At 40.3% G+C, this 115,343-nt stretch carries 89 protein-coding genes (2 of these 89 cut by a window edge); 49 read left to right on the plus strand and 40 right to left on the minus strand.

Annotated elements, in window-relative coordinates:
* From fabF to ACOQO5_RS04520, 10 genes are all read left to right on the plus strand, one after another.
* Positions 1–1,019: the 3' portion of a beta-ketoacyl-ACP synthase II gene (gene fabF / locus ACOQO5_RS04475; RefSeq protein WP_420580487.1), read on the plus strand. 229 nt of this gene lie to the left of the window's left edge; 1,019 of the gene's 1,248 nt are visible here — the last part of the coding sequence; its start codon lies beyond the left edge, outside the window; the stop codon is at positions 1,017–1,019.
* 279 nt (positions 1,020–1,298) lie between these two features.
* A complete protein-coding gene (locus ACOQO5_RS04480) occupies positions 1,299–1,694 on the plus strand; it encodes an ester cyclase (protein WP_420580488.1) in 396 nt (131 codons plus the stop codon).
* 74 nt (positions 1,695–1,768) lie between these two features.
* Complete coding sequence (locus ACOQO5_RS04485) at positions 1,769–2,464, plus strand: DJ-1/PfpI family protein (protein ID WP_420580489.1); 696 nt, start codon at positions 1,769–1,771, stop codon at positions 2,462–2,464.
* A 123-nt stretch (positions 2,465–2,587) separates the two neighbouring features.
* Positions 2,588–3,043, plus strand: coding sequence for a hypothetical protein (locus tag ACOQO5_RS04490; RefSeq protein WP_420580490.1), 456 nt, complete (start codon positions 2,588–2,590; stop codon positions 3,041–3,043).
* 78 nt (positions 3,044–3,121) lie between these two features.
* Positions 3,122–3,937 (plus strand): AraC family transcriptional regulator, encoded by an 816-nt coding sequence (locus tag ACOQO5_RS04495; RefSeq protein WP_420580491.1) that lies wholly within the window; start codon positions 3,122–3,124, stop codon positions 3,935–3,937.
* 351 nt (positions 3,938–4,288) lie between these two features.
* Positions 4,289–4,687 (plus strand): VOC family protein, encoded by a 399-nt coding sequence (locus ACOQO5_RS04500; RefSeq protein WP_420580492.1) that lies wholly within the window; start codon positions 4,289–4,291, stop codon positions 4,685–4,687.
* 172 nt (positions 4,688–4,859) lie between these two features.
* On the plus strand, positions 4,860–5,594 hold the full coding sequence (locus ACOQO5_RS04505; protein ID WP_420580493.1) for a methyltransferase domain-containing protein: 735 nt from the start codon (positions 4,860–4,862) through the stop codon (positions 5,592–5,594).
* A 408-nt stretch (positions 5,595–6,002) separates the two neighbouring features.
* Positions 6,003–8,168 (plus strand): ribonuclease R, encoded by a 2,166-nt coding sequence (gene rnr, locus ACOQO5_RS04510; protein ID WP_420580494.1) that lies wholly within the window; start codon positions 6,003–6,005, stop codon positions 8,166–8,168.
* A complete protein-coding gene (locus tag ACOQO5_RS04515) occupies positions 8,161–9,138 on the plus strand; it encodes a polyprenyl synthetase family protein (RefSeq protein ID WP_420580495.1) in 978 nt (325 codons plus the stop codon). Before rnr ends, ACOQO5_RS04515 begins: the two co-directional genes overlap by 8 nt.
* A 9-nt stretch (positions 9,139–9,147) precedes the next feature.
* The gene (locus ACOQO5_RS04520; protein WP_420580496.1) at positions 9,148–9,768 is read left to right on the plus strand and encodes a rhomboid family intramembrane serine protease; all 621 of its coding nucleotides are present in this window, start codon (positions 9,148–9,150) and stop codon (positions 9,766–9,768) included.
* Here the strand turns inward: ACOQO5_RS04520 and ACOQO5_RS04525 are convergent.
* Positions 9,765–10,619 carry a DUF1571 domain-containing protein gene (locus ACOQO5_RS04525; RefSeq protein WP_420580497.1) on the minus strand — a complete coding sequence of 285 codons (855 nt, stop codon included), beginning with the start codon at positions 10,617–10,619 and terminating at the stop codon, positions 9,765–9,767. The two genes, ACOQO5_RS04520 and ACOQO5_RS04525, sit on opposite strands and share 4 nt — an antisense overlap.
* A 113-nt stretch (positions 10,620–10,732) precedes the next feature.
* Here ACOQO5_RS04525 and ACOQO5_RS04530 point away from each other — a divergent pair, with 113 nt between their 5' ends.
* A complete protein-coding gene (locus tag ACOQO5_RS04530) occupies positions 10,733–12,634 on the plus strand; it encodes an alpha/beta fold hydrolase (protein ID WP_420580498.1) in 1,902 nt (633 codons plus the stop codon).
* A gap of 4 nt (positions 12,635–12,638) precedes the next feature.
* Positions 12,639–12,881, plus strand: a complete 243-nt coding sequence (locus ACOQO5_RS04535; RefSeq protein ID WP_420580499.1) for a hypothetical protein — start codon at positions 12,639–12,641, stop codon at positions 12,879–12,881.
* Positions 12,882–12,942: 61 nt separating this feature from the next.
* On the opposite strand, the gene ACOQO5_RS04540 is transcribed toward ACOQO5_RS04535, so the two are convergent.
* The gene (locus ACOQO5_RS04540) at positions 12,943–15,654 is read right to left on the minus strand and encodes a TonB-dependent receptor (protein WP_420580500.1); all 2,712 of its coding nucleotides are present in this window, start codon (positions 15,652–15,654) and stop codon (positions 12,943–12,945) included.
* Between the two features lie 586 nt (positions 15,655–16,240).
* Between ACOQO5_RS04540 and ACOQO5_RS04545 the strand changes: the two genes are divergently transcribed.
* Positions 16,241–16,657 carry a globin family protein gene (locus ACOQO5_RS04545; protein WP_420580501.1) on the plus strand — a complete coding sequence of 139 codons (417 nt, stop codon included), beginning with the start codon at positions 16,241–16,243 and terminating at the stop codon, positions 16,655–16,657.
* A 106-nt stretch (positions 16,658–16,763) separates the two neighbouring features.
* On the opposite strand, the gene ACOQO5_RS04550 is transcribed toward ACOQO5_RS04545, so the two are convergent.
* Positions 16,764–17,912 carry an aminotransferase class V-fold PLP-dependent enzyme gene (locus ACOQO5_RS04550; RefSeq protein ID WP_420580502.1) on the minus strand — a complete coding sequence of 383 codons (1,149 nt, stop codon included), beginning with the start codon at positions 17,910–17,912 and terminating at the stop codon, positions 16,764–16,766.
* Positions 17,913–18,273: 361 nt separating this feature from the next.
* Here ACOQO5_RS04550 and ACOQO5_RS04555 point away from each other — a divergent pair, with 361 nt between their 5' ends.
* The gene (locus ACOQO5_RS04555) at positions 18,274–18,594 is read left to right on the plus strand and encodes a Rieske (2Fe-2S) protein (RefSeq protein WP_420580503.1); all 321 of its coding nucleotides are present in this window, start codon (positions 18,274–18,276) and stop codon (positions 18,592–18,594) included.
* Positions 18,595–18,695: 101 nt separating this feature from the next.
* Here the strand turns inward: ACOQO5_RS04555 and ACOQO5_RS04560 are convergent, their stop codons facing one another.
* The 3 genes from ACOQO5_RS04560 to ACOQO5_RS04570 form a co-directional block, all read right to left on the minus strand.
* Positions 18,696–19,139 (minus strand): hypothetical protein, encoded by a 444-nt coding sequence (locus tag ACOQO5_RS04560; protein WP_420580504.1) that lies wholly within the window; start codon positions 19,137–19,139, stop codon positions 18,696–18,698.
* Between the two features lie 179 nt (positions 19,140–19,318).
* Positions 19,319–20,788, minus strand: coding sequence for an aminopeptidase P N-terminal domain-containing protein (locus ACOQO5_RS04565; protein WP_420580505.1), 1,470 nt, complete (start codon positions 20,786–20,788; stop codon positions 19,319–19,321).
* A 150-nt stretch (positions 20,789–20,938) separates the two neighbouring features.
* The gene (locus tag ACOQO5_RS04570) at positions 20,939–21,709 is read right to left on the minus strand and encodes an acyl-CoA desaturase (RefSeq protein ID WP_420580506.1); all 771 of its coding nucleotides are present in this window, start codon (positions 21,707–21,709) and stop codon (positions 20,939–20,941) included.
* Positions 21,710–21,970: 261 nt separating this feature from the next.
* Between ACOQO5_RS04570 and uvrA the strand changes: the two genes are divergently transcribed.
* The 3 genes from uvrA (at position 21,971) to ACOQO5_RS04585 (ending at position 28,302) form a co-directional block, all read left to right on the plus strand.
* Complete coding sequence (gene uvrA, locus ACOQO5_RS04575) at positions 21,971–24,787, plus strand: excinuclease ABC subunit UvrA (protein WP_420580507.1); 2,817 nt, start codon at positions 21,971–21,973, stop codon at positions 24,785–24,787.
* Positions 24,787–25,959, plus strand: coding sequence for an exo-beta-N-acetylmuramidase NamZ domain-containing protein (locus tag ACOQO5_RS04580; protein WP_420580508.1), 1,173 nt, complete (start codon positions 24,787–24,789; stop codon positions 25,957–25,959). Before uvrA ends, ACOQO5_RS04580 begins: the two co-directional genes overlap by 1 nt.
* Before the next feature lie 159 nt (positions 25,960–26,118).
* Entirely contained in the window at positions 26,119–28,302 is a 2,184-nt protein-coding gene (locus ACOQO5_RS04585) for a bifunctional alpha,alpha-trehalose-phosphate synthase (UDP-forming)/trehalose-phosphatase (RefSeq protein WP_420580509.1), read from the plus strand.
* Here ACOQO5_RS04585 and ACOQO5_RS04590 read toward each other — a convergent pair.
* Positions 28,295–28,783: a hypothetical protein gene (locus tag ACOQO5_RS04590; protein ID WP_420580510.1), complete on the minus strand. Its 489-nt coding sequence runs from the start codon at positions 28,781–28,783 to the stop codon at positions 28,295–28,297. The two genes, ACOQO5_RS04585 and ACOQO5_RS04590, sit on opposite strands and share 8 nt — an antisense overlap.
* Before the next feature lie 58 nt (positions 28,784–28,841).
* The gene (locus tag ACOQO5_RS04595) at positions 28,842–29,210 is read right to left on the minus strand and encodes a DUF3703 domain-containing protein (RefSeq protein ID WP_420580511.1); all 369 of its coding nucleotides are present in this window, start codon (positions 29,208–29,210) and stop codon (positions 28,842–28,844) included.
* Positions 29,211–29,348: 138 nt separating this feature from the next.
* On the opposite strand from ACOQO5_RS04595, the gene ACOQO5_RS04600 reads away from it, so the two are divergent.
* Together ACOQO5_RS04600 and ACOQO5_RS04605 are read left to right on the plus strand one after the other, a co-directional pair.
* Positions 29,349–29,690 carry a PadR family transcriptional regulator gene (locus ACOQO5_RS04600; protein WP_420580512.1) on the plus strand — a complete coding sequence of 114 codons (342 nt, stop codon included), beginning with the start codon at positions 29,349–29,351 and terminating at the stop codon, positions 29,688–29,690.
* A gap of 2 nt (positions 29,691–29,692) precedes the next feature.
* A complete protein-coding gene (locus ACOQO5_RS04605; RefSeq protein ID WP_420580513.1) occupies positions 29,693–32,275 on the plus strand; it encodes an ABC transporter permease in 2,583 nt (860 codons plus the stop codon).
* Between the two features lie 55 nt (positions 32,276–32,330).
* On the opposite strand, the gene ACOQO5_RS04610 is transcribed toward ACOQO5_RS04605, so the two are convergent.
* On the minus strand, positions 32,331–33,458 hold the full coding sequence (locus tag ACOQO5_RS04610) for a DUF2911 domain-containing protein (RefSeq protein WP_420580514.1): 1,128 nt from the start codon (positions 33,456–33,458) through the stop codon (positions 32,331–32,333).
* A gap of 143 nt (positions 33,459–33,601) precedes the next feature.
* Between ACOQO5_RS04610 and ACOQO5_RS04615 the strand changes: the two genes are divergently transcribed.
* The 3 genes from ACOQO5_RS04615 to ACOQO5_RS04625 all read left to right on the plus strand — a co-directional run bounded on the left by ACOQO5_RS04615 (position 33,602) and on the right by ACOQO5_RS04625 (position 37,716).
* Entirely contained in the window at positions 33,602–34,162 is a 561-nt protein-coding gene (locus ACOQO5_RS04615; protein ID WP_420580515.1) for a DUF1801 domain-containing protein, read from the plus strand.
* Positions 34,163–34,399: 237 nt separating this feature from the next.
* Complete coding sequence (locus ACOQO5_RS04620) at positions 34,400–36,778, plus strand: TonB-dependent receptor (protein WP_420580516.1); 2,379 nt, start codon at positions 34,400–34,402, stop codon at positions 36,776–36,778.
* A 5-nt stretch (positions 36,779–36,783) separates the two neighbouring features.
* Entirely contained in the window at positions 36,784–37,716 is a 933-nt protein-coding gene (locus ACOQO5_RS04625) for a DUF4249 family protein (RefSeq protein WP_420580517.1), read from the plus strand.
* A gap of 69 nt (positions 37,717–37,785) precedes the next feature.
* On the opposite strand, the gene ACOQO5_RS04630 is transcribed toward ACOQO5_RS04625, so the two are convergent.
* The 5 genes from ACOQO5_RS04630 to ACOQO5_RS04650 form a co-directional block, all read right to left on the minus strand.
* Entirely contained in the window at positions 37,786–40,842 is a 3,057-nt protein-coding gene (locus tag ACOQO5_RS04630; RefSeq protein WP_420580518.1) for a hypothetical protein, read from the minus strand.
* A gap of 52 nt (positions 40,843–40,894) precedes the next feature.
* Positions 40,895–44,416 (minus strand): ABC transporter permease, encoded by a 3,522-nt coding sequence (locus ACOQO5_RS04635; RefSeq protein ID WP_420580519.1) that lies wholly within the window; start codon positions 44,414–44,416, stop codon positions 40,895–40,897.
* Positions 44,417–44,689: 273 nt separating this feature from the next.
* Positions 44,690–44,986: a hypothetical protein gene (locus ACOQO5_RS04640; RefSeq protein ID WP_420580520.1), complete on the minus strand. Its 297-nt coding sequence runs from the start codon at positions 44,984–44,986 to the stop codon at positions 44,690–44,692.
* Between the two features lie 56 nt (positions 44,987–45,042).
* The gene (gene pbpC, locus ACOQO5_RS04645) at positions 45,043–47,412 is read right to left on the minus strand and encodes a penicillin-binding protein 1C (RefSeq protein WP_420580521.1); all 2,370 of its coding nucleotides are present in this window, start codon (positions 47,410–47,412) and stop codon (positions 45,043–45,045) included.
* Between the two features lie 226 nt (positions 47,413–47,638).
* Positions 47,639–53,158, minus strand: coding sequence for an alpha-2-macroglobulin family protein (locus ACOQO5_RS04650; RefSeq protein ID WP_420580522.1), 5,520 nt, complete (start codon positions 53,156–53,158; stop codon positions 47,639–47,641).
* Between the two features lie 423 nt (positions 53,159–53,581).
* Here ACOQO5_RS04650 and purB point away from each other — a divergent pair, with 423 nt between their 5' ends.
* Entirely contained in the window at positions 53,582–54,937 is a 1,356-nt protein-coding gene (gene purB, locus ACOQO5_RS04655) for an adenylosuccinate lyase (protein WP_420580523.1), read from the plus strand.
* A 235-nt stretch (positions 54,938–55,172) separates the two neighbouring features.
* Here purB and ACOQO5_RS04660 read toward each other — a convergent pair whose 3' ends face one another.
* From ACOQO5_RS04660 to ACOQO5_RS04695, 8 genes are all read right to left on the minus strand, one after another.
* Complete coding sequence (locus ACOQO5_RS04660) at positions 55,173–55,583, minus strand: hypothetical protein (RefSeq protein ID WP_420580524.1); 411 nt, start codon at positions 55,581–55,583, stop codon at positions 55,173–55,175.
* A gap of 59 nt (positions 55,584–55,642) precedes the next feature.
* Positions 55,643–55,903: a DUF493 family protein gene (locus ACOQO5_RS04665; RefSeq protein ID WP_420580525.1), complete on the minus strand. Its 261-nt coding sequence runs from the start codon at positions 55,901–55,903 to the stop codon at positions 55,643–55,645.
* 80 nt (positions 55,904–55,983) lie between these two features.
* A complete protein-coding gene (locus ACOQO5_RS04670) occupies positions 55,984–58,092 on the minus strand; it encodes a SurA N-terminal domain-containing protein (RefSeq protein WP_420580526.1) in 2,109 nt (702 codons plus the stop codon).
* 85 nt (positions 58,093–58,177) lie between these two features.
* Positions 58,178–59,461, minus strand: coding sequence for a hemolysin family protein (locus ACOQO5_RS04675; RefSeq protein WP_420580527.1), 1,284 nt, complete (start codon positions 59,459–59,461; stop codon positions 58,178–58,180).
* Positions 59,462–59,629: 168 nt separating this feature from the next.
* A complete protein-coding gene (lptC, locus tag ACOQO5_RS04680; RefSeq protein WP_420580528.1) occupies positions 59,630–60,172 on the minus strand; it encodes an LPS export ABC transporter periplasmic protein LptC in 543 nt (180 codons plus the stop codon).
* A 94-nt stretch (positions 60,173–60,266) separates the two neighbouring features.
* On the minus strand, positions 60,267–61,559 hold the full coding sequence (locus tag ACOQO5_RS04685; protein WP_420580529.1) for a hypothetical protein: 1,293 nt from the start codon (positions 61,557–61,559) through the stop codon (positions 60,267–60,269).
* Between the two features lie 88 nt (positions 61,560–61,647).
* Positions 61,648–62,934: a hypothetical protein gene (locus tag ACOQO5_RS04690; protein ID WP_420580530.1), complete on the minus strand. Its 1,287-nt coding sequence runs from the start codon at positions 62,932–62,934 to the stop codon at positions 61,648–61,650.
* On the minus strand, positions 62,921–63,652 hold the full coding sequence (locus ACOQO5_RS04695) for a type III pantothenate kinase (protein ID WP_420580531.1): 732 nt from the start codon (positions 63,650–63,652) through the stop codon (positions 62,921–62,923). The genes ACOQO5_RS04690 and ACOQO5_RS04695 overlap by 14 nt, the downstream gene beginning before the upstream one ends.
* A 231-nt stretch (positions 63,653–63,883) precedes the next feature.
* Between ACOQO5_RS04695 and ACOQO5_RS04700 the strand changes: the two genes are divergently transcribed.
* Positions 63,884–65,368 carry a sodium:proton antiporter gene (locus ACOQO5_RS04700; protein WP_420580532.1) on the plus strand — a complete coding sequence of 495 codons (1,485 nt, stop codon included), beginning with the start codon at positions 63,884–63,886 and terminating at the stop codon, positions 65,366–65,368.
* 1 nt (position 65,369) lies between these two features.
* Here the strand turns inward: ACOQO5_RS04700 and ribH are convergent, their stop codons facing one another.
* The 3 genes from ribH to pdhA all read right to left on the minus strand — a co-directional run bounded on the left by ribH (position 65,370) and on the right by pdhA (position 67,735).
* Positions 65,370–65,846, minus strand: a complete 477-nt coding sequence (ribH, locus tag ACOQO5_RS04705) for a 6,7-dimethyl-8-ribityllumazine synthase (protein WP_420580533.1) — start codon at positions 65,844–65,846, stop codon at positions 65,370–65,372.
* A 76-nt stretch (positions 65,847–65,922) separates the two neighbouring features.
* Positions 65,923–66,627 (minus strand): tetratricopeptide repeat protein, encoded by a 705-nt coding sequence (locus ACOQO5_RS04710; protein ID WP_420580534.1) that lies wholly within the window; start codon positions 66,625–66,627, stop codon positions 65,923–65,925.
* A gap of 76 nt (positions 66,628–66,703) precedes the next feature.
* Complete coding sequence (gene pdhA / locus ACOQO5_RS04715) at positions 66,704–67,735, minus strand: pyruvate dehydrogenase (acetyl-transferring) E1 component subunit alpha (RefSeq protein WP_420580535.1); 1,032 nt, start codon at positions 67,733–67,735, stop codon at positions 66,704–66,706.
* Positions 67,736–67,844: 109 nt separating this feature from the next.
* Between pdhA and recF the strand changes: the two genes are divergently transcribed.
* The gene (recF, locus tag ACOQO5_RS04720) at positions 67,845–68,951 is read left to right on the plus strand and encodes a DNA replication/repair protein RecF (protein ID WP_420580536.1); all 1,107 of its coding nucleotides are present in this window, start codon (positions 67,845–67,847) and stop codon (positions 68,949–68,951) included.
* Here the strand turns inward: recF and ACOQO5_RS04725 are convergent.
* Entirely contained in the window at positions 68,943–70,259 is a 1,317-nt protein-coding gene (locus tag ACOQO5_RS04725) for a sensor histidine kinase (protein ID WP_420580537.1), read from the minus strand. The two genes, recF and ACOQO5_RS04725, sit on opposite strands and share 9 nt — an antisense overlap.
* A gap of 87 nt (positions 70,260–70,346) precedes the next feature.
* Entirely contained in the window at positions 70,347–71,663 is a 1,317-nt protein-coding gene (locus tag ACOQO5_RS04730) for a cytochrome P450 (protein WP_420580538.1), read from the minus strand.
* Positions 71,664–71,806: 143 nt separating this feature from the next.
* On the opposite strand from ACOQO5_RS04730, the gene ACOQO5_RS04735 reads away from it, so the two are divergent.
* Positions 71,807–72,532, plus strand: coding sequence for a hypothetical protein (locus ACOQO5_RS04735; RefSeq protein ID WP_420580539.1), 726 nt, complete (start codon positions 71,807–71,809; stop codon positions 72,530–72,532).
* Here ACOQO5_RS04735 and ACOQO5_RS04740 read toward each other — a convergent pair.
* Positions 72,529–73,581, minus strand: a complete 1,053-nt coding sequence (locus tag ACOQO5_RS04740) for a bifunctional transcriptional activator/DNA repair enzyme AdaA (RefSeq protein WP_420580540.1) — start codon at positions 73,579–73,581, stop codon at positions 72,529–72,531. The two genes, ACOQO5_RS04735 and ACOQO5_RS04740, sit on opposite strands and share 4 nt — an antisense overlap.
* Before the next feature lie 137 nt (positions 73,582–73,718).
* Positions 73,719–74,477, minus strand: coding sequence for a methanethiol S-methyltransferase (gene mddA, locus ACOQO5_RS04745; RefSeq protein WP_420580541.1), 759 nt, complete (start codon positions 74,475–74,477; stop codon positions 73,719–73,721).
* 283 nt (positions 74,478–74,760) lie between these two features.
* Between mddA and ACOQO5_RS04750 the strand changes: the two genes are divergently transcribed.
* A complete protein-coding gene (locus ACOQO5_RS04750) occupies positions 74,761–75,630 on the plus strand; it encodes a hypothetical protein (protein WP_420580542.1) in 870 nt (289 codons plus the stop codon).
* 20 nt (positions 75,631–75,650) lie between these two features.
* On the opposite strand, the gene ACOQO5_RS04755 is transcribed toward ACOQO5_RS04750, so the two are convergent.
* The gene (locus ACOQO5_RS04755; RefSeq protein WP_420580543.1) at positions 75,651–76,751 is read right to left on the minus strand and encodes an NAD(P)/FAD-dependent oxidoreductase; all 1,101 of its coding nucleotides are present in this window, start codon (positions 76,749–76,751) and stop codon (positions 75,651–75,653) included.
* A 74-nt stretch (positions 76,752–76,825) separates the two neighbouring features.
* On the opposite strand from ACOQO5_RS04755, the gene ACOQO5_RS04760 reads away from it, so the two are divergent.
* The 3 genes from ACOQO5_RS04760 (at position 76,826) to ACOQO5_RS04770 (ending at position 79,996) form a co-directional block, all read left to right on the plus strand.
* Positions 76,826–77,308 (plus strand): GAF domain-containing protein, encoded by a 483-nt coding sequence (locus ACOQO5_RS04760; protein WP_420580544.1) that lies wholly within the window; start codon positions 76,826–76,828, stop codon positions 77,306–77,308.
* Between the two features lie 156 nt (positions 77,309–77,464).
* Positions 77,465–77,860, plus strand: a complete 396-nt coding sequence (locus ACOQO5_RS04765) for a DoxX family protein (protein ID WP_420580545.1) — start codon at positions 77,465–77,467, stop codon at positions 77,858–77,860.
* Between the two features lie 180 nt (positions 77,861–78,040).
* Positions 78,041–79,996, plus strand: a complete 1,956-nt coding sequence (locus ACOQO5_RS04770; protein ID WP_420580546.1) for a T9SS type A sorting domain-containing protein — start codon at positions 78,041–78,043, stop codon at positions 79,994–79,996.
* Positions 79,997–80,076: 80 nt separating this feature from the next.
* On the opposite strand, the gene ACOQO5_RS04775 is transcribed toward ACOQO5_RS04770, so the two are convergent.
* Positions 80,077–81,000, minus strand: coding sequence for an NAD-dependent epimerase/dehydratase family protein (locus ACOQO5_RS04775; protein ID WP_420580547.1), 924 nt, complete (start codon positions 80,998–81,000; stop codon positions 80,077–80,079).
* 22 nt (positions 81,001–81,022) lie between these two features.
* Complete coding sequence (locus tag ACOQO5_RS04780; RefSeq protein ID WP_420580548.1) at positions 81,023–81,679, minus strand: phosphoadenylyl-sulfate reductase; 657 nt, start codon at positions 81,677–81,679, stop codon at positions 81,023–81,025.
* A gap of 174 nt (positions 81,680–81,853) precedes the next feature.
* Between ACOQO5_RS04780 and ACOQO5_RS04785 the strand changes: the two genes are divergently transcribed.
* The 4 genes from ACOQO5_RS04785 to ACOQO5_RS04800 are packed head-to-tail and all read left to right on the plus strand — an operon-like array spanning position 81,854 to position 84,457.
* Positions 81,854–82,264 (plus strand): 6-pyruvoyl trahydropterin synthase family protein, encoded by a 411-nt coding sequence (locus ACOQO5_RS04785; RefSeq protein ID WP_420580549.1) that lies wholly within the window; start codon positions 81,854–81,856, stop codon positions 82,262–82,264.
* On the plus strand, positions 82,224–82,907 hold the full coding sequence (folE, locus tag ACOQO5_RS04790; RefSeq protein ID WP_420580550.1) for a GTP cyclohydrolase I FolE: 684 nt from the start codon (positions 82,224–82,226) through the stop codon (positions 82,905–82,907). Before ACOQO5_RS04785 ends, folE begins: the two co-directional genes overlap by 41 nt.
* 5 nt (positions 82,908–82,912) lie before the next feature.
* Complete coding sequence (locus ACOQO5_RS04795) at positions 82,913–83,365, plus strand: DinB family protein (protein WP_420580551.1); 453 nt, start codon at positions 82,913–82,915, stop codon at positions 83,363–83,365.
* A gap of 12 nt (positions 83,366–83,377) precedes the next feature.
* Positions 83,378–84,457 carry an alanine racemase gene (locus ACOQO5_RS04800; RefSeq protein ID WP_420580552.1) on the plus strand — a complete coding sequence of 360 codons (1,080 nt, stop codon included), beginning with the start codon at positions 83,378–83,380 and terminating at the stop codon, positions 84,455–84,457.
* A 2-nt stretch (positions 84,458–84,459) separates the two neighbouring features.
* Here the strand turns inward: ACOQO5_RS04800 and ACOQO5_RS04805 are convergent, their stop codons facing one another.
* The 3 genes from ACOQO5_RS04805 to ACOQO5_RS04815 all read right to left on the minus strand — a co-directional run bounded on the left by ACOQO5_RS04805 (position 84,460) and on the right by ACOQO5_RS04815 (position 86,442).
* Entirely contained in the window at positions 84,460–85,548 is a 1,089-nt protein-coding gene (locus ACOQO5_RS04805) for an NAD-dependent epimerase/dehydratase family protein (RefSeq protein ID WP_420580553.1), read from the minus strand.
* Positions 85,549–85,653: 105 nt separating this feature from the next.
* Complete coding sequence (locus ACOQO5_RS04810) at positions 85,654–85,974, minus strand: hypothetical protein (protein ID WP_420580554.1); 321 nt, start codon at positions 85,972–85,974, stop codon at positions 85,654–85,656.
* Between the two features lie 156 nt (positions 85,975–86,130).
* Positions 86,131–86,442, minus strand: a complete 312-nt coding sequence (locus ACOQO5_RS04815; protein WP_420580555.1) for a hypothetical protein — start codon at positions 86,440–86,442, stop codon at positions 86,131–86,133.
* A 232-nt stretch (positions 86,443–86,674) separates the two neighbouring features.
* Between ACOQO5_RS04815 and ACOQO5_RS04820 the strand changes: the two genes are divergently transcribed.
* On the plus strand, positions 86,675–87,166 hold the full coding sequence (locus tag ACOQO5_RS04820) for a hypothetical protein (RefSeq protein WP_420580556.1): 492 nt from the start codon (positions 86,675–86,677) through the stop codon (positions 87,164–87,166).
* On the opposite strand, the gene ACOQO5_RS04825 is transcribed toward ACOQO5_RS04820, so the two are convergent.
* A complete protein-coding gene (locus ACOQO5_RS04825; protein WP_420580557.1) occupies positions 87,163–87,471 on the minus strand; it encodes a LiaF transmembrane domain-containing protein in 309 nt (102 codons plus the stop codon). The two genes, ACOQO5_RS04820 and ACOQO5_RS04825, sit on opposite strands and share 4 nt — an antisense overlap.
* 110 nt (positions 87,472–87,581) lie before the next feature.
* The gene (locus ACOQO5_RS04830) at positions 87,582–88,160 is read right to left on the minus strand and encodes a YceI family protein (RefSeq protein ID WP_420580558.1); all 579 of its coding nucleotides are present in this window, start codon (positions 88,158–88,160) and stop codon (positions 87,582–87,584) included.
* A 245-nt stretch (positions 88,161–88,405) separates the two neighbouring features.
* On the opposite strand from ACOQO5_RS04830, the gene tatA reads away from it, so the two are divergent.
* The 10 genes from tatA to ACOQO5_RS04880 all read left to right on the plus strand — a co-directional run bounded on the left by tatA (position 88,406) and on the right by ACOQO5_RS04880 (position 104,323).
* Entirely contained in the window at positions 88,406–88,606 is a 201-nt protein-coding gene (gene tatA, locus ACOQO5_RS04835) for a twin-arginine translocase TatA/TatE family subunit (protein ID WP_176214756.1), read from the plus strand.
* A gap of 1 nt (position 88,607) precedes the next feature.
* Positions 88,608–90,041: an Asp-tRNA(Asn)/Glu-tRNA(Gln) amidotransferase subunit GatA gene (gene gatA / locus ACOQO5_RS04840; RefSeq protein WP_420580559.1), complete on the plus strand. Its 1,434-nt coding sequence runs from the start codon at positions 88,608–88,610 to the stop codon at positions 90,039–90,041.
* A 3-nt stretch (positions 90,042–90,044) separates the two neighbouring features.
* Positions 90,045–91,397 (plus strand): LysM peptidoglycan-binding domain-containing protein, encoded by a 1,353-nt coding sequence (locus tag ACOQO5_RS04845; RefSeq protein WP_420580560.1) that lies wholly within the window; start codon positions 90,045–90,047, stop codon positions 91,395–91,397.
* A gap of 43 nt (positions 91,398–91,440) precedes the next feature.
* Positions 91,441–92,520, plus strand: coding sequence for a DUF4837 family protein (locus ACOQO5_RS04850; protein ID WP_420580561.1), 1,080 nt, complete (start codon positions 91,441–91,443; stop codon positions 92,518–92,520).
* A 157-nt stretch (positions 92,521–92,677) separates the two neighbouring features.
* Complete coding sequence (locus tag ACOQO5_RS04855; protein ID WP_420580562.1) at positions 92,678–94,951, plus strand: NADP-dependent malic enzyme; 2,274 nt, start codon at positions 92,678–92,680, stop codon at positions 94,949–94,951.
* Entirely contained in the window at positions 94,952–95,545 is a 594-nt protein-coding gene (gene ruvA / locus ACOQO5_RS04860) for a Holliday junction branch migration protein RuvA (protein WP_420580563.1), read from the plus strand.
* A gap of 17 nt (positions 95,546–95,562) precedes the next feature.
* On the plus strand, positions 95,563–102,672 hold the full coding sequence (gene sprA, locus ACOQO5_RS04865; RefSeq protein ID WP_420580564.1) for a cell surface protein SprA: 7,110 nt from the start codon (positions 95,563–95,565) through the stop codon (positions 102,670–102,672).
* A gap of 100 nt (positions 102,673–102,772) precedes the next feature.
* Entirely contained in the window at positions 102,773–103,153 is a 381-nt protein-coding gene (gene gcvH, locus ACOQO5_RS04870; RefSeq protein WP_420580565.1) for a glycine cleavage system protein GcvH, read from the plus strand.
* 104 nt (positions 103,154–103,257) lie between these two features.
* Positions 103,258–103,515: a VanZ family protein gene (locus ACOQO5_RS04875; protein WP_420580585.1), complete on the plus strand. Its 258-nt coding sequence runs from the start codon at positions 103,258–103,260 to the stop codon at positions 103,513–103,515.
* Positions 103,516–103,648: 133 nt separating this feature from the next.
* On the plus strand, positions 103,649–104,323 hold the full coding sequence (locus tag ACOQO5_RS04880) for an energy transducer TonB (RefSeq protein WP_420580566.1): 675 nt from the start codon (positions 103,649–103,651) through the stop codon (positions 104,321–104,323).
* A 248-nt stretch (positions 104,324–104,571) separates the two neighbouring features.
* On the opposite strand, the gene ACOQO5_RS04885 is transcribed toward ACOQO5_RS04880, so the two are convergent.
* The 3 genes from ACOQO5_RS04885 to ACOQO5_RS04895 form a co-directional block, all read right to left on the minus strand.
* The gene (locus ACOQO5_RS04885; RefSeq protein WP_420580567.1) at positions 104,572–105,435 is read right to left on the minus strand and encodes a YicC/YloC family endoribonuclease; all 864 of its coding nucleotides are present in this window, start codon (positions 105,433–105,435) and stop codon (positions 104,572–104,574) included.
* 68 nt (positions 105,436–105,503) lie between these two features.
* On the minus strand, positions 105,504–108,752 hold the full coding sequence (locus ACOQO5_RS04890) for a translocation protein TolB (protein WP_420580568.1): 3,249 nt from the start codon (positions 108,750–108,752) through the stop codon (positions 105,504–105,506).
* 4 nt (positions 108,753–108,756) lie between these two features.
* Positions 108,757–109,824: an NAD(P)/FAD-dependent oxidoreductase gene (locus tag ACOQO5_RS04895; RefSeq protein WP_420580569.1), complete on the minus strand. Its 1,068-nt coding sequence runs from the start codon at positions 109,822–109,824 to the stop codon at positions 108,757–108,759.
* 57 nt (positions 109,825–109,881) lie between these two features.
* On the opposite strand from ACOQO5_RS04895, the gene ACOQO5_RS04900 reads away from it, so the two are divergent.
* The 4 genes from ACOQO5_RS04900 to porV all read left to right on the plus strand — a co-directional run.
* Positions 109,882–110,529 (plus strand): MBL fold metallo-hydrolase, encoded by a 648-nt coding sequence (locus ACOQO5_RS04900; RefSeq protein WP_420580570.1) that lies wholly within the window; start codon positions 109,882–109,884, stop codon positions 110,527–110,529.
* Positions 110,526–111,218, plus strand: coding sequence for a CDP-alcohol phosphatidyltransferase family protein (locus tag ACOQO5_RS04905; protein ID WP_420580571.1), 693 nt, complete (start codon positions 110,526–110,528; stop codon positions 111,216–111,218). The genes ACOQO5_RS04900 and ACOQO5_RS04905 overlap by 4 nt, the downstream gene beginning before the upstream one ends.
* A gap of 38 nt (positions 111,219–111,256) precedes the next feature.
* Positions 111,257–114,631 carry a type IX secretion system sortase PorU gene (porU, locus tag ACOQO5_RS04910; protein WP_420580572.1) on the plus strand — a complete coding sequence of 1,125 codons (3,375 nt, stop codon included), beginning with the start codon at positions 111,257–111,259 and terminating at the stop codon, positions 114,629–114,631.
* Between the two features lie 118 nt (positions 114,632–114,749).
* Positions 114,750–115,343, plus strand: the 5' portion of a protein-coding gene (gene porV / locus ACOQO5_RS04915) for a type IX secretion system outer membrane channel protein PorV (protein ID WP_420580573.1). It continues 540 nt past the right edge of the window; 594 of the gene's 1,134 nt are visible here — the first part of the coding sequence; its start codon is at positions 114,750–114,752; the stop codon falls past the right edge of the window.

Consider the following 115,343-nt stretch of genomic DNA (forward strand, 5'->3'; position numbering starts at 1 on the left):
ATGGCTTGTATGCAGCAGCACAAGCGATAGAAGACTCCGGCTTCGAGCTGGACAAAATGGATCCTTTTGATGTGGGTGTAATCTGGGGAACGGGTCAAGGAGGATTAGAAACATTGGAGCAAGAAGTACAATACTTCATGCAAAAGGATAAGGAGCCAAAGTTCAACCCATTCCTAGTTCCTAAAATGTTGACCAATATGTGTGGTGGAATGATCGCATTGAAATATGGTTTTATGGGCATTGGCTTTACGACGATTTCCGCCTGTGCGACAACAAACACGGCCATCATGGATGCCTTCAACTACATCAAATTGGGCAAGGCCAAAATATTTGTGACAGGTGGATCCGAAGCTCCAATCACAGAGGCAAGTATTGGTGGTTTCGGATCGATGAAAGCCTTGTCTACAAGAAATGACGATCCGGCTGGAGCCTCTCGTCCATATGATGTAGATCGTGACGGTTTTGTCATGGGAGAAGGCGGAGGTGCTTTAATTCTGGAAGATTACGATCACGCCAAAGCAAGAGGTGCAAAAATCTACGCGGAGATAGTCGGTTCGGCGATGACGAATGATGCTTACCACATGACGGCCACACATCCCGAAGGACTTGGTGCACTTCGCGCCATGCAATGGGCACTGAAAGAAGCGAATCTGACGCCCACTGATCTGGATTATATCAACACCCACTCTACTTCGACGCCTGTAGGTGATTTGAGTGAGCCGGCGGCTATTGCCAAATTGATGGAAGGTTTTGAAAATAAATCGGTGATCAGTGGCACCAAATCTATGACGGGTCACATGCTAGGTGCTGCTGGCGTGGCTGAGGCGATTCTCTCTATTCAATCGATCAACCACAATGTCGTGCCGCCTACCATCAATACCGAAACGATTGATCCGGAGATTGTTGGTGATCATGACATCGTGACCAGAGAAGCGAGAGAAAAAGAAGTGAATGTGGCGATGAGCAACACCTTCGGATTTGGTGGACACAATGCTATTTCGATTTTTAAGGCAGTTTAACTTATCCATGTCCTTATCAAATGCCAGCACATAAATATCTGTCACATTGAGCCACGTCGAAATGTCCGCCTGCTACTGGCAGCAAGGCTTCGAGAGCCCGGGCGGCGAACCGCTCAGCCTGACAGGTTATTCGGCATTTGATAAGGACAAAGAAATAACGTCAATGCAAGCAAAGCGAAGCAATCTCAATCCCTTTAACCTGCATAAAATTTATACAGTAAATGGATGAAAATGATTGTCACGTCTTCTGTTTTGCATTGGCAAAACAGACTCCTCGCAATGACGTATTCTAATAACATGAACCTGGAACAAAACAAGAAAAACGCCGTCGACTTTTACCGAACCGCCTACGAAGGCAACCCAGCCAAGGCTGTCGAGCTGTATGTGGGTGACGAATACATCCAGCACAATCCTGATGTGGCCAACGGCACCCAAGGCTTCATTGATTACTTCGAAAGAATGCAAAAGGAATATCCGGAGAAAAGCATAGCGTTCGTTCGGGTGATTGCTGAAGGAGACTTGGTGGCACTACACACCCATCAGACCTGGCCAGGTAATGACCAATATGTGACCATGGACTTTTTCCGTTTTGATGACAACGGCAAAATTGTAGAGCACTGGGATGCTATCCAGCAAATTCCAGAGACTTCTGCAAATCCCAATACCATGTATTGATCAAATTTCTTAATCTAGATTAAGAAATTCACTTTCCACTTTTCGTTCAATCGGGCAAACAAAATTTTAAAACCATGATTAAATATATGTTTGGCCTGAGTATTCTATTCGCCATAAGTATTTCCAGTTGTAAACAAGAGACTGCTCCACAGGAAAGCACCTACATCAACAAAGAGTTGCCGACTATTGGCATCATCATTTTTGATGCTGTGATCACCAATGAGATTTTGGCTCCACTCGATGTGTTTTCTAAACACACAGCTAAAGGTGAGAAGCTTTTTAATGTCGTTTTTCTTGCTGCGGAACAAAGAGCCTATAAAACCGAAGAGGGCTTGCGCATGCTGCCTGACTTTACTTTTGACAACACCCCAGATCTGGATGTATTGGTAATTCCTAGTTCTTACGAATCTGCCAAGCAATACAAAGACCCACAGCTGGTTGGCTTCGTGAACCAGCAATATGATCAAGTGGACTATGTGGCTACCCACTGTGCCGGTGCGTTTACCCTGGCTGCCTCAGGGAAAGTCGACAATAAAGAAATGGTGACTTACATCACCGGCGGACAACGACTGAAAGAAGAGTTTCCAGCATTGGATGTGCAGGATGATGGAGTAATCTCAGTGGCTCATGATGGCAAAGTATTTTCTTCTAATGGGAGCTTAGTGTCTTACCTTGGCTCACTGGACTTACTTGAAGCACTCACTGATCCAGCGCACAGAAAATATGTGGAGGGTTCACTATACTTAGATCGTCTATCTGCTTCAAACTGATTGGACATGAATAAAGCTCTGTTTATTAAACTAGTGGGGGTTGAATAAACAGGGCTTTTGATTAATTTGGGAGGCGGATAATGAGCATTATCTTTGTTATACAAACTTTAGACCTTTACCATCTTGATAAACAAATCATTTGAAGAGTTTAGAATCGAAAATAGGAGGTTTGAAAAGAACATTACATTGTTTAAAACACTAGCAATTCTAACTGGAATTCTTGCTGTTTTTCGTTTGATCATCAGCCCTGAAATACTGTCTGGTTCAGGCTCTCTTTTCGATTTCGGTACAATGATAATACCCGTTGGATTATATATAGAGTATCGCAAGAAGGCCAAAGACTGGGGAGGTCAATTTATTGAGACAACACATGATACCTTAAATTTCAAAACACGAATGAGTAAACTAACAACTGTCGAACTAGATACGATAACTAGCATTCAAATCAAACTTGATCAAGTTATTATTGGCACTACAGAATCAGAAGAACTAACAATCCATATCGAAGATTTTACAGAGTATGAAGACCGGATGTCCATTAAAAATCATTTTTCTGTGTTAGCTAGCAAATTAGCCTAAAATTGCGTCTATCGAATGTTTCCAACAAAGATGAAAAGTTCCGAGCCTTAGTAAAGCGATTTCCAACTAATAATCCAAATGAAATACCAAACCTATCAGCCACATCCGGACCTGGAATCCATTATTCGTTGTTACTGGACTTTGGAGGTTCCTGCGGACCCTAGCGCTCAAAGACAGCGCATTGTACCTGATGGGTGTATTGAAATGGCGTTTATTCTCGGAGACGATATCAAACGGTACACTTCCGAAGATTCGTTCATCCTCCAACCGCGTGCCATGGTACTGGGACAAACCGTTGAGTCTTTTTACATCGAGCCGACCGGCTATGTTAATACCTTTGCTGTTAGTTTTTATCCCTACGGGTTCGCCAATTTCGTTGCTGTACCTATAAAATCCTTGGCCAACAAGGAAACACCGATAGAAAAGTTGTTTGACCAAAAAACGGCTATAAAGCTAACTCAGGAAATAATTGAAGCCAAGGACGTCCGACAAAGGATAGAGATCATCGAAGGTTTTCTATTGAGTAGGCTTTCCGAAAAACCAATGGTCGATCATATTGTTAGAACAACCATAGACACACTCCTATCAAGAAAAGGGAGTTCTTCAATAAGTAGTATTCTCAAACAAGACCCATCCAAAAGGAGACAATTGGAAAGAAACTTTGTAAAACAAATCGGCATCAGTCCAAAGCAATTGGGCAAAGTGATTCGACTTCAAAGTGCCCTAAAAATGATGCTAAACGAAGAAGGAGAAAACCTAACCAACATCGCGTACGAAAGTGAATACTATGATCAAGCCCATTTCATTAAAGACTTCAGGGAATTTACCGGAGTGAGCCCCAAGGAGTTTTTAGGAAATGAAAATATGGCGCTTTCCTCTCTCTTCTACAAATAGACTCGACGTCGCACTTTTACAATTTTACTCTTAGTTTCGCCCTTGTTGGTGTTGTCACCAACAAGTCACTAAGGTCAGCTTATACTTAATCAATGAAGACCTTAATAAAACAAGCAAGTTGGTCATAAGACCAACTGGGCCCTCATAGTGACCCCCCAGGGAGATTTTAGGAAATGAAAATATGGTACTTTTCTCTTTGTTCTACAAATAGACCGGACGTCGCACTTTTACAATTTTACTTCTAGCCAGGCACATACTTTTGTTTCAACAAAACAACTAATAAGTATGAAGATATTTTTCACTGCAATGATGATCTGCTGTATGGCAACTTTTCATTCAAAAGGCCAAAATATGGAGTCATCGACAAACACTACAAAAGACATGAATAGCTTTGTTTCTATTTTTGAAATTCCTGCAACGGATATTACTCGCGCCATCGATTTTTACCAGACCATTTTAGACATTGATATTGAAAAGATGGAATTTCCAGGAATCGAAATGGGCCTTTTCCCATATGAAGACCAGGTGGTAACCGGAGTTTTGATGAAAGGAGAAGGTTATCTACCCTCATCAGCCGGAGTAACAATTTATTTGAATGGGGGTTCTGACCTTCAAATCATTCTTGACAAGATTAAAGCCAATAGAGGAAACGTGTTGATACCTAAAACGCCCCACGCTGATGAAAGTGGTTTTTTTGCCATATTCATCGATTCCGAAGGCAACAAAATGGGATTGCATTCTACCTATTGAATGTAAATAGAAATCCATACAAGGCAAGCTTGTGGCCTTTTGATATTTACATTTTTGACAGCTTAAAAATTTGATAATGGCAACAAAAAAAGGGAGAACTAAAATATTTTCGCTCATCAACTAGTAATTCTTATTTTTGATTTTCTCATCAATTGTAAGTGACCATAGCTTTATGAACCTAGACAGTTACCAAGATATATTTAATGCCAGAGGAAATTCATATGATGAGGCCATGAGGCTCTTGCCTCAAGCTCGAGCTACAGAATTTGAAAACCTTTTCAATTTTTATAAACCGTCAAAGCAAGCGGTAGTGGTAGACATACCTAGTGGAGGAGGATATCTCAAACAGTATTTGCCAAATACAGTTAATTTCAAGCCTTTAGAAACCTCTGAAGTTTTTGCTTCTTATAGCAATAGTACACTATGTACCTGGGACAAATTACCATTTGAAAATTCAAAGGTCGATATAGTAACTTGTTGTGCTGCGTTGCATCATGTGGAGAACAAAATGAGAATCTTATTTTTTGACGAAACATTAAGAGTGCTTAAAAAGGAAGGAGCGTTTATTTGCTGTGATGTTGAACGAGACAGCGAACAGGATGAATTTCTTAATGTTTTTGTAGACAAACATAATCCCATAGGCCATAAGGGAAACTTCATTTCTGCATCCCTTATTGATAAATTTCCTAAGCAGTTCGAATTGGTTTCCAACAAACTAGAAAACTACACCTGGAATCTTGGTGAAGATGAAGAAGTGGCCCTGAGGTATTTGCAATTATTGTTTGGTATTAGCGGCGCCACATTGAATTTGATTAAAAATGAAGCAGAAAAGTTGCTATGTTTTCGTTTTGAAGAGGAATTTAAAATCAACTGGCAGTTGCGGTACATCACAACTATCAAAAAGTAAGCGGCTATATCGCGATCGTCCTTGTTTCTAGCAAAGCTCAAGGACTCGAAGAAGCTACTTCGTCCTTGTTGGTGTTGTCACGAACAAGTCGTTAAGGACAGCTTATACTTAAGAAGACTTTAACAACAGAAGCCAGTTGGTCACAAGACCAACTGGATCAACCTAATGTGACTATCCACAACCCAAACCTACCCCGTCTCGTTACCGCATTTGTAGGACTAAGAATTAATTGCCTACCTTTGTGAAAATTATTATTAACCATTCGAGTGGAGCCAAGCCTGGCAAATGCTTTCGATGAAAGCAAAATGATCATCATAAGATCATATCCGATAAGAAAGATTCTCACCCTTCCCCGTATCTTTGTTAGGATTGAGCAAGACTCCAATCACATCTTATTATATTCCCATAATGGCGAAGAAGAAAAAAGAAAAGAGGCGGAAAATTAACCGCACAAAAAAAGTACTAAACATAGACGCTGTAAGAACGCAAGTAGCCGGACTGTTCGATGAGAACCCCGGAGAAGCCTTTACGGTCAAACAAATATTTAGCAAGGCTGGTTTGAGGGACAAACTGGCAAAAAAAGAAGGCCTCAACTTTGTGCTCGACTTAGAGCAAGAAGGCACAGTAGAGCAACTCAGAAATGGATCGTTCCGATCTAGAAAAACTAACACGGCTTCCGGACTGGAAGGCGTAGTCGATCACGTGAATCGTAGGTTTGCTTATGTCATCTGTGAAGGTGAGGAAGAGGACATTTGGGTGAAAACCGATGATCTGAAAGGCGCCATCAACGGTGATCGAGTATCTGTAAGAATTAAAAGTGGCGGTCGACATGGCAACCGACCGGAAGGTGTAGTAACAAAAATTGTATCCAGAGGGCGAACAGAGTTTGTCGGAAAGATCGAAGTACTACCTAATTATGCCTTTGTAGTTCCTGACTTCAGAAAGATCTATCACGACATTTTTATCTACCCAGAGAAAATTGGCAAAGCCAAAACAAATGACAAAGTGCTGGTGAAAATCAAAGACTGGCATGGCGGCAAACAAAAAAATCCCGTGGGGCAAGTAGTTGAAGTACTAGGCCAAGCGGGAGATCATGAGACGGAGATTCATTCGATCATGGCAGAGTTTGAGTTGCCCTTTCGGTTTCCTAAGAATGTAGAAGCAGCTGCAGAAAAAATTCCTGTAGAAGTTCCAAAAGAAGAAATCAAAAAGAGGAGAGACGTTCGTGGTGTGACCACTTTCACGATTGATCCGGAAGACGCAAAAGATTTTGACGATGCGATTTCAGTAGAATATCTGAAAAACGGCAACTATGAAATCGGCGTGCACATTGCCGATGTATCCCATTATGTTGAAGAAGATGGGATCTTGGATGATGAGGCCGTGAATCGAGCCACTTCGGTGTATCTCGTAGATAGAACAATCCCAATGCTTCCCGAAAAATTATCTAATGGGCTTTGCTCTCTCAGACCAAAGGAGGAGAAGTTGACTTTCTCAGCCATGTTTGAGATTACGCCAAAAGCAGAAATCAAAAACCAATGGTTCGGCCGTACAGTCACTTACTCGGATAGACGGTTTACCTACGAGGAGGCACAAGAAAGAATAGAATCTGGCAAGGGAGATTTTCAGGAAGAAATTAATTTGCTGAACGGGCTGGCGCATCAGCTCAAAGACAAACGATTCAAAAAAGGTGCGATTGGTTTTGAAACCGTGGAGGTTAAATTCAAACTGGATGAAACCGGAAAACCAATAGGACTTTTCCCAAAAGAAAGAAAAGATGCGCATAAACTGGTGGAAGAGTTCATGCTCTTGGCCAATAAAAAAGTAGCCGAGTTTGTATTCAACAAACATAAAGGTGACGATACCTTCGTCTACAGAACACATGATGACCCTAACCCCGAAAAGCTGGAGACATTCTCTAAGTTCGCTGCTAAGTTTGGTCATCGTATGAATCCGGGTAAGGACGTTGCAGATAATTTGAATACCCTGATGGACGACATTCATGGTAAGCCAGAGCAAAATGTGTTAGAATCATTGGCCATACGAACCATGTCGAAAGCAGTGTATACCACAGAACCGAAAGGTCACTTTGGTTTGGCGTTTCCACACTATACGCATTTTACTTCTCCGATCAGGAGATATCCGGATGTCATGGTACATCGATTACTTCAGCATTACTTGGAAGGAGGAAAGTCTCCTAAGATAGATCCATATAATGAGTTGTGCCGTCATTCTTCAGAACGAGAAAAAAGAGCAGCTGATGCGGAGAGAGCCTCCATAAAATACAAACAAGTTGAGTTTATGGCGATGGCTGAAAATCGTCCATTTGCAGGAATAATCTCAGGAGTTACCGAGTGGGGTATTTTTGTAGAAATCACCGAAACCAAATGTGAAGGAATGATTAGAACGTCTTCTATGACGGATGACTTCTATGAATTCGATGAAAAGAACTTTCGCATGATTGGCAAACGAAACAAAAGGATGTTTACTTTGGGCGACGAAGTGACGGTGATGGTGGTAGACACTGACATCGACCGTAGAACCATTGACTTGGAATTTGTAGACCATGACTAAAGACATTAAAATCTTTCAACAAAAACTTAGTGAAAGATTGCTCGAATTAGATTTGGGAAAAGAGCCCAAGGAGCTTTATGAGCCTATTCATTATACCTTGAGCTTAGGGGCGAAACGCATGCGCCCTATTTTGGCTATCATGGGTTATTTGTGTAGCAAAGAGGATTGGGAAAAAATCATTGATCCGGCATTAGCCATTGAGCTCTTCCATAATTTCACTTTGATTCATGACGATATCATGGACGAAGCCCCTTTGCGTAGAGGAGAACCCACCGTTTACAAAAAGTGGAATAAAGATATAGCGATCCTATCTGGTGATGTACTGATGGTGATGGCCTATGACTTGCTCATGAGAGCAGAATATTCAGACTTCAAATATATCCTTAGACTGTTCAACCAATGTGCCATAGAAGTGTGCGAGGGCCAACAGTTGGATATGAACTTTGAGGAGACCTCGTCAGTGAGTGAAGCGGATTACCTCGAAATGATAAGACTGAAAACGGCAGTGTTGTTGGGATTTAGTTTAGAATTGGGAGGCCTCTTAGGAGGAATGTCTAAAGAGGATGCTCGGCACTTGAGAGATTTTGGAGTCAACATCGGCATTGGCTTTCAGCTGAAAGACGATTTGTTGGATGTCTATGGAGACGCTCAGAAATTCGGTAAGCAGGTGGGAGGCGACATTATTGCCAATAAAAAAACCCTGCTGTTGATCAAAGCCATTGAGCTCGCAGAGGGTAATCAAAAATTGGATCTTCATAATCTTTTGGCCAATAAAGACATAGACCCAGACAAAAAGGTAAATGAGATGAAGGCGATCTATGCGGACCTGAACATTGAAGCCATAGCCGAAAAGGCCATGAATGACCATTTCGAAAAAGGATTCGATCAACTCAATGCTTTGGAAAAAAGCGAATACAATATAGCCCCGCTTCGTGAATTCACTGATGCACTGATCGCACGTGATCATTAAATATTATATATGTCCTGGACCATCCTCATTATCATAATCAATGTAGTAGTAAGCTACATGGGTTTTCAAAACCACAACCTACAGTACAAACTCACCATGAACCCTGTGGCTATTTTGAGGCATGGGCAATGGTACAGAGTTATCTCTAGTGGTTTCATTCATTCCAACTGGGCGCATCTTGGATTCAACATGTTTACGTTTTACTTTTTTGGCCGATTGGTAGAGCAAATATTCATGGCGTTGAAAGGAGATCTAGGTGGTATCTACTTTGTTGTTTTTTATCTACTAGGTATTGTCATTTCAGATTTGCCTTCCTTGTTGAAGCACAAAGACCACCCTTACTATAATTCATTGGGGGCTTCGGGAGGTGTAGCAGCAGTAGTGTTTTGCAGTATTCTGTTTTTCCCAACCAATGACATTTGTCTATATGGCTTTTTGTGTATTCCGGGATTTATTCTTGGAGCGCTTTATCTGATCTACTCTTATACTAAAGGTAAGAACATTTCTGATAATGTGAATCACGATGCTCATTTGATTGGAGCAGTTTTCGGATTGGTTTTTAGCGTAGTGATGGAGCCGAGAGTCTTAGCTAGCTTCATTCAGCAGATTTCCGAGTGGAAACTTTTTTAGAAACTATAAGCAGTGTATCCATCAGAAAATTCTTCCTCCGATAGCTGAGGGTTAATTTCTACATTTCTGAATTCGTATTTTTCAAATAGCCCTTTTTCGTCGTAGACTTCGAGTTTAAGCGGAATCTGTCTCTTCTGATCAATAAACAAAACCATTTTGGCGGCATAGTCGGAAGGCAACTGGATGACATCTCCTTCTTTCACTTGCCCAAATATGCTGACCCCTTTGTTTTTCTCATAAATCATGTACTCATTGAGTCTATTTTTCAAAGCAATGCTAGAAATGCTTTCACCTTTCTTAACGACATGACTGTTATAGGTAAAATTTGGATTGACCATAGAGATGATTTCACAAGGTTGGCCATTTAGGCTTCCTGTTCCATGGTCGTTGAGCAATTCTGTAATTCCGTCCTTGTGCTTATAGAACAAATACTCCATTACTGAAACCACGTAGTCGTAACCTCCTTCAAGAATCGTATGATGTTGATCTTTTCTCATCAATTCCCCATTGGGGTCCAGTTTCAAGTTCACCCAAGGGAATCCATTAGGGTTTACTAGTGCTTTGTTGTCGTCTAAGGGGTGTGGATATAAAACTTCCAGTCCGGTATTAGGGGCCAGCTCTTTGATATAAATTTTGTAGGGCCTTCTATGCATCTTGATAGACACATGATTTTCTAAATACGTTCCATTAATTCGTTCTGAACGAATCAATTCATATTTGAGTGTTTCAATATTTCTTGTCGCTTCAAATACTTGCTTCACTTTTTCCGGCGCCGATTTTTTACTCGGGTCTGTAAAGCTTAAAGAAAGGGTTGCGAATAAAGTAATTAACCAGAAATGAGACTTCATCATAATCTATTGCATAGCTGTAACCAGCTCGTGTATTCTGTGATAAGACAAAAATTAATTGACTAACCCCCAAATGCGTCTGTATTTTGTAAATTGCCAGCAAAATCCAAGATGCTATGAAAAAGTTTATTTCCTTTATTTGCATTTCTCTTCTCATTCAAACTGCTTTCGCACAAAATGCCATGACACCTGAATTGCTCTGGAGTTTAGGGCGAGTAAGTGGTGTCGGAATATCCACTGATGGCAAGACTGCTGTTTATACTGTCACTAGATATGATGTGAATGCCAATGAAGGTAATACAGCATACTATTCAATTCCTCTTGGTGGAGGAAGTGCAAAGAAAATAGCTGATCCGTACAGCCTTATAGCAGACCCAAGTATTTCCCCCAATGGGAAGTATAAACTCTATCACCGTCCAGTAAAAATCTATAGTGTGACAGGAAAAGACTACTATCCCGAACTAGATAAATCTGAGGTGCAGATCTACAATGATCTGATGTATCGACATTGGGATACCTGGGCAGATGGCTCTTACAATCATGTATTTATGAGCAATGTAGATGGGTCGAACGAGGTGGATATCATGAAAAACAAAACCTTTCATAGCCCGACAAAACCGTTTGGCGATGAGTCAGATTACACCTGGAGTCATAAAGGTGGTAAGATACTTTACGTAACGAAAACCAAGACGGGCGCCGCTTATACGGTGAGTACAAATACAGATATATATTCTTACGATCTCAACACGCAAACGACAACCAACCTGACTAAAGGAATGATGGGCTATGACAACAGCCCTGCCTATTCCAAATTTGGAATACTGGCTTGGTTGAGCATGAAAACGGATGGAAATGAAGCAGATAAAATTGATATTATCATTTCTGATAGGTTTGGCAAAAAGAATTTAACAGAAAATTGGGACGGATCGCCTGATAGCTTCAAATGGTCTGTAGATGGTAAGACCATTTATTTCATAGCTCCTTTTGGTGGAGAAAAGCATTTGTTTGCTGTGGACTATCCAGGCAAATCAAAGAAGCAACCTGTTGTAAAACAAATCACTAAAGGGCAGTTCGACGTGACAAGTATTGTGGGACAGGCAGGTAAGCAAATGATTGTGACTAGAACGGATATGAATCATGCCACCGAATTGTACAGCGTAGACCTGAGCGATGGCAGCATGGAGCAGCTTACTCACGTGAATGACGAGGTGTATAATAGTATAGGGCTGAGCAAGATAGAAAAGCGAATGGTCACCACTACTGACAACAAGCAAATGGTGACTTGGGTGATCTACCCTCCTAATTTTGATCCCACAAAAAAGTACCCTACGCTGTTGTATTGTCAGGGTGGGCCGCATGGCGCACTTTCGCAGTTCTATTCTTATCGTTGGAACTTTCAAATCATGGCGGCTCAAGGCTACATTGTGGTAGCACCGAACCGAAGAGGTATGTATGGTCATGGCGTAGAATGGAATGATCAAATCAGCAAAGACTATGGTGGACAGAATATGCAAGACTATCTTTCTGCGATTGATGAGTTGGCTAAAGAACCGTTTGTAGATGAAAACAGGCTAGGTGCTGTTGGGGCTAGCTATGGCGGGTATTCGGTTTTTTATCTGGCAGGCATGCACAACAAGCGGTTCAAAACATTTATATCTCATGACGGCATTTTCAACTGGAGAAGTATGTATGGCACAACCGAGGAAATGTTCTTCGTGAATTGGGAAATAGGTGGTCCATATTGGGAAAAGGATAATGAAGCCGCCCAAAAATCTTACGCTGAATTCAACCCTATTGAGTTTGTACAAAACTGGGATACCCCCATTATGATCGTACAAGGAGGCAAAGATTATCGCGTACCTATTGGGCAGGGATTAGAAGCTTATCAGGCAGCTCAGTTGTTAGGCATTAAGAGTCGATTGATCTACATTCCTAATGAAAACCACTGGGTGTTATCGGCTCAAAATGGAATTGTCTGGCAGCGTGAGTTTTTCCGTTGGTTAAAAGAAACGCTCTAACCAAATGAAATGCGTAACCAACAAGGTTTGCTATGATACCAGGGAGCTGGCTGAAGAAGCTTTGATTGAGCATCGCTCGCGCCATTATCACAATGACAACAGTGGCCCCATCAATGTTTATGAATGCAGGGATTGCGGAAGTTATCATTTTACTTCACAGGGTGAAGTAAGTGATTTAATTAAGCAAAGCAAATCCAAAATCGATGCCAACCGGGAGGCCAATTATTGGGAAAGGAAATTGAGATAAAAAAAGGGGTCACTAGAGTGACCCCTTTTACTACTAACTAATTACTCAACTTTACTCTTCTTTAAAATCTATAATTGAATCCTAATCTGAAGTTTGTTCCAAACTGACCCATTTGCTGCACCTCTGAAGAATATGTAAACCTAGTACCTGCCTGTGCAGTATTTGTATTTGCATTGGTTTTATCAGGATATACATCAAATAGGTTATTTACTCTAGCTGATAAATTTAAATTAGCTCCTAATTTGTAATCAAGACTCAAATCTGTAACGACTTTGGATGACAAGGCCTGCGCTTGAGCAGTATTGTCATTGGCTGGAGGGGTAATGGTAACTTCTCCGAACATAGTGTTAGTTAAGCCAATAGTAAAATCACTAACATCATAACTCATGTTTAGGATTATTTTACTTTTAGGCCTTGAGTTAGTAATTAGTCCCTGCTCTTGTGTATCAAATATATCATAGCCATGTTGCTGCAAAAGTGGTGGAGTGGTAATGGCGTCAATCTCAGTCCTGTTAAAGTTCATGGCTAATGTGGCTCTGAATTTATCAAAAGAGTCATAGTTTAATACAATATCAGCTCCAGTAGTTTTGGTGTCACCTGCGTTGATAAAGAATTGAACGGCTACTACATTATTGTCGATAAGAATCTGCTCAACTGGGTCTGAACCATCCAAATTTCCATCCTGTGTACTAATTTGTGAAGAAAACAACACACGGTCATCAACTTTAATCTGATAAATATCCACAGAAGCAGAAAAATTTCTATTAATCTGATAGGTAATACCGGCAGAGATGTTTTGAGAGGTCTCAGCGAAGAGACTTGGCACGCCTAGTGCTACTACACCCGGATGATTGTTAGCCAGTGTTCCTTGCAGCAATGGTTCGGACGATCCAGCTACAATGATATATTGTGTATTGGTCAAATGTCTCTGATGCAATGTTGGTGCCCTAAACCCAGTACTGTAAGATGCTCTTATGGCCCCTTTATCCGCTAGCTTATACCTTGCACTTGCCTTATATGAAAAGTTATCTCCAAAATCTGAGAAATCTTCGTATCTCCCAGCTATTGCAACTAATAAATCATCGGTGATGTCATAATCAGCCTGTGCGTACAAGGCCACATTGTAACGAGATTCATCCATAGCTTCTTCAGGCTTGATCCCAGCAAAAGAATCGGATCCTGCTCCATAGTAAGAAAGAGGGTCGCCTTGGTATCCTGTCAAGAATTCTTTCTTGTATTCCGCACCAAACCCTAAGGAAAGTGCATCAGATACCGCACCTGAAATATCAAGGTTTCCAATTCCGTTGCTTAATCTATACCCTCCAGGGTGAAAGGTTCTCGGCGAAGTACCGTGATCGGCCAGGTAATCTCTATTCACAGAGTTATTCACAGTATAGGCTACTCTGTTTGATCCATATGTAGCACTGATATCTGCTATCCAGTTGTCGCCAAGTCCTAATTTAAAACCTAAGGAGTTTAGGTTATCATGGATTTGAGTTTCGAAAGTTGGCTGATAGCCTACAAAGTCTTCTGGGCGAGCGGCTATGAAAAGTGCATCTGCTACATCTCTTCTCCAATATGGAGCTCTGTAGTATGCGAAACTCTTTCCTGTTCTAGTAGTATATCCATTGAATGAATAGAACTCAGAATTTTTGCCAATAGGGTGACTCATATTTACGAATAAGTCGAATTGCTCCATTTCAGGTTGACCCACTGTCATATTTGCATCAGGGTGTTCAGTGGCCCATGCCACATAAGAATCATGAACCGCCAAATCTTGGACATAGTCTGGATCTGTACTACCGCCAGGGTAGTCGCCAGGATTAGGGGCTGATCCACCATAATCTTCATTGACAACATCAAACTTACCAGCACGATTGGTGATTTTTTGGGTATAGTAGCCCAGCGTCATGTTGATATTACCACCATTGCCAAAATTGAAGCCAGAGTTGAAATCTGCACCAAAATTGAATCCGTCACCCTTGGAAGTGATGCCTGTTTGTGCACTAAGTGTGGAGTATTCTACATCTTTTTTCAAGATCATATTGATAACACCTGCGATAGCGTCAGATCCATATTGTGCAGATGCTCCATCTCTAAGTACTTCTACTCTTTCGATCGCAGCTGTAGGAATACTTTTCAAGTCAATCCCGACTTCACCCTTACCTGGTGTTCTGTTTAGGTAGACTTGAGCACTTTGGTTTTTTCTTTTTCCATTAACCAATACGAGTGTTCTACTTGGGCCTAATCCTCTTAAATCTGCAGGGTCATAGTGAGCCGTAGCATCTGAAATGGCCTGATTCTGAGAGTTGAAGGAAGGAACAGTAAAAGTTAGCATTCTTTGAATGTCTGGTTGTCCACTCCCTCTCAATTCTTCCACACCAATGTTGTCTATAGGAACGGGAGAGTCCAACACTGTTCTTGGCTTGGTACGGTTACCTGTTACCACAACTTCGTTGAGACTTAGGCCTTCTACCAAGGCTACCGACACCTCTTGTGACGATGATGATACTGCTACTTCTTGAGATTCAAATCCCACTGAGCTCACTACGAGCTGTACTGGGAGACTTTCAACATTCAGACTAAAGCTGCCATCGACAGAGGAGGAAGTTCCCTTGGTTGTTCCTTTGATCACGATGGTTACACCCGGTAGCGGGTCTCCGCCGTCATCTGTCACGGTTCCGTTGATGGTTTCTTGGGCATACACTTGCCCGGAGAGTAAGAACAGGCTTAGAAAGAGCATGCCCCCAATCATTTGTAATGATTTTTTCATGGTAAATTTATTTTAGTTGATATAGATATAGGCACGGTTGTCCGCGCTTGTATAGATATACAGATGATTGTAGGCTAGCACCCACTCCAAATAGAATAAAATTTTATTTTTTTCTATAAAACCGAATTAAAGAATTGGAATAGTGAAAAATCAGGGAGAATCAACCGATCCAGAAAAAGCAAGGAATTAACTTAAACTTAATATTGAAAAAAGAACATTCTCAAAAGCATTTGCGTTCTTTGAGTTAGAAAATGGTTGCAGTCGTGCAGCTACCAAAGACACAGCGGGGATGACCAAGCAAAAGTAGATCGTCGCGACAGGGGTTTTACCAACAGGAAGCCTCAGCTGAACTGGCATACGCCGGTTTTTTTATGCCTTAATTTTCTTAAAGTAGCGATCTCCTTTCTTCTTCCTGTCAAACGTCAGTTTATTTCCTGTCATAAAAAAAGCCCGTCCTTGTCAACACCCATAGTAATCCAGAGAGGAGGCATCTAGGTTTGTACTACAATTTTAATATGAGAAAATGCTTACATCGGAGTATTGGAGATGCCGGTACTCCGAATTTTTCCCACTAAAATTTAAAATCATGACAAACACAACATCAATTACTCCTTATAACAAAAAGCTCGTAAGAGCTACATTTTGGATAGTAGAACCAAAGGCAGATGAGGCCGCTGAAATTTTCTACACCAAATTGTTTGAGATGAGTCCTGAACTCAAGCCGCTGTTCAAAGGAAACATGAAAGAGCAGGGTAGAAGAATGATGGAAATGTTGGCCACAGTGGTGAAAGGACTAAACACTCTTGATGTGTTGGCTCCACTCGTGAGAAGCATGGGTAGAAGACATGTGAATTATGGAATCAAATCAGAACACTACAACATGGCGGCTACAGCACTCATGTATTCTCTCAAAGAAGAGCTTCAAGAAAATTGGAACGAAGAAGTCGAGTCAGCTTGGCTCGAAGTCTATCAAACCGTTTCGTGTATCATGCAATCTGCTTAAATCATGACATTCAAAAAATACGTTAGAGTTGCTATTAGTTTGATTTCTTATATGCTCATCATGTTGCTAGTGATTGCTGGCTGAATAGAGTCTCGCAAGTAACGAATTACAGTGTTGTTTTCAGTGCTTGAAGTAGTTTCTTCATATCCCTTTCGTCGTTGTATACATGCGGAGATACTCGAATGAATTCTCCTCGGGTAGATACGCTCACTCGATTTACTTTGAGTGAGGTGGCAAGGTCTTCCATTTTTTCTTTTGGAAATTTAATGCCAAAAAGGTGTGACCCTCTTGCTGTCTCATCTTCCACATAGAGGCCAAGATCTTTCACTTCCTCCAAGGGCTCTTGAATCAGTTCTTGACAGTATTGCTGAATATTATCTACTCCCCATTTTCGAATTTCTTTGATGGATGCGATCAGCATAGGATTCGCGATGAAGTTGCTTTGTTGCCCCATACCATAGCGCAGCGCACCTGCTTCGTACTGATCTTGGTAGTTGACCAGATTGGCAAAGTCCTCACTATTCAATCGGTTGATCCAGTTTTGCTCTATGGGCTCTCCGTCATCAAACCTTGGTCCGTAGTAAGCCAGCCCACTGGTGTAGGGGCCTAGTAGCCATTTGTATCCTGCTACGATTAACGCATCAGGTTTAATTTCTTGTATATCGAAGGGTAGAGCACCAACAGACTGTGTGCCATCAATAATTAGTGCTGCCCCTACTTCATCACATTTTTTGCGAATGGCCTTCAATTCGAACAAGGTTCCATCTGCCCAATGTACATGCCCCAGGCTTACGGCCTTTGTCTTTGAGTTTATGGCTTGTAGAATATCTTCATTCCATTTTTTGCCTCGGTTTTCTACTGTGTCAGGTGCTGCTACGAGCTTTAACTCGGCGCCATGCTTTTCGCAATGACTTTTCCAGGGATATACATTGCTTGGAAACTGGTCTTTGGTGATAACAATGTTCTCCCCTTTTTGGACGGGTAGATTGTTGACTACATTACCGATACCATAAGATACGGAGGGTATCATCACGATTCTGTTTGGCTCGGGGTTGTTAATCAAGTCTGAATACAGTGCGCGCAAGGTTTGGGCATCTTTAAAGAAATCGGCTCCACTTACCTTGTTGGGCTGACGCTTAGCTTTGATGCCTTCTATGCCTGCTTTTTCTACTTTCTTAAGTAACGGGGCCATATAAGCACAGTTCAGATAGGCAAATTTTTTATTGAGGTTGAATTTCTTTCTTTGACAGTTCATAGGGAGTGTTAATGCCGTTGGCTTGTAAAAAGTGAAAAGTTATAAGTTAAAAAGTTATTAGCCTTACATTGTCAAGTTTATTCTTTGTGCTATGTTTTGACGTTAATGGTACCAAATAAAGAGACTGTCACTAAGGTCCGTATTAATTGTCAGGCTGAGCGGATCGCCGCCCGAGTACTCGAAGCCTTGCTGCTAGAGGCAGATAACATTTCGACGAGGCTCAATGTGACAACTCTTAGAGGTTTTGGGCTTTTGAGACAGTCTTGGCTCATACGCAAATTGAGAATGATGAGCGAGGTATTGAAATGGACAATTCAAATCCCTAATAACTTATTAACCAATCAACCATTAACTTACCCTAATGGATAAAGTTTTAGTATTTGAATCTAAAGAGCAGGCAGAAAGTGTCATTCCACTCAATCAAATCAAAAGGATTCGGATAAGTAAACTAGAAATCTGTTTGGCAAATACTAGAACAGGCTTTGTTGCTTTTGAAAAGGAGTGTCCACACCTGGGCGATGATCTGAGCAAAGGAAAAATCAACCCGATGGGTGAAGTGGTTTGTCCCTGGCATAGCTATCGGTTTAATTTGACCTCAGGAGAGGAGTGTGAAAACCGATGTGGAGGGCTCGGAATCTATCAGGTCGCTTGGGAAGGTGAACAGCTTTTTGTGTTTGCGTGAGGATTTTTATTTTAAAGCTTGAGGGCATCTGTGATGCGTTCTTAATCTTATAAGGCATTTGAAATACGACCAAGTAGGATTAGTCTCGTACTTACACGATTTTAGAGAGCTGTCACTATTCCAACTGTGTTAGGGAATTTGCAGGAAATACATTCCCAATATGGATAATTTGGGTGTTTTTTGGGGAACTGTTGAACGATCTCTCTTTTTGATTGTTGAATGAATCCTATATCTAGTTTTGCTTTTTCTATTGTGAGCATGGCTCCAAGTTTGAGTTTTTGCTGATCGCATGGAGAATATACAGTAATTGTATCTTCGTTCACAAGTTTGATTATATAAGTTGAATTGTATGTGATTGTGTCGTTCGTGCAGTCATAACTTGGTTGATAACGAATTAGATCTCCAGTCAATGAATTTTCCAATTCAAAAGATCGTTCGGCTGTAGTTTCTATAAATTCGTCATGGTGCATTGGAATAAACCCTGCCTGCTTCACTTTACAACTGATCAGAATTAATGTCAAGATTAAGATGTTTCTAGTGTGCATGGTTGTCCTAAGTAGGTTTAGCTTGATAAAGTAATTTAACAGCCATTTTCCACTTTCAAAACAGGGAAAACCATTTTGAAAGAACTTTTTAACGAGGATAAATAAAAAAATCGGTGTGACAATCTGAAAATCTATCGCACTGATTGGGAAAACGAATCACTTTATGTATTCGTCTAATATTATTCTCCGGACTTCAATTCAGGCAGTTGGTAATCAGTAAAAATACTCTCCTCTTTCATTAGCTTTTCGATCTCCTCTGATTTGCGAGGGGCTTTATCTGATAGCAGTTCGCAGCCATCTTTGGTGATCAAATAGTCGTCTTCGATTCTCACCGGAATGTCCCACCACTTTTGGTCAGTTGGACTTCCGCTTGTAATGTAGATGCCAGGCTCGATCGTGATGGTCATGTTTTCTTCCAGGTTGCCGTACATGCCTTTGTCATGCACATCCAGACCGATGTGGTGGCAGCAGCCATGAGGGTAGTATCTGTTTCTTCCAGTTTCAGGGTTGATTACATCTTCATCAGCTGTACTTTCATACAGCCCTAACTCTACCAAACCATTATTTACAATTTCTTTGGTGGTTTCGTAAAGCACCGAGAACGGAATCCCTGCTTTGCAAGAATCCGCTGCTGCTTGCTGCGCCTCATAGACCAAATCGTAAATCAACTTTTGTTCTTTGGTGAATTTTCCGTTCACGGGAATAGTTCTGGTCACGTCGGCCGTGTAGCCATGATACTCAGCACCCAAATCCATTAGGATCAGTTCACCGTCTTCGATGGCAGGCTTGTAGTTGTCGATATAGTGTAGGATACAGCCGTGGTTACCCGCGCCTACTATACTTGGATAACCTTCGTATTCGGCACCATACTTTTTGAACACAAACTCGTGGATGCCTTGAATCTCAGCTTCTGACATCCCAGGTCGCATCGCCTTCATCACTTCTACTTGTCCGATGGTAGAAATGTCTACTGCCTTACGAACCAGGTCGAGTTCTTCTTCGGTTTTGATCCCTCTCAATTCACGCATCAAAGTATCCAGAGTGACTACATCCAGGTTGTTTTTTTGTGGCTCAATAGCCAAATCACCTTGATTGTACCCAGCCTTCTCTTTGAACTGCTCGATCAGGTCATAAAGATCGCCTTCTTCTCTCGTATTTCTTACGTCATTGTGAAAGTCATAAAAAAGTACTTTATCGAACTTTGAAAAATCAATGTTAAAGGCTTCAAAGTCAGGATTTTCGAATGCTACCTGAACATCCAGTTTTTCAGCTGCGCCATCTTTTCCAAGTCTTGGCCCATCGTAAAGTTCTCTTAGCGCATCTCTGCCTCTGACGAATAGTATTTCATCGAGCTTCTCACCATCTATCTTTTGCTCATCTTTAAAAATCAATAGGACGCCGTGTGGTTCTTTGTGTCCTGTGAGATAATAGAAATTCGGGTCTTGATGGTAGATATAGTAAACATCATTGGCTCTATTTCTCACCGGGTTGGCGAAGAAGATGGCCACTGAGTTGTCTGGCATTTTTGCTCGCAGCTCAGCTCTCCTTTCTTTGTGAAATTCGCTATTCAAATCATCTGGTGCTATTTTCTGTTGGGCAATGGCAGTGGCAGAGGTTAGGTACAGTATTATTCCTAGTATTTTTCTCATTTTAAAACATTAATGGTTTTGAATGTAACTTAAGCATTGGACTTTGTATTTGCCAATGACAATGTGATTAAACGGAGGACTGACGATTTGAATGGTCATAAAAAAAGCCCCGATCAACGACCGAGGCTTTCAATATTTTCTAATACTGAATTAAGCAGCTTTCTTGAAACTCTCTCTTTTTACAGATACTTCCAATTTTTTAATATGAATCATTCCTAGTTTATCCATGACCCACATAATTAAATAGGTAGGATCTATTTCGTGCCAACGAACACCACCAAAATTGGCTCTGTTGCCATGCTTGTGGTGATTGTTGTGATAGCTTTCACCCATCATCAAGAAATCAAAAGGAAGGAAGTTTTTAGAGGTATCTCCAACTTTGAAATTCACATAACCATAAACGTGAGCAAACCAGTTGATGATTGCGCCGTGAATAGGAGCCATCATCCAAGCCATCGGTAAAAATATCCATTGCCACCAAGCTGTGGCAAAAGTAAAAAAGAAGGCAAAGTAGGCAGTACCCCAAAGCAATCTTGATACCCAAGACCTTGCAAACCTGTCGAATGCAGGCCACTCAGGCACATCTCTTGTAAACCTATCCTCAACTTCCATTTTTTTACTGGTTATTGCAGAGTAAGTGGTTTTCGTTCGCCACATCATAGCGAATAAATTGCCATCATACTTAGGCGAATGCACGTCCTTTTCTGTATCTGCATAAGCATGGTGCATGCGGTGCATTACCCCATAACCATAGGCACTCAGATAGTTAGAACCTTGAAATACCCAGGTAAGAAAGTAACAAAGTTTCTCTCCAAATCTTGACATCGTAAAACTCTGGTGCGCTGAATAGCGATGCAAGAAGAAGGTCTGAAAAAACAAACCGCCATACCACATCACCAACATAAATATTAATATCTCCATTTCAATTGTTTGTAATCCTAATTACAAGGACAGTATCAATCCTTGTTTGTGACAAAGTTCGGTAAAAAAATCAATATTTTTTGATCGCGTGCTTTTTGACATCCGTATCTCTATCTTTGCGGACTCTTAATTTCTTCATTTTGCGCAAGCAAAATGAAGAATTATAAGTGATTGGTTAATATGTTATTGGGGTAATAATTCGAGTCTTGTTTATCAAATAACCTATTTACCAATAACCCAATAACTTTTCTCAAATACACGATGGCGGAAACACTAGAAAATCAGGTAACCAAAAATATTGATCAATTGGATCCACGCGACTTTATAATTATTAAAGGAGCACGTGTCAATAACCTGAAAAACTTAAGTGTGGCCATTCCTAGAAATAAGTTGGTAGTAGTTACCGGCCTTTCGGGTTCCGGAAAATCATCTTTAGCTTTTGACACGCTGTTTGCCGAAGGTCAAAGAAAATACGTGGAAAGCTTGAGCTCCTATGCCCGTCAATTCTTGGGTCGTATGGAAAAACCAGAAGTAGATTATATCAAAGGTGTGTCTCCTGCTGTTGCTATTGAACAAAAAGTTAATACCAGAAACCCAAGATCTACCGTAGGTACAACCACCGAGATTTATGATTATATCAAATTGCTCTATGCGAGAATTGGACAAACCATATCGCCCGTAAGTGGTGAGCCGGTAAAGCGTGATACCGTATCCACTGTAGTGGCGGCTGTCCATGCCTATGAAGAAGGGACTAAATTTATGGTCACGGCTCCATTGACGTTGGCAGCAGACCGCACATTAGATATAGAATTCAATATATTGCTGAGTAAGGGCTTTACGAGAGTACTCATGGGAGGAGAGGTGGAGCAAATTGAAGATTTAGACTCTGAAAAAACTGATCCAACTAAAGTAGAAATTCTTATTGATCGATTGAGCGTGAATAAGGACGATGAAGATGCTACCTTTCGGTTGTCTGACTCAGTTCAAACGGCATTTTTCGAAGGGCATGGAGATTGCAATATTCATTTTAGAGATGGAGAGCCAAGAAAATTTTCAGACCGATTCGAGTTGGATGGAATGACCTTCGAAGAACCGTCTGTGAATCTGTTTAGCTTCAACAACCCCTATGGTGCTTGCCGTAAATGTGAAGGGTTTGGAAAGGTGTTAGGCATTGATCCAGACTTGGTCATAGCTGACAAAAACCTCTCTGTCTATGAAGGAGCTATAGTGCCTTGGAGAAGTGAGACTATGAAGAAGTGGCTACAGCCCTTACTCCATATGGCACATGATATTGACTTCCCACTGCACCGACCAGTGAAAGACCTCACCGAAGAGGAATACAACCTGCTTTGGGAAGGTAAGGGTCAGTTCGAAGGGTTGAATGCCTTTTATGCATTTATAGAATCTCAGCTGCATAAGATTCAGTACCGAGTGATGTTGTCTCGCTATCGTGGCAAAACCACATGTCCGGATTGTAAAGGCACTCGACTCAGAAAAGATGCTTTTTATGTGAAGGTAGGCGGCAAAGCCATTTCAGAATTGGTGTTGATGCCTATCGACCGAGCACTTGTTTTTTTCAGTGAATTGGAATTGAGTGATTATGATACTAAAGTAGCTCAAAGAATCTTGAAGGAGATTCAAAACCGATTGAGCTATATGAAGGAAGTAGGCTTGGGGTATTTGACATTGAATCGTTTGACCTCAACCCTTTCGGGTGGAGAATACCAAAGAATCAAACTAGCTACATCATTAGGAAGTGCGCTGGTCGGCTCCATGTATATTTTGGATGAACCTAGTATTGGTTTGCACCCCAGAGATACGGCTAGGCTAGGCAATGTTCTGGAAACCTTGAAGCGATTGGGTAATACGGTGATTGTGGTAGAGCACGAAGAGGAGGTAATGAAGCGTGCGGATCAAATCATCGACATCGGGCCTGCTGCAGGTATTCACGGAGGTGAATTGGTCTTTCAAGGAGATTGGGATGCGATCTTGGAAGAGAAAGAGTCGGTTACTGCCAGGTTTTTGAATGGCACTGAATTCATACCAACTCCTACGCGCAGACGTCCCTGGAAACATAGCATTGACATTTTGGGTGCTAGAGAAAACAATCTCAAGCGAATCGATGTATCAGTTCCTTTAGGCGTTTTGACTGTAGTCACTGGGGTTAGTGGATCTGGAAAGTCTACACTGATCAGAAAAATACTGTACCCAGCGTTGGGTAAGATTGTAGGTGTGACCGGAGAAGAAACCGGGAAGTTTAGCGAGCTCGATGGCGACTACAAAATGATCCAGCGCATGGAGATGATCGATCAGAACCCACTCGGGCGAAGTTCACGATCCAATCCAGTTACTTATGTAAAAGCCTATGATGCCATCCGTCAGCTTTATGCGGACCAGCCTACCGCAAAACAGAGAAATTTAAAACCGGCTCATTTCTCTTTCAACGTAGACGGTGGACGATGCGAGACTTGCCAGGGCGAAGGTGAAGTGAAAATTGAGATGCAATTTATGGCTGACCTGCATTTGACATGTGACGAATGTAAGGGGCGTCGATTCAAAGAAGAAATTCTGGAAGTGACCTTCAAGGACAAACACATTGCTGACATATTGGATCTAAGTATCGAAGAGAGTTTGACTTTCTTCGAAGATCAAAAGGCTATTGTCTCGAAGCTTAAGCCCTTGGATGATGTGGGACTAGGTTATGTGAAGTTGGGTCAGTCGTCTAACTCCTTGAGTGGAGGTGAAGCACAGCGGGTGAAACTGGCCTCCTTTCTTGGCAAGGGCCAATCTGCCAATAAAGAGAAGATCTTGTTCATCTTTGATGAACCTACCACAGGTCTGCATTTCAAGGATATTGAGAAACTGCTGGATAGTATCAATGCATTGGTAGATCAGGGCAACTCGGTGTTAATCATTGAGCATAATATGGAAATTATAAAATCGGCGGATTGGATTATCGACCTTGGGCCTGATGGTGGCGATAATGGCGGCCAACTTTGTTTTGCAGGGACACCAGAAGAGATGGTAAAACTGGAAGATAATCATACGGCTAGGTATCTTAGAGAGAAAATAAGCTAATGGTAACCACAGGACTAGAATCACTAAAAAAAAACCATTCCGATATCAAAGGCAATGTCGGCTACCTGTGCCATGCCGCTTCCATAGATTCCAATTATAATCATGGAATTGACGTGGTTAAATCAATATTTGGAGAAAGACTAAAAAAACTCTTCTCACCTCAGCACGGAATATTCGCCGATGTGCAGGATAACATGGTGGAGTCGGGCCACTTTAATCATGAGTACTACGGATTGCCGGTCTATAGTCTGTATTCTGAAACGCGCAAACCCAACAGGCAAATGATGGAAGGCCTTGACCATGTGCTGGTCGACTTGCAGGATGTAGGTACTCGTGTGTACACCTACATCTACACTATGACCTATATGATGGAGGCTTGTGCCGAATGTGGTGTAGAGGTGATTATCCTTGATCGACCGAATCCAATAGGCGGTGAAAAAATAGAAGGAAATATTCTTGACCTGACTTATCGGTCCTTTGTAGGAAGGCATGTGTTACCTATGCGCCATGGTCTGACTATGGGAGAAGTCGCGTCAATGGCTAAGAAACATTGGGACATAGATTGTGAACTTCGCGTGATCAAAATGGAAAGCTGGACCCGTGACCAATTTTTTTGGGATACTAAACTGCCTTGGGTGTTGCCATCTCCCAATCTCCCCAATCCAGAAACCGCATTTTCATTTGTAGGGACCGTTCTTTTTGAGGGCACGAATATTTCAGAAGGACGTGGCACCACCAAAAGTTTAGAAACTATTGGTCATCCAAATATTGCCAATTATGACTTGTTGAACCAGCTTCAAAAATCTTTTGAATCAGCAGGGTTGTCAGGGTTTATTCTGAGACCCGTTTCATTTATGCCGACATTTCAAAAACACACCGGTCAGGTCTGTCACGGCTATCAAATTCATGTGACAGATTATACTCAATTTTCTCCGTGGCATGTCGGACAAATCATGTGTCGTGAATTTTATCATCATTTAGGCAGGGATTTCCAATGGAAACAACCGCCCTATGAATATGAAGAAGAATTATTGCCCATCGATATTTTGAATGGCACAGATAAAGTCAGAAGATGGGTAGAGTCTAATGGTTCTATGAATGAATTGAATTCTATTGAAACTGATGGAATAGCAGAATATTTGGACAAAAGAGCTGAAGTTTTGATCTATTAACATTGAATCCGCGCACTACTTAGTTTTTATCGTTAATTTTAAGTCCAGTTTACCCAAAACTGATAGAAGTGTTTTCTCAGACACAAAATTGCGTTCGCAACTTCCTATTCCTCCAGGAGTGGTTGTGAGCTGGTATCATTATAATTTCAAAAAACGAATATGGCTGCTAAGCAATCTGCAAAAACAATCATTGTTTCAAATCGACTACCAGTAAGAATAGTCAAAGAAGATGGCAACCTTGCCTTTACTCCTAGCGAAGGAGGGCTGGCTACCGGGTTGGGTTCCATTTACAAACAAGGAGAAAACATTTGGTTGGGTTGGCCTGGTGCTGTTCTAAATGAGAAAGAAGAATCACAAACCATAAAAGAGTTGAAAGAGCAAAATATGGCTCCCGTTTTTTTAACGGATGAAGACATAGAACTCTATTATGAAGGTTTTTCAAATGAGACCTTATGGCCAAACTTTCATTACTTCAATCAGTTTTCGGAGTTCAATCAAGAGTACTGGGAGTCATACAAAGCAGTCAACCAGAAATTTGCAGATCAGATACTAAAAAATGCCAACGCCAACGATACCATTTGGATTCATGATTATCAGTTGTTGTTGTTGCCTGCATTAGTCAGAGCAGAAAGACCCGATATCTCTATTGGCTTCTTTTTACATATTCCTTTTCCATCTTATGAATCATTTAGGTTGTTGCCATGGAGAAGAGAATTGCTGTTGGGTATGCTTGGTGCCGATTTTTTGGGCTTTCATACTTACGATGATACGCGTCACTTCTTATCTTCTGTGAGTAGACTGGCAGGTATTGGCAATGAACATGGGCATATCAACTACAACAATCGTCAGATCATGGCGGATGCTCTGCCGATGGGGATCGATTATGATAAATATGCTGAGGTGGCTGCAGCGCCCGAAACGCTTGAACGTGAAGTAAGATACCGAACGAGTATTGGGAGTGAAAAATTGATCCTTTGCATTGATCGCTTGGACTATTCTAAAGGGATTCCCCAAAGACTCAAAGCCTTTGAGAAATTACTTGAGCGCTACCCTGAATATCTGGAGAAAGTATCCATACTCATGGTGGTGGTACCATCACGGGATCAAGTAGGCAAATACAAGGAATTAAAAGAGGAAATTGATTTATTAGTCGGGCGTATAAATGGAAAATATTCGCGACTCAGCTGGACGCCAATCCATTATTTCTATAGATCATTTCCGTTGCATGCGCTTTCTGCTTTTTATAGAATGGCTCATGTTTGCTTGGTGAGTCCGATGCGTGATGGAATGAATCTGGTGTGTAAAGAATTTATTGCGAGCAAGCTTGATAAAAAAGGTGTTCTGATCTTGAGTGAAATGGCAGGGGCTTCCAAGGAGCTTTCTGATGCACTGTTGATTAACCCAAATAATCGGCACCAATTGGTGGAGGCCATTCGTGAGGCGTTGGAAATGGATGAAGAAGAGCAGGTACAGCGAATGACTGTGATGCAAAACACTATCAAGCGATACAATATTTATCACTGGGTAGACCTCTTCATGAATCGCCTGGAATTTGTGAAAAAGGCACAGCGCTCACTAACGACAAAACTACTAGACGAAAAGTCCACCTTGACTGTCGTTTCGGCTTATAAAAAGTCTAAGAAACCATTGGTGTTTCTTGATTATGATGGAACGTTGCAAGGATTTTTTGGTGACCCTGCTGCTGCCAAGCCAGATCCGGAATTGTATAAGTTGGTGAATGGACTAACAAAGAAAGCTCATGTGGTAATAATCAGCGGAAGGGATAAAACTACCCTGGGTGAATGGTTCAAAGACTGTAAAGTAGACCTCATCGGCGAGCACGGCGTATGGCTCAAAGGACACAAAGAAGAATGGCATACCATAACCAATCTAACAGATGCCTGGAAAGAAGCAATAGGTGAAGTGCTTGATGGCTATGTAGCGCGTACACCGGGTTCATTTATTGAAGAGAAAGACTACTCCTTAGTTTGGCATTACCGTAAGGTGGAAACAGGTCTTGGAGAACTGAGAACAAGAGAGCTCACCAGTCACCTGAAGTATTTGGCTTCCAATCAAAATTTACAAGTATTAGAAGGTGACATGGTGGTAGAAATTAAGAGCACAGAAATTAACAAAGGTAGAGCGGCTCGCAATTGGATGAAGAGATACGAAGGCGCTGATTTCATTATGGCCGCAGGTGATGATTGGACAGATGAAGACACCTTCAAAGCCATGCCGGCCGAAGCCTATACCATCAAAGTGGGGAGCTCAAATTCTGCTGCTAAGTTTAGTGTAAACAGCTACGAAGATGTTCGAGCACTTTTGAAGAGTATGGTTAATTAAGAGCTTTCGTCATCTCTCTTAGGTTGGTGGACTCACCTTTATGAAAAGATACTTCGCGGACCATATCCATGTGACCCCATAAGTATTTGTGCCCTTTGAGACCTTTCGTGGATCGCATGCGTCGTTTAAGACGTGCGATTTCTTGGTCAGTTGCTTTCCTTTTATCACCGAGTTGACCGTAAAGCTTTACTGCCGGATAGCTATCAAACCTTCGTTTGAAAAGTGATTTGATCCAAAACAAGCGACTACTATTTACGCCCAACACGCAAATATTTTTATTTGACTTGGCATGCTGAGGCAATTTGGACGGAAACATTTCAAAATAAAACCCCGCTTGATTGTCGTTCAAAAATAGAGAGCCAATAGGAGTAACAGTTGGGTTGTTTCCTGCATCGACTGAGGCTACAGAAACATGCAGGTTGGTTTTAAAACTTTGGTTAAAATGTTTTCTGATTTTAGGCCAGTCATCGGTGAGGTTCATGTTATGGTTACGTTTTAGAGTTCCCTCCAATGTACGGATTACCTTGAATAGAGATGCACTATGTTTCCATCTCTTCGAAGATTTCTTGAATATCAGCTGGCAATGGTTGCGACTGGATCATTGAGACCCTGCTACTTCCTACATTTCCTACTGGAATCTTATTGATGAAGGATAATGGAGCTCCGAAGATCAATCTTATGAGTTGACCAACGATTTCTTTAAGATTTGTGGTTTTAATACCTAGAAGAAACATTTTCCAGTGCGTTTCGGTGTGTTGAAGTGGGTAACGTTGGCTTATGATATGAGCCCGTTCTAGATGGTGCCAGGCAGTAGCTATTTCTTGTTTACTCCACGCAGAATCAAACTTGACTAATTCTTCAACATAGAATGGATTAAGATTATCCGGCATTTTTGTATTCAATTTCATATCAATGTTTTTGTACAAAACTGATTCAGGAAGAATTAAATGTCTTGTATAAACCAGCTGAATAATTCTATTGCCATTAATTATACAAAACTGAAACTAATGTATTAAATTCACGTTTGTATAACAAATCAATTTACAATGGGAAGTACAAAAGGGAATCATTTGGGCGAGTTCGAGGAATTAGCGCTACTTACTGTTGGAGCTCTTTTCGACGAAGCCTATGGTGTAGCTATCATGGATGAAATCGCATCAAAGACAGGAAGAAAAGTCAACATCAGCGCTGTGCATGAGGTGTTGAAGAGGCTTGAGAAGAAAGGCTTCGTTCAATCGAGAATGGGCGGAGCTACCAACGAACGTGGAGGAAGGCGTAAACGATTTTTCACGCTCACCTTCGAAGGAAAAAAGGCGCTGGACCAATCCATCGGATTGAGAAATGAACTTTACAATTCTATTCCAAAGCTCACATTTAATTTTTCTTAATCGTGGAAATTCATCCTCCCAAATGGGCTGATCGCTTTTTAGAGTGGTACTGTGATCCAGATCTTCTTGAAGAGATTCAGGGTGATTCGCAGGAGCTCTTCTATCGCAGAGTCGATGAAGAAGGTGAAAATGCCGCTAGGAGAAAATATGCATGGGATGTGATTCGTTTTTTCCGGCTTTCCAATTTAAAGTCAAACAAACTCAAAATAAACTCACTCATTATGTTTAACAGTTATTTAAAAATCGGATTCAGAAACCTGGCCAAAAACTGGGGTATTTCTTTTATCAACATATTTGGATTATCTCTAGCCATCGGCTGTGCGATTACCATTTTTCTATTTATGGACATGATGCTCCATATGGATCAGTTTCATTCTAAGAAGGATCGAATTTATAATTTGATCAATCACGTTCAACATGAATCCGGAACCGAACTTTGGGGTGCCAATCCAATCTTATTGGCAGAAGAGCTAAAAGCCAATAGTGCTGCAGTCAGCAATACTATGAGAATGGAATTTAATAGCGGAAATGTGAGATATGGTGATAAGGTTTTTGCCGAAAGGCTCTCATATACTGATCCTAGTTTTTTGGAGATGTTCGATTTCCAATTGAGCGCTGGGTCGAAAAGGACACTGGACGACAAGCATTCCATGCTCATCAGTCATGACTACGCGGTTAAATATTTTGGCGATGAAGATCCGTTAGGAAAAACACTCACAGTGAGATTACCGGGGGATCAGATGCAATCATTTACCATCGGTGGAGTTCTAGAAAAGTACCCTTCCAATGCCAGTTTCAAGTTTAGATTGATCGTGCCTATCTCCAATTGGTTTGACATCAAAGGAAATGAAAATCCAGGATGGGATTATCTGACCAATTCTACATTTATTGAGTTGGCGCCAGGCCACCACCCTTCTGAACTCGATGAACTACTGGCCGAATATGTAGAAAGGCATAACACGCAAGCAGCGAATTGGGCCATCCAGAAGTTTGAAATGTTGCCGCTAGACCAATTGTCTTTAAGAGATTTTGAAATCAGAAGTAGTGTTTCCCAAGGGGGTCATCCAGCGGGTCGATTGGCATTGTCAGCCATTGCTGCCATGCTGCTGATCCTAGCCTGTTTCAATTATATGAACATTGCTGTGGCTTCAGCTACCAAGAGATTAAAAGAGATTGCGATGCGAAAAGTAATGGGAGGCAACAGGAGCAATATTATTTATCAGTTTCTTACCGAAAATTTCATTCTCTGTTTGTTGGCTTTAGTCGCTGGGGTTTTGCTCAGCTACTTTTTCTTCTTACCCGGATTGAATTCTCTATTTCCAGTTTCAATACCTTTTTCTTTTTCATCATTTCAGGTGGCAGTCATCTTCTTCGGTGGCTTATTATTGGTGATTGGTTTGGCTTCGGGCTCTTATCCGGCTTTTTATATCTCTAAATTTCAGCCTGTATCTATACTAAAGGGAAATCAAAAACTGGGCAGCAAAAACTGGTTTAGTAAGATCTTATTAACTCTTCAATTGATCCTGGCATTTATGATGGTGGTTGGTTGTTTTGTTTTTACCGACAATGCTATTCATGTAAACCAAAAAGACTGGGGCTACAAGGCCAATGGTGTTTTTTCGATCATGGTAAATGACCAAAGTCACTTCCAATCTTTGCGTCAGGCTGCTGAGGCCATTCCAGATATAGAGGCTTATGCCGAAGGCAAAGGTCATTTAGGACGAACCAATTGGCTTACTAGAGTAGATGTCCTGGATGTTCAGCTCAAAACTTTGCATTATGAAGGGACGCCAAACTATCTTGAAACAATGAATCTGAGATTGGTTCAGGGAAGGTTATTTGATCAGGAGGCGACCTATCCATCCAATTTTGCCGTGATCAATGAGAAGTTTGCCGAGAAGTTGGGATGGGATGAGCCATTGGATAAGCAGTTCACACATGATAGTACGGACTATTATGTGATTGGGGTTGTCGAAAATTTCTACACCAACAATTTTCATGATGAAACCAGTCCCGCCTTTTTCAATATTGGTCAGGATGAAAGTTATAAATATTTTGTAGTTAAGACCACCGAGGAAAAACTTTTTGATGTAGATGATCAATTGCACGCTGCCTGGTTCGAATTTGCTCCCAATGATCCTTACAATAGAGAGTTTCAACGATTCACTTTTGATGATTTTTACAGAGAAAATAAAGGTAATGTGACGCTGATTAGTACGATATCTGCTTTTGCCATGATCCTCGCATGTTTAGGGTTGTTTGGTCTGCTGAGCTTCAACTTGCAACGAAGAATGAAAGAATTTGGAGTTAGAAAGGTGTTGGGCGCCAGTAGATTATCAATTATTAACCAAGCCAATAAAGAGTACATATGGATCATGCTTGTTGCCTTTCTTGTAGGTGCTCCGCTAGGGACTGCCCTGATTAGTCAGTTGCTTCAGGTCATTTATCCTGATTCCAATAGTTTTAGCGCTACTCCAATTGTCTTGTCGGTGGTTATTATAGTCACGACAGTGGCAGCAACCATTACTGGTCAGTTGCTGCATGCCACTAAAGTTAATCCAACAGAAGTACTCAGATCAGAATAATCAAAAAAGGCCAGCAACTGCTGGCCTTCCAAACATATCCAAAATTGGAATTTTCTTATGATCCGTAGGCACTTGTGTCTACTCCCATTTCTTTCAACAGCTTAATTGAATTAGCCTTAACATTGGCTGCTGGATTTAGAGAAAGAGACTTTTTCAAGTTCTTGATTGCATTTTTGTTGTCTCCTTTCGTCTTGTAGGCCTCGCCTAAACTATCCCAGCAGTTCGCATTTTTAGGATTTCTTTTGGCATTCAAGGTGAAGTATTCGATCGCTTTATCGTACTTCTGTTGTCCTAGCATTTGATAGCCTAAGAAATTAAGTTGTCCTACATTGGCGATGGCTACTGATTCATCCATGATGGCTTGCGCTTCAGTGGTTTTACCCATGGCGGTCAGCAACTGCCCTTTGGTAGACAGGTTGTTGAAATTTTTTGTGTTAGCAATAGATTGATCTACCCAAATGAGTCCTTGCTCTAGCTCTACATTGTTTTGTGCACAATAGTTTGCCGCCTGGTTAAGTCCTTGCCAGCCAAAGCCTGGGATTGATCTTAACTCATCTTTGAAGTTAGCAATCACAATGCTGTGCACGTCGTATTCCACTTTGAACGGAATGGCTTTCTTTTCCCATTTCAAGGCTACGGTTGCACTGGAATTATCCATGTTTATCACATCGTATGTCAACACCTCTGTGTGTGCAACATCCATCGTTTGGACATCTACTCTCAAAGCATCTTCAGCTTCTTTGTAGTAGAAACTTCCCCAAGAAGAGGAATTATTAGAAAAAATGACGGTGGCTTTTCCATCCTCATAAACCGCCATGTGCAGGCCGTAAGTGCCGGCTGCCAAATCTTTACCTTCGATTTTCACATCATCAGAGAAAGTGATAATGGTATTCTCATTTGCTCCGGCTCTCCATGGAATATTACTTCCATCAACAAATGTAGTAGCTTCAAATCCCCAAGGGATCAATGTGCCCCAGATGTTTCCTGTCCGATCATTTCCCCTGAGTGTAACTCTAGGTCTTGAATATTTGATGTTTACTGTAGAGATTCCGATGGTCTGGGTCATCTCACTGGCTGGAACAACCGCTCTTGGCGTGGTTACGTTTTGGGCACTTACCTCCCAACACAGTAGTGCGACGATCGCAACTGCTAAAAGTGCTTTCATGTTATTTTTTGTCTTCATAATATAATTGGTTATGGTATTTGAATTTTTAACAAGTAGTTAAACGTGTATCCTGTATGTGAGAGGAGATTTTGTGATAGGCGGTAAATTCCGTGATGAAAGGTTAAAACGAGATGATGGCAGGGGAGAAAAAAAGCCCTTAATTGAGCGGATTAGAAGTTTTTGATGATACCCTTACTGTTAGTCTGACCTTTTTGATTGTTGGTTGTACATATTTGGATGTGAATGGCTTAATTTTAATTAAATACAAAAAACCAAATATGCAGAGTACAGCGACATCAGTTCAAGAATACCTCGAGTCTCTTCCGGAAGATCGAAAAAAGGCAATTGAAGAAGTGAGAGCAGTTATTCTGAAGCATTTACCTAAAGGTATAGTTGAAACCATGAATTGGGGTATGATAAGTTACGAGGTGCCGTTAGAAGTATATCCAGATACCTACAACAAAAAACCACTCATGTTTGCTGCCTTAGCTTCCCAGAAAAACCACATGGCTGTTTATCTCAGTGGGATCTATTGTGATCCAGCCTTACGAGAAAAATTTGAAAACGACTACAAAGCCAGTGGCAAGAAGATGGATATGGGAAAGAGTTGTGTTCGCTTCAAGAAATTAGAAAATCTTCCTTTGGATGTCATTGGATGGGCCATAGGTGCAGCCGATATGGAAACCTTTATTTTATTTGCCAAGGAGAATAGGAGAAAGTAGTTAAGCGACTAGAATTTTTTAAATCTATTGTGGGGGTAAAATTCATTTTGGTTTTCCTGAATCTGGAAAACGATAAATTTTTCTAAAAAAAGGTAACCTCTTTGACGTAAAAGCTGTCTTTCTCTATGAAAACTCTACACATCAAAAAGAAATAACCAGTAATTACGTGAATTGGAATTTATAATCGTCTTCCAAAAGGTTAATAAAACTAAAGCATAAAAACTTACGCTAAACTCAATGAACAAATTTCTATTGGCCAAACTTTTGGTTTGCCTGGCTTTTTACTCGCAGGCACAAAACACCATCAGCGGCTATGTAAAAGATGCAAGTAATGGAGAAACTTTGATCGGAGCCACAGTGCTTATCAAAGGCAGTTCTCAAGGAGTAATCACCAATGTGTATGGATTTTATTCCATTACACTCCCAGAAGGTGAATATGAAGTAGAATATCGATACATCGGTTTTCAACCTATTGCTCAGACCGTTGATTTGTCTGAAAATAGAAGGATAGATGTAGAATTGCTTTCGGACAGTCAACAACTCGAGGAGGTAGTGATATCTGCCGAACCCGAAGATGTCAATGTATCAGGTATTCAGATGTCGACCAACAAGCTGGATATAGAGACCATCACTAAAATCCCATCATTTATGGGTGAAGCTGATGTGTTAAGAAGTATCCAAATGGTGCCGGGTGTAGCTACCGTAGGAGAAGGTGCGTCAGGATTCAATGTAAGAGGAGGAAGTGTTGGACAGAACATGGTTTTGCTCGATGAAGCTCCGGTCTACAACTCTTCACACCTTTTAGGTTTCTTTTCAGTTTTTAATCCAGACGCGGTAAAAGATGTCAACCTGATCAAAGGAGGAATACCGGCTAGATATGGAGGTCGGATTTCGTCTGTACTTGATATCAGGATGAAAGAAGGAAACAGTAAGGAGTTTGCGGCACAAGGTGGAATAGGAACCATCTTCAGCCGAGTGGCAGTGGAAGCGCCAATCGTGAAGGACAAAGCGTCATTTATCATAGCAGCCCGGAGGTCATACATAGATGTTTTTGCAAAATTGTTTACCGATGCGCTGGACGATGGTGCTGCCTTAAACTTTTATGATTTGACCATGAAGACCAATTGGAATATAAACGAAAAGAACCGTATCTTTTTATCTGGATATTTTGGACGTGACAACTTTAAGTTTGATGCCAATCAAGGGTTTAATTGGGGTAATAAGACAGCAACATTGAGGTGGAACCACATTTTCACGGACCGAATATTTGCCAACTTTACTGCCTTTTTTAGTGATTATGATTACGTATTGGCTTTTGGTGAAGACGAAATGGACCAGTTTGACTGGAACTCAAGGATTATGAATTATGATTTCAAACCAGAGTTCACCTACTTCGTCAATCCAAACAATGAAGTATCATTTGGCGGGGAGTTATTGTTTCTTCAGTTCGAACCAGCGAATGCAGTGGGTGTAAGTAATGGTGAATCAAGAGACATCAGCTTACCAACTAAAAATGCGTTAGAATCAGCGCTGTACATTTCCAATGACCAAAAAATCGGTCAAAATATCCAGCTTCAATACGGACTTAGATATTCGCACTTTAGTCTTTTGGGCTCTGGAGTTGCTTATACCTATGGAGATACTATTCCAGGTACCAGACGACCTGTGATAGGTGCAGAAGAATTTGATAGTAGAGAAACCATTCAAAGTTATGACAATTTTGAGCCCAGGTTTTCTGTAAAGTATCAACTCAATAAATATAATTCATTCAAAGTCAGTTATAACAAAACGAGTCAATACCTACATCTGATATCTAATACAACAGCTTCGAATCCACTGGATGTGTGGACGCCTAGTAGCAATAATATCAAACCGCAAATAGGTCGTCAGGTGGCTCTTGGTTGGTTTAGAAATTTCGGCCCAGACAATAATGTGGAATTTTCTGCGGAGGTGTATTATCGTAAAACAGAGAATCAAATTGATTATATCGATGGTGCAGATATATTGATCAACGAATACATTGAAGGAGACTTGCTAAGTGGCGATGGTCGTGCATATGGTTTGGAGCTTTATGCAAAAAAGAACACGGGAAGGCTGACTGGCTGGGTCAGTTATACTTTAGCAAAAACAGAGCTACAAACAGACGGGATCAATACAGGAGAATGGTACCCTACAAGGTATGATCAAAGACACAATGTAAAACTAGCTGCATTTTATGATCTCAATGAGCGGTGGAGTCTTTCGACCAACTTTACATTCCTGACAGGTACGCCTACTACATTTCCTACTTCGCGCTATCAAATGGGAGATTATGTAGTGCCTTATAATCATGGCGATGGACGAAATAATTTTAGAATACCAGTTTATCATAGACTAGATATTTCAGCAACACTACAAGGCAAACGATATAAAAGAAACGGGGAGAGAAGGAAAAATGAAAGCTATTGGGTCTTTTCAGTATATAATCTTTACGGAAGGAAGAACCCGTTCTCCATATATTTCACACAGGACAATGACGTAAGGCCAGCACCTGGAGATTTGGTAAATACACAAGCCAGACAAGTTTCCATTATTGGAAATATGATACCTGCTGTTTCTTACAACTTCAAATTTTAATGACAATGAAAGCTTTTAAATATATCAATACTCTTATCCTAGGCATAGTTTTTATGTCTTGTGACGATCAGATTTACCCTGAGTTGAATGATGCTCCTGAGGTGATAGTGATAGACGCCTGGGTAAATAATAAGCCAGAGAATCAAATTATTAAAGTGACAAAAACGCAACCCTATTTCGATAATTCGGAAAGTGTAGGAGTTCCAGGGGCGGAAGTGTATATCACCGACAATGAAGGTAACCGATTTGATTTTGCAGAATCCAATAACGGCGCTTACGTTTGGCTTTATACCACAGAAACTTTTGGAACAATTGGAAACACATATACATTGACCGTAAATGCTGAGGGTAGCACTTATACGTCTACGTCAAAGCTCAATCGTGTACCGACAGTCGACAGTGTTACATTCAGGTATGAATTGGAAACAGCTTTTGGTACGGAGGAGGAATTTTATCTTGGTGAGTTTTGGTCAAGAGATTTAGAAGGCGCAGGTGACACCTATTGGATCAAATCATTCAAGAACGGAGAATACCTGGCAAAACCTCAAGAGATTAATATCGCTTGGGATGCAGGTTTTTCTGCAGGAGGTGCTATTGATGGGTTGATATTTATTCCGCCTATTAGAGATGCTGTAAATCCATTTGACGAAGATCCAAATGAAGAAGACTCCTTTTTGTCGCCCTACGAGGATGGCGACTCATTATATGTGGAGCTTCATTCTATCACGCATGCGGCTCATGATTTTTTGTCGCAGCTAAGTATTCAAACAAACAGACCTGGAGGTTTTGCTGCATTGTTTGATACCCCGTTGAGCAATGTTCCTACGAACATCGTCAACACTACTTCTGATGGCTTGGCACTTGGATTTTTCTGTTTGTCTGCGGTGGAAGGCAATGGAAAAAGGTTGGACATAAGTCAGGTTCCAAAAGAAGAATAAGATTTTGCAGTTTAGTTCGATTGAGAGGACCCCGGAATCCCGAAAACTATCGGGAGAGTCGGGGTTTTTTCATTGTACGATTTGAATGCTCATACGATTTAGAACAGAATCCACGTGCTTATTTCGTTCTTCTAATAGATCTAAGTCTTCGCGATAGGCTTTCTTTTTCATGGACTCGATTTGCATTTTACCATCTATTGTCCTTGCCTGAATGTAATGTTTTATCATTCCAAAACGTCCTTTTTCATCGGTATTGACCTGTTTCCGTTTTTTCTTTTGGGACTTGAAAAGTAAATCACTAACACTAATTTGCATGTCAAACCCAAATTCAAAGTCTGTACTATGATATCCAGAAAATTCAATATTTGACAAGGACGTTTTGAATATAGTAGTGGGTATCACAATTTCATCATTATGAAAAAGTATTTCTAGATTAGGATTGGCTAATAGAACAGTATCTCGATTTGCTTGTTTAATAAATTTTAGAGATTCAGTAATGGGTTTAAACTTTATCAATTCACCATGGCTTAGAGAGACATTCATTTTTCCTATCATCTCATCATTTTGATGCACCAGTTCTTGGTTATACTCAAGTAAAACCTGCCCATTTACACCAATTTTACCTTTGAAGTGTTGTTCAGAAAAAATCTCATCATTGGACTTGGCTATTTTAGATGTAATATCTCCCAGGTCAATATTTGAAGCTGATATGTTGCAGAATGCTTTTACATCATTCTCTTCGTTTTTACGAATGAGTCCTTCTAGTTCGAAAACACCATCAAACATCTCGAATGAAGATTTGTTGAGTCTTAGCCGATTATCGCGAACATGAAGGTTTACATTCAGATTGTCAACATCAAAATGCTCATACGTAGCTCGGGGAGCTGTAATATTGAAACTGAATTTGTCAATAGAAAACGAAGGTTTCTCCTTATTTGTAATGGAATCTGTTTCAGGCTTTTTTGGTTTAAGCGTATTGTAGAATTTTTTTACCGAATCGATGTTAAATGAATGAAGAGCTACAGTTGAGTTTCCTCTTATTTGATAAATAGAATCCCGAAGGTCAATATTGAAAGCCGATTGTGTTTTTCCATAACGAAAGTTAAAGTCTAATGCTTTGGCTTGAAGTTTTTCATCTTTCAAATCAGCTAGAATTCTCAAATTAGACAACCTTATTTTATCATGCTTAAAAGATTTGATTCGAATGTCAGAATGAAGTGTATAATTCGATAAATCTTTGGTCTCATCTTTTTCAGGCATTTTTGCTTGTCTTTCTTTCTTTAGATACTTTTTGGTATCTAATTGGTCAAGGTCAGCCTTTATCCAGAAGTCATATTGGCTATCACCATTTGTCATTGGTTTGGATACAGCGTCCAACCACAAATCCCCTTCGTCAAGTTTGAAATGACTATTCTGAATAGATAGAGAATCATCATTAAATGCTAATTTCAATTTGATGCTTTCAGCATGATGTACATCGAAAGTGAAATCCTTCATGTTTATATCACAATTAAGGTGCAAAAATTCTGGAAACTCAGTGGGTTCTGAAACATTTGTATTATTATTTTCCATCGATTCAAAATCGGAATCTGAAATGGACAGCCCTACTATCTCAATGTCAAAATTGGCGGTTGAGGTTTTATTGGGTTTTCGTTCCAACATTGGGAAGAAGTTTGGAATATACCCGGACATATTAACTTCCGCCTTATTGACAAGCGCAGATAATCTTGAAAGAGTTAGCCGTTTGTTTCTGACTGTAACAGTACTATTAAGGTTCTTGATAGATAGGTTGGACTGGCTTTTTCTGATATGAATGTTTTTCAATATAATATCGCCATTAAATGTATTTTGATTTGACCTTTTTTTTACCTCGAGTTCTGATATTTTTCCTTCAATATCAGCGTGTACGTGAATGGAGCCTGACATTTCTAAATCTGGAAAATTGACAAGGCCCTGCAAATCTTCTAATTCTAACTCTGAGCTCGCATCAATATTCAGGTATGGGTCATTAAAATTTTGAATGGAACCATTGATAAGAAAAAAGCTGTTGTTCACTTTGGCTTGTCCAAAATCTATGACCATTTCACTTGTTTTCGCATTCCTTTCCTTACCATTGGTAAAATGCCCTCTAAAACTTACACTATCTAATTTTCCAGGCAATCCAATTCGGGAAAAGGCAGCATTTTCTAGCTCAAACAAAATATCAGTATTTGGGAAAGTGACAGGATCTACAAATCCAGAACTTCGGACAGTCAAAGAAAGTTTTGCATCAGGGTTGTGCTGAACAAGTTTCAATGGTTTGAATTGCGGTATGAGCGTTAAGTAGTCATTAATCCTCGCTTCATCTCCTTCCAGTGTTATATCCAACAAATTTCCATTACCCGCAGGATTGAGCAAACCATATGCTCGAAGCTGGGCATCATAGAGTTGAAGAATTCCATCGAATAATTTTTTATCATCCAGTGTGTTTACACGTAATGTAGATTGAAGGGCTGCTAAGGGAACACCTGTCTGATTCAGTTTTCCTTTAGAAATCATGGTATCCAGAATGCCGAAAGCATCACCTTTAATCTCCAATAAGTCGTCGAATGACTTCAAACGGAAATCTCCTTGGTCCACAGCAATCCTTACTCGGTTTCCTTTATAAGCATTGTCAACGATTATCAGTGCATCCCTTATTTCGATTTTGGGTATATCAAGAAGTAGTTTGAATCCAACTTTTTCCTCTTCAACTTTTTTAGGGCGAACCATAAATTTCTTGCCGGTAGAATCTATAGGCGCAAAAAATTTAGGCTTCAGCACTTCCACTTTACTCAATGAATAATTGTCTTTGAACAAACCCATGAGGTTCGCATGAAGCGCTAATTTTTCGGCATTCAGAATCTCGTATTGACTTTCTTTGATGGATAAATTCTGTACCGAGATGGTCACTTCAGGAAAATTCTGAAGAACGCTAATTCCAATGTCCTCAAAATAAACAAAGGAATGCAAGCTTTCGTCAGCCAGAATTTTTAATCGATCAGTGATTTCACTTTTATACCAGAACCCCACCACCAACTCTAAAATTAAGAGTGGAAGAATGAGAAGAATGGCCAAGTAGCCCGTGAATTTAAAAAATGATCTCATGAATAACGATAAGCCACCTAAGGTATCAATTATTCATGAGATTTAGGCAAACTTATTCGTACCTCAAAGTTTCTACCGGATTAGTAGCAGCAATTTTGACAACAACCAAGCTCACACTTGCCAGCGCTATGGCGAGCAGTAAAACAGCGGACGCAATAAATGGAATGAACCCTAAAGGAGCTTGATAAGGGAACTCACCCAGCCACTCTTGCATAAGCAAATGAGCCAATGGCAAGCCGATTACTAGTGCAATTCCGACGAGAACAGCAAACTGAGAAAATATCATTTGTATGATTTGAAGTGGGCTAGCACCTAAAATTTTTCTGATGCTCACTTCTTTCAGTTTTTGACCAAGCATGGCTAAGGCCATGCCGAGTAGACCCAAACAGGCCAAAAACAACGCAATACCTGCAAATATGGAAAAGACGCTTAATGTTCGCACTTCATTATCGTAAAGGTCGCTTAGTTGCTCATCGAGGAAGTGATATTCAAAGCCTTCCTGCTGGCCGTGGCTCGCATACAGTTTTTCTATGGCATCCAGTGTTTTTTGGAAATGTTGACCTTCCAGTTTTATCACCACTTCATTCATCATATAAGGTTGATATTGTATAATAAGTGGATTAATTGGTTGATGTAGCGATTTATAATGAAAGTCTCGAACCACACCTACCACAGTGATTTCTAAATCTCTCCCACCTAAGTGCCAGGTGAATTTTTCTCCTATTGGATCGGTGAAGTTGAGTCCTCGGGCCAATGACTCATTGATCAGGACATTGGTGCCGGCAGAATCAGCGGCATAGCTCTGACCCAGTACTCTTCCCTCCAATAATTCAAAACCGAGCAGCTCTATGATGCCAAAATCCACAAACATCTCACTGGCATCCAAATAGTCTGGATGATGTTTGACTGAATGTACAGGATGGTTATCAAACTGCGACCCGGGAAGGTTAGAAACGGCGGATACATTTTGAATGCCGGGGATTTTTCTGAGCTCTTGCTGAATGGTTTGAGTTTGCGAAAGATTGATTCCCCCGTGCTCAACGCTCGATGGAATAGGAATAGAAATAACTGCATCCTGATCGAACCCCAATTCTTTGGATTTCATAAAATCGATCTGTTTTAGAATAATGAGGCTGGAAGTTATCAGGATGGCAGAGACTACAAATTGACAAACCACGAGTACACTTCTCAGTTTGTTATTTCCTCCCGTTACCGTTAGTTTTCCTTTCAGCACATCTGAGGGTTTAAAAGCCGAAAGAAAAAGGGCAGGATAAATACCGGCCAACAGCCCAATGACCAAGGCGAGAATACTTGCTTTTCCCAAAAAGTCGAAGCTAAATAAATCAGTAAAAGCAAAAGTCTTGTGGCTGAGCTCATTAAAGGCATCAATAACCAATCCAGTTAGCCCAACGGCTAACGTCATGGCTACCATACAAAAAAGAATAGACTCCAGGTAAAACTGTAGCGTGAGATGACCAGAAACGGCACCGAGCGTTTTTCTCACACCGATTTCTTTTGCACGCTCTACAGATTTGGCAGTAGTGAGATTAATGTAGTTGATACCTGCAATGATCAGAATGAATATCATTGTTCCAGAGAGGATATAAATGTATAAGATGTTGCCATTGCTTTCTAGCTCCCACCTAAGGTGTGAGTGGAGGTGAATGTCTGCGATGGATTGGAGTTCAAATCTGATTTCACCTGTATCAAATCGTTCTTTGGCGTCTTCGTCCCAATTGAGATACTTGAAAACCCAGTCTCCTATTTTCGATTGTAAGGATGAGGCGTGAGTTCCGTCTTCCAATACAATATAGTTGAAGTGACCGAAGTCAGCCCATGTCATCCAATGACTTTCTGGGTTTACAGCCTTGACTGTCTCATAAGATATTAAGGCATTAAAATGGAAATGAGCATTTTCAGGCATGCCTTCGACCACTAGAGAAACTTCAATCGGCATATCACTGATAGTAAGAATCTGACCAATAGGATCTGCCTCCCCAAAATACTTCTTTGCCATGGCTTCTGTGATCACCAAGGTATTGGGTTCATGAAGTGCTCTAACATCTCCGGCAACAGTGGCCAACTGAAAAACATCCAGGAATGTAGAATCTGCAAAAAAGAAATCTGGTTCATCAAACTTCAATTCTAGTGCTTTGTTTTCTACCTGTACTTCTTGTTTGGTAAGGCCGGCTCCGTACCAAGGGGAAATACTTACAGCTGTTTTTACTTCAGGAAAATCTCTCCGCATGGCCTGAGCCATCGGGTGTGGGGTTCGAGTTTGCGAATGCTCTGCAATCCAACTGATTCGAAAGATATTTTCATGATTAGGAATAGAACGATCATAAGAAAGTTCGTGCTCGATAAAAAGATAAATCAGCATGCTGCAGGCAAAACCCACTGTGAGCCCAAACAGATTGATAAGTGTAAAAACTTTGTTGCGCTTCAGCGCTCGGATAAATGTTCTAAAAAAATTGATTGCCATGGTGCGTTTGAGTTTTTTGGTAAAAAGATGACTCAAACTAAGCGTGCTAAGGAATGAAAAGGGTCTTTTCTTATCGGGTAGCAGTTCTTCCCGATAAGATCGAACGTCCTTAGTTTCTCGATATTCACTTGGTGTGACCCCCGTATGGCGTTTAAATGCGGTATTGAACGCCGATTTGGAGTTATAACCCACCATAGCAGCAATGCTCTCCACTTTGGTGTCTTTTTGCTCTGGATTCTTGAGTAAGTGGCGAGCTTCGCGGATTCTAAACTGGCTGATCAGTTCTTGAAAGCTTATTCCTTTGCTTTCATTCAAGACTTGAGAAAGATGATGCGTGCTCGTATGAAGTTCTTCTGCCACACTGGTCAACGAGGTGTCATCTTTTAAATAAAAACGACTTTCCGTGATGAGTTGATCCAGTTTGCTCACTATAGCAGCTTTCTGACTCGCTGACAATGTAGATTTTTTGTATTTGTTCGCAGTCGGAATGGGAGCGGTAAAACCAGTTTCTTTAAATATTTGAAAGAAGATCAGACCGAACAAAATAAAAGTCCCTCCCCATACCATTGCTATTGGGAGAAACTGATGTATACCTAGAAAACAGAAAACGAGAAGCAGATTAAAACCATAAAAATTCCTGAACCAAACGATTCTTGACCCGGGGTTTTGAAACCAGGACACTCCTCGAATTTTTGCTTCTTGATTGGTCTTGCGAATGGAATCAAGGATTATGAGTATTACAAAACCGACCAATACCCAAGTAATAGAGAAATAATAGGTAATTCCTGCAGCAATCAGAAAGACCAGTATGAACCAGAGATGCTTGCTGGAAATTCTTGAGTTTTGGGTGAAGAAGGTCGAGCCATACCAATTTAGAGAAAGAGCTAAAACAACTAATGAAAGGTTGACCCAAATTTTATCTACGGACCAAGTACTCAGCAAAGCAAACCCGATGTACGCCAACACTAACTGCCCTAAAAAACGACTAGCTGGAAACTTACTAAGCAATAAGAAAAGCAGAAGCATCATACCATTAATGCATGTGCTTGAAATTAACATTTCGATCCAAGGCCAGTTCATCCATTGATCCATGGGATGAAATTAGGGAAATTGGATCGAAAACTTAAATCTCTTTCTCTCGTTTGATCGATAATTCAAAACCTCTGACTATGAACCAATTCAAATCGCAACTTTCCAAAAGCTCAGACTCCTATGACCTTAACGATTTTCACAAGTTTAGAATAGACACCTTCTCACCCATGCATTGTGTTTATAGCTAAGCTTCGTAAATATTTAGAGGGAGACCCGGATGTTGAGATCGAAAATGTGCACAGTGTGGGCTATATTCTGAAAGTGAATTGAACGCTAAATCTCAAACAACAATCTTTTGCTTTTCTGGACTTCTTCGAGTTGCTGCAAATCCGGGAAGGATTTTTCGAACCATAGAGTCACTTCTTTTCCAAATAACGTATTGAACCCATCTTGAAGTTGACAGTAGTTGTCTGCATAGTGAACCGTAGGAATATCTGGATTGAATCGAATGAGGAAATGGATTTGATCTTGCCGTAGAGAGTTGTTATCTATGACCGAAAGTTCTTTCACCTTGTGCTTCGCACAAAGTTCTTTTACCTGATCAATATGTTTGGCTACTTCTATCACCATTTGCTTTCAAAAATAGAGTAGTTTCTCAAATAGTGGAATACCTAGAAATACGTATTTTATTCCTCCCCCATCACCTCAAACCTCAAGCTCAATTCTTGCCCTTGCCCATCTAGCAGAAGCAATTGATGTTCGCCAGGTTCGGTAAACAATCCCAGCTGGTGAACACGTTTCGTGCTGCCTAGGTATTGGCCGTCCAAATGCCAGAAAATGACCTCCTTGGTATCGCTATGAGCCGCTTCAAAAATGGTCTGCCCATAAGCGCCATCCAGCTCCTTGGGGATGAATACTTTGGCATTAGGCTTTGGGTAAATCATCTCAAGTGTGGTTGTTTTAGACGATTGGTCACAACCTGCAAAAAATTTAGGTGGACTTTGATAATCGGTGTTGTATTGTCGATAGTACCAGGCCTGAACAGGTGGCAGCGTAAACCAGCCCTTATGCACCATTTGATCCACATCATAACAAGAACTGTTGACTTGGTAGTTCTCCGTTTGGTCCAAGTGTATCAACTGGTGAAAGCTGCATGCCTCAGTATTTTCTACCATTAGAGGCAGAGTTACCTCTTCTGTGTTATCACAATTGGGATTCGCTTTTTGTCCACTTGCCTGGCAGATCTGAAAGACTTGAGTTTCGCTAGTAGGTACTTCATGGAACGAGTCACTGGTGAGCTGCTCGAACACCTGAAACATCAAGGGTGCCGCAGCTTGGCCGCCTACCAGTCCGGGTCGGCCTTCGCCATCTGCATTGCCTACCCAAACACCTACAGCGTATCGGCCATTGAGCCCAATAGTCCAAGCATCTCGAAAACCAAAGCTGGTACCCGTCTTCCAGGAGATGGGTGTAGAGGACCGGAATTGCTCCCAACCCGCAAAGTCATCCGGACGGTGCAGTCCCATCATGGCTTCTAGCATGGCCCAGATCGAGGCGATGTTGAATTCCTCGCCGTTTTGCATGGAGGATAAGGGTTCTCTGGCTTGGCCGATGAGATATTGATGATAGAAATAGTTGTCCGCTTCATAGCGCGAACTGATGGATTGGTCAAAGGAGTTTCTATACACTCGATAGACGTTGGCGTACATATTCACCAATTCCCACAGACTAGATTCTGCTCCACCCAGAATCATGGATAGACCATAATGGTCAGCTGATTGGTTCAAGTTGCTCATGCCAATTCTCCTGAGCTTTAGATGAAAATTTTCATAGCCATATTGCTTCAAAAGCAATACAAAAGGCAGGTTGAGCGAACGGGTCAATGCCTCATTAGCATGCACAGCTCCTCGGTATTGTAAGTCAAAATTCTTTGGCGCAAAGCCTTCGAAAAAGACGGGATAGTCACCAAGCAATTGCCTGGGAGTAATCAGCCCTTCATCAATGGCTGCGGCGTAGAGAAAGGGTTTGAGTAGACTGCCAGTGCTTCTCTTGGCTTGTATGATATCTACCGAGGGACTGTGAATTGGATCGGTATCTACATTCCCCACATAAGCTTTAGTTTCTCCACTCATCAGGTCTACCACAAGAACGGCTCCATTGAATACATAGTTGGCATTCCAATTTTGGATGTGTTTTTCTAGTAGTCTGGTTACGGTGTTTTGGAGACGCAAGTCTAATGTCACCTGATTGCGCTGCCCTGCTTTTCCTTCTTTGATCAGCTGACCCAATAAGTGGGGCGCAAGCTGTGGTAAATCATGGGGCTGACCGGGCAATTCTTCGGCCATGGCCAACTCCAGGGTGGTGGCATCAAACAAGTCTTTTTCATGTAGTTTGGTCAATAAAAAATCCCTTTTGATTTTAAAAGCCTCTTCGTTTTTTCCTGGAAATATGATCGAGGGCTGATTGGGTAGTACGGCCAGCGCTGCTGCTTCCGCCCAGGAGAGTTGCTCAGGCGCGCGATTGAAATAGCGCCAGGACGCTGCAGTAATGCCCACCACATTTCCCCCGAATGGGGCATGACTGGCATAGTGATGTAGGATTTCCTTTTTGGAATAATATAGTTCGAGTTTTAATGCCAGTAGTGTTTCGAACAATTTTTGAAAGATCGTTCGGGGCTGATTTCCTCTGGCCATTCGGATCACCTGCATGCTGAGGGTACTACCCCCTCGCTTTATGCTTCCGTACTTCACATTGGTGACCAAGGCTTTGAAAAGCGATATGGGATTGACCCCGGGATGCTGGTAGAAATATTGGTCTTCGAAATGAAGTAAGGCGCTTTCAAACTTAGTAGGAAGACTATCGACCATAGGAAAGCGCCACTGGCCATCGTCGGCAATACGGGCGCCCATGAGTTGGCCATCCTCCGACTCTATCGTGGTGGTATAAGGATGGTCGAATAAAGGATCAGGCAGGGGCAAACACAAAAACAAAACCGATCCGAACAGCAGGAGCTGAACGAATCGGTTTTTTAGAATTTTCGTGAGTTTGTTTTTCATTTTAATGGGACAGCTGGCGCGCTTTTGTAAAGCGTGCCTCATCTATTCAAGTATTTGTAATGCGACTACATCAAGCATTTTATCTGTTGTCAATTTGCCCTAATTTGGCGACTCTTGGCATTACAATTGCCACGGAAAATAGGCACGCTTTGCAAAAGCGCGCCAGCATCAGAGCCGAACGGATTCCCCAGATAAACCGGGGAATGACGGTTTAAAATAGATGCTCTTACTCTACTACTTTCACCCACTGCCCTGCAGTCCGAGCATAGATAGAGTTATCATACATCGCCTCTATCGCCACAGCAGGTAGATAGAATTTGCCTTTGTAAGAAGCATTGAGTTTGACTTCGAATGTCTTCTTTTCATTAGGTTTCAAATCAAAGTACTGCATCACACGATCATCTCGAATGTCCATATAATCGGGCTGATCTCCGTTTCCTGCATCTGGCGTATAGTTCAATCGACTGTTGATGATTTCCCAACCCGATGGGAATATTTGAGTCAACGCCAAGTCCTTGTATTCTCCTCTTACGCCCAGGTGATGTACTGTTACCTGAGCAGTAAAATTGGCACTTTGATTTAGGTCAGAAACTGACAAAGACTTTCCATTTTGGTCTTTATAGCTCACAGTCATTTTTATGTTTTGAGCCCCAGCGGTTTCATTTCCTCCTAAAGGAATTCCTGTGCGAATAAGACGAGCATATAGTGGCGAACCACCTTTGTTTTTGATCACCACAGGCTGCGACTTTTCTTTCTCATCAATGAGAACTTGCGTGACGTATTTTCCTTTTTGGAAGCTCGCCACAGCACTGCCTACGTTCACTTCAAACTGCATGGCTTGGTTCAATTCCGCACCTTTGGTGTAGCTGGCTATAGCTACCAAGCTGTAAGCGGTTGTCTGCGTACTCATCCATCGGTCTTTGTCGCCCATGTGCTGTGCGATTTCTTCCAGTATCGTATAAGCTTCTTCTTTTCTCTCCAGCACCGACAGCGTTTCCAATATCATGGCGCGATCACGAAGTCTGGAACCATAGGTATAAGAGGGCCTGTCATATTTTTCTACCGTTTGAGACAGTCCATCGATCATGGTTTCGGCAGGGCCCTTATGTCCTGCGAGCGCATAGGCTAAGGCCAATCGCCATTTGGCCACAGTGCTGATATTGTCCATCTCTTTCATGCGGTTCATGGCTCCCAGTGCCTTTTCATCTGCCAGAGCTAATGTATAAAGCCTATAAGCCTGAATCAAATCGTTGTCTCTTCTGCCTCCTTTGGACCATTGGTTGGCTTGTCGCTTTTGGAATTTCGTCCATTTGCTCAGCAGTCCTTCTGGAACTGCATACCCTTTCTTCTTCGCTTCCAGTAAAAAGTGCCCAGCGTAGTTGGTGCCCCAGTCGCTTTCTTCTACCTGACCTGGCCAGTAAGACATCCCACCATTTACGGTTTGAAAACTACTCATGCGCTGGATGGCCGCATTGATATTGGAGGCGATTTGCTTTTTGCGCTCATCTGACAACGCAACAAACTCCTCTAAATACAACTGTGCAAAAACCGAAGAAGTCGTTTGCTCTATACAGCCATGCGGATATCGGATCAGGTATCGTAGTCTTTGCTCCAGATTCAACGAAGGCAATGACGAAAGCTCAATCAGTCCGCCATTTGTGCCCATCATGCCCAGGGGTGCATAGCTGGCAGTCCAGCTTTCGTTGGCCGAAATGAGCTGATCCTGAACATCCACGAGTTCAGGGTTAGATGCTCTCACATCTAATTCGATTTCATTATTCGCTGTAATATTTCCGCCTTTGGCACTGACACTGACTTTGGCGAAACCAAGGGCTTCAGCGGCTTTTACTTTGAAGTAAACCACTTTTTCTCCTGGCTTATCAAATGCTAGGGATTGATTTTTTTGACCAATCAATTTCAACTGCCCTTCTTCCTTTACGGAAACTGTGACTTGCTTGACTTTAGCGTCATTCACGAAAACGGTAACAGGCAAATCCATTTCTTCACCAGGGCCTGCCACTCTAGGTAGCGTGGCCAAAACCATGACTCCTTGTTTAACAGGAGTTGTTTGTTCTACAGATCCATAGGCGCCTTCATGTGCGGCTACCACCATGGTGCGTACACTGCCTACATACTGTGGCATGGTGATTTTGTGCGTGGCGGTTTCTCCCGCTTCTAGTTGAAATGGCCCTAGATACTTTACTACAGGTTTGAAGCGATTGGCCTTTTTGGCATCTTGCGCCTCTAGTGGTGCATCTCCACCAATCGCTAAGAGTCTTTCCAGCTTTCCTCCATAGGCGCCTATCACGTCGTCATATAAATCCCAGGTTTTCACGCCTAGTGCTTCTCTAGCATAAAAAGTTTCCCAGGGAGAAGGTGTTTTGAATTTAGTAAGGTCTAAAATACCATCGTCCACCATCGCTACCGAGTATGCCATAGTTCTGCCGTTTTGTTCACTTACTTTCACTTCAAACGTCTGCTCAGGATTCAATTCCTTGGGCATAGCGATCAGCGGTTTCAATGTGGTGTTGGGATCTACTACTTTGATAGATTGAACTCCGTACATTCTAATCGGCAGGTCGTTGGCCGTTTGAGCATGTGGTTGGATCAGACTGATGTGCGCATACACATTAGGCGACATGTCCGAAGTGGCCTCAAACTGAATAGCCGTGGATTTTTCTTCTGTTTCTACCCAGAAAGATTGGATGATCTTTTTACCAGTTTCCAAACTAACTAACACTCTTCCTCCTTTTGTACTCGGGAAGGTTAGCTTGATTGGTTCACCTACTTTGTAATCTTCTTTCTCCACTTCGAAGTTGAGCATGCTTACGCCTCCGGCATCGCCACGTTTGCCCTTTCCAGCCCAGCCTGGCCAGTCGACATATACTACCTGCCCTGCGCTATGACCTGATTCTGGGTCGGTTACTTTCACATAGTACCTGCCCCAATCCGGGTATTCAATTTTCAGATCCCATTTGCCCTGGCCGTTAGAGGTGTTGATCGTAGTGCTTTGTAGCGGTGTGTTGTAGGATCGGCTTACATAGTTGCCGATGTTGTCATAGCTGTTGTCCCACCACCATCGCCAATCGAGCTTGTACAGCTCCACCTCTATATTTTGTTTGCTCACGGGTTGGCCTTTGGCATCTACGGAGACTATTCGGATGTTGTGATCTTCATCGGTTAGTAGCATCCCTCGCTTGTCGCCTTCAGGCGCCTTCAATCCTACAAAAGAGGTATATGGATAATAGGGAATGCTGACTTGGTCGATACTGAAGTTGCCCCCTTCTTCGTAAACTTTGCCACTGAAAGTAGCTCTGAGTGCTCCCGGAGGATTATTTTCTACATACAGATCCAGGTTGACTTTGGCGAAGCCGTTGGCATCCAATCTGCCTGAGAACACCTCCTGCCTTTCTGCATAAAAGTATTTTGACTCATCATCGAAACTGAAACCTGGGTAATCTTCGAAAGTAGTTTTGACTGGAGACACAAACATTTCGTATTCCGCCTTGAGTCCGCCGGCTGTTGCGCCGTGTAGCCACTTTACATTAAGGTCTCCAGAAATTGTTTCGTCCAGTGCCGTCAATCGATCTCTTTTGAAGTCGAGATCAATCTTCAAGCGATTGGGTTTGATGGTTTCTATTTTTAAATACTTAGAGAAAGTGGCACCTCCAGCTTTAACCACGGCCTGCCAGCTACCCGTTGGGGCGTCAGCTGCGGTGGAGAGTTGGAAAGCATACATCCCGGAGATTGATTCCGTCTTTACAATTTTTTTGACTTGCTGTCCTTGTGGGTTGTTGAATTCTAAAACTACTGGGTAGCCATCTGGCAAAACATTCTCTTTGTCTTCTAAAATGAAAGTGAGATAGATGTCATCGCTTGGCCGCCAGACGCCTCGCTCACCATAAATAAAGCCTTTGACACCTTTCTGAATTTTCTGACCAGTGACATTGAAATTACTGAGAGATAAAGAGCTGCCATCATCTATTTTGAGATAGCCCATTTGGTCGCCCGATTTAGCAACCAGCAAAAAGGGTTTGCCCTTGATCTTGATTTTTGCTTGACCTTCATTGTTGGTCATACCAGAGCCAATCGCCTGTTGTTGATAATCATAAACTGCCAGACTCACATCTGAGAGTGGCTTTGTATCGAGCATATTGGTGGTGAATACGTGGAGGTCTCCGTGATCACTTCTTTTGGCTACCAAGCCCAAATCAGAAGCCAGCACCAGTTTAGTTGGCAAACTTCTGTACATGTAGTAGGAATCGTGGCAAGGATTTTCTCGTTCGCGCCAGTTGTAATTGTTGTAGGAATAATAGTTTTCATAATTATCCCAATTGCTGTTTTCCTCGGTATTGTCCCAGTTGTCCAGATTCTCTAATTCTCCTTCTTCCGCATTGGGACAGAAGTAAGCGGATTGTCCTTTTCGGAATCCTAATTTGATTTGATACATGGCTCCAGGCTGCACTTTGGTAAACTCTGCAATGTCTAGCGTATAGCGGTTCCATTGGTTTAAGTCAGTGACGCCTGTTTCCAAAAGGTTGATGGTTTTTCGGGCTACTGGCCGACCTACTCTGTTCAGTTCGTATTCGTCGCCCATGCTGTTGACTTGCAGGTATTGCAGGATGTTGTCTTCAAATATTTGAACCACAGTTACGTCTACTGCCTTTAGCCCCACAGCTTCAAAGGGTATAATTAGACCTTCTGAATTAGGAATGATGGTTCCACTATTCGCGGCCATTCTCACGTCAGGCTTGGCTTGAGTCAATTCTAATTCCTTAGAGAAATCCTCCTTGAGTGTGTAGCCTGCCGAGTTCTTGATTTTGGAAAAAATCTTAAGAGAGACGGTTCCTTCCACTTCGGCAGTTGGGTAGAGTTTTAGTTCGTTTTGGTCAATGACATATCTGGGTTGGTTGCTGCCTAGTGTGATGAAACCTTTCAGGTTTTGTTTGGGCATCAATGGGTCTGAAAACAAAACCGAGATGTAGTCCTGTGAGCCTCTCGCAATGTTCACGGAGAGCACTTTGTAATCATTGATAGAAGGAATTTCATAATCCAAATCGTCGGATTCTTTCACTCCAATTTTATCACCGTTCCAGGCGATGTTGACTTCACTTGGCTTTTCCCCTCTCTTCACATTTTCGATAATAAAGGAGTGACGGGTGGGTGATGTATGCGTCCAGGAGATGGACAGATTATTCTGATTTTGAGCAGCGCTGAGAATCTGCTCTACTGCTTTATTGTCCACGTCGTCGGCGGTTTGTACTTGCCCATTCAGTTTTACTTTAGACAAATCCTTTGAGTCGTACAAGGCCATGCCCAGCATTTTGACATCGAAGTTTTGTGGGATCGTACGGAAAGCAAATTTGAATTCGCCTTTGTCTTTGGAATCTGGCAGTATTTCTGCTAAGTCAAACTTGGCTGTATAACTGGCTCCGTTAGGCAGCTTTTCAGCGGGCTCAAATATGATGGTGCGATTGTCTTCCCAATAAGCCTTGCCTTGCAGGCTAGGTTCAAATTCAAAAAGCTCTGAGGAGACCACTGCGCCTGGTTTGACCTCTTCTAGCGGTTTGGCCATTTTGATTTTGATCTTCGACTGTGCCGAGATCACGCCTGAAGTGTATGCTGAGATATAATCTACGAACAGACTTTTGGCTTGGTCGAAATTAGGACCTTCTATTGGATTGTCTTTTTTTGAGCAGCTAAAAATGACTAGAGCTGCCGTGAAGGCGAGGAGGATTTTTTTCATGGTTGATTGCTTATGATAAAATGCGCTTAAAAATAGGGGATTGAAGGCGAATGCAAACAAGAGGATGCATAAGTTTTAAAATTACGCTGCGTAGAGAGCCCGTGGGGACACGGGCCAAGGCGAGGGGATTGGTGTTGAAACTTCACCCTGAACATTTCCAAAGTTCCGAACTTTGGAAATGTTGCTGATAGGGAGTTATCCTCATATGGGTTTGCTATTCATTTAAAGGTGAGTAAAACGATAAGAAAAAGTTGATGCAAGGTCTATCGTGGCAAATAGAATTTTCGAAGATTTCTTCAGTCTTTCGACTACTGTCGAATTCCTTCCGAAATGACCAAAAGGAGGTTCCGCTTCTAGTCTTATTTCACTAATTTTGCCGTCCAATAAAATTGGCGCAAGCCGCTCATACTAAGTACACAAAGGATGGAATTGAATGCACTCACGGCGATCTCGCCAGTAGACGGAAGATATAGAAGACATACCGCTCAGTTGGCTGAGTATTTTTCTGAATTCGGATTGATTAAATACCGGGTTCATGTGGAGGTAGAGTACTTCATTGCGCTTTGTCAGCACCCCTTGCCTCAATTGAAAGATGGGGACACTTCTGTATTTGGAAAGCTGAGACAGATAGTGGTGGAATTTTCTGAAGCCGATGCACAGGCGATCAAGGATATTGAAAAAACTACTAACCACGACGTGAAGGCTGTAGAGTATTTCATCAAAGGGAAATTTGATGAGCTAGGATTGGCCGAACATAAAGAGTTCATCCACTTTGGTCTGACTTCGCAGGACATTAACAATACGGCGATTCCGTTGCAATTGAAACATGCGATTGAGGAAGAGTACCTGCCATTGATCAATAAAATTACAGACACCTTGATGGGCTTGGCTGAAGAATGGAAGGACATTCCGATGTTGGCCAAGACACACGGTCAGCCAGCTTCACCGACTATGCTGGGCAAAGAAATCTTGGTTTTCCATGAGCGATTGACGCAGCAGATCAATATGCTGGATGGTGTGAGATATGGTGCCAAATTCGGAGGTGCTACGGGTAATATGAATGCCCACCACATTGCCTATCCAGAAATCAATTGGATCAAGTTTGCCAACAATTTTGTGGACAACACTTTGGGACTTAGAAGAAGCTATCCTACAACTCAGATCGAGCACTATGATGATATGGCTGCTTTGTTTGATAATCTAAAGAGAATCAATACGATCTTGATTGATTTTGCTAGAGATATCTGGCAGTACATCTCTATGGGCTACTTCAAGCAGAAGATTGTAAAAGGGGAGGTAGGGTCATCGGCCATGCCACACAAAGTAAACCCTATCGACTTCGAAAATGCGGAAGGAAACTTGGGAATTGCGAATGCTAATTATGATTTTTTATCTGGCAAATTGCCTATTTCAAGATTGCAGAGAGATTTGACTGACTCTACGGTCCTAAGAAATGTGGGAGTGCCGGTGAGCCACTCTTTCATCGCGCTGCGGTCATTGGAGAAGGGCATAGGTAAGCTGGAGTTGAACCAGCATGCTATAGAATATGATCTCGATCAGAATTGGGCGGTAGTCTCTGAGGCTATTCAGACCATATTGAGAAGAGAGGCCTATCCAGAGCCATATGAGGCTTTGAAGGCTTTGACTCGTGGCAATCAGGAGATCACACATCAGGTGATTAAGGATTTCGTAGACACATTGGACGTTTCGGATGAGTTGAAGAAGCAGTTGAAGGCTATTACTCCGTTTAATTATACTGGGATTAATCCTTTGGGATAGGTCGTGTTATAAACGCTTTTTTCGGATAACCTCGTTGCAAACGAGGAAAACCTTAAATCCCCCTAACCCCCTTTTTCTAAGGGGGAAAACTCCTTCTTTGATATGAAGTGCAATTCCCTTGACGAGCAAAGGGAATAACGGCTAACATTTTGCTTGCCGCATTTATTGCGGCATATGTTTTGGATACTGCTGTTATTTCTTGCAGGTTGCGGGACAGGCCCGCGAATAGGTGCAACTACCCCCTGCGATCTCCGCTGGTCATGGCGCAGGCTTTGAAGCGTTTGTTGACCGTGGCTTTCCACCAGGGCCCTTTGGTGAAGAAAAGGATGGTTTTGGTAGAGGTGTTTGTTCTAAATCTGCGCCACCATGGGCCAAAGCCAGGCTCAGGTCTGTGTTCGATGCCATATTCGAAGCCCATTTTGTGAGTCACTTGCAGTGCGCATGGATTGCCAAATAGTACCTTTCCTCCATCTTTTACATAAATGTAGCGATAGGACTTTTCCTCTGGGAAATTGCTTTTCTTGTTCTCCTTTACTTTTTTATTCACCTTTCGGGTGGGCAAATCTTCTTCAATAGGATCTTGCGCCATGGCATCTATATTTCCAAAGAGCAAACCAATAAATAAAAGAAGAAGATAGGGCTTCATTTTCAGATTAATCAATTAACAAGACAAGATATAAACTGAATACCAAAGTAGATAGTGCGTTAAAGGGAAATTATTCCTTCGATTTTTGCGGCTTCTTTATAATGCCCAATTATTTCATCACTAGAAGCCGCCATCACCTTGACTGTTGTACTGATGTATTTTCCTCCGCTTGACGGTTTTTGTACTACCTCATGTTTTGGGAATAGCTTTTCTATTTGCTCCACCTGATCAGGCTTTACTATAAACTTATAGACATATAGCGTTGGGAAGCTATGTGTACTGTCTAATTTTTCTTTGAAGGAGTCTGTCGAATGGTCCATATAAACGAAAAAAGTCTCGATCCCGATTCCGATAGCTATCGGAATCGGGATCGAGACTTTAAATTTAAAAAATTTATTGACTAAAAGAATTTATATCTTTCGTCTTTGATTTCTGCTAATTCTTTGATCGTTTGGTCTGTGCTATAAGCCACTCGCCCTTGACGCTGCTGCAACACTTGTGTGCGGTACGACTCATAGTCAGAGATTTCAGGAGCTTCTATCTTATTCACCATTTCGATAATTATTACTCCATTGTCAACGGCAAAAGGTTTTGTCGTCTCCCCGTTTTCCATTGAGAATGCCACGCCTACTGCTTCAGGAGCTAATCCAACACTCTTCAATGAATTGCTGCTCAATTTAAGAGCTGGCATATTGTAAACTTTAGCACCTTCTCCATATCCGGCTGCAATTTCATCCATTGTTCCAGACAACCCATTCAGTTTTTCAGTAATGATGGTCGCTTTTTTCACATCTCTTACTTTTTTAGTGATTTCAAACCTTATAGACTCAAGATCAGCAGGGCCTTCTTCTTGTTCTCCAGTTATCACTGCAATAACGTACTGATCATCTATTTCAAATACATCAGATACATCTCCTAGGCTAGCGGTATTGTATGCCCAATAAACGATACTTCTACCTTCAACTATTCCAGTGATTCTTCGATCGTTCTTACTAACTCTTGTTACAGTTTTGATAGATAATCCTTTTTCGTTTGCAGTTGATTCGAATTCTTCAATGTTCGAAGCGTTCAACGCAAACTGCTCAGCATCTCTATAGTACTTGTTTCTTGTATCGTCGCTTACGAAAAGCTCTAAGGCCACTTTCGCGATTTTGTAAACTACGTTTGTTTTGGTTTCAGTTACATCAATGATGTGGTAACCAAACTGCGTTTCAACAACATCGCTCAACACTCCTTTTCTCGAAGCACCATAAACAGCCTCTTGGAACGGAGCAACCATTGCCCCATCAGAGAACCATCCTAAATCCCCTCCTTTAGAAGCGGTACCATCTGTACCATGTAATCTTGCCATTTCTGCAAAGTCAGCACCATTCTTGATTTTTCTCAAGACGTCTCTTGCTTCTTTTTTAGCTTTCGCTTTTTCTGCATCACTGTCGCTAGCCCACTTGAAAAGAATGTGACTGGCTCTTGCAGAATAAGTATCGCTTGGTCTCATGCTGGCTACTTTGTAAATCACATAGCTGCCATTTTCTACTACAGGGCCAACGAAAGCACCTGATCCCATTACAACATCTTCTCCCTGGAAAACTGCTGGAAGTTGTCCTGGTGTGTAATTTCTAAATGCGTCCGATGCGTCCGAGTTTACCACTGCAAATGTTGAATCATTATCTGTACTGATCAATTGTGCTTTAAGCTGCTCAATTTGTTCAACAACCATAGCGGTGTCATTGGCTGAAGGAACCACATCAAATGAAACATACTTCAAAGATTTAGATTCGTCTCTTTGGTATTCTTTTTCATTATCACTTAGGTAAGTGCTCAGTTCGCTGTCTGAAACCTCGATAGCTGTGTCTGCCATAGATAAGAATGGCACATACACATAGTTGATTTCGGCAGTGTTCGATTCGTTTTGATACTTGAACTTGGCTTCCGCTTCAGTGGCGTAGTTCGTTTTGATCAACAAGTTGTCAAATTTCAGTCTTAACCTTCCTGGTCCTAAGTTCTTTTCGAAGTTGTACCAGTTTGCACGTTGTGCCGGAGTTTGCTCTCCAAGACTCTGTAAAAAAGTGATCACGTTGTCCTTGCTAAACTCGCCAGTTTCTGGGTCGGTGAAAGCTTGTCTGATTTCACGGCTGATATTTTCTCCCTGCACCATGTCAACAATTTCTTCGTCAGAAACATCTAGACCGATGGAGTTGAACTCGTTTTTGAAAGCGTACTCGGCAACAAGTGCATCCCAGGTGAGATTGCGGATGCCAACTAAGTCATTTGAGGTCGGTGTCCGTCTATTAGACTGTGCCCAGTTGTATTCTATCTCGTCTTGCTTAGCAAGAAAGTCCTGATAGGAAATTGTAGTGCCAGCGATCTCGCCAACATTAGTTTTAGAATTGCCAAGTAAAGTTGAATTCGGGCCTAATAGGTCGGCGCCCACGAATGCCACGATTGAAAATCCAATTAGGAAAACAATGATCTTACTCCCCTTCTCTCTTAGCGTATTTATTGCTGCCATTGTATAAAATTGTTTAAAACGAAGCGCAAAATAAGCAAGACTGATGTTAATATCAAAACTTTTCCTATGCTTAGGAAATTGATTGTCACGGAGTTAAGTTCGGTGGATTTATTTTTAAGCGAACCTTTTCGATTCTTGCTTCTTCCATTGAAAGAATTTCCATAGAAAACCCTTCTATTTCAATAATTTGACCCTTTTTTGGTAGATTCTCATTGACTGATAAAATCAACCCACCTAGTGTATCGAAATCTCCTTTGGGGAGCACCCAATTATAGGTTTCATTTAGATAGGTGATTTCTTGCCGAGCACTGAGGATATATTCCTGATCATTTAGTTTTTCCTCCAACAAATCACTCTCATCATGCTCATCATGTATTTCGCCAAAGATCTCTTCAATAATGTCTTCGATACTGACAATACCAGATGTGCCGCCGTATTCGTCTACTACCAAAGCCAAAGTTTTATGATCGGTGATCATCTGGAGCAACAATTCATTGGCCGCCATGGTTTCTGGCACAATGATAATTTTAGTCAAGATGCTTTTAATGTCGGTTGGTTTTTTAAAAAGCTCCAAGGAGTGACAATAACCAATGACATCGTCTATAGACTCGTTATAAATGATGATTTTGGAATGGCCGCTCTCTATAAACTGATTTTTTAACTCTTCGATACTTGCATTGACATCGATGGCTATTATTTCAGTACGAGGTATCATACACTCGCGTACTTTAACAGTCTTGAAATCAAGAGCATTATTAAAATATTTTGTATCTACATCTTGTTCGGCTTGATCTATTCGGTCAGCTGCTATTTTTTTGATGTAATTGTTTAGGTCAGTTAAACCAAAAACAGGGATTTCATCTGAATAATTGAGGCGAAGTAGTTTGACAATGAAGAATTTACTCGCAAAAACTATCAGAAAAACTGCAGGGCTAAGGATGTAATAAATGATCAAAAATGGAACAGCCAAAAAGGACAACAATCGATAGGGGTTGACTAGGAAAATACTTTTTGGGATGTATTCTGCTGTGAATAAGACAATTATTGTTGAAATAATAGTTTGTAGCAACAGAATCAAAATGTCATTTGAAAACTGAGTGGGAAGTACCCGCACCAACCAAGGGTCGAGCAACATGGCCATGAAAATACCATAGATCACCAGAGTCAGGTTGTTTCCTATCAAGGTAGTCGCAATAAAGTTTGATGGTTTTCGAGCAAACTTGGATAGTATTCTGGCAGATAGTGTTCCTTGTTGGCCTTGTAGTTCTATGTGTAGTTTGTTGGTCGTGATGAATGCAATCTCCAGCCCTGAAAACATGGCGGAAAAAAAGACACACACAATAATTACACTTACCAGAAATGGATCCATTTGACTATTTCTTGTCTTTTCTTAATTTGTATAAAAGTATAAGAGAAATACTTACCATAAAAATCCAGTAAGAGTGCATGAAACCTAGCGTCATAGTTTGGTGTAGACCAATAAGAAACAGCGCGGCCGAAAAAGTAAGAATAATTATCTGTAAAAGGCTCATAGTGTTTATTCAACTGGAGTGTTTGGCGTCGGCATGATAGACATCACTCCACTTGGTTTTAGTATGGTATATTCTGCGAAATCCTGACTGGCTTCTAAGCCTTCTCCAGTCATCACCTCATCTTGTGTTTTAATGGTCACAAAATTGTCTGTATAAATCTGCTCCTTTTCCGGGTCCCAGTTAAGTAGTTCTGTAGATAATTCGTCTCCAGAAAATAGACTTCTCATAATAACATTGCCCTCAGCTTTGTAATAATCTTCTTTGGAAAAGTAATAACCCTTATCTGCAACAAGTGTAGATGTGACAAGCCCAATTGGACTATAAAACCTGAGATAGATACCATCTGGAAAATCACGATCTTCATTAGATAGCACTAATTGCGTACGTGCAACTAACCGAAGTTTGATAATGGCAGAGTCCGATACCAACATGTCAATATTGCGCATAGCCACTTCTGGCCCGTCGTAGATTTCGTGGTCTATTTTCTTTTGCTCCTTGCAGCTGGCAAAAAAACTAATTATGCAAACAACAATCATTACGTTCTTCATCGAAGCAAAAGTCATCATTTATACAAAAATAAAAAAGCACTCTGAAGGGCTTGCCACCTCCAGAGTGCTTCTCATCAGTAAATATTTTCTATTTCTAAGGTCTTCTCTCGAGAACAACTGTTTCGTTGATCCAACAACCAACAGTCATTGACTGGCCTTCTGTAAGTCCCAATTCAAAGATTTCTTCAATAGAAGGAAACTGCTCTTTGGCAGCAGTCATCGCTTTAGAATCTCCAGCTCTTTTGAACTGATTGTACGCAGCAATAAACACCAAACGGTCATCTACTTTGCTTACTCCAGCTCTACATTCTTTGTAGCTATGCATATAAAGATTTCCTATAATGGAATATGCTTTTTTAGCAGAAGGGTCATTAGCCAGTGCTTTTCTAGCGTTGGTTCTAGCTGCCGACTTGTTGTCATTAGAAGCATACATCTGCGCCATGCTCATATAGATTTCAGATTTTTTAAGGTTATCCTCTGTCAAGTTCAATGCTTGTGCATAATACTCTCCTGCTTTACCCATATCTCCAGATGAAGCATGTTTCATTGCGATAACTTTCGCTAGTCCAAATGCAGGCTCACTATTGTAAACCAATTCAGCGGCTTCTACAAAAGTAGGGCTGTCTGAACATTTTGCAGTAAGCATGAGTTGAAACACTTTCTTAGCCATTTTTGGATCTTGGCTTTCTCTCATTTTAGGAGCAAGTTTGTCTTCAACAAACGCACAATCCACGGTCACAGTAGCGGTCAAAAGCTTGTCTACATTGGCTTGGATTTTTTCTAAACGAGGAACGTTTCTGCCTTTGGCAATTTTGCCATCAATTACGTCAGAGATCATTCCGTATCGATCAATCACTTCTTCATCGGTGATCGCCCCGCCACTCAATTTGTATCTTCTGACTACATCCATGTAGGCCATCAAGTTATTATCCAATGTTTTGGCCTTATTCATTTCGAATGTTTTGTCGAAAAGGGTCATCAGTTCTTGATACTTAGACTTAGTGCCTTTGTAATATTTGTATGCTGAGAAAGCTTTTCTGTTTAGAACGTTGGCTTCATCTCCAAAATATTTGATTCTTTCATCATACATCTTGAGTGCCATTTCCTGATATTCGAGTTTTTTTGCAGCATCCTTTTCAGCATCTACTAGCCCTTCATATATTTTGGCACCATTTATATATAAGGATTTATTTAGGTCAGGACAATTGTCTAACAACCATTGATGCGGTGCTACTGCAGTTGCAAATTGCTTGCTTTTAACGGCATCAACGTAAAGTGCATTTTTTTCTTTAGCCGTCTCTACGTCTTCAGGCCATTTCCACCCCTGCTGTGCAATTGAGATCGTATTTACCGCAATAAATAATCCTAATAGTACTAGCTTTTTCATATTTTTTAATTTTAATAGTCTTTCTCCGTTTTTCTAAAAACAGCCTCAAAGCCGGTTGGTTTTCACAAAAGAAAGCGCAACATAATAATTAATTGTATTTTCTTCTAACAAACCAGCGATCATTGATCGTTGCTCCAAGAACAAATTTGAAATATTGCTCTTTTACGAGGGTCCCTTCTGTCTCGCCGCGCTGCCCATATTTAAAGGCCATATTAACTGCAGAAACGCCCTTGACTGGTAGAGACCAGCCAAAATTGATGCCAAAATTGTTTATTGACTTTCCTGATATTACATAGGGCTCCTGTTTGAAGTCCAATCCTATTCGATATTTTATTCTTTTCAAGTAGCTATTTACATCATTGTACTTGGGAATAATTTCAAAGCCCAAAGCCACCGACCATGTACTTCTATATTCTTCGCTATCACTAGGTATTCCTGAGTTGTCAAAGGTAAATCCTGCGCTTTTATTCCAGAATGACCTTTTTACATCCAGGCCAATGCTTAGTTTGTTTAGTTTTTGCCAAGAGAAACCAAGGCCTAATTTTGAAGGTAGGTGGTAATATCCTGTTTCGCTATTGATTAAGGTATCACCTTGTACTGTAGCCCCTGTGGTTGACTCTACTTCCAGTCGTTCCAATCTTTTTCCTCCCATATCTCCTCCCAGGTCATATATGGCACCAAAATTCAAAAGGTCGTTGTCCGATATTTTTTTACTGTAGGATAATCCCAGGCCGACATCGAAAGTAGAAAAGTTTGTTTTTTCATAGACACCTGTAGGAAACTGTTGCTGTATGCCCTCTCCTTCTAGGTATGTTGCATTTCTTGATTCGACTAATCCGAACAAATAAGACAGTCTTAGCCCTGCTGAAAATTCTTTAGTGATTCGATAACCATTTGAAAAATACACTTGATTGATTCCTCCGCTGCCTTCGAAGTTTATAATGGCATCTACATTTGTATTAGGCACATCTTCTCTTGCAGAAAAACTATAGTTCACAGAACTATAAGGCATAAGGCCTATGTTTGAAGTCCACTTACCGTTAATGATTGGAAAAGCGAATGTCAAGTACTTAAACCCCCCACTTCCTACTTTGACAGAATTGAAATCGTTTGATACAGTTCTGTTTTCTGCTTCAACTCCTATTTCAAATACTGTAAATGAGTTGTAAACAAGTAGTGCAGGGTTCATATTGTTGATATGCCATACCGAAGGACTAGCTATCCCAATGCCACCCATTGCATCATTATTCGAAAGGCTCATATCGTTCAAATCCCCAATTCCAATGGATGAATACGGGGAGTAACTGTGCTGTGCTAAAACAAATTTGCAGCTTAAAAAAGCTGCAACAATCATCATCCATTTAACTCTTCTCATTGTACTCCAATATCCTGTTCAATCCGATCAACACCAATTTAGGGGATGCAAAGATGGTTGCTTTTAATTTAGATTCAAAACTATTTGCTGCTCTGCCACACATAATCACTTCTAAATCAGGCCATTTGGACTGATAGCGACTTATTATCCCATCAATTTCTGCTAATACACCGTTTACGACACCACTAACCATGGCTTGTTCTGTACTTTCTCCAATCAATTCATGTGAATCGTAATTAAAGATTAATGGAAGTTTTTTAGTGTAATTATTCATTGATTTGAATCTAAGATCAATACCTGGAGAAATACTACCACCATGGTATAAGTTCTTTTTATCCAAAAAATCATAGGTAATGCATGAGCCTATATCTATCACTAAGTTATTCTTACTGTTATTGATACATTCTGCACCAGCAAGTGCAGCAATTCTATCCACCCCAAGTGTGTTTTTTGTTTTATAATGATTCTCGAAGGGAATAGGTGTGCTGGCTTCTAAAATAAATATCTCTGAGTCAGGTAATTTTTCCTTAAGGGAATGTTCATGACCTGCAACAGAACAGGCAATGATCCGTGAAGGTTGAATTTCATTTACCAAATGAGTTATATCCTCAACATTTTGAAATACCCAATCCTCTTCTAGCAACCCCTCTCTAAAAAGACCCACTTTGATAGAAGAGTTGCCGATGTCTATGGCTATATTAGGAGAGTTATCATTCATGTTCTATGGCAAGACTTATTGTACTTTTTCTATACTGTGAAATTAATGGGAGAACTTATTACGTACAATAATTGTAAAATATTAATACTACACGTTTGGTTTTATCTGAACAGATAATATCTTTATTACATTGTTAGGAACCTGCTATGAGAAGATTTAAAAATTTACATCTTGAAACTAAAATGATCGGTTCAGATTTAATATAATTGCCCTCATTTATTCTTTAGCAGTATGTACAAATATTTGGTGCTTTTTATTTTGTTGAGTTTCTCCTTTCAGGGGCATGCCAGCAATATAGAATCCAATACTCTGGAAACGAGTCTTGTGGAAGCACCTGCTCCTGTAACCAATATGGCCGAAGTGGCCAGTGATGATGCCCATCATCATGCGCCAGCCTGGAGTGTCATACCATTTGCTCTGTTGCTAATAATGATTGCTACAGGCCCATTATTCTATGAGCACTTCTGGCATAAAAATTACCCGATTGTCGCTTGTGTATTAGCAGCAATGGTCGTGCTTTACTATTTATTTGGTTTACACAATGTGCACGCACCGGTTCATGCTCTGGCAGAGTACGTCCAGTTCATCGCCTTGCTCAGCGGGCTTTTTATTGCTTCTGGAGGTATCATGATCGAAGTGGATAAGGAGGCCAAGCCGATGACTAATGTGATCATATTATTGATAGGTGCTCTTATTTCAAATGTTATTGGAACAACAGGCGCTTCTATGCTTTTAATTCGCCCATTTATTCGATTGAACAAAAATAGAATTAAGCCTTACCACATTATCTTTTTCATTTTTATGGTAAGTAATATTGGAGGCTCTCTTACGCCAATTGGTGATCCGCCGTTGTTTCTTGGGTTTCTAAAAGGGGTGCCATTTTTCTGGACGCTGAAGCATAATTTGTTGCCATGGATTTTTGCTTGTCTGGCATTGGCTGTTGTGTTCTATTTTACAGACAAAAAGAACAAATCAGATTACAGCTTTGGTGAAAGCACTCACCAGCCATCGAATACGGTCACTTTCGTGGGCACCAAAAATTTCTTGTGGTTGGCAGTCATTGTTGGAGCTGTTTTTCTGGATCCGAATGTATTGGATTGGGTGCCGGCGATTCATTATGATGGACAGAAGTTCTCTTATATTAGAGAAATCATTATGCTTACCTCTGGCTTTCTTTCCTATAAGTTCGCGAATAAAGAAGCCTTGCAATGGAATGAGTTCAACTTTGAGCCTATTCGAGAAGTAGCTTTTATATTTATTGGCATTTTTGGCACTATGATGCCCGCGCTGGAATTGGTTGGAAACTTTGCTCAGTCAGATGCAGGTGCAGCTATGATTACGCACAATACTTTATATTGGGGAACTGGGCTACTGTCTGGCTTTCTGGACAACGCACCAACCTATATTAACTTCTTGACTGCAGCACTGGCATCGCAAGGTGGATCGATCACAACTATGGCAGATGTGGTAGGATTCTCAAATGGAGAGTTCGTAAACTCTATCCTATCCTTGAAGGCCATATCAGTTGCAGCTGTATTTTTTGGATCCATGACCTATATAGGAAACGGTCCAAACTTCATGGTAAAATCTATAGCAGAACAGGTGGGAATAAAGATGCCATCTTTCTTTGGCTACATCATTAGATTTTCTATTCCTATCCTACTTCCACTATTTGTGATTGTCTGGCTAATCTTTTTCTACTGGGGAATACTCTAATCTAAAGGGCCAACATTTTTATAGCGGTGATGGCTGCTTCGTCTCCTTTGTTGCCATGTTTACCCCCGGCTCTATCTGTTGCTTGCTTTTGATTATCTGGAGTCAGTACTCCAAAAACCACAGGTTTATCATACTTTAGAGAGACATTCGTAATACCATGAGCAACGGCGTCACAGATGAAGTCGAAGTGTCTGGTTTCTCCCTGAATCACACAGCCTAGGCAGATTACAGCATCTACATCATCTCTTTGGGCAAGTTTCTGTGCGCCAAGACTAAGCTCGAAACTTCCTGGTACATCGACCCTAACTATATTGTTCGGCTGGGCTCCATGCTGTTTTAATGTTTCAATCGCTCCATTGTAAAGTGACTCTGTTACTTCTTCATTCCATTCCGATACTACTACTGCAAATGTCTTATTGGAGATATCAATTACATTTTTTGAACTATAGTCGCTGAGGTTTTTAAGGTTACTTGCCATGGGTCAATTTTTATTGAGAAATAAAAAAGGGAAAGGTAAAAACCCATCCCTTTCATAAATGATTTTTTAGAATAGCTTAGTTTGCTAATCCTTCGAGTCTTGCCAATTGCTTTACAGACTCCTGATATTCTAATGCTCCGTAGAAATCGTCTACGATAGTCTGATAGTTGTCTTTTGCAGAATTAAGGTTACCCGCTTGTTCGTTGGCAATAGCTGCTTTTACCAAATATGTTGGGCTGAACTGCTTGTTTGCATTATAGTCAGCTGCCTTTTCGTATTGGGTAGCCGCATCCGCATAATTTCCTAATTCCATTTGAGCATCACCGATAAGTGAATAAGCTCTGGCTTGAATGATATAATCAGAAGCGCTGAATGCACCTAGGTATCTTACGGCATTTTCGAAATCTCCCAGTTTAAGGTATGTAGCACCAGCATAGTAATTTGCCAGATTTGCTGCATCAGTCATGCCATATTCACTAATGATTTCTAAGAATCCATAGTTGTTTCCATCTCCATTTAAGGCTTTGCCAAGACTATCAGCTTCGAAGTAATATACCGCCTGAAACATATCTCTTTGGGCGTTATCATTTTGCCCTTGGATGTAGTAATTAGCGAACATATATCCAACAATCGCTACCACAATAACTCCTGCGATTACAGATACTAATGTTTTATTCTTCTCTATAAATTGCTCCGTTCTTGAAAACTGTTCAGCAATTGCTTCCGGATTCTCAAACAAATCATGGTCGTGATTCTCCGTACTTTTTCTCTTCTTTGTCATTCTATTTCAAAAATTCTGACCGCAAATGTAGTAATATTTTAAAATCATTACTTATTGCTACAAATTATATCCGTGATTAGTCTTCCAAGAACGGGTAAGACTTATCTGCATACACATCAGTGTAAGCATTTTCTGGTGCCGGATACGCTGATTCTTCAGCGAATTTCACGCAAAGGGCTACCTCTTCTTTCACTTTTTGGTCAATTGTTGTCAATTCGTTTTCTGTTGCCAATTTTTTGCTGAGAATTTCTTTTCTCACCATTTCAACTGGATCTTTTGCCTTGTAAGACTCTACTTCTTCTTTGGTTCTGTATTTAGCCGGGTCCGACATGGAGTGACCTTTATACCTGTAGGTTCTCATTTCTAATAGCGTTGGTCCGTCGCCTTTTCTAGCTCTATCTGCTGCTCTTGCTACTGCATGGTGTACGTCTATTACTGACATACCATCTACAGATTCAGAAGGCATTTCGTAGGCACTACCCAATTGGTCTAAGCCTGTGACGTTCGATGTTCTTTGAACAGAGGTACCCATAGCATAGCCATTATTCTCTATAACGAAGATTACAGGAATTTTCATGGTCATGGCCATGTTCAATGCTTCGTGAAATGCGCCCTGTCTTACCGCACCATCTCCCATGTAGCAGATGCAAAGTTTTCCAGTGTTGTTATATTTTTCTGCGAAGGCGATACCGGCACCTAATGGTACTTGACCTCCTACAATCCCATGTCCGCCAAAGAAACCATGTTCTTTATCAAAAATGTGCATTGATCCGCCTTTACCCTTAGAAATTCCTGTTTCCTTGGCAAATAGCTCTGCCATGATTTTTTTAGGGTCTGTCCCTAAAGCGATTGGATGTGCGTGATCTCTATATGCAGTGATATATTTGTCTCCTTCTTCGAGTGCACTAACGGCGCCAGCAACACAAGCCTCTTGGCCAATGTATAAGTGACAAAATCCCTTAATCTTCTGCTGACCGTAAAGTTGACCCGCCTTCTCCTCAAACTTTCTCATCATCAACATGGACTCATACCATGTCATATAGGTTTCTTTAGAGAATTCGTTTTTGGATGTTGCTTTTGATTTCTTTTTTTCTTTTACACTTGCCATTTCAAAAGTTATTTAAGCGGTTTGACTGAATTAAGTACTTTGGGATTGTCGTTTCGCTCGTTTTTACGAACTGCGAAATTAGTTAAATTAGTAGTTACAGCAAAGCATTATGTTTCTTCAATCACTCTCCTTGCAATATTTTAAAAATTATGAAAAGGCGGAGGTTTCATTTTGTGATCATTTCAACTGTTTGGTTGGGATGAATGGAAGTGGCAAAACCAATGTGTTGGATGCCATTCATTATTTGTCAACCACGAAGAGTGCCTTTCATTCATTGGATTCTCAAAGCATCAACCACGAGGGCCAATATTTTGTCGTAAATGGAGAATTTATGATGGGAGAAAAGATGAATAAAGTGCATTGCAGCCTCAAAAAGAATAGTCGTAAGACATTCAAAGTGGATGATTCGGAATATGAAAAGTTGAGCGAACACGTTGGGAAATTCCCTTTGGTATTGATCGCACCCAATGATGATGAATTGATCCGTGAAAGCAACGAGGTAAGGCGAAAGTTTTTCGATAGCATCATTTCTCAGTATGATTCGGAATACTTGCGTGCACTAATCAAATACAACCATCATCTCAAACAGCGAAATGCACTCCTGAAATCCATGAATGAAAGTGGCAAGGTGGATCAGGTAATGATAGAGACTTATGATAAGCCATTAATTTCGCTTGGAATTGAGATTGCAAAAAAGAGGAGGGCATTTGTCAAAGCGTTTCTTCCTCATCTTCAATCCAATTATGATCAGATTTCTGATAGTAAAGAGCAGGTAGCTATTGTTTATAAAACTAAGGTTTTGGAAAAAGACTTTGCCAGACAATATGCCAAAGGCCTGCAAAAAGATGTGATCACTCAACGCACCAATTTGGGTATTCATCGAGATGAATTTTTATTCGAAATTGACAATCATCTTATAAAAAAATTTGGCTCACAAGGTCAACAAAAATCATTGCTCGTTAGCCTGAAATTGGCTCAATTTGAATTCGTTAAATCTCATTTGGGAATTACACCCATATTGCTTCTGGATGATATTTTTGATAAGCTAGATGACGGTAGAATTTCCCAACTCATGAGCATAATTGGGGCCGAAACTTTTGGGCAAGTTTTCGTGACAGATGCAAGGGAAGAACGAACAAGAAGTTTGCTGCAGGGAAAATTTGAGCCTATGAAAATATTCCGAGTAGAAGGAAATTTGATCGAAGAATTAGATTGATTTTTTGAACTTCAGATAGAATGTGCTGCCTTTGCCTATTTCACTTTCTACGGCAAGTTCTCCTCCTAGTTTGGTCATAAACTCAGAGCACAAAGAAAGCCCAATACCTGAACCTCTCTCAAGCCTGGTCCCCGTGGTATGAACATGGCTGAAAGTGAAAATTTTTTCTAAACGGTCTTTTTCAATACCCACTCCATGATCTTGGATGGCTAATTCGTCCCACTTTTCATTTGAATGAAAAGAAACCTTTACTGTTGTTTGCTCAGGGCTAAATTTGATGGCATTGCCGAGTAGGTTTCTTAACACAATATCCAACATTTCCAGGTCGGCATAGACCTCCGAGCTATGATCAACATGATTCTCTATTTTGATGTTTTTTTCATCAGCCAAATTCTTGAAACCCGCTATACATTTATCAATTTCTCTTCGTAGGCTAATTTCTTGTTTGTTGATTTGAAAGCCATTCATTTGGTTTTTAGTCCAGAAAAGAATTTTCTGAACATAGCCAATGGTACCTGATACTTGTTCTTGAATTTTCTGGAACAGAGCAGTTGAATCTGCAGGAGAGATGGCCTTTTCTTTGAACATGCTTAGTACTGAATTGATGCTATTCAAAGGAGACTGAACGTCATGAGACACTACAGAAAGCAATTTGTTTTTTAGCGTATTGTAACTTTCTGATTCTATGTTTTTTTGCTTCAACAAATAACCATTGGCAAAAGCCTTTCGACTACTTTTTTCAAGTATGTAACCGGCCATTGAAGCAATTACCCAGTTGATCATGACATTGGGAAGTTGTCCGGCATGATAGTCATTTGGGAACCACCAATAGCAATAAATCACATAAATAGCTAAGTATAGTAGTGCCAACAACACTGCGTTGGTAAATCGTAAACCGCTGACTGTAAACACAATATAAATAAGTGTAAATGCGACGTTAGAGAAGAATAGATAGTACATGTCTCCATTGATGTCTTGAGCAAGTACAATAAGGTACATAGTGAGCAAGGCAAGAAACACGAAACTCTGATGATATTTAGGGCCTGTTTTTCCTAGAATGTTTGAGATCAATATTATTAGTGAATAAAATATTAGCATCAGAGACCTTGTAGCTACTGCGTATAATGGATCGTCCATTCTGAAAAACTCTACTACAATGATGTAGACATCGAGGGCCAGCAAAAAGAGGAAAACAATCTTGAATGATTGGAGCGAACTCGGAAAAGCCTTTAGTCTATACTCTTCTTCCAGGCCTTTTTCCAGAAAGTGAAGCGTAAAAAAATTCTGCTTAAAATGTGTGGGCTCCATAATAATTAATCATCGATACTAAAGAGCTGATTGTAGTGGGTAGGCCTATTAGTAATATAATGAATCTAAGCTACATTTTGTATGTAACTAGCTTCTTTTAATCATCCTAACTTTTATGGGTTGATCAGGGCGTAGAGTAAGTAATGGGTTGAATCCTATTTTTTCTGGTGATAGTGGTTTGAGTTGGTAAAATTGAATGAATTGAACCAAAAGAATAGTCATTTCAAAAAGGGCAAAATTATTACCAATACAAAACCTCGGCCCACCTCCGAAAGGTAGGTATTGAAACTTATGTTTGAAGTTGTAATTTTCAAATCTATCTGGATTAAACTCATCTGGGCTTTCCCAATAGTCTGGGTGATGATGAAACTCGTAAATGCTGTTCATCAATTGGCAACCATCCTCGATTTCAAATCCTCCAACTTTATCTTTGCTCTTAGCTTTTCTTACAATGTTCCAAATGGGAGGGTAGAGCCTCATGGATTCTTTGATCACTTGGCCCGTATATTTTAGGTTAGAAAAGTTCATTAAATCCAAGCTGCCAAAACCCTCTAAATCTTTAACTTCTTCAAATAGTCGGTTTTGAATTTCCGGGTGATGAGCCAGCAAATGCAGCGTCCAGGTCATTCCCAATGAAGAGGTTTCATGGCCGGCCACTAAGAAGGTCAGAATCTCATCCCGTATTTGAAAAAAGTCCTTTTCTGCATCAAAATTTTGCAACAATACGTGCAATAGATCTTCAATGTCTTTGCCATGGATGGAGGAGCGTTCCTTGATGGTTTTTTCGATCAATTTATTGGAATCACGCATCATGGCATGATAACGTTGATGATTGGTGGTTGGAATCCATAGTGGCCATTTGAATGGGTTGCGGATTCGATTGACTATAAACTCCTGGCCGAAATTTACGTGATCAGACATTTTAGTGAGAATTTCCTCATCGGAGGAATGTATAAGTGAGTTCAATAAAATGGTAAGCGTCAAGCCATTCATTTCGGTGTCCAGCCTTAGGTCTTGCTGGTCGTCTAAACCAGATAAATACTGCATTCCTGTTTCCCAAACGGTAGGCAACAACTTTCGCAATTCATTTTTGTGGAATGACGGCTGCAGTATTTTCCTGTTTTTATGCCATTCTTCGCCCTCGGAAGTGAGCAATCCATTGCCAAGAACCAAGGCTACCTGTTTATAACCATTGCTTTTTGTATAGTTTTCATGATTAGTGGCTAGTACGTGTTGTGCTTGTTCGGGGTCCGAGATCAGAGCAAATTTTCCGATAGGTAAGTTTAGATCCACGGGAGAGCCATATTGGGCAGCTGCTTCCTTCATGTATTGAATGGGGGAAGCTTGAAATTTTTTGAGATTTTTGAATTTGCTGTTTTCCGGGAAGGCCTTTGGTGGTTTCAATGTTTGCTTTTTGGAAACTAAGATAGTCGATCCATACGGATGAGTAAGTTGTCATTATTTGACATCAGCCTACAATTTTCAATTTTGTTTCTGGATAAGGAAGATAAATGCCCTAGGTTTATGTTGAACCAATTTTTACGACCATGAAATGGATGGCTTCAATTCTATTGACTTCATTGTTTTTTTCCAGTTTTGCACAACAACAACTGAGTGGAGTTCAAGATGGAATAAATAGAGTGAACAATGATCTGCTTACCTCTTGGCTTAATGACATTCGTCCGGACGGTGAAGACCTGTCAAAAGTGGAAGGCTCGCCATACTTTCTGGATGAATGGGTATATGGAAAAGTAGTTTCTGTACGGGGAGAACGTTATGGAGATGTGAGATTGAAGTTGAATCTTTTTCAAAAAGAATTGATGGTCCAGCCTTTAAATTCAAAAGACTCATTTCTTATGGATGATACCAAACTACTTCAATTTGCTTTTGTTGGTCATGACTCTACTCATACCTTCGTCAGAGTACATAAACTTGAAGGTCAAAAACCTGAGCCGTATTTGGACTTTTATCAATTGTTGGTGTCGGGAAACATGAATTTATTGTATCAGCCGATTGTAGAAATTCGTGAACCTCCCAAAACTACCATGGCAACAGCGGGTGGTAGAGGAGCAGGGTTTTATAGCCGAGAAGATAATTTTTATTTATACAATGGAGTCAGCATAGAAGAAATAAAGGGAGCGAGAAAACCTTTGCTCAAAGCGCTAGGAAGGCATCAGAAAGAGGTTGATAGATACATCTCAGAAAACAAACTGAAACCCAGTAAGCCTGAAGACTTGATTAAGATAGTGAGTTTTTATAACCAATTGAATTAGAAATTTTTCCTTTCCAATTCTAAGAGTTTTTGCTTGCGCCAAACCCCTCCTCCGTAGCCAGTCATAGAACCATCAGAACCAATCACTCTATGGCAAGGTATGATAATGGCGATTCGATTGTCGCCATTTGCTGTGGCGACTGCTCGTATTGCTTTCAAATTGTTGATCGCAATGGCTTGTTCTTTGTAGCTCCGAGTTTTTCCGTATGGGATGTCTTGAAGCACTTTCCATACTTTTTGTTGAAATTCTGTTCCTGGGGTCTCCAGAGGAACGGAGAATTTTTTGAGTTTACCTTCAAAATAGAGACTGAGCTCGGAAGTTAGTGAGCCAAAAAATGGACTTTGTCCAGGAATCAATTCTGCTCTAAGATATTTTCTAAGCCTTTCTAACTGTGTTTCTATCATTCTTCGATCCGTAAACTCCAAAAGACAGATGCCTTTGTCTGTAGCTCCTGCGATCATAGGCCCAAGAGGTGTGGGAATGCGTGTGACTGATATTACATTTTTGTATTTGCTTTCTTTTGGTGTGAAACCCGTTGAATTTTTGAAACTATCCAGAAAGCCACTGAGGGACTCAAAGCCATTACTGAAAGCAGATTGAATCACCTGGTCCCCCTGTCTTATTTGCCCAAAAGCATTATTGATTCTCAGAGAGCGTAAATAGGACTGAAAGGTCATGCCATGATTTTTCTTGAACCACCTTCTCACTCTGGTAGGGTCAAGTCCTCGATCTCTTAAATTCTGGTCATTTATTTTGATGTTTGGTGTTTGCTCAATGTCATCAAGTAGTGGCTTTAGCCAAATGGGAACGACACCTTTCATTTCCATCGGATGACAAACTTTGCAAGGTCGGTAACCATGATCTAGTGCCTCTTTAGAATTGCCAAAGTACTCTACGTTTTCAGGCTTGGGCTTTCGTGCATGGCAGGTGGGTCTGCAAAATATCCCAGTGGTTTTGATGGCTGCGAAAAAGACGCCCTCGAAAGAACTATCTTTGTTTACCAATGCATGGTACATGGTATCGGTATCCGGCAAAAGTGATAACTGCATATTCATAAATTTAGCTATTTAGAAGCTAAAGTAGGCGGGTTTAGCAATTCGTTCAACCGAAAAATGGACAAGCATTTTTGAGCGCCCCATTGACGATTGCCCTTGGGGCGCCTTATACAGCTTTTGCTCAAAGCCTATTAGGCTTCTTTTGTTGATACTGCTCTTTTTTTGGAGAGTTTTGGGAACACACTTCCCGTACGGTTTTTGTAGTCCTGATATTTATCTCCCCATTCTTTGATTAGATCTCTTTCTTCTAGATTAATAGCGTAAAACACATATACTGTCCACAATACGGCTAAGAATAGATGTGAAACTGTCATATGTGGAGTACACCACAGCCCAAGCAAAAGACCGGAATAAATCGGATGTCTCACTGATTTATAAAACCCTTTTTCTTTGAAAACCAAAGGAGTATAGTCTTTGCCTATCAAATGGAGATAGACTTGTCTGAGCCCAAATAAATCAAAATGGTTGATTAAGAAAGTCGCCGAAAAAAGAATAGCCCAACCTGAGAAAAACAATCCATAAAGTACATTATAAAGCATTGACCCAGATGCAACATTCCATACTTCGCCACCCAGCGGCTGCCAGAAATAGAATAGAGTGATCAGTGCAAAAAATGTGAAAAGGACATAGGTGCTTCTCTCTACTACAGGAGAAACAAACTGCGTCCACCTTTTCTTGAAAGCGAGCCTAGCCATTACGCTATGCTGTACGCTAAAAAGGAGAATAAGCGATAGGTTGATTCCTATTGCTTTCCAGGTTGATGTCATCGAAGGACCATCGATAGTTTTTGGCACAACCATATCCCCTAAAAATGCAATGAGATAAAGAAGAGCAAACACACCTACCGCATAGCTTGCGACTCCATAGATAAAAAATAGTATACGTTTCATAAGTTTAGATTTTAAATAAATTGAATTAAACTGTTATTCCATTTTTCTCATTTGGCTTGATGCAAATGAACTTAGATGAATAGAAGAGAGCTAATTCTCGAGGTGTACAAGAGGTGTACAAAGGGCAGTTTGATAGGAATCCACACTTATAGTATGAATGCTAATAATGACGAGATTTAGATAAAAAACACAGGTTTCTTGTAAATGCACAAGAATAAAAACTAAATTCAATGATGTCTAATTTGCCTTGTGACATCACTGAACAAGTACTATTTGTATCCATATGTTAGAAAAACATACACATGATGGTCTTTTGAAATTGAAGAATCAAATCATTGAATCTACCTTGGTGGCTGGTGTTTTGGCAGGCATTGTAGCGTTTATTATTAGTTATTTTCCATACACCAGGGAACTCAGGTCAGCCGTTTTTTATAGTGACTTTGCAGTTTTAGCAGCATTAATTTTGATTGTGGCTTATCGCCGAAAGATAAGTCTGTCCTTGAAGGGAATAATTGTAATAATCTGTCTTTGGTTATTGGTGGTAAGTGATACTTTATTGTTTGGGCCCTATTCATTCAACAAAGTATTAATAGTCATTATTCCGTTCTATTCACTTTTTATTTTTGATATTTGGAAAGCAATAATTCTGTACGTGGTATTCCTTCTTTCGTATATTTCGATAGGGTTTTTTAACTGGCACGACACCACAAACCCGGATTTTCTTATTCAAAGAAATGAACAATTTGGGTATTGGTTGGAAAGTGCCATATTGTTAACAGTGTCCTCAGTAGCTATTGTAGTTTTTGCCCAAAAATACAATTCGGCATTGACCTCTTTGGTAGATCATTTGGCAAAAAGAAATCAGGATTTGGAAGAAAGTCAGGCCGAGTTGCAATTGAAGAATGAAAAGCTTCGGACCAATAACAAACAATTGAGGGAATATGCCCACCTAAATTCTCATGTGCTACGTGCTCCACTGGCTCGGTTGCTGGGGTTAGCTCAAATTGTGTCAAAAGATGTGAAGGCGGAAAAACACCAAAAGCTCGTACATGAATTGTTGTCCAGCGCAGAGGAGCTGGATGAAGTAGTTTCTAAAATTAATGAGTCGTTGGAAGATCAGAAGGAAAATTCATCCTCTGACAAATCTGAATAAAAAGGCACTAAAAGTTGATGCTAAAATTCTGTTCCGTGAGTTTGTCGGACGATCAAGCTTCCAAGCCATTTTTGTTTGACAAGATGAACGGCTGCATTGGATGACCACTCAGATCCGAAAAGCTTTTGAATCTGCCTTCCGGTCCAAAGCCTTGAAGCGAAATTTTGATCCCAAATGATTCTATAGGAATGCTCCAGATTTTTTCTATTGAAACGACCTTTATCCCATTTTTGAATGATCATTTCGGACAATAATTTTGCAGAGCGAATAGCCATGGCCATGCCATTTCCACAGAGAGGTGTGATCATGCCGGCGGTGTCTCCACACATCAGTATATGATCATAAATGAGCTCCTTTTTTTCAAATGAAATCTCATTGATTACTTCAGGTTTTTCGAACACAAAATCGGCATTATTCCAAATATTTTTAAGGAATTGATTTTTATGAAGAACTGTGGTTTCCATCTCATCGATGGATTTGTTTTTTAGGTTATTTCGGTGTGATAAATAGCAGAGATTGAATGTACTATTTTCTACCTGACTAATTCCGCAATAGCCGTCTTGAAAATTATGCAGTGCGATTTCTTCAGTCGGTAGGTCTATTTTAATGTGATACTTTACGCCTAGGTAAGGTGATTTTTTAGTCATGAATTTTCTTCTCTTGTCCAGCGCTGATCGCTTGCCGTAAGCACCAATGACTAATTTGCTCTGGTAGCTTTGCCTATTAGCTATGATTTGAAATCCGTCAGTTTCAAATTCAATGGCTGTGACTTTATGGTTTTGAAGAATGGTCACTCCAGCGGCTTGTGCTTGCTGAAAAAGAAAGTGATCAAAAGCAAAACGACTGATACCGAACCCGCCCATTTTCAATGACAAATTGGCCTGCTTGCCCTTGATCGACGTGAGTTTGAACTTGGTAATTTCTGTCGGGTTAATATCAGTTGGAAATAAGCCGTTTCTTACCAAAAATGGTTTGACTTCATTCGAAATATATTCACCACAGACACGGTGAAAGGGATAACTCTTCTTTTCAAACAGGGCAATTTGAAGACCTGCCCGACTTAGCAATATAGCATTTATAAGTCCAGCTAGTCCTCCCCCAACGATTATAACATCGTACATGGGTTAAATATCTTTAGAATTCACCAACAATTCGATGTACTCCTCGTAAAATTGCAATTCAAAACCCAATAGATATGTCAGAGAGTCTTTTCCTTCCAGATACCGATAGTCGTACAGAAAAATACGAAGCATTGATACCTCAAATCGAAGCACTTATTTCTGGTGAATCTGATTTGATTGCCAATTTGGCTAATGTAGCCGCGGCTTTGAAAGAAGGTTTGGGCTTTTTCTGGGTAGGGTTTTATTTGGTGAAGGAGGATGAGTTGGTTCTTGGGCCTTTTCAAGGCCCTATCGCGTGTACAAGAATCAAAAAAGGCAAAGGCGTATGTGGTACAGCTTGGGAAGAAAAACGACCTGTGCTTGTGGAAGATGTAGATCAATTCCCAGGTCACATTGCTTGTAGTAGTGCATCTAAATCCGAGATTGTTTTGCCGGCAATCAAGAACGATGAGGTACAGTTAATTTTGGATATCGACAGTGATCAGTTAGGTGATTTTGATCAAGTAGATCAAACTCATTTAGAGCGATTGATGAAAATCATTGAATCAAAGCTCTAGACTTAAACTTTTCCAAATTTTTCTGGCTAAACGCAGAGGAGGCATCGGCATTTCTTAAGTCCTTGTGCAAGCTTTGGAAAAGTTCAATCACTATATATACTAGTGAATTCCTTACTGGAGAAACGGGTTTCAGTTGTTTTGAATTAAATTCAAGACATGAACCTACAGAAAACCTTCTCGAAGTATTCCGACCTTTCCCTTCTTTTTCTTCGAATTGCCTTTGGCGTACGCTTGATCTGGGGCACGCAGGACAACATGCTTAGTTTCGAGCGCATGCAGGAGTTTGCAACTTTCCTGGAAGCCAATGGTTTTCCACTCCCCATGATGTCGGCCTTTGCGTCGGTTTATCTACAATTTGCAGCTGGCATTTGTTGGATACTAGGTCTGTGGGTACGAGAAGCTGCACTTGTCATGGTGGCCAACTTTGTCATTGCCATCCTCATGGTACACATCGGAGATGCCTATATCAACACAGCACCAGCCATACACTTGCTCACTTTTGCTTTCTTTCTTCTTTGTAGTGGAGGGGGGAAGTATGTGATCAGGAATTAAATTTTTCGCTGTTACATATCGCAAAATTTTATTTTGAAATTTTTCAGAAATTTTGAACTGGTTGATATATTATTGTGAGATTCAATCACAATGAAAACCTAACCTGATTGCTACTGGCTATGCTTGACCAGCTGCTAAAGAGATGCGATCGCTGGTTTTCGACATAAACCAGTTCAAAAAATGAGAATAATACTACTTAGTGCCAACCTGCTATTTGCATCCCTTCTATTTGCTCAAAATCCAAAAAACCCTCCAGCACCAGATACTGATGGAGACACTAGTTCAGCACTGTACGATCAATTTTCAATAGAGCATCTACCTGTTGGTCAGAGTGCTGATCAGCGAATTGCGGCCTTCAATCAGAGTGCCAACAATGAAAATGCTCGACTGATTTATGATAGTTTGATTTGGGAGATTTACAACGAGGAGCGAGATGTGTGGGAGTTGAACTCGGTATACAAGTATATGCGAGATGCAGATGGAAACGTTACATCTTGGCTTTATCAATTATATGATACTGAAACTCAGGCTTGGCTAAACAAAGGCAAATATGAAAAAACATATAATGACGACGGTTTGGAAACGTCTTACGTTCGGTCAACTTGGGACGAAGGCACTTCTGCATGGGCTTTTGAACGTAAAATACTTCAAGAGTATAATGACAGTCAGGTACGCACACTCCATGTGGCATATGATTGGAATGAGGAATATGAGGATTGGGAAGGTGACTTCAAGTTGACTAGGGAGTTCAATGATTCTGGTGATTTGACCGTTGAAGAAAACTATAATGATTGGGATTGGGATACGAAGCTTTGGATTGGGGATTACAGATTTTTAGCGGATTATGATGAAACTGGACTTAGACAGAGCGAAACGTCATCGAACTGGAATATTTTATCAAGTGATTGGGATAACACATTCAAAGTTGAGTTTGTGTATAACGAGAAACATCTGAAAATAGAACAGAACCATTTCTACTGGAATGTGGGAATTGATGATTGGGCTGATAACGGGAGTTATGAATATGAGTATGATGAAAGTAACAGAAATTCTTTGACAATTCAATATTTGGCAGGTGGTGACTATATAGAGAAAATAGAGACTTCATTTCCAAATGACAATGTAAGAAAAATCAACTTCTACGAATGGTCTGAGGGTTCTTGGATTAAAGTAAAGAGACAGGAAGTCCTTGATAGTGAAACAAGCTACGACGACAAAATATATCGTTATGACGAAAATTCTGATGAGTATATTTGGTCTTCAATTGAATACACATATAATGAGGATAAGAACATTCTTTTAGAACTAAATAAATATTGGGATCCTTCTACTGAAAAGTTGGTGAATAGTTCAAAATATGTTCTTGACTACACAGATGATGGACGATATACTAAATATGAAAGATTTGATTGGGATACTGAAAATGAGGCATGGGCTGGGATGATTTCATGGTACTATAATTATGACGAAAGAGGGAAGTGGGTGGAAGAGCAACATTTTTCTGGTTGGAATAGCAATACAAACTCCTGGATAGGAGAAGAGAGAAATACCTATGAGGTCAACGATCACGACAAAAGATTATCAAGAAACTACTATGATTGGGTAGATGGTGGATGGAAGCATACTTATCGGGCGACATATTATCATCATTTGGATTGCTCGAGTAGCAGCACACCTGTTCACAATTATTTGACCTTAGAGGACCAGACGGAGCTTTGTTCTGTGGAGAGTTTGGTAGCCCCAACAGCCATTGGTTGTGGAGGAGATCTGACAGCCACTACCGATGCAGAGTTTCCTATTGAGGCAGTTGGTACTACCGAAGTCACTTGGATATACGACGATGGAAATGGCAATACTTCTACGCAAACACAAAAAGTGATTATTGATCAGAGCTGTCAGCCCCTAAGCGTGGAATTGAATAAGTTGGTGGAAGTCTACCCGAACCCTTCATTAGGCCAAATCAATTTCAAGCAGAAAATTGATGAGGTGGAGGTATTTAATCAAACCGGGCAGCTTGAAATGAAGATTCATTCACCAGGTTCGTCCATTAATGTTTCAAAACTGAAAGCGGGCATTTATTACCTGACGCTAAAGTATCAGACAAATACGGCAAGAGTAAAAATTATAAAAAACTAATCAAACCACAAGCAACAAAAAAGCCCTCTCAACATCGAAAGAATTGAGAGGGCTTGTTTTTTTTAAGTCTTTTGAAAATCTTAGTAACTAAAACTATTCAAGAATTCGATCATCTCGGATTTGAAGTCGGGAAGATCTTTGCCATAGTCTACATATTGCATGAGTTTCTGATCCATATCCACCATTTGCTGCTGTAGTTCAGTGTTTTGATTGACGAATAGAAACTCCAATTCAGGTTTCAGTTCTTTCAAAACATCTACAATATCCAAAACCGATAGGTTCCTTTCAGCCACATTGTAGTCGCCTGCAGGCACGTCTTTTTTCACCACATCTTCAAGGATATTGGCGATTGAGTTGACATGAATGAAGGCTCTTTTCTGATTGCCATTGCCGTTGATTTGGAGTCTGCCATTGAAGTTACATTCAAACACAAACTTGTTGATCACCGCATCAAATCGCATGCTACGGCTGTAGCCATAGACATTCCCACATCGAAGGACAATCGGGTTTCTCTCTTTACTCAACCGCTGAATATGCTCCTCTCCTCTTTGTTTTGAAATGGCATAGTAGGATGAAGGATTCAGCGCATGATCATCTTTGATAGGCTCATCGTCAAAACCATAAACGCCCATGCTGCTGAGGTAAATCACTTTTTTGACATCACATTCTTCTATCGCATAGGTCAGCTCAGCGGTTCCCCAATTGTTGATTTGCTCATAGAAATGCAGGTTTACATTGGCGAATGGTGAAGTGACCTTGGCTGCCAAATGAATGACTACATCTATGCCTTTCATGGCTTTTTTCAGACTTCTGGAGTCCAACAAATCACCCTTTACAAATTCAATGGCAAATGGATTGATAAACTTGTCACCGAGAAACAAATTGTAGTTGCCTCGCATCAAATTGTCATAAACAACAATCTTCTCAATTTCTTTATTACTGCTCAGGTTCTTGATCAACCTTGTGCCAATATATCCGGCACCGCCGGTAATTAATACTTTCATTCTGATTAAACTAAATAGGTGGTTATTTACTTACTAATTCGGTGTGAAGCCCACATTCGGTCTTGTTCATACCATACCATCTGGCCTCCCGCTCCATCATTTCCAGACTTGGCTTTCGAGTACATGGCTCACATCCGATACTGCTGTAGCCTTGCGATTCTAACGGGTGCTTTGGCAGCTTGTACTCTCGGATATAATCAAAGATCATTTTGTTGGTCCACTCCAGCATCGGGTGAAAACGAACAGAGTCAAATTTAGACTTCTCCTCTACCTTCATTTTTGCACGGTTGGCATTCTGATCTCTACGAATACCATTGATCCAAATGTCGTAGTCAGAGAGGAGTCGATCCATGGGCTGCACTTTGTTGTAGTAGCAACATCTGTCTGGGTCCGAAGCAAAAAGCAATTTGCCTTCACTATCTTTTTGAAGACTCTTTGGAACATCCGGTTTGATTTCGATCATATTGAGTCCAAACTCTTCGGCCAACTGGTCCTTGTAGGCCATCGTCTCTGGGAATAAAAAGCCGGTATTCAAACAATACACAGGAATGGAATTATCAATGCGGCTCAACAAGTGCAGCAACACGATACTGTGTGTTTGAAAAGATGAGGTGGTAAATAATTTTTTACCTTCCTCCTGATACTTTATGATATGACTTTTTATTTCATCAAAATCCATCGAGACAGGTATTTAAATAAGTTGCGAAGATATATTAAATGCGCTAATTAGCACTTAAAAGGCTATACTAAACCACAGAGTCTGGAATAAGGTTACAGTCTTTTCATTTTTTGTGGGTGGAAGTTTCAATATTTACAAAAGAACCATTTAAATAGAATGGCGTAACATTGCAATATGAGAGCAGCCGTCTATAGAGTAGAGCATTTCAATGCGGCACATCGCCTGCACAACCCTGAATGGAGTGATGACAAGAACGAGGCAGTTTTTGGTAAGTGTAACAACCCCAACTATCATGGGCATAATTATAACCTTGAAGTTGGATTGTTTGGCGAAATCGATCCTGATACTGGCTATGTTTACGACTTGAAGGAGTTGAGTGATCTGATTGAAGAAAGGGTATTGAATCGTTTTGACCACAAAAATTTGAATTTGGATGTGGCGGAATTCAAAAACCTGAACCCAACAGCTGAAAATATAGTTGTAGTAATCTATAATCTGCTGCGCAGCGAAATTGACGAAAAATACGATTTGAAGATAAAGCTATATGAAACAGAAAGAAACTATGTCGAATACCCCATCGGATGATGTGATCGATGATTTGGATCATGTAGCGACTTCATTTGACACGCCGCTCAGAGCAGATGCCTTTGAGATGGATGATGAACTGAAGATTGAATTGATCGCCAAACATTTCAAAGAAATCATGCAAGTGCTAGGTCTGGATCTGTCAGATGACAGCCTCAACGGAACACCGAAGCGGGTGGCCAAAATGTATGTGCAAGAAGTATTTAGCGGGCTGAATCCGAAAAACAAACCGCATGCACGCCTGTTTGAAAATAAATTCGGATACGATCAGATGCTGGTAGAAAAGGACATTACTTTCTACTCCCATTGTGAGCATCACTTTGTGCCAATCTATGGGAAAGCTCATGTTGCTTACATTTCAAGTGGTAAAGTGATTGGTTTATCTAAGATCAACAGAATTGTACAATACTACGCCAAGCGTCCACAAGTGCAAGAGCGTATGACTGTACAAATCGCTAATGAGCTAAAGAAGGTTTTGAAAACAGAAGATGTGGGAGTAGTAATAGATGCCAACCACATGTGTGTTTCGTCTCGTGGGGTAGGAGATACCAATAGCAAAACAGGTACCGCTCATTTCAGTGGAAAATTTACCAATGAGGATACCAAAAAAGAATTTCTCAACTATATCAATACACCAGCCTAACCCAAATGAAAACCAATGTTGATTCCATCAAATCCATTTTAATTAGAGATCTGACTAGTCTTGAAAAGGAAATTCGTTCTTACCAAAATGAATCTGATTTATGGAAACTAGATGGTGACATTAAAAATACTCCAGGGAATCTAACCTTGCACATTTGTGGAAACCTTCAGCATTTCATTGGGGCTGTGATCGGGAAAGACGGCTATGTTCGACAACGTGAGCAGGAATTTGGGAAAAAGGATGTGCCGGCCGCTGATTTGCTAACCGAAATTGGACGTACCAAAAGCGCTGTAACGTCAGCGTTGAATCTGCTTTCAGATCAAGATTTGGAAAATACCTATCCAATAGAGGTATTTGGCAAACCCATGACTTTTTCTTATTTTCTAATGCATTTAACTGGTCACCTGATGTACCACCTGGGCCAGATCAATTACCATAGGCGTCTATTGGCGTCTTAACGCCAATAAGCTATGTACAGAGTCACCAAACCTACGTTACTTCTTGACAAAAAAAAGGCCATTAAAAACATCAAAACTATGGCTGAAAAAGCCAAGGCCTCAGGCGTCAATTTTCGGCCACATTTCAAAACCCATTTTTCCAAAGAGATAGGTGAGTGGTATCGTGAACAAGGTGTAAAAAGCATTACAGTATCGTCCATCGACATGGCAGTCTTTTTCGCTGGTCATGGATGGGATGACATCACCATAGCGTTCCCTGTGAATATTCTGCAGATGGATGTTCTCAAGCATCTGGCGAAGGCAGTAAAGTTAGGACTGGTAGTAGAATCACAAACTGCGATAGAAGCCATCAACACTGTGATTGAAAGCCCTGTTGATATTTACATCAAAATTGACACAGGTTATCACCGTGTTGGTATTTGGCATGAGAATGTAGATCATATCAAACAGCTTGGAGCCTCGATTGCAGATCATCATCAATTTAAAGGACTATTGGCGCATTTCGGTCACACTTATGCTGAGACCAAAAATGCTGAAATTCAATCTATCTATCACACTGGAGTAGCATCATTAAACGCCCTGAGAGAGCAATTAGACTCGAACCTGAAGATTTCCATTGGTGACACACCTTCTTGTAGTCTGATAGACAAATTTGAAAATATAGATGAGATTCGTCCAGGCAATTTTATTTTTTATGATGTGATGCAAGCGCACATCGGTGCTTGTCAATTCGAAGACATAGCCGTATGCCTGGGAGCCCCAGTGGTTGCCGTTTATCCTGAAAGATCAGAAGTGGTCGTACATGCAGGAGCCGTACACTTGAGTAAGGACAAGCTTGATGATGAACAAGGTATCTACTTTGGAAAAGTGGTCGCATTGGAGGAAAAAGGCTGGTCAGCTCCTATCAAAGGCTGTAGAGTAAAAAGTCTTTCACAAGAGCATGGAAAAATCTCTGTACCTAAAGACCAAATAGAAAAAATCAAAATAGGTGATGTACTTGGCATTCTACCTATACATTCTTGTTTGACTGCCAATCTCATGCAAGAGTATGTGACGCTTAGAGGAGAGAAGATTGGAACGATGCATTTATAGCATCAATCCAGCATATTATGATCTAACAAAAACTGAAGCGTCTCACAAGCAGCTTCGTCTACCGGCTTATAATAGACGCCGATTTCATGGCGGCTTTTTTTGTTGTCAAATTTGAGTTCTTTATCCACATTTTCAACTACAAACTTTCTAGAAAACCCTTTTGTAAAACCAAAGAAGTATAGCATTTTGGTAGGAAACAATTTCCGAGGAAAAGGAAATGTTTCACCAAACTTCGCATGCAATGTGTTGGCTATGTCGAGCATGGATTTGGTTTCGCTCACAAGCATAAATCTACCTTCTGCATATTGGTCTTGCGCTGCGAAAATGTGCGCTTGAGCCACATCTCGTACGTCCACGAACCCATACTGCACATTAGGGACACCTGTTTTGTAAGTGCCATTCGCAATTTTCTTTATAAAGTCGAAGCTACCAGACTTACTATTATTAGTTAGGGACGGGCCTAAAATGATGGCTGGATTGAGCGCAACCATTTTCCATCTACTTTGCTCGTCATGAATGCGCCAAGCCTCTCGCTCTGCTACCGTCTTGGAGAAAGCCAAGGGTTGGTGTTTGAGATTACTGGACTTGTTCCAATATTGTTCAGTAAAAGTTTTTTCTTTAGTCGTTTCTATATCAGAGACATCTCCATATATGGCAGATACAGCACTCGTAAATATGACTTTTCGAACAGAAGATGTCTTATTGACCATTTCCAGTACGTTTCTGGTGCCTTCAAAGGAAGGGTCAATCAATTGTTTTTGAGGGTTGTTGATCCCACTCAACAAATAAGGTGAAGCTGTATGAAAGACGATATTGCAACCATACATCGCTGCTTTGAAGCCATCTGGTTCGAGTAGATTTGCCTCTAAAATATCTAAAGATCCTTTTGAGTTTTCGGCTATTTTTTGGAGATGCTTGTAATTGTCTTCATTATCTAAGTCTCTAACTGTGATTCTAACTTTGTACCCGTCTTCCAAAAGGTATTTGACGAGCCAAGAAGCCATAAACCCAGCCCCCCCAGTTACCAATATGGGTAATTCTCGACAGAGAATATGGGGGTTAATTTCTTCTTCTTCGACCTGTTGTAACATGGAACTCAAAAATTAACGATAAGCTAAGAAAGTTCCTAATGTTAGAAGAGCATAAACAAAAAAAGACAACCAATTGGTTGTCTTTTTTTGTGATCACATTATTGCTTAACAATTATCTTCAATATCCTCAAGCTGATCTTCTAAGTAATCAATTTGATCATCAATGTCGTCTTCATCAAACCCTGTAACATCTTCATTCGAAGCAATACAACTCTTGTTGTCCTCCCAAAAATCAATATAGGCTTGGAGCGCGTCTTCACAATCACTACAATCTATATCTGAATCATAACACTCATCAAAATAGTCATCATATAAGTCTTCTGAGACGTCTTCTAAATCCGCTATGTTACAACTATCGTCATCGCTACAGCTGGTAGTAAATAATAAAAAGCCGAATAGGCTAAAGAGTAGTAATAAATATTTCATGGTTCGTATAATATTCGATTAAAAGATTTTATGTACAAAGGAAGATGAACTCCTTGAATATTGGAATACCAAGAAATAAGTATATTTTAGATAGGTTCAGGAACAGGGTCAAAAAAAAGGCAGCACAAAGGCTGCCCGGATTCAGTTGTCAAAAGCTTATTCACATTGATCTTGGACATCGTCCAATGTGTCTTCTAACTCATCAATAAAGTCTTCGATATCATCCTCATCAACATCTTCTATTTGAGAAGCACAATCTTTATTACTTTTTAGAAAGTCAATATAATCCTCTATAGCATCTTCACAATCATCACAATCACCTTCTATCCAACAGGCATCGTAATAGTCATCATAAAAATCTTCATCTTGGTCTTCAAGTGCATCGATGTCGCAATCATCATCGTCACCACAGGCAGTAGTGAATAATAAAAAGCCGAAAAGGCTAAAGAGTAGTAATAAATTTTTCATGGTTCATTTGTTTAGTTTAAGAATGGAGTTACTTAAAAATACCCATTTTATCCTAGAATTGGAAGATAGCATGATGAACTTGGATGTTATTCAGACTAGTTTCTCTAAAATTGTATGAAGAAAACCAGTTAGAAAACAGTAGTTCTAAACAATAGCTCAAAAGAATATGGTCAGTAGTTTAGTAAAAAGGATTGGGAATTGTGGCCTTTTAAGTTTGGCTTTATTATTTACCATGGCCTGCCATGAACAAAATAAAAACAAAGTGTCTACTGCTGAATTAATGAAGTCTCGAGAGATAAAGAAAATTTCTGAGGCTGAAATTCTGCAAAAAGGAGGTGAAATTGGAAATGAACTTTTAGAGCAGATACAAACTATCAGCGGTTCAAATTTGACCATTGGCTCAAAGTTGTGTGAAATAAGTAAATGGGAAGAGTTGGACTCTATTGCGACTAATTATCAGGCAGACATTCAAAAAATCAATGTAAACTCTCCTATTAGCTCCGAACTAGAGGTACAATTGTTGTCAGCCTATCAATACAATTTAGAAAACTACTTGAAACCAACACCTTCGGTTCAAAAGTTAGATGCCAAAACGGTCCTCTATGCCTATCCTATAGACACCTCCAGCAACATTTATAAATATTGTCTGGACAGCGCCGAACGCATTCGGGCAGAAATGTGGAGTATAAAAATACCTATCAAGGAAATTATCAAGCAGCTTTAGAGCCTTTTTTTGTCAACTAAAAATCCAACTCCTACGGCTATCAAAACTACAGGCCAATAATCTCTGAATCGAATATCGAAATACTCAGGAAGCCAAAAGATCATACCAAGAGCAATGAAAAAGAGCCCTCCTCTTGCATTTCCAGAGAGAAACTGATAAAGGCCAATAAGAACAAGTACCATCTGCCACGTAAAAAAGTAGTAAGGAATTTCCCAAGGCAATAATCTTAAATTGTCTAAAAGAAATAAGACGCCAATTAAGATAAAAATGGCACCTAGAGAAGATCGTTTGTCGCGAGGAGTCATGTTTTTTAGAGTTAAGATAAAAAAAATAGCGAAGACTGTTTGCCTTCGCTATCTCTGTTTAGCTTTTCCAAAGTTTTAAACCATAGTAAAGCAGAGCCTATAAATTGATATTATTTAGAAGCAACCACTATTACGTCTAAAGTGAACTCGTTTGAGATGGCCTTGTCACCCAAATCATCAAAGAAACTTGGCGATCCATATCTTACATCATATTTAGTTCTGTCTACTGCGATTTTGGCAGTAGCAGTTGCTTTTCCATCCTCTACATTTAGTTCAGCAGGAAATGTGACAGAAGAAGTTTTTCCTTTGATTGTTAAGTCAGCTGTTACATCATATTTTCCTTTTGCAGATTTTTTTACATCAGTAATTTCAAGCGTTGCAGTTTTGTAGGTTTCCACTGCAAAGAAATCGTCAGATTTCAAATGACCCTCGAGCTTAGCTCTCCACTCACCTTCTATATCTGTGTTGGCAATCGTGGTCATATCAATTTCAAAAGACCCACCTTTCAGCTCAGAGTTATCAATTTCCAATGAGCCTTTAGAGATATTCACTGTGCCTGTGTGACCACCGCTTACTACTTTAGTGGCAGTCCACACTACGCTACTTTCCGAAACGTTGGTTTCATAAGTGGCAGTTGTTTCAACAGGATTAATGTTCAATCCAATAGCTAATAATAGTACGTTTAACATGTTTGATAAATAGTTTGGTAAAATATATGTCTATACAATAGTTGTAATTACAAATATAACGGCCTTTGAATTATAAGGTTCCGATTTTATAATTTTTTTTCAAATTCTTAATAATTACAAATTAGATTTTGAAATATTCAATAAAGCTGCTTTGAGATAACTAATTAAATAGTACGATCGTATAGTTGATTCAATTTGGCTTATCTTTGCAAGCTTAAAACAATACACACTAGATCAAAACAAAAATGACGAATACAGTATTAGCATTTGGGATGCCTGGCGGATGGGAACTTGTAATTATAGTTTTGGTTATTATTCTTCTCTTTGGTGCGAAAAAAATTCCTGAATTGGCTAAAGGTTTAGGTAAAGGAATTAGAGAATTCAAGGATGCGTCTAAAGAAATTAAAGACGAAATCCAAGAAGGAATCAAAGACGACAAAGAATAGTTTGAACACATACGATTCATTGTCTCGAATTCAATCAGACATTGATTCGGGCAAAATAGACTGTGTAGGGTTAGTCAACCACTACCTTTCCAATATTAATAAAAATAAACACCTTAATGCGCTTACGGCAGTTTATGCAGATGACGCATTATCTACAGCAGCCACAGTTCAGCAAAAAATCAAAGACGGAACGGCCGGCCGATTGGCAGGTATGGTATTCACAATCAAAGATGTTTATTGTCATGAAGGGCATGAACTTCAATGTGGAAGCAAAATTCTAGAAGGATTCGAATCCCAGTTTACAGCTACATGCGTCCAGCGATTGTTGGATGAAGATGCCATTCTTATAGGAAGAAACAACTGTGACGAATTTGCCATGGGCTCTTCGAATGAAAATTCGGTTTTTGGACCGACAATCAATGGTTCAGGTGAAAATCGTGTGCCAGGTGGGTCATCTGGTGGTTCGGCAGTAGCAGTACAGGCGGATATGTGCTTGGTATCCATTGGATCCGATACTGGAGGATCTGTTCGCCAGCCGGCCGCCTATTGCGGCATTGTTGGTTTCAAACCAAATTATGGAAGAATTTCAAGGCATGGTTTGTCGGCTTATGCCAGCTCATTTGATTGTGTGGGTATCTTGGCCCATTCTATAGACGATACGGCCTTAACCTTAGAGATCATGGCAGGAGCGGACGAATATGACACCACGGTTTCTCATACAAATGTCCCTTCTTATTCAAAAAAAACAGAATGGAATGGAAATGCCAAAATAGCATGCTTTGACAATACCCTTTCTCATGAAGGTATAGATGAAGAAATAAAAGTAGCCACCAGTCATGCTTATGATAAACTTCAGGATTTGGGTCATAGCGTCGATCATCTAGGTTTCGACTATTTGGATCATGTATTGCCTACTTATTATATCCTAACCACAGCAGAGGCCAGCACCAACTTGTCCCGTTATGATGGTGTGCGCTACGGATATAGGACTGACAATGCTCATGATCTAGAGTCTATGTACAAAAAATCTCGCTCAGAAGGATTTGGTGATGAAGTAAAAAAGAGGATCCTTCTGGGAACCTATGTCTTGAGCGAAGGCTTCTACGATGCGTATTTCACCAAAGCTCAAAAAGTCCGTAGGTTGATCAGAGATGAAACGAAAAAGATTTTCGATAATCATGACTTTATCGTTTTGCCAACAGCACCTACAACAGCTTTTGAATTGAATAGCCATAACAGAGATCCTTTGGAAATGTACCTTGAGGATATATTTACCGTTCAGGCCTCATTGGCAGGACTTCCAGCCATCTCTTTGCCTAATGGAAAGGATAAAAATGGCATGCCTATTGGAATTCAGGTGATAGCTAATACTTTTGAAGAAGAAAAACTGTTATCTTTTTCAAAGTACTTGGTAGATCATGTACTGGCCAAATAAACAATGATCAAAAAAATACTTCTTATTCTTGGGCTTATTCCCTCATTTCATCTCTTAGCGCAAAAAGACGCTTCGCTAGATCAATTTCCTGAGGCTTCTTACGAGCTAATGGAAGATCGGTTGAAATGTGTGGAGGGAAGTATTCCGCTCGTTTTCAATGATCGCATCAAATCTTTTATCGATTACTTTACTATTCGCGACAGAGAATATACAAAATCAGTTTTGGCGAATCGAGACCTCTTCTTCCCCATTTTTGAAGAAGCCTTGGCCGAAAGGGGAATGCCGGATGAATTGAAGTATTTGTCAATTGTAGAATCTGGACTGCGGCCAAATGCCATGTCAAGAGTAGGTGCAGCTGGCTTATGGCAATTTATGCCAGCCACTGGCAAATCATATGGCCTTTCTCAATCCTGGTACATCGATGAGCGAATGGACCCTTATGAAGCTACACAAGCAGCATGTAGATATTTGAAAGCCTTATACAATATGTTTGGAGATTGGGAGTTAGCATTAGCTGCTTACAATACAGGCCCCGGTAATGTCAGAAAGGCCATAAGAAGGTCTGGCTATAAGAAAACATTTTGGGAAATATATCGATACCTGCCAAGGGAAACTCGTTCTTATGTACCGCAGTTTGTGGCCATGATATATACACTCAACTACCTGGATGAGCACAATTTCATCCTTGAAGACATTGATATGAATTATCAGGTTGCTCATGACACGATTCATGTGAATGGATACATGCACCTTGAAACATTTGCTAATTTGACCAATCTATGTGTGGATGACTTGATCTCACTAAACCCACATATCATTCGTGGAGCTACACCTGACGGGACGTTGAATTTTCCACTTCGGGTTCCTGTAGATTTAGCTAGTCATATTAGAACGAACCGACTTTCCATTTTGGACTCAGCAAATAAAGTAGGCAAGAAAGAATTGGCGTATTTGGCAAGAAACTCACCAGGCAGTACTTATGGTCGTACACGCCAAATCTATAGGGTAAGAAGTGGTGATGTGCTTGGCACCATTGCACAGCGATATCATGTTCGTATTTCAGACCTTAAAAGATGGAACAATTTGAGTAGTAATATGATTCGAGTTGGTCAGCGTTTGAATATATGGACCTTACCGCATTATTCCTCAAAAACCAGAGAGACTTATGTGGTAAAAAATGTCCCTAAACCTGTTCCTGTGGTTGTGGGTGGTACTTATCACTTAGTAAAATCAGGAGAATCACTCTGGAGTATATCCAAGCTTTATGAAGACTTGAGTATAGAAAAAATCAAGAAACTGAATAACCTCACTTCATCAAATATTAAGCCTGGTCAAAAATTATTAATTAATATGTGACTTTTGGCAAAAGCCGGATTAGTACTAAAAGCATTCAAATCTTATGACATTAAGAAATATACAATTTCTCTTCATTTTACTAATCTCAATATTAACCGTAGGCTGCAGTTCAGACAATAGCAAAAATGGAGGTAGTAAATCTCATTTGCCTATAGCACGTGGAGAAGCCAATGCCATTCTGTGTGTAATGGACACGTCTCAATGGAATGGCCCACTTGGAGAGGCTCTTAGAGAAATATTCTCAGTTTATGTTCCAGGCTATCCCCAAGACGAGCCCTATTTCAAATTGAGAAACATCAATCCGTTGAAGATGAATAACATTCTCAAAACTGGCAAGTCTATGATTTTCGTCAGTACCATGGATAATCAAGGTGCTCAAAGTAGAGCGATGCAAAACTATTTTACCTCTTCATCCTTGGAGAAAATCTTAAAGGATACGGCCTTGTATCGATTGCCTCAAAAGAATCAGTTTGCTCGAGGACAGGAAATTCTACATCTATTTGGTCAGACCGAAAAACAATTAATTGGGCATTTGAAAAGAGATAAAGAAATCTTGAGAAACTATTTGCTGAATATTGAAGATAAAAGGATTTCTAAATCCATTTTCAAAGTACGCGAAAAGCAGATTGAGAAAACTATTAGGGAAACTCATGGCTTTGATGTCCAAGTGCCTTACGGGTATGACTTGGCGAAAAATCAGAGGGATTTTATCTGGATTAGGCTATTAGATCCTGATTATGAAAAGAATATTTTTGTTCACTATAGACCCTTTAATTCCAAAGATCCTTTTGATGACGTACTGGCATTTCGCGAAGAAATAACATCTTCTTATATGCGTGATGTTCAAAAACCTGAAATCTTTATGACGCTGCAGAAGGAGAATATGAATATCCGAGAAGTGAACTTTAAAGGAAAATATGCCAAAGAAGTTCGTGGACTTTGGAAGCTCAGCGATATATCAGGTGGAGGGCCATTTGTAAGCTATGTGTTTGTAGACGAATCTCAAAAGAGAATGTACTATCTGGAGGGTTATGTCTATGCGCCATCCAAGGATAAACGCGAGTTTATGCAAGAAATAGAAGTGATCATAAACACTTTTCGTTCTGGAAAAGAATTGAAATAGTTGCCATAAATATGAAGCATTAGTTGCTCATAACTTAATGCCTGTTTTCTAGTCCATTTCTCGTAGAATTTCCGCAATTTTGAAGCTTGGTTTTTGCTCATTAGCATTCCCCCATTTGCTCAAAAACCAGCAACATTATTAATCCACGAATTCTACCATGAGTTTAAAAATAAGAAAGAAAGACGCACTAGATTTTCATTCAGACCCTATTCCAGGAAAAATTGAGGTTACGCCCACAAAACCTCTGGCCACACAACATGATCTGGCCTTAGCCTATTCGCCTGGTGTAGCAGAGCCATGTCTCGAAATTGCTGATGAAAAAGAAAAAGTATATAAGTATACAGCCAAAGGAAACCTTGTTGGTGTTATTTCCAATGGCACAGCAGTTTTGGGTTTAGGAAATATTGGTCCCGAAGCCTCTAAGCCTGTGATGGAAGGAAAAGGTGTGCTATTCAAAAAGTTTGCAGGAATTGATGTTTTCGATATTGAAATCGATGAAGAAGACCCAGATGAGTTTATCAAAATCGTCAAGTCTCTTGAACCTACATTTGGAGGGATAAACCTTGAAGATATTAAAGCTCCTGAGAGCTTTAAAATAGAAGGAGAACTTCGAGAGCAAATGAACATCCCTGTGATGCACGATGATCAGCACGGCACCGCCATTATTTCCAGTGCAGCATTATTAAATGCACTCGAGGTGGTAGATAAAAAAATAGCGGATATAAAGATCGTAGTGAATGGGGCCGGTGGAGCAGCTATTGCATGTACTGATTTGTATGTGAAAATGGGTGCTACCCGAGAGAACATCGTGATGCTGGATAGCAAAGGTGTGATCCGAAAAGACCGCGAAAATCTGGATGCGATGAAAGGCAAGTATGCCACGGACAGAGATATTTCAACGATTTCTGAAGCCGTGAAAAATGCGGATATGTTCTTGGGACTATCTATGGGCAACGTGCTCTCTCCTGAAGATTTGTTATCCATGGCCGATAAGCCTATAGTTTTTGCCTTGGCTAATCCAGATCCCGAGATAGCTTATGACCTGGCCATGTCTACACGTGATGACATTGTGATGGCCACAGGTCGTTCTGATCACCCTAATCAGGTAAACAATGTATTGGGCTTCCCATATATTTTTAGAGGAGCATTGGACGTAAGAGCTACTGCGATCAACGAAGAAATGAAACTGGCGGCCGTCCGAGCGCTGGCCGAAATGACCAAATTGCCGGTGCCTGAGATCGTATCAAAAGCCTATGGCGAGAAATCGATCAAGTTTGGCAAAGACTATTTGATCCCCAAACCGTTAGACCCAAGACTAATTGCTAATATCTCGTCTGCCGTGGCTAAAGCTGCGATGGATTCGGGAGTGGCCAAAACTACTATCGACGACTGGGATGAATACAAAATCGAGCTAGAAGAACGAGTAGGGGCGGAGAAGCGAATCATATCACGTATTATTTCTGCTGCTAAAAAGAATCCTAAGCGCATTGTTTTTTCAGAAGCGGATGAAGAAAAAATATTAAAGGCCGCTCAACTTGTAGCTGACGAAGGAGTGGGTGTTCCAATTTTACTAGGGAATGAAAGAAAAATCAAAGGCCTGATCAAAGAATTAAACCTTGATTTAGATTGTGAAATCATCGACCCATTTTATCAGACTGAAAAGTTAGAATCCTTTGCCAAAATTCATTTTGAGAAACGCAAGAGAAAGGGTGCTACGATTAATCAGGGAAGGCATGATATGCTAGATCGTAATTATTATGGATCAATGATGGTGGAGACTGGTGAGGCAGATGCTTTGATTTCTGGCTTGAACAGCGACTACCCGAATACCTTAAGACCAGCCCTCCAAATCATTGGAGTCGAGTCTGGTTTTAACAGAGTGGCAGGCATGTACATAATAAGAAACAAGAAAGGCACCTTCTTTTTGGCAGATACAACGGTGAATGTCAATCCTGATGTGGAAGCCTTGGTTAATATCATTGAGTTGACGCATAGGGCCGTAAAATTCTTTGGTTTTGAGCCAAAAATGGCGATGCTTTCATATTCTAACTTTGGTTCAGCAAAAGGAGATGTGCCAACTAAAACAGCAAAGGCAGTTCAAATAGCTAAGGAGAAATGGCCGGAAATGACTATCGATGGAGACATCCAGGCTAACCTGGCGATGAACAAAAAATTGCTGGCAAAAACATATCCGTTCAGTGATTTGGCTGGGCATCAGGTAAACACATTAATTTTCCCTAATTTGTCCTCTGGAAATATTGCGTATAAACTGCTCATGGAGATTGGAGCAAGTGAAGCGATAGGGCCTATTCTAATGGGCATGAAAAAACCTGTGCATGTATTGCAAACAGGCAGCTCAGTTAGGGAAATATACAACATGGCAGCTATTGCCGTGGTTGATGCACAGGCTACCGCCAATAAGAAGAAATAAATGATTGCATATCTGGAAGGAAAACTTGTAGAAAAAGATCCTACCTATATCATTGTGGATGTAGGAGGTATGGGCTATCAAGTCAAAATTACGCTCAACACTTTTAGTCAAGTCAAAGCGTTGGACGCTTGTAAGATTCACACTCATTTACACGTTAAAGAAGATAGTCATACTTTGTATGGCTTCTTTGAAGAATCTGAACGCAAGCGTTTTTTACAACTGATTTCTATATCCGGAGTGGGACCTTCCACCGGATTGATGATATTGTCATCTCTTTCACCTGAAGAAATTCATTCGGCGATTGTAAATAGTGATGTAAAAACTATTAGTGGGGTAAAAGGAATAGGTCAGAAAACGGCTCAGAGAATCATACTTGAGTTGAAGGACAAAATGAGTAAAGAAGAACTGGAAGGTCATGCACCAGTGATTTCACTTTCTTCGGGCAATACGCTCAAATCGGAGGCGTTATCGGCACTAACAACTTTGGGAATTAATAAAGCAGCAGCAGAAAAAACTATAGATAAAATTATGAGCGAAACCGCGGAGCAAGTGAGTCTAGAGGAATTAATCAAATTAGCTCTGAAAAGAGCCTAAAACAGCATAAAAAGAGTTTGAGTAGAATCAAATTCCAAATAACACCTACCTTTTTACTCGTTCTCCTTGTGGGAATGCTGGGATCATATTCGACATATGGTTTTCAACAGGTGCCAGCAGACTCCATCAGCGCCGATTCTGTTATCAATCAAAAATACGAACCGTCTTACCGTCCTACTTTTAGACAACAAGATCGATTCGGAGACCCTTTTTCAAATACACAAAGCCCATCTCCATTGCTACTAGAAGATCCGGCTTCCATGCAGCTAGATTTGGAAATTGATACGGGCATGAATTACACCATCTACGAGCGTGTAGGAGCACTAAATTATCGCCCTAGATCGACCATGACGTTTGAAGAATTCAACCGTTATCAAGATGCAGAAATGAAGAAGGAATATTGGCAAAACCGTTCTTCCGGTCTTGATGGAGAAAGTGCAGTGAGTGGAAGGAGGCTCATCCCCAAATTATATATAAGCCCAATTTTCGATAGAATATTTGGGGGCAGCTATGTGGATATTGAACCCAATGGATTCGTGAACCTGGATTTTGGAGGGCGCTGGCAACGCATAGAAAATCCCGCCATTCCTATCAACCAACAAAGAAATGGTGGGTTCAATTATAATCAGCAAATCTCGATGAACGTGGTGGGGAAAGTGGGCGAAAAACTAGCCATTACCGCAAACTTCGATAATAACAACTCTTTCGATTTTCAGAATAATTTGAAGGTAGAGTATACAGGGTATGAAGAAGATATAATTAAAAAAATAGAAATAGGTAATGTGAGCATGCCCGTTTCTAACTCCTTGATGACTGGCGGACAAAGTTTGTTTGGGATCAAGACACAGCTTCAATTTGGTAAGCTTTACGTTACTGCTTTGGCTTCTCGCCAACAAGGCAAATCTCAAAGCAAAACTTTTCAGTTTGGTGCTGAGGGTCAGCCCTTCAGTTTGAGAGCGGCAGATTATGATGAACGACGACACTTCTTCCTGTCCCATTTCTTTCGAGACAATTATCAAAACTGGCTGCAAGACATACCTCAGGTTACTTCTGGAGTCAATATCACCAGAGTAGAGGTGTATGTGGTGAATACCAATAATGAAACCGCGAATGTTCGAAATTTTATTGCATTTACAGATTTGGGAGAGGGTGAGGTTGAAAATATTCAAAATAGCATACAATGGGGCAATACTGCTCAGGGAGATCCAAGTGACAATGAGGCCAATGGCCTTTGGGATTATATCAATACCAATGAATCTCAAGTAAGAAACATTTCTACTGTTGAAACATTTTTAGGAAGTGCGGCTTCTGGAAATATGATGGTAGGTACAGATTTCGAAGTGCGGCCAACCGCGCGAAAACTTGACGATCGAGAATACAAGTGGCATTCAAAGTTGGGATATATCAGCTTGCAACGAAAGCTACAAAATGATGAGGTGCTGGCGGTAGCTTTCGAGTATACCTACAATGGACAAAGTTACAAAGTAGGTGAACTGTCTGAATCATATAATGGACGTCCGGATGACGATCTAATATTTCTGAAAATGCTACGCCCTGGTCGGATAAACACTGAGATTACTACTTGGGATCTCATGATGAAAAATATCTACTCTTTAAATTCTCCAAGAATTAATCAAGAAGGCTTTGAGTTAAGAATCAATTACCGAGATGACACGAAAAACTATGATGCACCAAATCTAAATGAAGGGGTGAACACCAATAATGTACCCTTGATTGAATTGCTTGCGCTAGATCAATTGAATGTAAATGGTGATAATCAAAAAGATGGAAAGTTTGACTTTATACCTGACGTCACATTCGACATTGATAATGGGTATGTGATTTTTCCTGTATTGGAACCTTTTGGTACTACACTTGAATCCAAATTTGAGTCTAGCGAGCAAAGGCTAAAAGATCAATATGTATTTCAGGATTTGTATGACAAATCCAAAATCGATGCTCAACAGAATATTGCAAAAAATAAATTCTTCCTAAATGGCACTTTTTCTTCCAGTGCAGCAGGCGTCTATCCGCTGAATGCTTTCAATATAGCCAAAGGATCAGTGAGAGTTACGGCTGGTAGCCAACTGCTCGCTGAAGGTGTCGATTATCAAGTCAATTATAATACAGGTGGTACAATAACAATACTAAATCAAGGGGTAATCGCATCGGGCAAACAAATCAATGTTTCTTATGAAGTGGACGATCTATTCAGTTTCAGATCGAGGTGGTTGACCGGGGCAAGATTGGATTATCGTTTTTCGGATAAAATCAATGTTGGGGCGACCGTTTTTCACTTAAGCGAAAGACCAGGAGGCGTGAGTCGATACACGGCCGGCAATGAACCTATCAAAAATACGAAATATGGTTTTGATGTGAATTATCAAGAAGAATCTCGGATGCTCACAAAAATGGTGGATGCGCTGCCACTCATAAGTACCAAAGAAAAATCGACGGTTACTTTCAATGGTGAATTTGCTCAACTGCTGCCAGGAACGTCTAATAAAGTAAATGGAGAAAGCTCCTCATATTTGGATGATTTTGAAAGTGCAGTAACTCCATACAACATAGCCGGTGGGCATTTGCCATGGAAACTTGGATCAACCCCTGCTCGTTTTCAAGACGATTCAAGCCCGCTTGCTGATAACTACCGAAGAGCGAAAATGGCCTGGTATATTATAGATCGGTCGGCATTCTATCTAAGCGGAGGGAACAAACCTGATAACATATCAGACGAAGACCTTCGAAACCACTATGTAAGGCCAGTACTCCCACAAGAGATTTATAAACAACAAGATCGCCAAGTAGTGAATACCAACTTGCCAGTGTTTGATATTGCCTATTACCCGCAAGAGAGAGGTCCATACAACTATAACCCCAATTTAACACCAGATGGCTTGTTATCAGATCCACAGAACAACTATGGTGCAATCACGCGAGCTATTACTGGCGAGGTGAATTTCCGTCAGAACAATATGGAATACATTGAATTCTGGATGATGGATCCATTTATCCAAGGTGAGCGAGGAGTGGTTCATGATGGAATTGTTAATACCAATAATCAAACAGGAGGAAAGCTAATATTCAATTTAGGAGATGTATCTGAGAATTTGCTGGAAGGAGGAAAACATGAATTTGAAAATGGTTTACCTCCAGATGGTAGCCTTGAGAATACTGAACCAACAGCCTATGGAAAAGCCACCACGCTGCAATACCTGACTGAATTTTTTGATAATTCAACATCTTCCAGGCCTAATCAGGACGTTGGATTGGATGGACTGAAGTCTGAAGAAGAAAGAGCACAATTTGGCTCTGTTATAGGTCTGGATGGAATGAATGCAGTTGGTCAGGCCAGAACGAGAGATGATGTGGCAGCTGATGATTTCGAGTACTTCCTCAGTGACAACTATGATCAGCGAAATGCAAAAATTTTGGAGAGGTATAAGAAATTTAATGGAATAGAAGGAAACTCCCCCATCGGTGCAGGAACAAATGGCTTTACGGCATCAGCCACAAATTTACCTGAAAATGAAGATTTGAATAAAGACAACTATATCAACACTTTAGAAGCTTATCGTGAATTTGAAATAGACCTTAGGGCTGACGACCTCCAAGTGGGTAAACACAATATTGTTGATAAGGCGGTGAGTGACGAGGCCACTTGGTACTTGTTCAGAATACCCATCAATCAACCCACAAGGACCGTAGGTGAATACACAGAAGAATCCAATAGATTCATAAGAATGTATATGACCGGTTGGCAACAGCCAGTCGTTTTGAGGATGGCAAAAATGCAACTGGTAGCCAGTCAGTGGAGAAAATCTGTAGAAAACCTGAAAGATCAAGGATTTGATGTGTTGCCTGAAACAGGCACTTCCGATTTTGAGGTATCTGTAGTAAACATTGAAGAAAACAGCTTACCGGCTGACGGTAAGCCACCCTATGTGTTGCCGCCTGGTATCACCAGAGATCAGGATAATACCACTACCATATCTCGACAAGTAAATGAGCAATCACTCAAAGTATGCGTGGAAGATTTAGAAGATGGAGATGCACGAGCAGTTTACAAAGAAGTATCACAGGACTTGGTCAATTATGGGAGAATCAAGATGTTCTTTCATGCGGAACAATACCTTAACAAGACGATAAATGATGACGATATGACTGGATTTCTTCGATTGGGTTTAGATCAAACGTCTAACTATTACGAAATTGAAGTGCCCCTCAAAATTACTCCAGACAATGCAGCCCCATATTTAGACACGGATGTGTGGCCCGAGGAAAATGAAATTAATATAGCACTCAATGAATTATATGGTGTAAAGGCTGCCAGAAATGGAAGTGATGTAAATGTGGAAGATGAGTTTAGCCGACAATCTACAGATGGGAAATATAGATTAACAATTGTTGGAAATCCTAAACTCAACAATGTCACAACTATGATGATTGGGGTGAGAAACCCTAAGACTGAAGATAATGCAGAGCCTCAATCGGTCTGTATATGGGCCAATGAAATGCGTTTGACGGACTATGATGATGAAAAGGGCTGGGCCGCCAATGCTCGAATGAGTGTGAAGCTGGCAGATTTTGCTACCATCAATGCGGCTACCAGATACACTAGTGTTGGTTTTGGAGGTATCCAGGACAATATATCTCAGCGAACCAGAGACGAATCCATAGATTATGATTTGTCCATGAATATGAATGTTGACAAACTAATACCATGGAATACTGGAATCAAAATTCCAATGTTTGTTAGTTATTCGAAGTCTAAACAGACACCTAAATATGACCCTTTGGATCCTGATATTCCGCTAGATGCGTCCGTACTAAAATTTGATGACCAACAACAAAGAAATGAATACAAGGAGAAAGTAATTTCTCAGACCGTGAATAAGAGTATCAATTTCATCGATGTGCATAAGGAAAAAGTAAAACCAGATGCGAAAAGCCATGTGTATGATATCGAAAATTTCTCTTTTAGTTATGCCTATTCAGAACAGAAATCTAAGGATGTAAACACAGAAAGTGATTTTAGAAAAGAATATGATGGCAATGCGTCGTACAATTATAGTCCTCAACCACCATCAATAGAACCATTCAAAAATTCAGAAGCGCTTTCCAGTCCATATTTGAAACTGATTAAGGATATCAACATTTCACCTCTACCAAATAATTTTTCAGTTAGGGCATCTATGAACAGGGTGTTTAGAAAAAGACAGCTAAGAAATGCAGACCTGACCACTACAGGAATTGACCCTAACTTTGAAAAATACTTTACTTTCAACCGGACCTACAATGTGAGATGGAGCATCTTCAAAAGCTTGAGCTTAAACTATAATGCTACAGCAAATGCGATAATAGATGAGCCAGAAGGAGATATCGATACGCAAGCCAAACGGGATTCTATTTGGAATAACATCAAAAAATTCGGTAGAATGAAAAATTATAACCAGAGTATCGGATTAAATTATCGTTTGCCATTGGATAAGCTACCACTGACTGACTGGATAAGTGCAGACTATCGCTACAATGTGGATTATCGCTGGACTGGCGGCAATATTGGACAAGTTGAAGAATTTGGAAATATTTTAGAAAACAGTCGTACAAGAGATTGGAATGGGAAGGTTGATATGATCAAACTTTACAACAAGTCTAAATATCTAAAATCTATTAATTCCCCTTCTCGTTCCAGAAGTAGCTCTACACGGTCACGAGCACCTGCTCGTGTAGACACTACCAAATCTTCTGGTGGTGCCGGTCTCAAAGGGTTCATGAGGCTGCTCATGTCTCTGCGCTCAATTAATTTGACTTATGGTCAAAGAGAGGCAACCAAATTACCAGGGTTTATTCCGGTGCCCTATTTATTCGGGATGGATCGAGATTTTAATGCTCCAGGTTCGGCTTTTATCTTTGGTAGCCAAGATCCGAATATCAGATTTAAAGCTGCAGAAAATGGCTGGTTGGTTGAAAATGGAAAGCTAACCACTCCATTTGTTCAGAGTCGTACGGTAGATCTAAATATTCGTGCGAACATTGAACCATTCAAAGATTTGAAAATTCAACTTGACGCGAAAAGATCTGAAACAAGTGCCTATCAGGAAATCTACCGCTATGATTCCGTTGCTCGAGAATATAGATCTCTGACTCCATCGAGGTCAGGTAGCTATACCATTACATTTCTTCCAATAAAAACCTCTTTTGTAAGAGACCATGGAGAGAATATTAATTCGACATTTGAAAAATTTGTGGAAAACAGAGATGTTATACGTCAGCGTCTAAACTTATTGAACTCCAACGGTGAGTACGATATCAACTCGCAAGACGTTCTGATTCCTGCATTTATAGCAGCCTACACAGGAAAAAGTGCAAGTAGCGTGAAATTGACACCTTTCCCAAAAACACCAGTTCCGAATTGGAGAATTGATTATGCCGGTCTGAGTAAAATACCAGCACTAAAAGAGGTGTTTGCATCAATAAACCTGACCCATGCATATGTGTCTACTTTCAGCATCACAAACTATACAAATTCGCTCCTATACGACAACCCAGAGGCTTTAGAACTAAAGAACAGCATACTGGACTATCCTATGGCCACTTTGCCTGGAGAAAATGGTGCACTTTCCCCTGTGTATGTAATTAATCAGGTAGACGTAATAGAAAGATTCTCTCCTTTGATAGGTATTAATATTAGAACCAAAAGTAAAATCACATCGAAAATTGAATACAAGAAAGAAAGAAGCCTTTCATTGAATCTTTCTAACTCACAAGTAACAGAAATGAGCAGTAATGACATTGCATTTGATTTTGGGATTACTAAAAGCAAAATGAAAATTCCATTTAAAATCAAAGGAAGGACATCTACATTAAACAATGATCTTCAATTCAGGTTCACTTTTACAGTCAGAGACACTAAGACCATTCAGAGAAAAATAGAGAATGTACAAACCATTACAAATGGTAATATCAACTATCAAATAAGGCCAACAGTAAGCTATGTTGCTAATCAAAAACTGAACATCACGATGTATTTTGAAAAAAACATCAACGAGCCCAAAGTTTCAAATACTTTTCCTAGGTCCTCATCAGCATTTGGTATCCAAATGCGTTTTAGTTTAGCGCAATAAATTTCGCATATTTCTGGATATAATAATCTTATAAGATTGCTAATTGAATTGCGAAAATCGACGTATTTTTGGAACCATAATTAAACAAAATCGATTCAAGATGAATATTCCTGAAAACTTACTTTATACAGAAGATCACGAGTGGGTAAAAATCGACGGCGATGTCGCTACTGTTGGTATTACGGATTTTGCTCAAGGTGAACTTGGAGATATCGTATATGTAGAAATCGAAACTGAAGGCGAAACGATTGCCAAAGGCGAATTATTCGGAACTATAGAGGCGGTGAAAACAGTTTCTGATTTGTTCATGCCCATGTCTGGTGAAGTGGCAGAATTCAATGAAGAGTTGGAGTCTGAACCTGAAATTGTAAACTCTGATGCTTATGGTGACGGTTGGATGATCAAAATCAAGCTTTCGGATATGAGCGAAAAAGACGGATTACTTTCGGCAGATGCGTATAAAGAATTGATTGGGAAATAATTCCATCAAAATCCATATTCAAGAAATTAGCCATAGGATGGACTGGTGCCATCCTATTTGCTACACTCTCTCCTTCGGACGGTGAGCCGCTGTTCGAAATTCCCATTCCACATTTTGATAAAATAGTCCATTTCGGACTATTCATGATTTATGCTGTTTTTGCCGGGTTATCGCAAGACCTAAAAAAGGGCCTCGTGATTGGACTATTGACCGGCATTTCCTTAGGAATATTTACTGAGTGGATGCAGTCCTATGTACCAGGTCGCCAAACAGACATATATGATGGTTTAGCAGATGTCAGCGGAACCTTTTTTGGACTCCTTTCGGTATATATAGTTAGTACCAGAGTATCAGATACTTAGGAGCGGTCTTGTCAATTGTTGATTTATTGTGGATTAATTCTGCTGAAAAAAAATGAATTCGCATAGATATAATCTGGACTTTAGTATATTTGAAGTTGCTATTAGAAAAGAAATTTTATTTAATTAAATAAGCATGGAGCACAAAAAAAATCCAGACATCTCTCTTGAGAGAAAAACAGGGATGTTTTTTAATATTGGACTTGCTGTCAGTTTATTGCTAGTCATCACTGCCTTTGAGTGGAGATTTTATGATGATGGAGGATTAGTTGATTTGGGTCAAGTGGATGATGATTTTGAGGATATCATGGAGATACCTCCAACCGAGCAACCACCACCACCGCCACCAAAGATTGAATTGCCTAAGATTATTGAAATTCCTGATGAGGAAGAAATCGAGGAAGAGATCGAAGTGGATTTGGATGTAGAAATTACAGAAGAAACAGTCATTGAAGATATTGTATTCGAAGAGGCTCCTGAAGAGGAAGTGGCAGATGAAATTTTTGATATCGTTGAAGACCAGCCAGGACCTCCGGGTGGAATGGCAGCTTTTTATAAGTACGTAGGTAAGGAGATGAAATACCCTAATCAGGCGCGTAGAATGGGTATCGAAGGAAGAGTGTTTGTTCAGTTTGTGGTTGATAAGTCTGGAAACCTTACTGAAGTAAGAGCGATTAAAGGAATCGGTGCTGGATGTGATGAGGAAGCAGTAAGAGTATTGAAAAATGCTCCGAAGTGGACTCCAGGTAAGCAGAGAGGTCGTCCAGTAAAAGTTAGAATGATTCTACCTATTACGTTCAAGTTGAGCTAATAGAAATTAATAAGAAATAAAAAACCCTGATGTCGAGATACTTATCGAGACATCAGGGTTTTTTTGTGTCCTCATTTTGGGTTAAACCTGAAATATGCAGCTCACTGGTTACTAGTTATTTGTGATTGAGTTAATTTTCAATGGGTTACGTTGATGTCTTTTGTTTACAGTAAAAACCAAAATCAATCTCCTATTAACTTAATAACTGATTAACCATTAACTCCGATTTTGCCAATGCACAAATCGGCTTAAACTACATTCAGCACTTGCTCTTTGATTTTTTCTAGTTCATCCTTCATATCTACCACCAACTTCTGTATGTCTGAATTGTTCGCCTTGGACCCTATCGTGTTGATCTCCCGGCCCATTTCCTGACTAATGAACCCGAGCTTTTTTCCCTGTGATTCTTTTACTGCCAATGTTTCGTGAAAGTAGGATATATGGTTTTGCAATCGAATAATCTCCTCAGCTATGTCAAGTTTCTCGATATAGTAGATCAATTCTTGTTCGAAACGATTGGGGTCCGACTTATCAGAAGCCGCTAATTCAGATAAGCTTTCATTGATACGATCTTTGATAGCCGTAATCCTTTCCGGATCTTTAGCTTTGATAAGTGTTAGTTTTTCGTCTATTTTCTTTGCAAATGTTCCTAACGCTGCTTCAGCGGCTTGGCCCTCCTGCAACCGAAATTTTTCACATTCTACAAGAGCCTGATGGATCAATGTGAAGAGTTGGTCTTTGTCTACAAGATCATTGGATGTGTCAGAATATTCGAATATGTCTGGCTGCCGAAGTACTTCTTTGATCAAATCTTTTTCCGACAATTCAGTAGCTGGTACTACCGAGCGCAATTGTTTTTTGTAATGCTCAAATAAAGATTGATTCAATATACCCGCACTCCCAATACCGTTTTTCAATGCTATGTCAATGTTGAAATTGACTTTTCCTCTAATGATTTTATCTGTGAGTATTTTTTTTATCTCATTTTCGAAAGCAGCTACTTCCTTGGGCAACTTGGTGGAGATGTCAAGAAATTTCGAATTCAACGATTTTATTTCTACATCAATGCTCATTTGATCATTTTCAAATTTCGCATGTCCGTACCCTGTCATAGATTTAAGCATCTGCAATATTCGTTAAATAAGGCCAGTATAAAAAATGGAATGGGCTATAGGAATTATTAGAAATCGTAGCCTAAACTGAGGTAAAATTGCATATCTCCTACTTCATAATCTGCAATAGGCTTAGCAAAATCGAAACGAGCATAATACCCTAATAGTACCGTCCGGATTCCAAATCCATAACTTGCCAGCCAAGGGTTGTCAGATGTTCTGATAACCGCTTCGAAGGGAGAGCCTTCTCTTCTTACCACTTTGCTATTTACTTCGTGATCATCACTGAATGGGGATTTTCCAGTCCAGGAAGAGCCAAGATCATAGAATCCAATGGCTTGGAAATTCCTTAAGAAATTTGATTTAATGGAGCCTCGAGAGAAATATTTAATGATCGGAAACCTTAATTCAGCATTCATGGCTAATACATTAGATCCACTAAAAGTGTTGTAGTTGAATCCACGAAGGTTGACAAACTCAGTAAATAGGATGTCAGTGTTGTCCTTTGCATTGCTAAAATAAAGCGGTGATTCTACTTGGTCTGTGTTTTCGCTTTTATTAGACACCCAATTATCAATACCGCCTAGCATGTAGGTTTTAGGATTATTTCCAAATGATCGACCGAAGTACACACGCCCCGCAATGATTAATTCTCTAGAAATTTTTTGATAGCGTCGAAGGTCAATGGAAAAATTACTAAAAGTCAAGTCATTGTTTGAGACCGCTTGATAGTGTTCAAAAGAAATTTTAGCTCGGCTTCCTTCATACAAATTGAGGCCATTGGCCAAGGTGTTATCATATACCCAATGAGCCTTGAACCCTGCAAATGTATTTTTAGACTCCAATGCATAAGGTTCCTGAGGTGGGAAATTTCTTTGAAGCGCATCTGGGCTTAAATTATTAAACCTTGTAAGTGTAACAAATGGCTGAATATCAAATCTAGTCGCCACAGAAAGCGGCAGAGAAGCACCTAAAGTGAATGTGTTTTTTTGATATTTTTGAATAATCTCGTCACCGGCACCAGAGAAGTCAAATTGTTCTTTTAAATATACGTTTCTGTCATATCGAAACATTAAGTCGATGGTATATTTAAGGAATCGATATTCAGCAAAAAAGTCACCACTTTTTAAGTCTGTGATGGCCAAAAACCCACCGTAAAATTTATGGTTCTCGAGTATGTCATTCATTTCGTATTCCATGAGTATTCCAAAGCCACGGATTGGATCGATTTTGAATGTGGTGATGACATTATTTGATGAGAAGGCTGTTTCATAAGGATGTGGACCTGTGATACTCGGCTCCTTTTGCATTTTTTGGTAGGTAGTAAGAAAGGAGAAAGCTTGTCCATCTTCTTCGTCCTCTTCAGGTTCATCTTCAAATTGATAATCATCAGTGTCGATAAAGACATCATCATCATCTTCCTCTACTTCTATAGACTCAACCCCTTCACTTTCAGTGGAAATGTTAAACAAACCTTCCCCCATTTCAAGATCTTCAGTCGGAAGATCGTCTTTGTCTTGCTCCTCTCTCCTCTTTTTAATGAACTCCACTTGTTCAATCTGATTTCTTAAAGTAGGAGGAGTAAATGTAGTCTGATTGAGGTCATAATTTTCATGGAGATATATTCGAGATTTACCTTTGTTGAGCATCAGAAAGACAAGATCATGATTTTGTCTGTTGATATCATATTCCTGCAAACTGGCTCTGAAGTTAGAGACTTGATTATAAATGCCATTCGAAAAATTGTATTTGTAAAGGTTATATATTCCTTTTTGATCGCTTAGATAAAAGATGTTTTCTCGATCCACTGGCACGGGATAGTAATCATTGCTTAAAGTATTGGTGAGTCTTTGAACCACATTGGTGGTAGTGTCTAAATCATAAGCGAACAAGTTTAAAGTACTTGGTGCATCATTGATATTATCAAGTTCGAGGTTGAGCGTATCGCTCGTTCGATTAGAGCTGAACACGATAGCGTCAGTTCCAGGAATGAATTTTGGGTTCAGGTCGTCATATTTATCCCTAGTCAAACGCTTTACGGCATTTCTTCTCATACTGATCAAATACAAATCATTCTGACCTTGAATATCAGCACTCAGCACAGCCAGCTTACCATTATCATTAAACCCTATACCTTGAATCTGATTAAACCTAAGGAGAGACTTTCGTTGTTTAGACCTGGTCGGCACGTCATATGATACCAGATAATTAGTGCCATACCAATTTTGAATGATACCTAGTTTAGACTCAGTGATCCATTCAATAATAGGTAATTCGAGTGTTACTTCTTGATTGATTACATGATATCCCCCTCGTAATGCTGTTTTTTCTCTTCCATTTTCTAGGTTTCTCACATTCACCGTATACTTGCCGCGATAGTTGTTTACATATGCCAGATACTTTCCGTCAGGGCTCACGCGGACTTTGGTAAGTTTGGCCACCTTTCCCGTATTGTTTATGAGTTTATTTTCTTTCTCTGGTGAATCATACGCAGCATCTAAAGTTGCATTGGCGTTTCTATAATACTCAGCCCATTCATATTTGAATTGCTTGAAGGATATACCCAAGGAACTAGCTATGCTGTGCTCGGGATTTCTGATTATTCGTGTGAGATTGAGAATGTTGGAGATATTGCTTGGGCCGTACTTTACAGCTATATAATTCCAGACAGATTGCCCTACCATTTGCGCCCTTACATTTTCGAGTCGATTTAGTTTTTTGGTTTTTCTTTTTGTCAAAAAATCTCTCATATAATCGTCCATCTCAACACTCCAACCGTAGGCTGCGTAGTTGGCAGCCCCTCCTATAAACCACTCGGGCAAGTGGAGTAGATACGAGCTTTGAAACATTTCGGCCAAACTGCCTCCAAACATCATGTCATCTAGAAGCATTTTAGTTAGCCGATATTTCAATTCTTTTTTGAATTCTACAATGCTGCCAGGGTATGCGATTTCTACTTGAAGTTTAACAAATTTGGTTTGTCCAGCTATTGTAAAAGTGGCTCCATCTACACCAATATTGCTTTGTTTAAGGTCTACCGGAGAGTTGTAGAGGAAAATTTTTGTTTTTGAGAACGGAGCATAACCCAACATGTCTGTGAGTTTTTCATATTCTTCATCAAGGAAGTCTAGCGTCAATTTGGCATATTCTTCCCCAAGAGCATAATAGTGTATGTCGTAATCATCAGTGCTATAATAGTACCAATCATAGCTTTTGTATTGCACTCTGTTTTGGCCAAATACTTTTCTATGCTCCTGACCTTGAACGGTCAGAGTAGAAAGTAAAAGAATACCAATAAGTAATGCTTTCAAATGCATGCAATCAATTTTTGGGTTTTGTTGGATAATGTGAATAGTAACGGCTTATATCCATTTCAGCATCCAACGCCTCGCCTTCCAACAAATGGGCTGTGAATAGTTTTGAACACTCAGGGATCAATGAAACACCCTTAGAACCAAAACCATTAAAGATATAAATATGTTCATTATCTGGATGTTTTCCAATGAATGGACGGCGATCTTTTGTGGCTGGTCTTATCCCTGCTCTTCTTCCTTTTATTTGATATGTTTCGTTTAGCAATCCGCTCAATTTCTCTTTCAATTCATTTTGTCCAGCTTCGGTTGGTTGCATGTTGTCGAATTGGTGTTTGTAGGTAGAACCAACTTTTATTCTTTGGTTTTCAAATGGCAAAATAAAAACCCCTCGATTATAAATTGTCGTTGGCCTTTGATCCATTTCTATGTCCATTATTTCCCCCTTTACTGGATGGAAAGGCAACCAATGAAACCATTCAGATTGATGAGCCAAAATGCCATTACAGAATATTATTTTCTTGAATTTTAAATCACCGAAAGAAAGGTGATCCGAATGGCTCTTCAAATCCTGTTCATAAAACATTGTTTCCTGATAACTACCCTTATCGATTAAATATTTTTTATTGGCATCAAGGAGTTTAACAATATTGACATAACCAGCCTGATTCAAAAACAGGCCTCCAAAGGGGTCGTGTAGTTGGTGGGTATCAATGTTTGAAGTAGAAGTTTTATCTATATACGCTTTAAACTTTTCATCTGATTTTTTTGCTTCCCAATCGTTTTGATCATCTATGGCGAAGTATGGTCTATAGACCCCAATGGCATGAAAAAAATTTGAACCTAGGTGCTCTTCTAATTTTGGATAAAAATTGACTAACTCAGGAAATAACTGATCAGCCTTCCATGTTTTAAACATTTTTCTACCTGTAATAGGATTGAAAATGCCCGCAGCTACTGCCGAAGAATGGTTTTGATCCGGTTGATCTAAAACCAAGATTTTTTGCCCTTTTTTGAGCAATCTTTGTGAAAGTATGGCGCCTGCCAGCCCATGGCCAATGATTAAGTAGTCGTACATGTTATATTTGCGATTGAGCAATAATCCGACAAAATTGCGGACTTACTACTATTAAATATGATTCAAATTCAGAATTTTGTTTTCAATCCTTTCATGGAGAACACTTACGTGTTGTATGACGAAACCAAAGAAGCGATAGTTATCGACCCAGGTTGCTATGAACAGGCCGAAAAAGAGGAGTTAGCTGATTTCATTTCGTCCAATGAATTGAAAGTGGTCAAACTCATCAATACGCACTGCCATATTGATCATGTTTTTGGTAATGCTTTTGTGAAAAAAAAGTACGGAGTTGCGTTGACTATTCACAAAGAAGATGAAGCAACGCTCAAGTCTGTAGAGGTATATGCACCCGCCTATGGCTTTCAGAATTTTGAGAATACTGAGGCAGAAGAATTTTTTGACGAAGGAGATCAAGTGAATTTTGGTAATTCTACTTTAGATGTTTTTTTCACTCCTGGTCATGCGCCCGGTCACGTTATACTGGTTAATCAGGAACAGAATATTTGTATTGGGGGCGATGTGCTTTTTGATGGAAGTATTGGACGAACAGATTTGCCAGGAGGGGATTTTGACACCTTGATTAAAAGCATACACGAAAAAGTTTTTGCACTTGATAATGATACGGTTGTTTATTCAGGTCATGGTAGCACTACTACAGTAGGAAAAGAAAAAGTGTCAAATCCATTTTGTGCCTTGTCTAAATGAGTATTCGAAACTTTACCCCTAATGCACTAACAAGCCTTAACTTAGCTTTCGGCTGTTTCGCTATTGTGGAGATTTTTGAAGGGCGTCTAGAATCTGTCATTTATTATACTTTATTATCTGGGGTAGTCGATTTTTTCGATGGGTTTTCTGCTCGTTTATTAAAGTCTACTTCTAACATCGGTAAAGATTTGGATTCTTTAGCTGATATGGTTTCGTTTGGCGTAGTACCGTCTTTAGTTATGTATCAATTATTGCAAATCAGTTCTCCCGATATGCCCTGGAAGTATGTTGCCATTCTAATTGCTGTGATGTCTGGACTTCGATTGGCAAAATTCAATAATGATCAACGTCAATCTGATCGGTTTTATGGGCTGCCTACGCCTGCCAATGCATTTTTGGTTATCTCACTGGCTCATTTAGCCACGGAGGGTATTTGGTATGACGTGGTAAATAACTGGATGATTTTATTGGGCATTTCTATCGCTACTTCAGCTTTATTAGTAGTTGACATCCCCATGCTGGCCTTCAAATTTGATAAGTATGGTTGGAAGGGTAATGAAGCAAAATATGTGTTTCTGTTCATAAGTTTAGTAATGGGTATTTTTTTCCAGTTAGTGGCTGTGCCATTAATTATTGTCATGTATATAGTTGGTTCAATATTTGCACATCTGATTGCGCCGAAAGCATAGATACCAAAGGACTGGCTGGTGACGTTGATAGTAACAGGTTGAAAAAAATATTACATATCATATGGGTTGTATTGTGCGGATTTACTCTCACAGTAGATGTGTTTGGGCAGAGCTCTTCTGTTTTAGCTAATGGTACTTGGTACAAATTGGCTGTTGTAGAAGACGGGCCCTATAAAATTGATCATTCCCTACTTATAGAAATGGGCTTAGAGCCTGGCAGTATAGACCCAAGAAAACTGGCTATTTATGGGAATTCTTATAACGGCATGTTGCCTCAGGCTAATGCTGAGAGCAGACCAAATGACCTTGCAGAAAATAGCATTCTAATAGTTGGAGAATCTGACGGCAGTTTTGATGTTGAGGACTACATTGTTTTTTATGGAAAGTCTTCTGACCATCTGAGCTATGATTTAACGACAGATTCTTTTCAGTTCGAAAGAAATGTCTACAGCGATACAGCCTATTATTTTTTGACTGTCCAAGATGCCAACGGTAAAAGAGTAACAGAAACCAGTCTTCCTTCAAATGGGTCTCCTGTTACCACCAACTATTCTTATTTACAAATACATGAATTAGAATCCAATACAATTATCAGTTCGGGCCGTCATTGGTTCGGCGAGCGATTTACAAGTGCAGACCGAATACAAGACATTTTGTACTCTGCAGATGGCATAGTGAGTGGATCTGAAATCACTGTTTTTGCAAACGTGATGTCTCGGTCGGCTGAGGCTTCTTCATTTGATTTGTCACTGAATGGACAAAATTTAGGTTCCATTACGATGGATCCGATTTCTACTGGCACATATGTCACACAAGCTGATGTAAAAACGGACACATTGAGAATCAACAGTGCATCACTAAGCCAATTGGATAATCTCACCTTACAATTGAAATTTAATGAACCTGGGGTAAGCGATGGCTTTGTAGATTATGCACATGTGCGCTTTGAGAAACAGTTGGATTTGTCTTCTGATGTATTGAACTGGTACAAATCCTCCAGTGATCAGGCTTTTAGAATTTCTGGAGCAACTACATCCAATCAAATATGGGATATCACTGATCCAACGGAGATTAAGAAAATAAATCCAGAATCACTTTCGAATGATTTGATTTTTGGAGTCACCGCCGAAACGAATCATTTCTTAGCATTCAATCCTGGTCAGGAAAAGGCCCCTTTCTTTATTGGTGAAGTGGAAAATCAAAACTTACATGGGTTGCCTGCTGCGGATGGAATCATCATCACCCATGACAACTTTTTGCCTTCAGCTCAACGGCTGGCTGATTTCAGATTAATGTATGATGGCTTATTGGTTGAAGTAGTTACTGTAGATCAAATATTTAATGAATTTTCAAGTGGCGCACAGGATGTAACAGCGATACGCGATTTTATCCGGTTTCAATATGAAAAGTATGGGCAACTCAAGTATGTATTGATGTTTGGAGACTGTTCCTTCGATTATAAAAACAGGAGCATCAACGCTACTAATTTTGTTCCCGTTTACGAGTCTAGAAACTCGTTGCACAAGCTGTGGAGTTATTCTTCTGATGATTATTTTGGATTTATGGAGGCTAACGAGGGAGAGTGGATCGAGACGTCTGTTGGTGATCATACTATGGAAATAGGGATAGGGCGTATTCCCATTCAAACCAATGCGGACGGCGAAAGTGTGGTTAATAAATTAATTCGATATCAGACTAATCGTTTGGGATATGGGAAGTGGAGAAACAAAATCACTTTTATTGCTGATGATGGAGACAACAACATTCACCAACAAGATGTAGAAAAGTTGGTTAAGTATGTTGATACAACTCGAAGGGAATTAAATGTGAATAAACTTTATCTAGATGCGTATAATCAAGAGCAGAACAAGTCACCAGAAGCATCAGAGGCATTTTTGAAAGCCATATCACAAGGCAATCTGATTGTTAATTTCACAGGACATGGAAACGAAGGCCAATTGACTCATGAGGATATTTTCAACGAATTCATGATCAATGATTTGAGTAATAATATCGTGATGTCATTATTTATTACAGCCACTTGTCAGTTTGGTAATTATGATGACCCCAATCGAGTATCAGGTGGAGAAAAAATGGTTTTACTTCCTTATGGGGGATCAGTGGCATTGATCACTGCTACACGGCCAGTGTTTTCTAATACTAATTATCAGATCAACGAAGCATTTTATTTTTCAGCCATGGAAAAGGAGAATGGTAATTTCAAAAGGCTAGGAGATATTATGCGAGAAACAAAAAACAATAGCCTTGTGGGTGCGGGGAATAGAAATTACGCCCTTCTCGGTGATCCGATGTTGCGTATTGTTTATCCGGAGCAAACGATAAGTTTAAAAACAATCAATGGGAAACCTCTAGATCAATTAGATTCTTTAAAGGCTTTCGGCAAATATCAAATTACAGGAGAAGTTCAGTCAAATGGCGTTGTGGATCCGAAGTTTAGCGGAGAGGTCACCATGACTGTGTTTGATAAACCAGCTAGCTTTCAAACTTTAGGAGATGAGTCTGTTAAAGAGATTTTTGAAATCAGAGATGTTTTACTTTTTCAAGGAAGAGCAACAGTAACAGACGGTCAGTTTGACATTGAATTCATTGTCCCCAAAAATATAAATTACTCGTTCGACAAAGGGAAAATCAGCTTTTATGCGCTCAATCATTTGTCTACGGTTGATGCCAGCGGGGCTTTTTCAGAAGTAATTGTAGGGGGGTCAGAAAAAACTAATCATACAGATCAATCTCCACCAGTGATTAGTTTATTTCTAAATGATAGTTCTTTTCAATCCGGTGATCAAGTTGGCCCTTCGCCATTGTTGCTTGCGAAACTGACGGACGAAAGTGGAATAAATATATCCAATGCCGGTTTTGGAAATGAACTTATACTCTACCTCGACGACTTAGAGCCAATGGTTATGAATGAATACTATGAAGCGTCACTGGACACCTATCAAGAGGGTTGGGTTACTTTCCCAATGGATAACCTTGAAACGGGCTTTCATGAATTAACTATCGAGGCCTCAGATATCTTTAACAATTCTACCAGACAAACCATCGAATTTTTTATCACAGAAGAAAATGGAATTCAGTTGTCGGACGTGTTGAGTTATCCAAACCCGGTAATGCCAACTGTTGATAAAACTACTATTCGATTTAGTCATGATAGATTGGGTGAAGATCTTCAGGTTTTTCTAACGATTACTGATATGCGAGGCCAAGAAATATATAATAGAAATTATCGTTTTGATAATGTCTCTGAAAATACACTTCAGCTAGACTGGAATTTGAATAGTTCAGGAGCAAATGGTGTGACAAAAGGGATTTATATTTATAAACTTAAAGTACGAAGCCAGATAGATAATTCTACTGGAGAAGTGTATAGGAGGATAGTAATCTTGAATTAGCTATCTTGCGCACGTTAATTTTTAATCTATGACAACGACAACAATAAATAGGATTCTAATAACCACCTTCCTTTCACTACCTAGCCTAGTTGTGTTTGGTCAAATAAATTTGGATAATTTGGCAGGACAAGAAGGATCTCGAGTAATTACAACTGCAGTTCCATTCGTGAGTTTTGCGCCAGATTCCAGAGCTTCTGGAATGGGGGATGCAGGAGTAGCGACATCCCCAGATGCCAACAGTGTTCATTGGAACAATGGAAAATTGGCTTTTATTGATAAAGACTATGGTGTATCCCTTTCCTACGCTCCCTGGTTAAAAAACATCGTGGGAGACATGTCTCTTTCGTACCTATCTGGTTATTATAAACTTGACAGAATTCAAACCATTGGGGTATCTATGAGATATTTCGATTTAGGTGAGATCCAATTGACTGATAACAATGGTAATGCATTAGGTGTAGAGAATCCAAGGGAAATGGCTTTTGATGCTACCTACTCAAGAAAACTAACAGAGAAAATCGGAATTGGAGTGTCCGCTAGATATATCTGGTCTAATCTGATTGGCAGTGTATCAGGAGCGGCAAAACCAGGTAAAAGTTTTGCTGTGGATTTAGGATTCTACTATACAAACCCAATCGTAATCAGTGGCAAGGATTCAGAGATTTCTTTTGGTGCAGCCATAACGAATATTGGACAAAAAGTGACCTATAGT

This window comes from Reichenbachiella sp. (genome assembly GCF_965223055.1).
Classification (GTDB): Bacteria; Bacteroidota; Bacteroidia; order Cytophagales; family Cyclobacteriaceae; genus Reichenbachiella.

Excerpts from the sequence above, each read along its gene's own strand:
- ACOQO5_RS04480 (WP_420580488.1), top strand. The coding sequence starts at position 1,299 with ATGACGTATTCTAATAACATGAACCTGGAACAAAACAAGAAAAACGCC.
- ACOQO5_RS04485 (WP_420580489.1), top strand. The coding sequence starts at position 1,769 with ATGATTAAATATATGTTTGGCCTGAGTATTCTATTCGCCATAAGTATT.
- ACOQO5_RS04495 (WP_420580491.1), top strand. The coding sequence starts at position 3,122 with ATGAAATACCAAACCTATCAGCCACATCCGGACCTGGAATCCATTATT.
- ACOQO5_RS04500 (WP_420580492.1), top strand. The coding sequence starts at position 4,289 with ATGGAGTCATCGACAAACACTACAAAAGACATGAATAGCTTTGTTTCT.
- ACOQO5_RS04505 (WP_420580493.1), top strand. The coding sequence starts at position 4,860 with ATGAACCTAGACAGTTACCAAGATATATTTAATGCCAGAGGAAATTCA.
- rnr (WP_420580494.1), top strand. The coding sequence starts at position 6,003 with ATGGCGAAGAAGAAAAAAGAAAAGAGGCGGAAAATTAACCGCACAAAA.
- ACOQO5_RS04515 (WP_420580495.1), top strand. The coding sequence starts at position 8,161 with ATGACTAAAGACATTAAAATCTTTCAACAAAAACTTAGTGAAAGATTG.
- ACOQO5_RS04520 (WP_420580496.1), top strand. The coding sequence starts at position 9,148 with ATGTCCTGGACCATCCTCATTATCATAATCAATGTAGTAGTAAGCTAC.
- ACOQO5_RS04525 (WP_420580497.1), bottom strand. The coding sequence starts at position 10,619 with ATGATGAAGTCTCATTTCTGGTTAATTACTTTATTCGCAACCCTTTCT.
- ACOQO5_RS04530 (WP_420580498.1), top strand. The coding sequence starts at position 10,733 with ATGAAAAAGTTTATTTCCTTTATTTGCATTTCTCTTCTCATTCAAACT.
- ACOQO5_RS04535 (WP_420580499.1), top strand. The coding sequence starts at position 12,639 with ATGAAATGCGTAACCAACAAGGTTTGCTATGATACCAGGGAGCTGGCT.
- ACOQO5_RS04540 (WP_420580500.1), bottom strand. The coding sequence starts at position 15,654 with ATGAAAAAATCATTACAAATGATTGGGGGCATGCTCTTTCTAAGCCTG.
- ACOQO5_RS04545 (WP_420580501.1), top strand. The coding sequence starts at position 16,241 with ATGACAAACACAACATCAATTACTCCTTATAACAAAAAGCTCGTAAGA.
- ACOQO5_RS04550 (WP_420580502.1), bottom strand. The coding sequence starts at position 17,912 with ATGAACTGTCAAAGAAAGAAATTCAACCTCAATAAAAAATTTGCCTAT.
- ACOQO5_RS04555 (WP_420580503.1), top strand. The coding sequence starts at position 18,274 with ATGGATAAAGTTTTAGTATTTGAATCTAAAGAGCAGGCAGAAAGTGTC.
- ACOQO5_RS04560 (WP_420580504.1), bottom strand. The coding sequence starts at position 19,139 with ATGCACACTAGAAACATCTTAATCTTGACATTAATTCTGATCAGTTGT.
- ACOQO5_RS04565 (WP_420580505.1), bottom strand. The coding sequence starts at position 20,788 with ATGAGAAAAATACTAGGAATAATACTGTACCTAACCTCTGCCACTGCC.
- ACOQO5_RS04570 (WP_420580506.1), bottom strand. The coding sequence starts at position 21,709 with ATGGAGATATTAATATTTATGTTGGTGATGTGGTATGGCGGTTTGTTT.
- uvrA (WP_420580507.1), top strand. The coding sequence starts at position 21,971 with ATGGCGGAAACACTAGAAAATCAGGTAACCAAAAATATTGATCAATTG.
- ACOQO5_RS04580 (WP_420580508.1), top strand. The coding sequence starts at position 24,787 with ATGGTAACCACAGGACTAGAATCACTAAAAAAAAACCATTCCGATATC.
- ACOQO5_RS04585 (WP_420580509.1), top strand. The coding sequence starts at position 26,119 with ATGGCTGCTAAGCAATCTGCAAAAACAATCATTGTTTCAAATCGACTA.
- ACOQO5_RS04590 (WP_420580510.1), bottom strand. The coding sequence starts at position 28,783 with ATGAACCTCACCGATGACTGGCCTAAAATCAGAAAACATTTTAACCAA.
- ACOQO5_RS04595 (WP_420580511.1), bottom strand. The coding sequence starts at position 29,210 with ATGAAATTGAATACAAAAATGCCGGATAATCTTAATCCATTCTATGTT.
- ACOQO5_RS04600 (WP_420580512.1), top strand. The coding sequence starts at position 29,349 with ATGGGAAGTACAAAAGGGAATCATTTGGGCGAGTTCGAGGAATTAGCG.
- ACOQO5_RS04610 (WP_420580514.1), bottom strand. The coding sequence starts at position 33,458 with ATGAAGACAAAAAATAACATGAAAGCACTTTTAGCAGTTGCGATCGTC.
- ACOQO5_RS04620 (WP_420580516.1), top strand. The coding sequence starts at position 34,400 with ATGAACAAATTTCTATTGGCCAAACTTTTGGTTTGCCTGGCTTTTTAC.
- ACOQO5_RS04625 (WP_420580517.1), top strand. The coding sequence starts at position 36,784 with ATGAAAGCTTTTAAATATATCAATACTCTTATCCTAGGCATAGTTTTT.
- ACOQO5_RS04630 (WP_420580518.1), bottom strand. The coding sequence starts at position 40,842 with ATGAGATCATTTTTTAAATTCACGGGCTACTTGGCCATTCTTCTCATT.
- ACOQO5_RS04635 (WP_420580519.1), bottom strand. The coding sequence starts at position 44,416 with ATGGATCAATGGATGAACTGGCCTTGGATCGAAATGTTAATTTCAAGC.
- ACOQO5_RS04640 (WP_420580520.1), bottom strand. The coding sequence starts at position 44,986 with ATGGTGATAGAAGTAGCCAAACATATTGATCAGGTAAAAGAACTTTGT.
- pbpC (WP_420580521.1), bottom strand. The coding sequence starts at position 47,412 with ATGAAAAACAAACTCACGAAAATTCTAAAAAACCGATTCGTTCAGCTC.
- ACOQO5_RS04650 (WP_420580522.1), bottom strand. The coding sequence starts at position 53,158 with ATGAAAAAAATCCTCCTCGCCTTCACGGCAGCTCTAGTCATTTTTAGC.
- purB (WP_420580523.1), top strand. The coding sequence starts at position 53,582 with ATGGAATTGAATGCACTCACGGCGATCTCGCCAGTAGACGGAAGATAT.
- ACOQO5_RS04660 (WP_420580524.1), bottom strand. The coding sequence starts at position 55,583 with ATGAAGCCCTATCTTCTTCTTTTATTTATTGGTTTGCTCTTTGGAAAT.
- ACOQO5_RS04665 (WP_420580525.1), bottom strand. The coding sequence starts at position 55,903 with ATGGACCATTCGACAGACTCCTTCAAAGAAAAATTAGACAGTACACAT.
- ACOQO5_RS04670 (WP_420580526.1), bottom strand. The coding sequence starts at position 58,092 with ATGGCAGCAATAAATACGCTAAGAGAGAAGGGGAGTAAGATCATTGTT.
- ACOQO5_RS04675 (WP_420580527.1), bottom strand. The coding sequence starts at position 59,461 with ATGGATCCATTTCTGGTAAGTGTAATTATTGTGTGTGTCTTTTTTTCC.
- lptC (WP_420580528.1), bottom strand. The coding sequence starts at position 60,172 with ATGAAGAACGTAATGATTGTTGTTTGCATAATTAGTTTTTTTGCCAGC.
- ACOQO5_RS04685 (WP_420580529.1), bottom strand. The coding sequence starts at position 61,559 with ATGAAAAAGCTAGTACTATTAGGATTATTTATTGCGGTAAATACGATC.
- ACOQO5_RS04690 (WP_420580530.1), bottom strand. The coding sequence starts at position 62,934 with ATGAGAAGAGTTAAATGGATGATGATTGTTGCAGCTTTTTTAAGCTGC.
- ACOQO5_RS04695 (WP_420580531.1), bottom strand. The coding sequence starts at position 63,652 with ATGAATGATAACTCTCCTAATATAGCCATAGACATCGGCAACTCTTCT.
- ACOQO5_RS04700 (WP_420580532.1), top strand. The coding sequence starts at position 63,884 with ATGTACAAATATTTGGTGCTTTTTATTTTGTTGAGTTTCTCCTTTCAG.
- ribH (WP_420580533.1), bottom strand. The coding sequence starts at position 65,846 with ATGGCAAGTAACCTTAAAAACCTCAGCGACTATAGTTCAAAAAATGTA.
- ACOQO5_RS04710 (WP_420580534.1), bottom strand. The coding sequence starts at position 66,627 with ATGACAAAGAAGAGAAAAAGTACGGAGAATCACGACCATGATTTGTTT.
- pdhA (WP_420580535.1), bottom strand. The coding sequence starts at position 67,735 with ATGGCAAGTGTAAAAGAAAAAAAGAAATCAAAAGCAACATCCAAAAAC.
- recF (WP_420580536.1), top strand. The coding sequence starts at position 67,845 with ATGTTTCTTCAATCACTCTCCTTGCAATATTTTAAAAATTATGAAAAG.
- ACOQO5_RS04725 (WP_420580537.1), bottom strand. The coding sequence starts at position 70,259 with ATGGAGCCCACACATTTTAAGCAGAATTTTTTTACGCTTCACTTTCTG.
- ACOQO5_RS04735 (WP_420580539.1), top strand. The coding sequence starts at position 71,807 with ATGAAATGGATGGCTTCAATTCTATTGACTTCATTGTTTTTTTCCAGT.
- ACOQO5_RS04740 (WP_420580540.1), bottom strand. The coding sequence starts at position 73,581 with ATGCAGTTATCACTTTTGCCGGATACCGATACCATGTACCATGCATTG.
- mddA (WP_420580541.1), bottom strand. The coding sequence starts at position 74,477 with ATGAAACGTATACTATTTTTTATCTATGGAGTCGCAAGCTATGCGGTA.
- ACOQO5_RS04750 (WP_420580542.1), top strand. The coding sequence starts at position 74,761 with ATGTTAGAAAAACATACACATGATGGTCTTTTGAAATTGAAGAATCAA.
- ACOQO5_RS04755 (WP_420580543.1), bottom strand. The coding sequence starts at position 76,751 with ATGTACGATGTTATAATCGTTGGGGGAGGACTAGCTGGACTTATAAAT.
- ACOQO5_RS04760 (WP_420580544.1), top strand. The coding sequence starts at position 76,826 with ATGTCAGAGAGTCTTTTCCTTCCAGATACCGATAGTCGTACAGAAAAA.
- ACOQO5_RS04765 (WP_420580545.1), top strand. The coding sequence starts at position 77,465 with ATGAACCTACAGAAAACCTTCTCGAAGTATTCCGACCTTTCCCTTCTT.
- ACOQO5_RS04770 (WP_420580546.1), top strand. The coding sequence starts at position 78,041 with ATGAGAATAATACTACTTAGTGCCAACCTGCTATTTGCATCCCTTCTA.
- ACOQO5_RS04775 (WP_420580547.1), bottom strand. The coding sequence starts at position 81,000 with ATGAAAGTATTAATTACCGGCGGTGCCGGATATATTGGCACAAGGTTG.
- ACOQO5_RS04780 (WP_420580548.1), bottom strand. The coding sequence starts at position 81,679 with ATGGATTTTGATGAAATAAAAAGTCATATCATAAAGTATCAGGAGGAA.
- ACOQO5_RS04785 (WP_420580549.1), top strand. The coding sequence starts at position 81,854 with ATGAGAGCAGCCGTCTATAGAGTAGAGCATTTCAATGCGGCACATCGC.
- folE (WP_420580550.1), top strand. The coding sequence starts at position 82,224 with ATGAAACAGAAAGAAACTATGTCGAATACCCCATCGGATGATGTGATC.
- ACOQO5_RS04795 (WP_420580551.1), top strand. The coding sequence starts at position 82,913 with ATGAAAACCAATGTTGATTCCATCAAATCCATTTTAATTAGAGATCTG.
- ACOQO5_RS04800 (WP_420580552.1), top strand. The coding sequence starts at position 83,378 with ATGTACAGAGTCACCAAACCTACGTTACTTCTTGACAAAAAAAAGGCC.
- ACOQO5_RS04805 (WP_420580553.1), bottom strand. The coding sequence starts at position 85,548 with ATGTTACAACAGGTCGAAGAAGAAGAAATTAACCCCCATATTCTCTGT.
- ACOQO5_RS04810 (WP_420580554.1), bottom strand. The coding sequence starts at position 85,974 with ATGAAATATTTATTACTACTCTTTAGCCTATTCGGCTTTTTATTATTT.
- ACOQO5_RS04815 (WP_420580555.1), bottom strand. The coding sequence starts at position 86,442 with ATGAAAAATTTATTACTACTCTTTAGCCTTTTCGGCTTTTTATTATTC.
- ACOQO5_RS04820 (WP_420580556.1), top strand. The coding sequence starts at position 86,675 with ATGGCCTGCCATGAACAAAATAAAAACAAAGTGTCTACTGCTGAATTA.
- ACOQO5_RS04825 (WP_420580557.1), bottom strand. The coding sequence starts at position 87,471 with ATGACTCCTCGCGACAAACGATCTTCTCTAGGTGCCATTTTTATCTTA.
- ACOQO5_RS04830 (WP_420580558.1), bottom strand. The coding sequence starts at position 88,160 with ATGTTAAACGTACTATTATTAGCTATTGGATTGAACATTAATCCTGTT.
- tatA (WP_176214756.1), top strand. The coding sequence starts at position 88,406 with ATGACGAATACAGTATTAGCATTTGGGATGCCTGGCGGATGGGAACTT.
- ACOQO5_RS04845 (WP_420580560.1), top strand. The coding sequence starts at position 90,045 with ATGATCAAAAAAATACTTCTTATTCTTGGGCTTATTCCCTCATTTCAT.
- ACOQO5_RS04850 (WP_420580561.1), top strand. The coding sequence starts at position 91,441 with ATGACATTAAGAAATATACAATTTCTCTTCATTTTACTAATCTCAATA.
- ACOQO5_RS04855 (WP_420580562.1), top strand. The coding sequence starts at position 92,678 with ATGAGTTTAAAAATAAGAAAGAAAGACGCACTAGATTTTCATTCAGAC.
- ruvA (WP_420580563.1), top strand. The coding sequence starts at position 94,952 with ATGATTGCATATCTGGAAGGAAAACTTGTAGAAAAAGATCCTACCTAT.
- gcvH (WP_420580565.1), top strand. The coding sequence starts at position 102,773 with ATGAATATTCCTGAAAACTTACTTTATACAGAAGATCACGAGTGGGTA.
- ACOQO5_RS04880 (WP_420580566.1), top strand. The coding sequence starts at position 103,649 with ATGGAGCACAAAAAAAATCCAGACATCTCTCTTGAGAGAAAAACAGGG.
- ACOQO5_RS04885 (WP_420580567.1), bottom strand. The coding sequence starts at position 105,435 with ATGACAGGGTACGGACATGCGAAATTTGAAAATGATCAAATGAGCATT.
- ACOQO5_RS04890 (WP_420580568.1), bottom strand. The coding sequence starts at position 108,752 with ATGCATTTGAAAGCATTACTTATTGGTATTCTTTTACTTTCTACTCTG.
- ACOQO5_RS04895 (WP_420580569.1), bottom strand. The coding sequence starts at position 109,824 with ATGTACGACTACTTAATCATTGGCCATGGGCTGGCAGGCGCCATACTT.
- ACOQO5_RS04900 (WP_420580570.1), top strand. The coding sequence starts at position 109,882 with ATGATTCAAATTCAGAATTTTGTTTTCAATCCTTTCATGGAGAACACT.
- ACOQO5_RS04905 (WP_420580571.1), top strand. The coding sequence starts at position 110,526 with ATGAGTATTCGAAACTTTACCCCTAATGCACTAACAAGCCTTAACTTA.